The organism is Pseudomonas sp. R11F (genome assembly GCF_050312575.1).
GTDB lineage: Bacteria > Pseudomonadota > Gammaproteobacteria > Pseudomonadales > Pseudomonadaceae > Aquipseudomonas > Aquipseudomonas palleroniana.
The window spans coordinates 1-112,406 of record NZ_JBNPJU010000016.1; the positions used below are offsets into that span (position 1 = coordinate 1).

109 protein-coding genes, 1 pseudogene and 1 riboswitch (1 of these 111 running past the window's edge) are annotated in these 112,406 nt (G+C 59.9%); of the genes and pseudogenes, 48 read left to right on the top strand and 62 right to left on the bottom strand.

Annotation, left to right across the window (positions count from 1 at the left end; all coding sequences use genetic code 11):
- Positions 1-157 precede the first annotated feature (157 nt).
- The 4 genes from ACQRBV_RS04385 to ACQRBV_RS04400 form a co-directional block, all read right to left on the bottom strand.
- Entirely contained in the window at positions 158-1,522 is a 1,365-nt protein-coding gene (locus ACQRBV_RS04385) for a DUF1329 domain-containing protein (protein ID WP_060754978.1), read from the bottom strand.
- Between the two features lie 29 nt (positions 1,523-1,551).
- On the bottom strand, positions 1,552-3,411 hold the full coding sequence (locus ACQRBV_RS04390; RefSeq protein ID WP_060754977.1) for a DUF1302 domain-containing protein: 1,860 nt from the start codon (positions 3,409-3,411) through the stop codon (positions 1,552-1,554).
- A 334-nt stretch (positions 3,412-3,745) separates the two neighbouring features.
- Complete coding sequence (locus tag ACQRBV_RS04395; protein WP_104995533.1) at positions 3,746-5,428, bottom strand: fatty acid--CoA ligase; 1,683 nt, start codon at positions 5,426-5,428, stop codon at positions 3,746-3,748.
- A 142-nt stretch (positions 5,429-5,570) separates the two neighbouring features.
- Positions 5,571-6,203 (bottom strand): LysE family translocator, encoded by a 633-nt coding sequence (locus ACQRBV_RS04400; RefSeq protein WP_060754975.1) that lies wholly within the window; start codon positions 6,201-6,203, stop codon positions 5,571-5,573.
- Between the two features lie 86 nt (positions 6,204-6,289).
- Between ACQRBV_RS04400 and ACQRBV_RS04405 the strand changes: the two genes are divergently transcribed.
- The 3 genes from ACQRBV_RS04405 (at position 6,290) to ACQRBV_RS04415 (ending at position 9,126) form a co-directional block, all read left to right on the top strand.
- Positions 6,290-7,252 carry a 2-hydroxyacid dehydrogenase gene (locus ACQRBV_RS04405; protein WP_411985277.1) on the top strand — a complete coding sequence of 321 codons (963 nt, stop codon included), beginning with the start codon at positions 6,290-6,292 and terminating at the stop codon, positions 7,250-7,252.
- A gap of 30 nt (positions 7,253-7,282) precedes the next feature.
- Complete coding sequence (locus ACQRBV_RS04410) at positions 7,283-8,281, top strand: methyltransferase (protein WP_411985276.1); 999 nt, start codon at positions 7,283-7,285, stop codon at positions 8,279-8,281.
- Between the two features lie 50 nt (positions 8,282-8,331).
- Positions 8,332-8,453, top strand: a riboswitch (yybP-ykoY riboswitch).
- Between the two features lie 88 nt (positions 8,454-8,541).
- Positions 8,542-9,126 carry a TMEM165/GDT1 family protein gene (locus tag ACQRBV_RS04415; RefSeq protein WP_016978300.1) on the top strand — a complete coding sequence of 195 codons (585 nt, stop codon included), beginning with the start codon at positions 8,542-8,544 and terminating at the stop codon, positions 9,124-9,126.
- Positions 9,127-9,262: 136 nt separating this feature from the next.
- On the opposite strand, the gene ACQRBV_RS04420 is transcribed toward ACQRBV_RS04415, so the two are convergent.
- Complete coding sequence (locus tag ACQRBV_RS04420) at positions 9,263-10,081, bottom strand: M48 family metallopeptidase (protein WP_060754981.1); 819 nt, start codon at positions 10,079-10,081, stop codon at positions 9,263-9,265.
- Between the two features lie 1,303 nt (positions 10,082-11,384).
- On the opposite strand from ACQRBV_RS04420, the pseudogene ACQRBV_RS04425 reads away from it, so the two are divergent.
- Positions 11,385-11,579 (top strand): annotated as a pseudogene (locus ACQRBV_RS04425) (HAMP domain-containing protein); the annotation flags it as partial.
- Between the two features lie 114 nt (positions 11,580-11,693).
- On the top strand, positions 11,694-12,437 hold the full coding sequence (locus ACQRBV_RS04430) for a methyl-accepting chemotaxis protein (protein ID WP_372241662.1): 744 nt from the start codon (positions 11,694-11,696) through the stop codon (positions 12,435-12,437).
- Positions 12,438-12,553: 116 nt separating this feature from the next.
- On the opposite strand, the gene ACQRBV_RS04435 is transcribed toward ACQRBV_RS04430, so the two are convergent.
- The 3 genes from ACQRBV_RS04435 to ACQRBV_RS04445 are packed head-to-tail and all read right to left on the bottom strand — an operon-like array spanning position 12,554 to position 13,683.
- Positions 12,554-13,174, bottom strand: coding sequence for an SOS response-associated peptidase (locus ACQRBV_RS04435; RefSeq protein WP_411985275.1), 621 nt, complete (start codon positions 13,172-13,174; stop codon positions 12,554-12,556).
- A 36-nt stretch (positions 13,175-13,210) separates the two neighbouring features.
- Positions 13,211-13,471 (bottom strand): putative signal transducing protein, encoded by a 261-nt coding sequence (locus ACQRBV_RS04440; protein WP_060754970.1) that lies wholly within the window; start codon positions 13,469-13,471, stop codon positions 13,211-13,213.
- Positions 13,472-13,500: 29 nt separating this feature from the next.
- Positions 13,501-13,683: a CPXCG motif-containing cysteine-rich protein gene (locus ACQRBV_RS04445; RefSeq protein WP_411985274.1), complete on the bottom strand. Its 183-nt coding sequence runs from the start codon at positions 13,681-13,683 to the stop codon at positions 13,501-13,503.
- Positions 13,684-13,815: 132 nt separating this feature from the next.
- Here ACQRBV_RS04445 and ACQRBV_RS04450 point away from each other — a divergent pair, with 132 nt between their 5' ends.
- The gene (locus ACQRBV_RS04450) at positions 13,816-14,979 is read left to right on the top strand and encodes a 1-acyl-sn-glycerol-3-phosphate acyltransferase (RefSeq protein ID WP_174554023.1); all 1,164 of its coding nucleotides are present in this window, start codon (positions 13,816-13,818) and stop codon (positions 14,977-14,979) included.
- A gap of 63 nt (positions 14,980-15,042) precedes the next feature.
- On the opposite strand, the gene ACQRBV_RS04455 is transcribed toward ACQRBV_RS04450, so the two are convergent.
- Positions 15,043-15,300, bottom strand: a complete 258-nt coding sequence (locus ACQRBV_RS04455) for a hypothetical protein (protein ID WP_060754967.1) — start codon at positions 15,298-15,300, stop codon at positions 15,043-15,045.
- A gap of 180 nt (positions 15,301-15,480) precedes the next feature.
- Here ACQRBV_RS04455 and ACQRBV_RS04460 point away from each other — a divergent pair, with 180 nt between their 5' ends.
- Positions 15,481-15,690, top strand: coding sequence for a hypothetical protein (locus ACQRBV_RS04460; RefSeq protein WP_060754966.1), 210 nt, complete (start codon positions 15,481-15,483; stop codon positions 15,688-15,690).
- Positions 15,691-15,750: 60 nt separating this feature from the next.
- On the opposite strand, the gene ACQRBV_RS04465 is transcribed toward ACQRBV_RS04460, so the two are convergent.
- Positions 15,751-16,335 carry a YajG family lipoprotein gene (locus ACQRBV_RS04465; RefSeq protein ID WP_060754965.1) on the bottom strand — a complete coding sequence of 195 codons (585 nt, stop codon included), beginning with the start codon at positions 16,333-16,335 and terminating at the stop codon, positions 15,751-15,753.
- Positions 16,336-16,517: 182 nt separating this feature from the next.
- Here ACQRBV_RS04465 and ACQRBV_RS04470 point away from each other — a divergent pair, with 182 nt between their 5' ends.
- Complete coding sequence (locus ACQRBV_RS04470) at positions 16,518-16,751, top strand: hypothetical protein (RefSeq protein ID WP_060754964.1); 234 nt, start codon at positions 16,518-16,520, stop codon at positions 16,749-16,751.
- Between the two features lie 726 nt (positions 16,752-17,477).
- Positions 17,478-19,004 carry a malate dehydrogenase (quinone) gene (mqo, locus tag ACQRBV_RS04475; protein ID WP_411985273.1) on the top strand — a complete coding sequence of 509 codons (1,527 nt, stop codon included), beginning with the start codon at positions 17,478-17,480 and terminating at the stop codon, positions 19,002-19,004.
- 132 nt (positions 19,005-19,136) lie between these two features.
- Here mqo and ACQRBV_RS04480 read toward each other — a convergent pair whose 3' ends face one another.
- From ACQRBV_RS04480 to ACQRBV_RS04490, 3 genes are all read right to left on the bottom strand, one after another.
- The gene (locus ACQRBV_RS04480) at positions 19,137-19,424 is read right to left on the bottom strand and encodes a PA4642 family protein (RefSeq protein WP_090366726.1); all 288 of its coding nucleotides are present in this window, start codon (positions 19,422-19,424) and stop codon (positions 19,137-19,139) included.
- Between the two features lie 84 nt (positions 19,425-19,508).
- Complete coding sequence (locus tag ACQRBV_RS04485) at positions 19,509-19,976, bottom strand: WbuC family cupin fold metalloprotein (RefSeq protein ID WP_198761535.1); 468 nt, start codon at positions 19,974-19,976, stop codon at positions 19,509-19,511.
- Positions 19,977-19,979: 3 nt separating this feature from the next.
- A complete protein-coding gene (locus tag ACQRBV_RS04490) occupies positions 19,980-20,537 on the bottom strand; it encodes a hypoxanthine-guanine phosphoribosyltransferase (protein WP_060754960.1) in 558 nt (185 codons plus the stop codon).
- Positions 20,538-20,700: 163 nt separating this feature from the next.
- On the opposite strand from ACQRBV_RS04490, the gene upp reads away from it, so the two are divergent.
- Together upp and ACQRBV_RS04500 are read left to right on the top strand one after the other, a co-directional pair.
- Positions 20,701-21,339, top strand: a complete 639-nt coding sequence (gene upp, locus ACQRBV_RS04495; protein ID WP_024073483.1) for a uracil phosphoribosyltransferase — start codon at positions 20,701-20,703, stop codon at positions 21,337-21,339.
- Positions 21,340-21,341: 2 nt separating this feature from the next.
- Entirely contained in the window at positions 21,342-22,616 is a 1,275-nt protein-coding gene (locus tag ACQRBV_RS04500) for a uracil-xanthine permease family protein (RefSeq protein WP_060754959.1), read from the top strand.
- A gap of 115 nt (positions 22,617-22,731) precedes the next feature.
- Here ACQRBV_RS04500 and hisC read toward each other — a convergent pair whose 3' ends face one another.
- The 10 genes from hisC to ACQRBV_RS04550 all read right to left on the bottom strand — a co-directional run bounded on the left by hisC (position 22,732) and on the right by ACQRBV_RS04550 (position 30,758).
- On the bottom strand, positions 22,732-23,784 hold the full coding sequence (gene hisC / locus ACQRBV_RS04505) for a histidinol-phosphate transaminase (RefSeq protein ID WP_090366730.1): 1,053 nt from the start codon (positions 23,782-23,784) through the stop codon (positions 22,732-22,734).
- A 3-nt stretch (positions 23,785-23,787) separates the two neighbouring features.
- Positions 23,788-25,104 carry a histidinol dehydrogenase gene (gene hisD, locus ACQRBV_RS04510; RefSeq protein WP_060754957.1) on the bottom strand — a complete coding sequence of 439 codons (1,317 nt, stop codon included), beginning with the start codon at positions 25,102-25,104 and terminating at the stop codon, positions 23,788-23,790.
- A gap of 127 nt (positions 25,105-25,231) precedes the next feature.
- A complete protein-coding gene (gene hisG, locus ACQRBV_RS04515; protein ID WP_003188599.1) occupies positions 25,232-25,867 on the bottom strand; it encodes an ATP phosphoribosyltransferase in 636 nt (211 codons plus the stop codon).
- 213 nt (positions 25,868-26,080) lie between these two features.
- Entirely contained in the window at positions 26,081-27,346 is a 1,266-nt protein-coding gene (gene murA, locus ACQRBV_RS04520; RefSeq protein ID WP_060754956.1) for a UDP-N-acetylglucosamine 1-carboxyvinyltransferase, read from the bottom strand.
- A 23-nt stretch (positions 27,347-27,369) separates the two neighbouring features.
- Positions 27,370-27,609, bottom strand: a complete 240-nt coding sequence (locus tag ACQRBV_RS04525; RefSeq protein ID WP_060754955.1) for a BolA family protein — start codon at positions 27,607-27,609, stop codon at positions 27,370-27,372.
- Between the two features lie 114 nt (positions 27,610-27,723).
- Positions 27,724-28,029, bottom strand: a complete 306-nt coding sequence (locus tag ACQRBV_RS04530; RefSeq protein WP_411985272.1) for an STAS domain-containing protein — start codon at positions 28,027-28,029, stop codon at positions 27,724-27,726.
- The gene (locus ACQRBV_RS04535; RefSeq protein WP_090366737.1) at positions 28,026-28,673 is read right to left on the bottom strand and encodes an MlaC/ttg2D family ABC transporter substrate-binding protein; all 648 of its coding nucleotides are present in this window, start codon (positions 28,671-28,673) and stop codon (positions 28,026-28,028) included. The genes ACQRBV_RS04530 and ACQRBV_RS04535 overlap by 4 nt, the downstream gene beginning before the upstream one ends.
- An 11-nt stretch (positions 28,674-28,684) precedes the next feature.
- Positions 28,685-29,152 (bottom strand): outer membrane lipid asymmetry maintenance protein MlaD, encoded by a 468-nt coding sequence (gene mlaD, locus ACQRBV_RS04540; RefSeq protein WP_010170575.1) that lies wholly within the window; start codon positions 29,150-29,152, stop codon positions 28,685-28,687.
- Entirely contained in the window at positions 29,152-29,949 is a 798-nt protein-coding gene (gene mlaE, locus ACQRBV_RS04545; RefSeq protein ID WP_060754952.1) for a lipid asymmetry maintenance ABC transporter permease subunit MlaE, read from the bottom strand. The genes mlaD and mlaE overlap by 1 nt, the downstream gene beginning before the upstream one ends.
- Positions 29,949-30,758 (bottom strand): ATP-binding cassette domain-containing protein, encoded by an 810-nt coding sequence (locus ACQRBV_RS04550; protein WP_003171811.1) that lies wholly within the window; start codon positions 30,756-30,758, stop codon positions 29,949-29,951. Before ACQRBV_RS04550 ends, mlaE begins: the two co-directional genes overlap by 1 nt.
- A gap of 298 nt (positions 30,759-31,056) precedes the next feature.
- Here ACQRBV_RS04550 and ACQRBV_RS04555 point away from each other — a divergent pair, with 298 nt between their 5' ends.
- The 10 genes from ACQRBV_RS04555 (at position 31,057) to ACQRBV_RS04600 (ending at position 38,066) form a co-directional block, all read left to right on the top strand.
- On the top strand, positions 31,057-32,031 hold the full coding sequence (locus ACQRBV_RS04555; protein WP_244697551.1) for a KpsF/GutQ family sugar-phosphate isomerase: 975 nt from the start codon (positions 31,057-31,059) through the stop codon (positions 32,029-32,031).
- On the top strand, positions 32,032-32,556 hold the full coding sequence (locus ACQRBV_RS04560) for a KdsC family phosphatase (RefSeq protein WP_411985271.1): 525 nt from the start codon (positions 32,032-32,034) through the stop codon (positions 32,554-32,556).
- An 8-nt stretch (positions 32,557-32,564) separates the two neighbouring features.
- The gene (gene lptC, locus ACQRBV_RS04565; protein WP_060754949.1) at positions 32,565-33,137 is read left to right on the top strand and encodes an LPS export ABC transporter periplasmic protein LptC; all 573 of its coding nucleotides are present in this window, start codon (positions 32,565-32,567) and stop codon (positions 33,135-33,137) included.
- A complete protein-coding gene (gene lptA / locus ACQRBV_RS04570) occupies positions 33,124-33,657 on the top strand; it encodes a lipopolysaccharide transport periplasmic protein LptA (protein WP_060754948.1) in 534 nt (177 codons plus the stop codon). Before lptC ends, lptA begins: the two co-directional genes overlap by 14 nt.
- Positions 33,657-34,382 carry an LPS export ABC transporter ATP-binding protein gene (gene lptB, locus ACQRBV_RS04575; RefSeq protein WP_003171806.1) on the top strand — a complete coding sequence of 242 codons (726 nt, stop codon included), beginning with the start codon at positions 33,657-33,659 and terminating at the stop codon, positions 34,380-34,382. Before lptA ends, lptB begins: the two co-directional genes overlap by 1 nt.
- A 185-nt stretch (positions 34,383-34,567) precedes the next feature.
- On the top strand, positions 34,568-36,061 hold the full coding sequence (locus ACQRBV_RS04580) for an RNA polymerase factor sigma-54 (RefSeq protein WP_060754947.1): 1,494 nt from the start codon (positions 34,568-34,570) through the stop codon (positions 36,059-36,061).
- A 75-nt stretch (positions 36,062-36,136) separates the two neighbouring features.
- Positions 36,137-36,442 (top strand): ribosome hibernation-promoting factor, HPF/YfiA family, encoded by a 306-nt coding sequence (hpf, locus tag ACQRBV_RS04585; RefSeq protein WP_003171804.1) that lies wholly within the window; start codon positions 36,137-36,139, stop codon positions 36,440-36,442.
- Between the two features lie 10 nt (positions 36,443-36,452).
- Positions 36,453-36,917 (top strand): PTS IIA-like nitrogen regulatory protein PtsN, encoded by a 465-nt coding sequence (gene ptsN, locus ACQRBV_RS04590; RefSeq protein ID WP_090366748.1) that lies wholly within the window; start codon positions 36,453-36,455, stop codon positions 36,915-36,917.
- A gap of 2 nt (positions 36,918-36,919) precedes the next feature.
- Positions 36,920-37,777, top strand: coding sequence for an RNase adapter RapZ (rapZ, locus tag ACQRBV_RS04595; RefSeq protein ID WP_060754945.1), 858 nt, complete (start codon positions 36,920-36,922; stop codon positions 37,775-37,777).
- A gap of 16 nt (positions 37,778-37,793) precedes the next feature.
- Positions 37,794-38,066 (top strand): HPr family phosphocarrier protein, encoded by a 273-nt coding sequence (locus ACQRBV_RS04600; protein ID WP_060754944.1) that lies wholly within the window; start codon positions 37,794-37,796, stop codon positions 38,064-38,066.
- A gap of 37 nt (positions 38,067-38,103) precedes the next feature.
- Here ACQRBV_RS04600 and ACQRBV_RS04605 read toward each other — a convergent pair whose 3' ends face one another.
- The 6 genes from ACQRBV_RS04605 to pmbA form a co-directional block, all read right to left on the bottom strand.
- Entirely contained in the window at positions 38,104-38,997 is an 894-nt protein-coding gene (locus ACQRBV_RS04605) for a ZIP family metal transporter (protein ID WP_060754943.1), read from the bottom strand.
- 36 nt (positions 38,998-39,033) lie between these two features.
- On the bottom strand, positions 39,034-39,645 hold the full coding sequence (locus ACQRBV_RS04610) for a superoxide dismutase (protein WP_090366752.1): 612 nt from the start codon (positions 39,643-39,645) through the stop codon (positions 39,034-39,036).
- A 1-nt stretch (position 39,646) separates the two neighbouring features.
- A complete protein-coding gene (locus tag ACQRBV_RS04615; RefSeq protein ID WP_411985270.1) occupies positions 39,647-40,090 on the bottom strand; it encodes a hypothetical protein in 444 nt (147 codons plus the stop codon).
- A 27-nt stretch (positions 40,091-40,117) separates the two neighbouring features.
- Positions 40,118-41,494 (bottom strand): class II fumarate hydratase, encoded by a 1,377-nt coding sequence (locus tag ACQRBV_RS04620; RefSeq protein ID WP_161548263.1) that lies wholly within the window; start codon positions 41,492-41,494, stop codon positions 40,118-40,120.
- The gene (locus ACQRBV_RS04625; RefSeq protein WP_205344585.1) at positions 41,487-41,882 is read right to left on the bottom strand and encodes a FagA protein; all 396 of its coding nucleotides are present in this window, start codon (positions 41,880-41,882) and stop codon (positions 41,487-41,489) included. Before ACQRBV_RS04625 ends, ACQRBV_RS04620 begins: the two co-directional genes overlap by 8 nt.
- A gap of 145 nt (positions 41,883-42,027) precedes the next feature.
- Positions 42,028-43,374: a metalloprotease PmbA gene (gene pmbA / locus ACQRBV_RS04630; protein WP_060754938.1), complete on the bottom strand. Its 1,347-nt coding sequence runs from the start codon at positions 43,372-43,374 to the stop codon at positions 42,028-42,030.
- 108 nt (positions 43,375-43,482) lie between these two features.
- Here pmbA and yjgA point away from each other — a divergent pair, with 108 nt between their 5' ends.
- A complete protein-coding gene (yjgA, locus tag ACQRBV_RS04635) occupies positions 43,483-44,004 on the top strand; it encodes a ribosome biogenesis factor YjgA (RefSeq protein WP_060754937.1) in 522 nt (173 codons plus the stop codon).
- Positions 44,005-44,049: 45 nt separating this feature from the next.
- On the opposite strand, the gene tldD is transcribed toward yjgA, so the two are convergent.
- The 8 genes from tldD to mreB all read right to left on the bottom strand — a co-directional run bounded on the left by tldD (position 44,050) and on the right by mreB (position 55,239).
- Positions 44,050-45,492, bottom strand: a complete 1,443-nt coding sequence (gene tldD / locus ACQRBV_RS04640) for a metalloprotease TldD (protein ID WP_411985269.1) — start codon at positions 45,490-45,492, stop codon at positions 44,050-44,052.
- 19 nt (positions 45,493-45,511) lie between these two features.
- Positions 45,512-46,357, bottom strand: a complete 846-nt coding sequence (locus ACQRBV_RS04645) for a carbon-nitrogen hydrolase family protein (RefSeq protein WP_104995522.1) — start codon at positions 46,355-46,357, stop codon at positions 45,512-45,514.
- Positions 46,358-46,405: 48 nt separating this feature from the next.
- The gene (locus tag ACQRBV_RS04650) at positions 46,406-50,221 is read right to left on the bottom strand and encodes a YhdP family protein (RefSeq protein ID WP_411985268.1); all 3,816 of its coding nucleotides are present in this window, start codon (positions 50,219-50,221) and stop codon (positions 46,406-46,408) included.
- A gap of 76 nt (positions 50,222-50,297) precedes the next feature.
- Entirely contained in the window at positions 50,298-51,755 is a 1,458-nt protein-coding gene (gene rng / locus ACQRBV_RS04655; protein WP_010567681.1) for a ribonuclease G, read from the bottom strand.
- 70 nt (positions 51,756-51,825) lie between these two features.
- The gene (locus tag ACQRBV_RS04660; RefSeq protein WP_090366764.1) at positions 51,826-52,422 is read right to left on the bottom strand and encodes a Maf family protein; all 597 of its coding nucleotides are present in this window, start codon (positions 52,420-52,422) and stop codon (positions 51,826-51,828) included.
- Between the two features lie 51 nt (positions 52,423-52,473).
- Positions 52,474-52,962, bottom strand: a complete 489-nt coding sequence (gene mreD / locus ACQRBV_RS04665) for a rod shape-determining protein MreD (RefSeq protein ID WP_003171788.1) — start codon at positions 52,960-52,962, stop codon at positions 52,474-52,476.
- Positions 52,962-54,062 carry a rod shape-determining protein MreC gene (mreC, locus tag ACQRBV_RS04670; protein ID WP_411985282.1) on the bottom strand — a complete coding sequence of 367 codons (1,101 nt, stop codon included), beginning with the start codon at positions 54,060-54,062 and terminating at the stop codon, positions 52,962-52,964. The genes mreD and mreC overlap by 1 nt, the downstream gene beginning before the upstream one ends.
- A gap of 139 nt (positions 54,063-54,201) precedes the next feature.
- Complete coding sequence (mreB, locus tag ACQRBV_RS04675) at positions 54,202-55,239, bottom strand: rod shape-determining protein MreB (RefSeq protein WP_002555108.1); 1,038 nt, start codon at positions 55,237-55,239, stop codon at positions 54,202-54,204.
- Positions 55,240-55,449: 210 nt separating this feature from the next.
- Here mreB and gatC point away from each other — a divergent pair, with 210 nt between their 5' ends.
- The 6 genes from gatC to ACQRBV_RS04705 all read left to right on the top strand — a co-directional run bounded on the left by gatC (position 55,450) and on the right by ACQRBV_RS04705 (position 60,661).
- Positions 55,450-55,737 carry an Asp-tRNA(Asn)/Glu-tRNA(Gln) amidotransferase subunit GatC gene (gene gatC / locus ACQRBV_RS04680; protein WP_411985267.1) on the top strand — a complete coding sequence of 96 codons (288 nt, stop codon included), beginning with the start codon at positions 55,450-55,452 and terminating at the stop codon, positions 55,735-55,737.
- A 16-nt stretch (positions 55,738-55,753) separates the two neighbouring features.
- Entirely contained in the window at positions 55,754-57,205 is a 1,452-nt protein-coding gene (gene gatA / locus ACQRBV_RS04685; RefSeq protein WP_060754931.1) for an Asp-tRNA(Asn)/Glu-tRNA(Gln) amidotransferase subunit GatA, read from the top strand.
- Between the two features lie 10 nt (positions 57,206-57,215).
- Positions 57,216-58,661 (top strand): Asp-tRNA(Asn)/Glu-tRNA(Gln) amidotransferase subunit GatB, encoded by a 1,446-nt coding sequence (gene gatB / locus ACQRBV_RS04690; protein ID WP_060754930.1) that lies wholly within the window; start codon positions 57,216-57,218, stop codon positions 58,659-58,661.
- A gap of 145 nt (positions 58,662-58,806) precedes the next feature.
- Positions 58,807-59,178 carry a septal ring lytic transglycosylase RlpA family protein gene (locus ACQRBV_RS04695; protein ID WP_060754929.1) on the top strand — a complete coding sequence of 124 codons (372 nt, stop codon included), beginning with the start codon at positions 58,807-58,809 and terminating at the stop codon, positions 59,176-59,178.
- A gap of 50 nt (positions 59,179-59,228) precedes the next feature.
- Positions 59,229-60,284: a calcium/sodium antiporter gene (locus tag ACQRBV_RS04700; protein ID WP_411985281.1), complete on the top strand. Its 1,056-nt coding sequence runs from the start codon at positions 59,229-59,231 to the stop codon at positions 60,282-60,284.
- Positions 60,281-60,661 carry a carboxymuconolactone decarboxylase family protein gene (locus ACQRBV_RS04705; protein WP_060754927.1) on the top strand — a complete coding sequence of 127 codons (381 nt, stop codon included), beginning with the start codon at positions 60,281-60,283 and terminating at the stop codon, positions 60,659-60,661. Before ACQRBV_RS04700 ends, ACQRBV_RS04705 begins: the two co-directional genes overlap by 4 nt.
- On the opposite strand, the gene ACQRBV_RS04710 is transcribed toward ACQRBV_RS04705, so the two are convergent.
- From ACQRBV_RS04710 to kdgD, 5 genes are all read right to left on the bottom strand, one after another.
- A complete protein-coding gene (locus ACQRBV_RS04710) occupies positions 60,658-61,599 on the bottom strand; it encodes an AEC family transporter (RefSeq protein ID WP_060754926.1) in 942 nt (313 codons plus the stop codon). The two genes, ACQRBV_RS04705 and ACQRBV_RS04710, sit on opposite strands and share 4 nt — an antisense overlap.
- 344 nt (positions 61,600-61,943) lie before the next feature.
- Positions 61,944-63,497, bottom strand: coding sequence for a galactarate dehydratase (garD, locus tag ACQRBV_RS04715; protein ID WP_411985266.1), 1,554 nt, complete (start codon positions 63,495-63,497; stop codon positions 61,944-61,946).
- A gap of 11 nt (positions 63,498-63,508) precedes the next feature.
- Positions 63,509-64,873, bottom strand: a complete 1,365-nt coding sequence (locus ACQRBV_RS04720) for an MFS transporter (protein ID WP_411985265.1) — start codon at positions 64,871-64,873, stop codon at positions 63,509-63,511.
- Positions 64,874-64,969: 96 nt separating this feature from the next.
- Positions 64,970-66,415, bottom strand: coding sequence for an aldehyde dehydrogenase family protein (locus ACQRBV_RS04725; protein ID WP_090366775.1), 1,446 nt, complete (start codon positions 66,413-66,415; stop codon positions 64,970-64,972).
- 54 nt (positions 66,416-66,469) lie between these two features.
- Positions 66,470-67,381 (bottom strand): 5-dehydro-4-deoxyglucarate dehydratase, encoded by a 912-nt coding sequence (kdgD, locus tag ACQRBV_RS04730; RefSeq protein ID WP_411985264.1) that lies wholly within the window; start codon positions 67,379-67,381, stop codon positions 66,470-66,472.
- A gap of 232 nt (positions 67,382-67,613) precedes the next feature.
- On the opposite strand from kdgD, the gene ACQRBV_RS04735 reads away from it, so the two are divergent.
- Positions 67,614-68,768, top strand: coding sequence for a phospholipase (locus ACQRBV_RS04735; RefSeq protein ID WP_411985263.1), 1,155 nt, complete (start codon positions 67,614-67,616; stop codon positions 68,766-68,768).
- A gap of 3 nt (positions 68,769-68,771) precedes the next feature.
- On the opposite strand, the gene ACQRBV_RS04740 is transcribed toward ACQRBV_RS04735, so the two are convergent.
- The 8 genes from ACQRBV_RS04740 to rplM form a co-directional block, all read right to left on the bottom strand.
- Positions 68,772-69,521 carry a FadR/GntR family transcriptional regulator gene (locus tag ACQRBV_RS04740; RefSeq protein WP_411985262.1) on the bottom strand — a complete coding sequence of 250 codons (750 nt, stop codon included), beginning with the start codon at positions 69,519-69,521 and terminating at the stop codon, positions 68,772-68,774.
- A gap of 157 nt (positions 69,522-69,678) precedes the next feature.
- Positions 69,679-70,098 carry a ClpXP protease specificity-enhancing factor gene (locus ACQRBV_RS04745; protein WP_060754919.1) on the bottom strand — a complete coding sequence of 140 codons (420 nt, stop codon included), beginning with the start codon at positions 70,096-70,098 and terminating at the stop codon, positions 69,679-69,681.
- Between the two features lie 17 nt (positions 70,099-70,115).
- Entirely contained in the window at positions 70,116-70,733 is a 618-nt protein-coding gene (locus ACQRBV_RS04750; RefSeq protein WP_060754918.1) for a glutathione S-transferase N-terminal domain-containing protein, read from the bottom strand.
- 149 nt (positions 70,734-70,882) lie between these two features.
- On the bottom strand, positions 70,883-71,662 hold the full coding sequence (locus tag ACQRBV_RS04755) for a cytochrome c1 (protein WP_060754917.1): 780 nt from the start codon (positions 71,660-71,662) through the stop codon (positions 70,883-70,885).
- Positions 71,662-72,873, bottom strand: coding sequence for a cytochrome b (locus ACQRBV_RS04760; protein WP_060754916.1), 1,212 nt, complete (start codon positions 72,871-72,873; stop codon positions 71,662-71,664). Before ACQRBV_RS04760 ends, ACQRBV_RS04755 begins: the two co-directional genes overlap by 1 nt.
- A complete protein-coding gene (gene petA / locus ACQRBV_RS04765; protein ID WP_060754915.1) occupies positions 72,873-73,469 on the bottom strand; it encodes a ubiquinol-cytochrome c reductase iron-sulfur subunit in 597 nt (198 codons plus the stop codon). Before petA ends, ACQRBV_RS04760 begins: the two co-directional genes overlap by 1 nt.
- A 266-nt stretch (positions 73,470-73,735) precedes the next feature.
- A complete protein-coding gene (gene rpsI / locus ACQRBV_RS04770; protein WP_016971570.1) occupies positions 73,736-74,128 on the bottom strand; it encodes a 30S ribosomal protein S9 in 393 nt (130 codons plus the stop codon).
- A 14-nt stretch (positions 74,129-74,142) separates the two neighbouring features.
- Complete coding sequence (gene rplM / locus ACQRBV_RS04775) at positions 74,143-74,571, bottom strand: 50S ribosomal protein L13 (protein WP_060754914.1); 429 nt, start codon at positions 74,569-74,571, stop codon at positions 74,143-74,145.
- A 248-nt stretch (positions 74,572-74,819) separates the two neighbouring features.
- On the opposite strand from rplM, the gene ACQRBV_RS04780 reads away from it, so the two are divergent.
- Complete coding sequence (locus tag ACQRBV_RS04780) at positions 74,820-75,860, top strand: NADP(H)-dependent aldo-keto reductase (RefSeq protein WP_244384334.1); 1,041 nt, start codon at positions 74,820-74,822, stop codon at positions 75,858-75,860.
- Between the two features lie 113 nt (positions 75,861-75,973).
- Here ACQRBV_RS04780 and ACQRBV_RS04785 read toward each other — a convergent pair whose 3' ends face one another.
- Complete coding sequence (locus tag ACQRBV_RS04785; protein WP_411985261.1) at positions 75,974-77,110, bottom strand: acyl-CoA dehydrogenase family protein; 1,137 nt, start codon at positions 77,108-77,110, stop codon at positions 75,974-75,976.
- Positions 77,111-77,330: 220 nt separating this feature from the next.
- Here ACQRBV_RS04785 and ACQRBV_RS04790 point away from each other — a divergent pair, with 220 nt between their 5' ends.
- Positions 77,331-78,251: a GlxA family transcriptional regulator gene (locus ACQRBV_RS04790; protein WP_174554048.1), complete on the top strand. Its 921-nt coding sequence runs from the start codon at positions 77,331-77,333 to the stop codon at positions 78,249-78,251.
- Positions 78,252-78,387: 136 nt separating this feature from the next.
- Here ACQRBV_RS04790 and zapE read toward each other — a convergent pair whose 3' ends face one another.
- The 3 genes from zapE to ACQRBV_RS04805 form a co-directional block, all read right to left on the bottom strand.
- A complete protein-coding gene (gene zapE, locus ACQRBV_RS04795; RefSeq protein WP_060754910.1) occupies positions 78,388-79,482 on the bottom strand; it encodes a cell division protein ZapE in 1,095 nt (364 codons plus the stop codon).
- 79 nt (positions 79,483-79,561) lie between these two features.
- A complete protein-coding gene (locus ACQRBV_RS04800; RefSeq protein ID WP_244384340.1) occupies positions 79,562-80,917 on the bottom strand; it encodes a tryptophan--tRNA ligase in 1,356 nt (451 codons plus the stop codon).
- A 24-nt stretch (positions 80,918-80,941) separates the two neighbouring features.
- The gene (locus tag ACQRBV_RS04805; protein ID WP_060754908.1) at positions 80,942-81,571 is read right to left on the bottom strand and encodes an alpha/beta hydrolase; all 630 of its coding nucleotides are present in this window, start codon (positions 81,569-81,571) and stop codon (positions 80,942-80,944) included.
- Positions 81,572-81,717: 146 nt separating this feature from the next.
- Here ACQRBV_RS04805 and ACQRBV_RS04810 point away from each other — a divergent pair, with 146 nt between their 5' ends.
- A complete protein-coding gene (locus ACQRBV_RS04810) occupies positions 81,718-82,155 on the top strand; it encodes a YhcB family protein (protein ID WP_060754907.1) in 438 nt (145 codons plus the stop codon).
- Positions 82,156-82,351: 196 nt separating this feature from the next.
- Here the strand turns inward: ACQRBV_RS04810 and ACQRBV_RS04815 are convergent, their stop codons facing one another.
- The 3 genes from ACQRBV_RS04815 to ACQRBV_RS04825 form a co-directional block, all read right to left on the bottom strand.
- Entirely contained in the window at positions 82,352-84,076 is a 1,725-nt protein-coding gene (locus ACQRBV_RS04815) for an ABC transporter ATP-binding protein/permease (RefSeq protein WP_090366783.1), read from the bottom strand.
- Between the two features lie 99 nt (positions 84,077-84,175).
- On the bottom strand, positions 84,176-84,736 hold the full coding sequence (locus tag ACQRBV_RS04820) for a response regulator transcription factor (RefSeq protein WP_003171731.1): 561 nt from the start codon (positions 84,734-84,736) through the stop codon (positions 84,176-84,178).
- Entirely contained in the window at positions 84,729-85,991 is a 1,263-nt protein-coding gene (locus ACQRBV_RS04825; RefSeq protein WP_060754905.1) for an ATP-binding protein, read from the bottom strand. Before ACQRBV_RS04825 ends, ACQRBV_RS04820 begins: the two co-directional genes overlap by 8 nt.
- 218 nt (positions 85,992-86,209) lie before the next feature.
- Here ACQRBV_RS04825 and ACQRBV_RS04830 point away from each other — a divergent pair, with 218 nt between their 5' ends.
- From ACQRBV_RS04830 to ACQRBV_RS04880, 11 genes are all read left to right on the top strand, one after another.
- Positions 86,210-86,923, top strand: coding sequence for an SIMPL domain-containing protein (locus ACQRBV_RS04830; protein WP_060754904.1), 714 nt, complete (start codon positions 86,210-86,212; stop codon positions 86,921-86,923).
- 195 nt (positions 86,924-87,118) lie between these two features.
- Complete coding sequence (locus ACQRBV_RS04835; RefSeq protein WP_411985260.1) at positions 87,119-90,409, top strand: dermonecrotic toxin domain-containing protein; 3,291 nt, start codon at positions 87,119-87,121, stop codon at positions 90,407-90,409.
- Positions 90,410-90,511: 102 nt separating this feature from the next.
- Positions 90,512-92,113, top strand: coding sequence for an ABC transporter substrate-binding protein (locus ACQRBV_RS04840; RefSeq protein WP_060754902.1), 1,602 nt, complete (start codon positions 90,512-90,514; stop codon positions 92,111-92,113).
- Positions 92,114-92,371: 258 nt separating this feature from the next.
- Entirely contained in the window at positions 92,372-94,000 is a 1,629-nt protein-coding gene (locus tag ACQRBV_RS04845) for an ABC transporter substrate-binding protein (protein WP_411985259.1), read from the top strand.
- Positions 94,001-94,300: 300 nt separating this feature from the next.
- Entirely contained in the window at positions 94,301-95,905 is a 1,605-nt protein-coding gene (locus ACQRBV_RS04850; protein ID WP_411985258.1) for an ABC transporter substrate-binding protein, read from the top strand.
- Between the two features lie 170 nt (positions 95,906-96,075).
- Positions 96,076-97,473: an OprD family outer membrane porin gene (locus ACQRBV_RS04855; RefSeq protein WP_060754899.1), complete on the top strand. Its 1,398-nt coding sequence runs from the start codon at positions 96,076-96,078 to the stop codon at positions 97,471-97,473.
- Positions 97,474-97,553: 80 nt separating this feature from the next.
- Positions 97,554-99,152: an ABC transporter substrate-binding protein gene (locus ACQRBV_RS04860; RefSeq protein ID WP_411985257.1), complete on the top strand. Its 1,599-nt coding sequence runs from the start codon at positions 97,554-97,556 to the stop codon at positions 99,150-99,152.
- Between the two features lie 75 nt (positions 99,153-99,227).
- A complete protein-coding gene (locus ACQRBV_RS04865; protein WP_104995505.1) occupies positions 99,228-100,238 on the top strand; it encodes an ABC transporter permease subunit in 1,011 nt (336 codons plus the stop codon).
- Between the two features lie 10 nt (positions 100,239-100,248).
- On the top strand, positions 100,249-101,160 hold the full coding sequence (locus ACQRBV_RS04870; RefSeq protein ID WP_060754896.1) for an ABC transporter permease subunit: 912 nt from the start codon (positions 100,249-100,251) through the stop codon (positions 101,158-101,160).
- A 10-nt stretch (positions 101,161-101,170) separates the two neighbouring features.
- Positions 101,171-102,139, top strand: coding sequence for an ABC transporter ATP-binding protein (locus tag ACQRBV_RS04875; RefSeq protein WP_060754895.1), 969 nt, complete (start codon positions 101,171-101,173; stop codon positions 102,137-102,139).
- The gene (locus ACQRBV_RS04880) at positions 102,139-103,110 is read left to right on the top strand and encodes a peptide ABC transporter ATP-binding protein (RefSeq protein ID WP_090366801.1); all 972 of its coding nucleotides are present in this window, start codon (positions 102,139-102,141) and stop codon (positions 103,108-103,110) included. The genes ACQRBV_RS04875 and ACQRBV_RS04880 overlap by 1 nt, the downstream gene beginning before the upstream one ends.
- A 114-nt stretch (positions 103,111-103,224) precedes the next feature.
- On the opposite strand, the gene ACQRBV_RS04885 is transcribed toward ACQRBV_RS04880, so the two are convergent.
- The 3 genes from ACQRBV_RS04885 to ACQRBV_RS04895 form a co-directional block, all read right to left on the bottom strand.
- Positions 103,225-103,488, bottom strand: coding sequence for a hypothetical protein (locus tag ACQRBV_RS04885; protein WP_060754893.1), 264 nt, complete (start codon positions 103,486-103,488; stop codon positions 103,225-103,227).
- A gap of 97 nt (positions 103,489-103,585) precedes the next feature.
- Positions 103,586-103,831, bottom strand: coding sequence for a hypothetical protein (locus ACQRBV_RS04890; protein WP_060754892.1), 246 nt, complete (start codon positions 103,829-103,831; stop codon positions 103,586-103,588).
- 178 nt (positions 103,832-104,009) lie between these two features.
- The gene (locus ACQRBV_RS04895; RefSeq protein WP_060754891.1) at positions 104,010-105,593 is read right to left on the bottom strand and encodes a peptide chain release factor 3; all 1,584 of its coding nucleotides are present in this window, start codon (positions 105,591-105,593) and stop codon (positions 104,010-104,012) included.
- 332 nt (positions 105,594-105,925) lie between these two features.
- Here ACQRBV_RS04895 and ACQRBV_RS04900 point away from each other — a divergent pair, with 332 nt between their 5' ends.
- From ACQRBV_RS04900 to ACQRBV_RS04920, 5 genes are all read left to right on the top strand, one after another.
- Positions 105,926-106,642, top strand: coding sequence for an ABC transporter permease (locus ACQRBV_RS04900; protein WP_161548281.1), 717 nt, complete (start codon positions 105,926-105,928; stop codon positions 106,640-106,642).
- A 9-nt stretch (positions 106,643-106,651) separates the two neighbouring features.
- Positions 106,652-107,545, top strand: coding sequence for a glycine betaine ABC transporter substrate-binding protein (locus ACQRBV_RS04905; protein ID WP_104995502.1), 894 nt, complete (start codon positions 106,652-106,654; stop codon positions 107,543-107,545).
- A gap of 12 nt (positions 107,546-107,557) precedes the next feature.
- A complete protein-coding gene (locus ACQRBV_RS04910; protein ID WP_060754889.1) occupies positions 107,558-108,211 on the top strand; it encodes an ABC transporter permease in 654 nt (217 codons plus the stop codon).
- A complete protein-coding gene (locus tag ACQRBV_RS04915) occupies positions 108,208-109,365 on the top strand; it encodes a betaine/proline/choline family ABC transporter ATP-binding protein (protein ID WP_104995501.1) in 1,158 nt (385 codons plus the stop codon). The genes ACQRBV_RS04910 and ACQRBV_RS04915 overlap by 4 nt, the downstream gene beginning before the upstream one ends.
- A gap of 569 nt (positions 109,366-109,934) precedes the next feature.
- The gene (locus tag ACQRBV_RS04920) at positions 109,935-111,098 is read left to right on the top strand and encodes a type III PLP-dependent enzyme (RefSeq protein ID WP_060754887.1); all 1,164 of its coding nucleotides are present in this window, start codon (positions 109,935-109,937) and stop codon (positions 111,096-111,098) included.
- Between the two features lie 49 nt (positions 111,099-111,147).
- On the opposite strand, the gene ACQRBV_RS04925 is transcribed toward ACQRBV_RS04920, so the two are convergent.
- On the bottom strand, positions 111,148-111,897 hold the full coding sequence (locus ACQRBV_RS04925) for a tetratricopeptide repeat protein (RefSeq protein WP_411985256.1): 750 nt from the start codon (positions 111,895-111,897) through the stop codon (positions 111,148-111,150).
- A gap of 1 nt (position 111,898) precedes the next feature.
- Positions 111,899-112,406 carry the 3' portion of a Fe2+-dependent dioxygenase gene (locus ACQRBV_RS04930; protein WP_025856255.1) on the bottom strand. Its footprint extends 173 nt past the window's final position, so only the last 508 of its 681 coding nucleotides appear in the window; its start codon lies off the right edge, out of view — the gene reads right to left on this strand; it ends in the stop codon at positions 111,899-111,901.

Consider the following 112,406-nt stretch of genomic DNA (forward strand, 5'->3'; position numbering starts at 1 on the left):
GTATTTCAGGAGGACCGAGGTGCCTGGGTTTGGGGCGGCTGCGCCACCCAGCGCGGGGCAAGCCCGCTCACTACAGAGTTTGGTCGCGGCAGGTTCTCTTGACTGAGTAGCATTAGGGAGGGGGCAGCCCCCTCCCACACTGGAACCTTGTTGCCGCTTAGCGCACACCGTCCTGGCGCAGGGCCGCTGGGGTGAAGTCGCTGGTGGTGGCGGTGAAGCCGAAGTCATACGCCTGCTTCTCTTCGTTTTTCATGCCCAGCGCCAGGTAGCGGCCGGACTGCAGGTCGTAGAGGGTTTCCAGGGCGTACCACGGCACTTGCTTGTCGTAGTAGTTCTCGGCATGGGCTTCGGCGACACGCCACAGCTGACCACGGCCGTCATAGTGGTCGATCACGGCGGCTTGCCAGGTATCTTCGTCGATGAAGAAGTCACGCTTGGCGTAGATATGGCGCTGGCCTTCCTTCAAGGTGGCAACCACATGCCAGACGCGGCGCAGCTCGTAGCGTGCCAGGTCCTGGTTGATGTGACCGGCCTTGATGATGTCGGCGTATTTGAGCTTGGGATCGTCGACCTTGTAGCTGTTGGAGGCAATGTAGAGTTCTTTCTTGCCTTCCAGTTTCCAGTCGTAGCGGTCCGGCGCGCCGTTGTACATGTCGAGGTTGTCGGAAGTGCGCAGGCCATCGGCGGCAGTGCCCGGCCCGTCATAGGACACTTGCGGCGCCCGACGCACGCGACGCTGACCCGCATTGTAGACCCACGCCGAACGCGGTTCCTTCACCTGGTCCAGGGTTTCGTGCACCAGCAGCACGCCACCGGCCAGACGCGCCGGCGCGGTCACTTGCTGCTTGAAGTAGAACAGCACGTTGCCTGGGTTTTTCGGATCAAAGTCTTTCATCTTGTCGCGGAACACGAACTGATCGCGGAAATACACCAGGCTGTACGAACCGTTGGTTTGCGGCGTGGCCTGGGTTACCAGGCGGGTCACGCTGCCGCCCCGATAGCGGGTAATGTGGTTCCAGATGACTTCCACGCCGCTTTTTGGAATCGGGAACGGCACCGCGGTTTCGAAGTTCTCCAAACCGTTGCCGCCGGAAACCAGGTTGGTGTGCGTGGCATTCTTCTTGATGGCTGCAAACACATCCGCCGGCACGGTCGCGCCGCGATGGGTCGGGTACACCGGCATCTTGAAGGTGTCCGGGTAGCGCTTGAACATCGCGTACTGCCCGGGTGCCAGCTTGTCTTTGTACTGTTCAACGTTGGCTGCGGTGATGGTGAACTGCGGTTGTTCGTTGGCGTAGGGGTTGGCCAGGAAACCACGCGCATCCACGGCACCGGCATTGGTGGGCAGCGGCGACCATTTCGGAATGGTGCCCGCCGCGTTACCAGCCATTTCAGCGCCCATCGGGGTCAGGCTCGTGCCCAGCTTGGCGGCTTCATCCGCCGATACCGCCGCCATGACATTGCTCGCCAGGATCGACAGCCCCAGCACACCCACGTGCAACAGACTTTTTGTTATTTGCATATTCTGGTCTTCCTGAAAATACAGTGTGCTTAGAAGTTGGCGCCGACGCTCAGGGCGATGAAGTCGCGGTCATCCACCGTGCTGAACTTGCCACCAAAGAAGTTGGTGTAGGCCAGGCTGGCGGTATAAGTATTTTGGTACTCGGCATCCAGGCCCAGGCTGACAGCCTTGCGACCTTCTTCGAAGTTACCGCCGGGGCCGGGTGAATACCCCTTGACGTCATGCGACCAAGCCACGTTTGGCTTGAGGTTGACGCCCGCGAACACGTCCGGGTACTCCCAGATGGCTCGGGCGCGGTAGCCCCAGGACGTGGCTGTGGTGTAGCCATCATTGTTGCAGTTGGTGTTCAGGCCAGCGGCATTGGGCAGGCCCGCCCCCGTCGCGGTGGAATTGTTGAGCGCATTGCAGAAGCCACCCGGCAAGCTGCCAGGGCCGAAGACCGGATCGCGGCCATAGCGGGCTTGTGATTTGCTTTCCAGCCCCCCGACATGGGTCACCCCGATCTCACCGACGGTGGTCAGGCGGCTTGCGCCCATGACTTGGTCGAAGAAGTGCGTGAAGGTGGTCTGGAACTGCGTCACTTCCTTACGGTTGTAGCCATGCAGGTCCTGGCCCGGCGTACCTTTGAGCACGGAGGCGTTGCCAAAGCCAGGGATCGGCGTGACACCGGCGTACAGGATATCGGTGGTGCTCAATTGTACGGGAGCGTTTGGACGGTAGCTCAGTTCACCACTCCAGGCCGTGCCTGTCGGCAACGTGGTCGAGAAGCTCAAACCGTACAGGCGGATATCTTCCGGGTACTCGACGAAGTAGTTGGAACTGCCGGCCACGATCAACGGACGCAAGGCAGCCAGAGGCCCCAGAGGGCGGGTGTAAGCCGATGAAGGAGCACCTTGTGCACTGAAGATCGGCGCGCGGCTGTGGTAATTCATGAAGTACGCGCCGAACTCGGTATCCAGCGGCTCGAAGTTGTAGTGCATGGCCACGCCGAATTGGCCGCTGTCACGGGCATCCCGGTCCGGACCGCGACGTACCAGTACGCCTTCGTTGTTGACGTCCACACCCAGGGCATTGAGCGTCGGCAACGCAGCGCCCGGGATGGTCGAACGCTTGTTGAGGACACGCAGGTTGTTGTCACAGCCATCGGAAATCACGTCGGGCTGGGAGAAGAACGTGCCGCAGTTATCGGTCACCGTCTGGTCCCACTCCAGCTGATAAAACGCCTCAGCCGACAAGTTATCCGTCAATGATTGCGACACATAAAACATGTTGACCGGAATCAAGCCTTCCTTGATCTCGGCGCCCGGACGACGGAATGCGGACACGTCGATCGGGTTGATGGAGTTGATGCCGCCGCCGATGAAGGTACTTTCACCCCAGCTCACCACCTGTTTGCCGAAACGCACGTTGCCCGGCAAATCGGCGATGTTGTAGTTGTGGTAAATGAATGCATCGAGGATCTGCCCGCCGGAGGACTTGGCGCCCTCCTTGCGGTTGTTGTCGCTGATGTCCTTGAACGGACGGCTTTCGTCCTTGAGTTCGAAGTCGTACCAGTACTTGCCGCGCACAAACACGCCGGTGTCGCCGTATTTCAGTTCCAGGTCGTGGATGCCCTTGAAGATCTTCGAGAACGTTTCGCCGCGCTTGAAGTTCAAGTGGCCGTCATCAGAGGTCTGGGACAACCCCTTGCCGCCGTTGTTGGCACCGATCAGGTCTCGGTTAGGCTTGGCTGTCGACCAGCTCGCCCCCACGGAAAGCGACGAGTCAAAGCTCCCTTCGACTTCACCGATATTGAAACTGACGCCGAATGCGGGCCCGGCGAGCGTAGAAGCGAGACTGACGGCCAGAGGTAATCTCGCCCGGCGCCAGAACTGGTTTACTGAGGTCATCGACGCTACTCCATGTGCATTATTGTTATGGCAGTGAGTTCTTTCCTACAGATGCATGTAACGGCCGGGATACAACGATCCCAATGCCGCACGGCACCCGAGCCCCCATGGCCCGAAGCGGAGCATCCGTGAATAACTCTGGAAGGGACTATAGCCAGCAGGGGGGGAGCGCTTGATCCCTCTAAAGTGTGATTTGCATCACCAACCCGTCTGCCACAACCCTTTCGCCACACCGACGAAGATCGGCGTGGCAAGGATGGCTGAAAATCGATAAATCACAAGTGAAGGCTTGAGATAGAGCATTGCCGCGCCCGAGCGGGCGCGGCGAAGGGCGTCACAGGGTCGACAGGAACGTACTGTTGTTGGCCTGCCATTCGATGATGTCGATACGGATACGTTTTTTGTCGAGTTTTCCTACGCTGGTCTTGGGAATTTCAGTAACAACCGCGATTTGGCTTGGAATGGCCCACTTGCTCAAGTGGCCCAGTTCGACAAAAGGCTTGAGATGCTCCTTGAGCTCACGCGCACCTATCACATGGCCATCACGCACGACCAGCAACGCAAACGGTCGCTCGCCCCACTGCGGGTCGGCGATGCCTACCACTGCTACTTCACGTACCGCCGGGTGACGACTGACCAGGTCTTCAAGCGCCAGGGAGGAGATCCATTCGCCCCCCGTCTTGATCACGTCCTTGATGCGATCGCGGATATCAATCACCCCGAAGGCGTCCAGGGTCGCCACGTCACCGGTGTGCATCCAGCCGCCGGCCCACAGCTCGGCGCCCTTCTGCGGCTCATTGAAATAGCCTTCGCTGAGCCAAGGGGCGCGCAACACCAGCTCGCCCTGGGATTCGCCATCGGCGGGCAGGAAATTGCCGTCATCATCGATAATCGCCGCTTCCACCAACGGCCCGGGCACGCCGGCCTTGATGCGGTAGGTGGTGCGCTCGTCTTCACTGCCGGCCATCAGTTCTTCATTGAGGTGAGCACAGGACACCAGCGGCCCGGTCTCGGACATGCCGTACGCGGCGGTCAGTTGAATGCCCCGCGCCTTGGAGGCGTCATACAACGAGCGATTCAGCGCACTGCCGCCGATGACGATTTTCCAACCGCCGAAATCCACGCCCTGGGCGGCCTTGGCGTTGAGCACCATTTGCAGGATGGTCGGCACGCAGTGCGAGAAGGTGACTTTTTCCTTGCGCCACAGCTCCACCAGGTATTCCGGGTCGTAGCGGCCGGGATAGACCTGTTTGAGCCCCAGCATGGTGGCTACATAGGGCAGGCCCCAGGCGTGTACATGGAACATCGGCGTGATCGGCATGTACACATCGTTGGTGCCCAGCAGGCGCACGCTGTCGACGCTGCCCATGATGGTTGCCACACCCATGGTGTGCAGCACCAGTTGGCGATGAGTGAAGTACACACCTTTGGGGTTGCCGGTGGTGCCAGTGGTGTAGAAGGTGGTCGCGACCGAGTTTTCGTCGAAGTCCTGGAAGTCGTACTTCGGGCTGGCGGCCGCCAGCAGGCTTTCATACTCGCCCACCAGGTTCGGCAGCTCGGCGGTTTGGGCGTCACCATCGGTGAGCAGCAGGGTCTTGTCGACGGTGGTGAGGTGCCCGGCGATCGCCTGGTAAAGCCCCACGAACTCGCTGTTGACCAACACAAAGCGGTCTTCGGCGTGGTTCATGGTGTAGAGGATCTGCTCCGGCGACAGGCGCACGTTAATGGTGTGGATCACCGCACCGATCATCGGGATAGCGAACATGCACTCCAGGTACCGGTGGCTGTCCCAATCCATGACCGCCACGGTGTCACCGGCCTTGACGCCGGCTTCGGTCAATACGTTGGCCAGCCGCGCGACCCGTTCGATCAAGGTCGGGTAGGTATAACGCAGCTTGTCACGGTAGATGATTTCCCGGGTTTTCTCGTAACGGGTGCCGGACATCAACAGGCGTTTGATCAACAGCGGGTACTGGTACGCACCTTCGGCGGGCGGGATGACACGGGTCTGCAACATACTAATCCCTTATCTGACTGCACGGTCTTGGCTTGAAGACCTGCACTTTAGAGAGCTTATGTGTCAGCTAAATCAGCCAAAGGAATGATTTGCAGACCCCGGCGAATGCTAGCTTTAAGCCAGCATCCGGCCACTGAAAAACTCATTTCATGCTGGTAAAGGCCAACTTCACACCGATAGCGATCAGTACCGCACCCATGGTGCGGTCGAACCAGTGGCCCATCCGCGCAAACCCGGCACGCACGCGCTGCTGGCTGAACAACATCGCCACCAGGCAGAACCACAGCGCCGTCGCCACCGCCAGGTACACGCCGTAACCCGCTTGAATGGCCAGCGGCGTCTGCGGGTTGATCACCACAGTGAACAAGGAGAGGAAAAACAGGGTGGCCTTGGGGTTCAAGCCATTGGTCACGAAACCTGCGGTAAATGCGCCACGTGGGGTGCGCTCGCCAGCTTCGCGGTGCAACTCGCCTTCGGCGGCAGGCTTGGCCGGCTGCGCACGCAATGCCTTGAAACCGATGTACAGCAGATACGCGGCGGCGGCCCATTTCAGCGCATTGAACAGCACGATGGACTGCGACACGATCAAGCCGATGCCAAGCAACGAGTAACCCACGTGCAGGAAAATCGCCGAACCGACGCCCAGCGCCGTCCACGTCCCGGCGCGGCGGCCATGGGTCACACTTTCACGCACGACCACGGCGAAATCCGGGCCGGGGCTGGCCACTGCCAACAGGTGAATCAGCGCTACGGTCAAAAACTCGGCGACGTACATGCTTACTCCATTAAGTAACTGATTATTTCATCTGATAGGCTCGGCAGATTACGCCTTCGAACCTCGTCACAAAAGGTACAGTTGAGATGAACAATCGCCGCGCCGTCTTCCTTGATCACTCCTCTCTGGACTTGGGCGACCTCGACCTCGACGAGTTGCGCAACAGCTTCAGCGAGCTGCAGCTGTTTACGGATACCACGCCACAGAATGTGCTTGAGCGCGTGCAAAACGCCCAGGTGGTGATCAGCAACAAGATCGTGCTCAACGCCGAAACCCTGGCGGCCTGCCCTGAACTGGAACTGATCCTGGTATCGGCCACCGGCACCAACAACGTCGACCTCGCCGCCGCCCGCGCCCATGGCATTACCGTAAGCAACTGCCAGGGCTACGGCACACCGTCGGTGGCGCAGCACACGATCATGTTGCTGCTCAACCTGGCGACACGCTTGAAGGACTATCAACGCGATGTGGCGGCCGGCAAATGGCAGCAAGCCAAGCAGTTCTGCCTGCTGGACTACCCCATCGTCGAGCTGGAAGGCAAAACCCTCGGCCTGCTCGGCCATGGCGAACTGGGCGGCGCCGTGGCACGCCTGGCGCAAGCCTTCGGCATGCGCGTGGTGCTCGGCGCGATTCCCGGACGCCCTGCCCGCGCCGACCGCGTGCCGCTGGATGAATTGCTCGCACAGGTCGACGCGCTGACCTTGCACTGCCCGCTCAACGAACACACCCGCGACTTTATCGGCGCCCGCGAACTGGCATTGCTCAAGCCCGGCGCCTTTATCGTCAATACCGCGCGCGGTGGCTTGATCAATGAACAGGCGCTGGCAGACGCGCTGCGCAGCGGCCACCTGGGCGGCGCAGCCACCGATGTGCTGAGTGTCGAGCCGCCGGTGCAGGGTAACCCGCTGCTGGCAGGCGACATTCCTCGGTTGATCGTCACGCCCCACAATGCCTGGGGCAGCCGCGAAGCTCGACAGCGGATCGTCGGCCAATTGGTGGAAAACGCCCAAGGCTTTTTCAACGGCGCCCCGTTGCGCGTCGTCAGTTGATAAACTGCGCCCCTTTTCAAGGAGCAGACCATGGATCCGCGCAGTGAAGTACTGCTTCGTCAGGCCGAACTTTTTCAAGGCAACCTGCTGCTGGTCGGCTTGCCCGCCGACGACCTGCTGGGCCGCCTGCCCAACGCCCACGGTTGGTGCTGGCATGCCGGCGACCAGGCCGCGCTCGATGCACGCTTCCCCGACCGCAGCCAGTTCGGTGTGAACGTGCCCGAGCGCTCGTTCGACGCGGCAGTGATCTTCCTGCCCAAGTCCAAGGACCTCACCGACTACCTGCTCAACGCCGTGGCCGCACGCCTGCCCGGCGCCGAGCTGTTTCTGGTCGGGGAGAAAAAAGGCGGTATCGAAAGTGCCGCCAAACAGATGATCCCCTTCGGCAAACCGCGCAAGCTCGATAGCGCGCGGCATTGCCAACTGTGGCAGGTCACCGTGGCCAATGCCCCGCAAGCGGTCGAGCTGGAAAGCCTGGCGCAGGTGTTCGACGTGCCGTTGGCCGAAGGGCCGCTCAAGGTCGTAAGCCTGCCGGGCGTGTTCAGCCATGGGCGCCTGGATCGCGGCACCGAGCTGTTGCTGGAGCATCTGGACAAGCTGCCTGGCGGTCACTTGCTCGACTTTGGTTGCGGCGCCGGTGTGCTGGGGGCGGCCGTCAAGCGGCGCTACCCGCACAACAGCGTCACGTTGCTCGACGTGGACGCATTTGCCGCTGCCAGCAGTCGCCTGACATTGGCTGCCAATGGCCTGGAAGCCGAGGTATTGACCGGTGATGGTATCGACGCCGCACCGATGGGTTTGAACGCAATCCTGAGCAACCCACCGTTCCATGTCGGGGTGCATACCGATTATTTTGCCACCGAGAACCTGCTGCGAAAAGCTGCGAAACACCTGGCAAAAGGTGGCGAACTCCGGCTAGTCGCCAACAGCTTCCTGAAGTATCAACCGCTGATCGAAGAGCATCTTGGGGTCTGTGCGATCAAGGCCGAAGGCAACGGCTTTCGCATTTACCGTGCCAAGCGCGGCTGACGGGCGTTTGAAAAAGAACGCTTGCCGAATGGATTTTGCCTAGGCAGAATCCGCTCCGTCCTAGGGGAGTAGTCTCCCACGAGCGCCACGCTCGTCCGGCATACGTCAACATACTTGGTCAGCAGGCCATGGCGTATGCGACCCAGGAGTCCGCACAGACGGACCGGGGTTTGACAAGACCTATGACACGCACACCTTACCCGGGGCGGGAAGGCTGTACGTGTCATAGCCGTGTCGACCCGCCCCTGGAAGCCTACCTGATGCTGGATTCATTACTCGTTCCTACCGCAATCGTTGCCTTGGCCGAAATCGGCGACAAGACGCAACTGCTCGCGCTCATCCTCGCCGCACGCTTTCGCAAGCCCTGGCCGATCATCGCCGGTATCGTCGCCGCGACCTTGGCCAACCATGCGGCCGCCGGTGCCGTGGGGGCCTGGTTCGGTAGTTTCTTCTCGGATGCGGTGCTGCACTGGATCCTGGCGGCGAGCTTCTGCGCCACGGCACTGTGGACGTTGGTGCCGGACAAGCTCGACGATGACGAAGCCAGTACCACACGCAAGTTCGGGCCATTCCTGACCACGTTGATCGCATTCTTCCTCGCCGAAATCGGCGACAAGACGCAGATCGCCACGGTGATGCTGGCGGCGCAGTATCCGGAGTTGTGGCTGGTGATCATCGGCACCACCCTGGGCATGCTGATTGCCAACGTGCCGGTCGTATTGGCGGGGAATTTTGCAGCCGAGAAGTTGCCGCTGACCTTGATTCGTCGACTGGCGGCTTCGGCGTTTTTCATCCTGGCGATCGTGGCGGTGTACAAGGCCATGCAAAGCAGCGGTTGGATCTAAGGCTGTAAACCCCAACCCATTGTGGGAGGGGGCTTGCTCCCGATAGCAGTATTTCAGTCGGTATATATGTTGACTGATTCACCGCCATCGGGAGCAAGCCCCCTCCCACACTTGGATCTTCACAAGGTTCGGAGTATCAGGATTTCCGGGCCTGTTGGTAGAGCGGCATCACCTTCGGAATGGCCGCCTGCAGCGAGGCGATCCGGCTGTCGGACGCCGGGTGAGTACTCATGAACTCCGGTGGCGCGCCCTCTGAAGCCTTGGCCATCTTGTTCCACAGCGTGATGGCGGCGTTCGGGTTGTAACCGGCACGTGCCGAAAGCTCCAGGCCGATCAGGTCCGCTTCGTTTTCGTTGGCGCGGCTGTTAGGCAAGGTCATGCCGTAGTTGGCAACCGTGTCGGCCAGTGCCAGGCTGTCCTGGCCCAGGCCAAACAACGCACCGGCGCCCTGCTTGGCCATCTGGATGCCATACGCCTTGGACATGGCTTCGCGGCCGTGTTCACGCAAGGCGTGGGCAATCTCATGGCCCATTACGGCAGCCAGCTCGTCATCGGTGAGCTTGAGATTGTCGATCAACGCGCTGTACACGAAGATCTTGCCGCCAGGCCCGCAGTTGGCGTTCATCTCATCGCTCTTGATCAGGTTCACTTCCCACTGCCACTGCGCCGCATCCGGGCGGAAGTTCGGCGCCTGGGCGATCAAGCGGTTGGCGATGGCCTGCACGCGCTTGGCGTTGGTGCTGGTTTTGTCGACCAACCCCTTACCGCTCGCCTCACCCAACGTCTGCTGGTAAGACTGGGCATACATCTGGTCGACTTCCTGACTCGACAGCATGCTGAACATGTACTGCTTACGCTCCACACCCACGGCGCCACCACTGGTGGTGTTGACCGACTGGCAACCTGCGAGCAACACCGCTGAACTGAGTAGACTTACCGCCAATGTTTTCTTCATGACACTCTCCCTGAAAATCTGGCGCATATCGTAGGCGGTCATTTATATCGACGCCAGATACAACAGACGTTTAACCGCTGATTTTCGGATACATCTCACAACGCCAGCCATCATCGCATTAGCGACACCCCCCACTCATTTGCAGGACAAGCCTTAAGACTCCCTCCGGCATGGCCGATATAACAATAAGCCCAACCTCTCTGCGCCCGGAGCCTTCATGAAATTCAAGTCGATTCAGTTTTCTGTCGCGGCACTCACCGGCGCCATCGTGCTGAGCGTGGTCGCCGTGCTGGTGCTCTACGCCTTGTTTTCCGGTGCGCGCACCCAGGAGATGGTGCAGACACGCACCCAAACCCAATTCGAGCAAATCATCAAGGAGCGCCTCACCGCGCTGGCACAGACCCAGGCCACACTGATCCAGCGTGAACTGGAGGCGCCACTAGTGACCGCCAAAGGTTTGGCCACCACCAACGCCCTGCTCGGCATGAAGGACGCCAAGGGCGAACCCGCGCTGCAGATCGGCCGCGAGCAATTGATCAGCCTGCTACATGAAACGGTGGTGCGTAACCCGAAAATCCTCGGCGCCTACATCGGCTGGGAACCCAATGCAATCGACCATAACGATGCCAATTATGTAAACAGCCCGATCGTCGGCATGGGCACCGACGGCCGCTTTCTACCCTGGTGGTACCGCAACGCAGACGGCAGCCTGGGCCTGGACAAACTCGCCGACGTCAACGACCAGAGCATTCTCTCCACCGGCATACGCGCCAGCGAGTACTACTTGTGCTCCAAGGAAAGCCAGAAACCCTGCGCCATCGACCCTGCCCCCTATAAGGTCGGCAATGCCATGGTGATGCTGGCGTCGTTCATCGAGCCGATCATGATCGACGGCAAGTTCCAGGGCATCGTCGGTGCCGACCTGTCGGTGAACTTTATCCAGGACATGCTGACCCGCGCCGACCAGAACCTCTACGACGGCGCCGGCGAATTGGCGTTGATCTCCAACAATGGACGCCTGGTGGCCTACACCAAGGACTCAAGCAAACTCGGCGAGAAAGCCAGTGACCTGCTCGACAGCAGTGAGCTGTCCAATCTTGGCCAATTGAAGGTTGGCGAAGTGCGCTACGTTATCGACAAGGAACACGGGCATATCGAGTTGCTCCTGCCGTTCAATATCGGCCAGACCGACGCGCGCTGGACCTTGATGCTGCAACTGCCCCTGAGCGCCGTGATGGCGGATTCGAACGCGCTGCAAAGTGACCTGCAGGCCCAGCGCAAGGCGGACATCTTCGGCATGGCCATGGTCGGCCTGGTGATCGCCGGCCTCGGCCTGCTGGTGATCTGGCTGGTCGGCCACGGTATCGCCCGTCCACTCAAACAAATGGTGGCCATGCTCAATGATATCGCCCAGGGCGAAGGCGACCTCACACGCCGCCTGAGCAGTGACCGCGCCGACGAGTTGGGCGCGATCGCCAGCGGCTTCAATACCTTCCTGATCAAGCTGCAAGGCATGATTACGCAAGTGGTGAGCTCGGTGCAGAAGGTCAGCGACTCGTCGGAACACACCGCTGACATTGCGATCCGCACCAACCAGGGCGTGCACAAACAAATGGTCGAGATCGACCAGGTGGCAACCGCCGTGCACGAGATGACCGCCACCGCACAGGATGTGGCGCGCAACGCTACCCAGGCCGCGCAAGCCGCCAGCCATGCCGACCAGGCGGCCAGCCAGGGGATGCGCATTGTGCGCGATACCTCTTCCTCCATTGGTGCGCTCGCAGAGGAAATCGGCAAAGCCGTGGGCGTGGTCCAGACCCTGGCCAAGGACAGCGAGAACATCAATGCGATCCTCACGGCGATTCGCGGGATTGCCGAGCAGACCAACCTGCTCGCGCTCAACGCGGCCATCGAAGCGGCCCGGGCCGGCGAACAAGGCCGTGGTTTTGCCGTGGTCGCCGATGAGGTGCGCAACCTGGCGCAGAAAACCCAGAAGGCCACCGAAGAAATCCAGGCCATGATCCAGCAGTTGCAACAAGGTACCCGCGATGTGGTACGGGTGATGGAAGACAGCCAGAACCGCACCGATGAAAGCGTGCAACACGCAGCCAAGGCGGCTGAGGCGCTTGAGACCATCACCCAGGCGGTGTCGGTGATCAACGACATGAACACCCAGATCGCCAGTGCTGCCGAGGAACAGAGCGCGGTGGCCGAGGACATCAATCGCAATGTGATCAATATTGGCCAGGTGGCCAATGAAGTCGCGGGCGGTGCGGATGAGTCCAGCACGGCCAGCGCCGACCTGACCAAACTGGCTGAACAGCAGCGGCGCCTGATCAATCAGTTCAAGGTTTGAGATTTGCGGCGACTTTGAGGCCGCATCGGGAGCAAGCCCCCTCCCACATTTGAATGTATCCACAAATCAAACTGTGGGAGGGGGCTTGCTCTCGATAAGGCCGGTCAATCCCACCACTAGGCCGGGGTCAGGCACTCCGGCCCGTTGAGCTTGGGATCGTTGACCATATTGGCCAGGACCCGCTCGCGCAATGCGGCGGGCTCACTGGCCAGCAGGGCCTGCAGGGCAGGCAGGGAGGTTTCGGGATTGAGCCAGGCCTCCTGCCCCTGCGCGTCCAGAATCAACGGACGCCGCTGGTTTTGTGCAGCCTGGGTCACCACCGCCGTACTCAGCCAGACCTGCTCCTGCACCGGGTACGCCTCCCAGATGGCGGCAAAAAACAACGTGGACCCCTCCCCCGGCGTCAGCCAATACGGGCGCTTGCGCTGGGTGCCTCGCCATTCATAGAACCCGTTGGCCGGCATCAGGCAGCGACGCTGGCGAAAGGCTTCGCGAAACATCGGTTGTTCGGCCAGGGTCTCGGCGCGCGCGTGGGCCGGGGTGCGCGACAGATCGGTCAGCCAGGGTGGCGTGAGGCCCCAGCGCGCACGCGCCAGCGTGCGCTGACCCTCACTCAGGCGCTGGATCAGCACCGAGTCATTGGGGGAGATATTCCACTGGGCCTGCTGATCCGCCGGGAAGCCCGGCAGGGCAGCAAACGATGAGTTCCAGCGAAACAAGGCATAACGTCCACACATGGGGTAACACGACTCTTGGGTAAACCGACCGACAGCCTAACAGACCAGCACGTCGGGGAAGCTGTCGGGTTCTTCACCGGGCAGGGGTTGGGCGCCGATGTAGGCAGTAATCAGCTCACGGGCATAGGCGGCCTGATCGTTGTCCACTTCCAGGCCCAGCAGTCCGAAAATCGGCAGTTCCCCCGTACCGCCGAGCAAATGGCGCCCCACCAGATGCGCCTCGATACCTTCGCTGGCAAGCATCTGTTGCAGCAGCTCGCCTTCCATCAGGTTTTCCGGTTCGTAGATTCGCTGCATGCGCGTACCTGTTATTCATGACCTGCCGGTTATTCGTTCTCGCTGCGGGTGTCCAGCATCCACTCGTCACCGTGCACCTGCAGGGTGAAAATGACCGGCCGGCAACACACTTGGCAGTCCTCTATATAAGTCTGGTCACAGCCAGACAGGTCCACCGTTGTCTCGACCTCTTCGCCACAATAAGGACATTCGTACAGTGCGGTTTCCAGCATCGCGGTCTCCCAGGTGACTTGTGCGTATAATCGCCGGTCTATTTACAGGGCTATTCACGGCAGAGCCAATATTGCGGCCGCACCCTGATGTTTCCTTCTACTTACCCTAGCCGTTTCTAACAAGAGAGCATGATGGGCGAATTCGATACCATCCGACCTTACAACGACAGCGAAGTCCCGGCAGTGCTGGCACGCCTGTTCAGTGACAAGGCCTTTCTGGACATCCTGACCCACTTCCGCTTCCCGCGCTTTGCCGGCGCCCTGGGCTGGTTGCTCAAGCCGATGATCGCGCGCAAATTGCGCCGCGAGTTTGCCGGCGTCACCACCGTGGCGACGCTGCAGGACAAAGTCGAGTATTACGTCGACCATACCATCGACCGGGCGACCGACGGCGTGACCTATACCGGCGTCGAGCAACTCAAATCGGGCACCGCCTACCTGTTCCTGGCCAACCACCGCGATATCGTGATGGACCCGGCCTTCGTCAACTACGCCGTGTACCACGCCGGCCTGCCGACACCCCGCATCGCCATTGGCGACAACCTGCTGCAAAAGCCGTTTGTCAGCGACCTGATGCGCCTGAACAAGAGCTTCATCGTGCACCGCTCGATCACAGGGCGAAAGGAGAAGATGGCGGCGTTCAACCTGCTGTCGGCCTACATCAATCATTCGATCCGCAACGACGGCCAGTCGATCTGGATCGCTCAGGCCGAAGGTCGCGCCAAGGATGGGGATGATCGCACCGAGTCGGCGATCCTCAAGATGTTCCACGTCAGCCGCAAGGACGAACCGTTTGCCGAGGTCATCCAGTCGCTGAACCTGACGCCGGTGTCCATCAGCTACGAATACGACCCCTGCGATGCGGCCAAGGCCCGTGAGCTGTATATCCGTGCCACAACCGGCACCTACAGCAAGGCCCCAGGCGAGGATGATGTGAGCATTGCCTTGGGCATCACCGGCTACAAGGGCCGTGTGCACGTCAACTTCGCGCCGCCGATCACCGAACGTTTTGAAGACACCAAGCTGCTCGCCGTGGAAATGGACCGGCAGATCCTGGGTGGGTATCGACTGTTCCCGGTACACTACCTGGCTTATGCACAGTGGAGTGATGCCGACCCTCAACTGCAGGTGCCGAAGGCAGCAGACCTGTTCCCGGCCGACGAACTGGCCAAGGCCAAAGCGGAATGGGAGCGGCGCTTGAACGAATGCCCGGCCGAGCACCGCCCGTACCTGGTGGTGCAATATGCAACACCGGTGCGCAATCAGTACCGGGTCAAGGCCGGAATGCCTCTGTAACCGCCGATGACACCTGTGGGAGGGGGCTTGCCCTCTCCCACAGATGTTTTTGCAGTGCTTTTTTTACAGATGGGTGCTGAGCCAGGAGGTGGCCAGCGCCAGCCCAAGGCAGGCAAACCCGACACGATAGGCCAGGCGATACGCCCGTTCGGTGTGTACATCCAGAAACAGCATCGGTTGGTCAACGGCGCGCTCTTCGCTTCGCGCGGTAAGATCGGCCATCGCACGCTGTGATCGCAGGCGGGTTATGAATAGCAGCGCGGCGCCCGGGCAGGCAACCAGTAGCGCGGCAGTATTGATGAGCAGTGCGGGCAGTGCCATCGCAAACCTCGATGTATCAGTGGCCTGGTATCAGCTCAGATACAAACCTGAACGATAGTCGCCTCCTGCGCCTTCCTGCTCCCTCCCCCATAGCGCTAATGTATCCAGTAATTTACAGCGTCACCTGAACGTCACCTTAACAAGCCACTCTGTTGCCCTTCGACGTTTGAGGAGCTTGTCATGCTGCACGCGCAAAACCAGGATCGACTGTATTGGGTCGCACAAAGCGACGAGCAAGAGGCGCTGGTCGGCAGCCTGGCATTCAACGTCCAAGACCGCCATTGGCTGGTGTATTGCGCCCTCGCCGGGCATCAGCATGCCGACCTGCCGGAGCTGGATCTGCTCACAGGTGTCAGTGTGCTGGAGCTTTATGTCGAAACGGCGGCATGAACATCACAGGCATAAAAAAACCGGGCTCATCACTGAGCCCGGTTTTTTATTGAGCGGTGTTTACTGCGAGCCGAGCAACTGGCCGATGCTTGGGTCTTTGAACAGACGGGTCAGGGCGTCGCTGAGCACGTCGCTGACCAGCTTGGTATTGGTTTCCTGGTTCGGCGACATGCCGAAACGCTGGTCCAGGGACGCGCCGTAACGGCCACTGTAGCGACGGGTGCCGGCAACGACGTCGGACTTGAACGTCGCGCCGATGGACGCTTCAGTCACATACAAGCCTTGTTTAGGCGACTGGTACTTCAGCTCGGCCAAGGTAATGGTCAGTTGAGGTGCGCCCGGCGAGTTGGCCGGCGTGAAACCCAGCAGGCGTACAGCCGCTTCGGCCTGGGCTTGCAGCTTGGGCAGCACATCCTGGCCGGTTACCGAAATAAGCGCGGTCTCAGGGTACAGCCCCCCGCGAGAGCCCAGGGTAGGCGACGGACGACCATCCACCACGCGTACCGACACCGGCTGGCCATGCCCCACAGGTGCCAACTGCGCAGTGACTTTAGGTTGCGGGCTGAGTTGTTGCGGGCTGTTGGCGCAGCCAACCAGCGTCAAACTGGTCACAGTGATCAAACCGAACAACAGGCGTTGCAACATACTCATTTCTCCAGAACTAGAGGCAAACAGGTCGCCAGTATAACGGTGCAGGCGCGCCGCTCACCAGCCATCCTGAACGGCAGCTGAAGGCACGCGGAAATTACAATTTCACATAATTTGGTCACTCCAGTGTCATGGCACACTGGCAACCTTCGAGCATGTAACGTAACAGGTACAAAACCATGCGCCTTCTCAAATCACTGTTCATGCCACGCGCCGACCATCGCCACTTTGCCCGACTCGATGCCCGTGGCTATTGCCTGGCATTCAAGCAGTGCCGCTTGCCGCCCGTCGGTGAGGGTTGGGTGGAGGTGACGGAGACTCACCTGGGGTGGATGAACCGCCCGTTGCCGGCCAGCGCCCGGGTGCGCCCGCTGTCTGCGCATGCACAACCACCGCAAGCGTTGGCCTCCTGACCGAGGCGCTAATAAAAGTCATAAAACACGCCCATTTCCCTGGCGTTCTTCGCTACAATCTCCCCCCGATTATAAGGACGTCTCCTGATCGGGCCCCGCAGCATCGTTAATGCCCCGGCATTAACCCTCAAACCGCCCACAGAGAGCCGCCCACACAGATCGAGTGAAGCCGGCGCGCTTGCTGTTTTCTTGCAAACCACCCGCCTTTACCGAATCTGCCAGAGCTGCCATTGCGCTCGGCCACTTGAGTTGTTTGCCCGTTTTGCCGCGTGTCGGCAAGGACCTCGGGCCAGGTGCCAGGCTGGGGCAGCCCATTTTTGAGGTTCACGTCTTCAAAAGAGCGTGAAAAAACGGGTTTTCACAACTTCACAAGAGTGTGGCGAGCAAATGAATAGTTTTGCGTTTGTACAAGCACCATCAGCGTCTGGAACAGCCCAACACAGGACCGAGAACTCCCCGAAAACTGGAGCTTGAAACCTGTCCGCTACGGATTTGGTTGCACGAACCGCACGCTTTGACCATAAGTCGAATTGCCACAGGCGCCCATGAATGCGTTCATAGGCAGATTAGCCCGGCAGGAAGCGTGCGCTGAAGTTGCAAAAAAATTGCGAAGAATCGGACATGGCGATCCTGGCCATGGGTAACCTGGGGCAACACGTGAACCGCCCCGTCACTCCTGGCAGCCATGCCGTCAATTTGGTGCTGCAGATTTTGGAGACGCGTTAAATGGCGCATAACGAAGCAGTCGACGTAGTACTGGTAGGGGCCGGCATCATGAGTGCCACCCTGGCCGTACTGCTCAAAGAGCTCGACCCCGGCCTCAAGCTGGAAGTCGTTGAGCTGATGGACTCGGGTGCCGCGGAAAGTTCCAACCCGTGGAACAACGCCGGTACTGGCCACGCCGGGCTGTGCGAGCTGAACTACACGCCGCAGGCGGCTGACGGTTCCATCGACATCAAGAAAGCGGTGCACATCAACACCCAATTCGAGGTATCGAAGCAGTTCTGGGCCTACCTGACCAAGAAAGGCACGTTTGGCTCGTCCAAGTCCTTTATCAGCCCGGTGCCGCACCTGAGCTTCGTGCAGGGTGAAAAAGGCGTGTCTTTCCTCAAGAAGCGTTTTGAAACCCTCAGCCAGCACCACGCGTTTTCGGACATGCACTACACCGAAGACCGTAGCGAAATGGCCGAGTGGATGCCCTTGATGATGCCGGGTCGTCCGCTCGATGAAAAAATCGCCGCCACCCGTGTGATGAACGGCACTGACGTCAACTTCGGCGCCCTGACCAACCAACTGCTCAGTCACCTGACCAGCTCTGCAGACGCCCAGGTCAAGTACAGCAAGCGCGTCACCGGCCTCAAGCGCAATGGCGCGGGCTGGACCGTGAGCATCAAGGACGTCAACAGTGGCAACAGCCGCGAAGTGGATGCCAAGTTCGTGTTCCTCGGCGCCGGTGGCGCGGCCCTGCCGTTGCTGCAAGCCTCGGGTATCGAAGAAAGCAAAGGCTTTGGCGGTTTCCCGGTCAGCGGCCAATGGCTGCGTTGCGACAACCCGGAAGTGGTCAAGCACCACCAGGCCAAGGTCTACAGCCAGGCGGCCGTGGGTTCGCCACCGATGTCCGTCCCGCACTTGGACACCCGCGTGGTAGACGGCAAGAAATCCCTGCTGTTCGGGCCATACGCCGGCTTCACCACCAAGTTCCTCAAGCACGGCTCGTTCCTTGACCTGCCGCTGTCGGTCCGCGCCGGCAACATCGGCCCGATGCTCGCCGTCGCACGGGACAACATGGACCTGACCAAGTACCTGGTCAGCGAAGTGATGCAATCCATGGAGCAACGCCTGGAATCCTTGCGCCGCTTCTACCCTGAGGCGAAAGCCGAAGACTGGCGCCTGGAAGTGGCCGGCCAGCGGGTGCAGATCATCAAGAAAGATCCGAAGAAAGGCGGCGTGCTGCAATTCGGCACCGAGCTGGTCGCGGCCAAGGATGGATCGCTGGCAGCACTGCTGGGCGCATCCCCAGGTGCTTCGGTAACCGTTTCGATCATGCTGGAGTTGATCGAGAAGTGCTTCCCGGAGAAAGCCGCTGGTGAGTGGGCAACCAAGCTGCACGAGATCTTCCCGGCACGGGAAAAGACCCTCGAAACCGATGCCGAGCTGTACCGCAAGATCAACACGCAAAACAACATCAGCCTGGAACTGGTTGAGCCTGCCGCCGAGACTGGTAGGAGCGAGCTTGCTCGCGAAGATCGTTAACGATAACGCAGCGCGCCTGGTTTAGCCCGGCGCCCTGGGGCTCTTCGCGAGCAATCTCACTCCTACAGAAGAGCCCATAAAAAACGCCCCGCCCTCTGCATGAGGACGGGGCGTTTTTTTATGTTCGGATAATCAGCCGCGAGCGTTTTCGATCAACTCGATGTACTCGTCCGCATGGCGCTGATCCTTGATCAGGTCGACAAAGGTCTGACCATGCTCATCCTTGCCATCGAGATCCAGGCCTGCAGCCTTGAAAAAGCCCAGGAACCGCTCGAAATCGTCGATACGCAAGCCACGGTAGGCCTTGATCAGTTTGTGCAGGGACGGTGAAGTCGCATCAGCCGGCTCGAAGTCCAGGAACAACTTGATCTGATCGTCACCGATCTCATCACCAATCACCTGTTTCTTATCTTTACGCATTACCGACTCCAGCCTGCAGACATTTACACGGGGATTGAAGTCTACCTGCGGGGCTCGGCCTTGTGTAGGCGAGGATCAAACCGCTCATTCGAACTGGGCAAGCATCCAGCGCTGGTATTGAGCGACCTCGGCATCGCCCTCGCGAGGCGCCCACTCGGCAAGCTCCCCTTCACCCACCGGGCGATACGGACCGGCTTTGCACTCAAACATGACGGTGTCCGGCTCCAGGACAGCCAGGCCGTGGAACACACCCGGCGGCAGATCGACGCCCGAGCACTCTCCACCGGCCTGCATGACACGCTTGGCGACGACCTCGCCGACCTCGTTGAATATCAACACGCCCAAGCGCCCTTTGAGCACCAACAAGGTTTCCGCCTTGTCCGCGCTCAGGTGCCGATGGGGTGGTACATAGGTGGTGGGCTGCAGGCTCACCGCCAGGCGATGGCACGGCTCTTCCATCTGGTGAAAGTTGTGATGGTGCCGACCGCGTGGACTGCTGGCCGCTTTCTCGGCCAACTCAGCAAACAGCGATTGATCAAGAAAGCGGGCCATTCATTACATTCCTTTAACGGCGAAGATGCCATTGGCGTTACGCCAGTAGCCTTTGTAGTCCATACCATAACCGAAGATGTAGCGGTCGACGCACGGCAGGCCGACATAATCGGCTTTCAGGTCCGGGCGGGCCTTGCGGTCGTGGTCTTTGTCGATCAGCACGGCAGTGTGCACTTTGCGCGCGCCGGCGTGCTTGCAGAAGTCGATGATCGCGCCCAGGGTGTGCCCTTCATCGAGGATGTCGTCGATGATCAGTACGTCGCGGTCGATGAACGAGACTTCCGGCTTGGCTTTCCAGAACAGATCGCCGCCGCTGGTTTCATTGCGATAGCGCGTAGCGTGCAGGTAGGACGCTTCCAGCGGGAAGTGCAGGTGCGTCAGCAATTTGCCGGCGAAGATCAGGCCACCGTTCATCACACAGAAAACCACCGGGTTGGTGTCGGCCATTTCGCGAGTGATGTGCGCTCCAACCTCGGCGATCGCTGCTTCGACTTGCGCTTCGGTGTACAGGCAGTCAGCCTCGCGCATGATTTGACGGATATGCTCGAGATCAGCGGACATGGCGCTCTCCAAGGGGTGCTGTGGCAAGAAAAGCGGGCGAAGGTACGCTTCTCGTGCGCTCCAATCAAGCCTTTATGGACTAACGTACTTGATGTCTATAGGACAACACCCTCGGATAGATTAATCTAGGCCGGTTTTTTTGCCCGCTGCCGGAGCCTTCCCCATGCCCACTCGCGAGATCCGCCACCCGCTGATCCGACACAAACTCGGCCTGATGCGCCGTGCCGATATCAGTACCAAGAACTTCCGTGAGCTTGCTCAGGAGGTCGGAGCGCTGCTCACTTACGAAGCCACCAAGGATTTGCCCCTGGAAAGCTACGAGATCCCAGGTTGGGCCGGTCCCGTCCAGGTCGAGAAAATCGCCGGCAAGAAGATTACCGTGGTGCCGATCCTGCGCGCCGGTATCGGCATGCTCGAAGGCGTGCTCAGCCTGATTCCAGGCGCCAAGGTCAGCGCCGTCGGCGTGGCCCGCAATGAAGAAACCCTGCAGGCGCACACTTACCTGGAAAAACTCGTTCCGGAAATCAACGAACGCCTGGCAATGATCATCGACCCGATGCTCGCCACCGGCAGTTCCATGGTCGCCACCATTGACCTGCTGAAAAAGGCCGGTTGCAAGGACATCCGCGCCATGGTGCTGGTCGCCGCCCCCGAAGGGATTGCCGCCGTCGAGAAGGCCCACCCCGACGTGCAGATCTACACCGCATCCATCGACGAGCGCCTGAACGAACACGGCTACATCATCCCTGGCCTGGGCGATGCCGGTGACAAGATCTTCGGCACCAAACAGAAGGACGCGTGAACATGCAGGATGAATTCAACGACCCGCTTTGGCGCCAGATCCTGTCTGGCGCACAAATGCTCTTCGTGGCATTTGGCGCGCTGGTGTTGATGCCGCTGATCACAGGTCTGGATCCAAACGTCGCGCTGTTCACTGCCGGCCTGGGGACGCTGTTGTTCCAGGTGGTGACGGGGCGGCAGGTGCCGGTGTTCCTGGCATCGAGCTTCGCGTTCATCACTCCGATCATTCTCGCCAAGGGCCAGTTCGGCCTGGCAGCGACCATGGGCGGCGTGATGGCGGCCGGTTTCGTTTATACCTTCCTGGGCCTGGCGGTGAAGATCAAGGGCACAGGGTTCATTGACCGGTTGCTGCCGCCAGTGGTCATCGGCCCGGTGATTATCTCCATCGGCCTGGCCATGGCGCCGATTGCCGCCAATATGGCAATGGGTAAAGCCGGTGATGGCAGCGAGCTGATTCATTACCAGACCGCCATGATGATCTCGATGCCGGCCTTGCTGACCACCTTGATCGTGGCGGTGTTCGGCAAGGGTATTTTCCGCCTGGTGCCGATCATCTCCGGGGTACTGGTGGGTTTCGCCATGTCGTTCTACTTTGGCGTGGTCGATACGGCGAAGATCGCCGCCGCCCCCTGGTTCGCCCTGCCCCACTTCACCGCGCCGGAATTCAACTGGCAGGCGATTCTGTTTATCGTGCCGGTAGCCCTGGCCCCGGCGATCGAACATATCGGTGGTGTGATTGCGGTGGGCAGCGTGACCGGTCGTGACTACCTGAAGAAACCGGGCCTGCACCGTACTTTGCTGGGTGACGGGATCGCCACCACGGCCGCCGGCCTGTTTGGTGGCCCGCCGAATACCACCTACGCCGAAGTGACCGGCGCGGTGATGCTGACCAAGAACTACAACCCTAAAATCATGACCTGGGCCGCAATCTTTGCTATCAGCCTGGCATTTATCGGTAAGTTCGGCGCATTGCTGCAAAGCATTCCGGTACCCGTGATGGGCGGCATTCTATGCCTGCTGTTCGGCTCGATTGCCGCAGTGGGGATGAACACGCTGATCCGCCACAAGATCGACCTGGGTGAGGCACGCAACCTGGTGATTGTGTCCGTGACCCTGGTGTTCGGTATCGGCGGTGTACTGGTAGGCACCGGCACTGGCCCGGATGATTTCGGCCTCAAGGGCATCGCCCTGTGCGCGGTGGTGGCGATTGGTTTGAACCTGCTGCTGCCGGGTAATGATGGCTGGAAGAACAAGCAGTCTGACAAGCCGTTGATCTAACAAAATGTGGGAGGGGGCTTGCTCCCGATGGCGGAGTGTCAGTCGATACATGATTGACTGATCTACTGCCATCGGGAGCAAGCCCCCTCCCACATTTTTTGATCTCCAGTGTCGCTTAGAGCTCGCCGAGCCCATCGACCAGCGCCTGGTTCTGCTCAGGCGTGCCGATGCTGATCCGCAGGAACTGGGCAATCCGCTCCTGCTTGAAGTGCCGTACGATCACACCCCGCTCACGCAACTTGGCCGCCAGGCCGGCTGCGTCGTGCCGAGGGTGGCGGGCAAAGATGAAGTTGGCTGCCGACGGCAACACTTCAAAGCCTTTGCCTTCCAGTTGTGCGACCAGTGTGTTGCGACTGTCGATCACTTGCTTGCACGTTTTCTCGAAGTACTCACGGTCCTCGAACGCTGCCGTCGCGCCGACAATCGCCAGGCGATCCAGCGGGTAGGAGTTGAAGCTGTTCTTGACCCGCTCCAGCGCCTCGATCAGGTCCGGGTGGCCTACGGCCAGGCCCACCCGCAAACCGGCCAGTGAGCGCGATTTGGACAGGGTCTGGGTCACCAGCAGATTCGGGTAGCGGTCCACCAGGCTGATAGCGGTTTGGCCACCGAAGTCGATATAGGCTTCATCGACCACCACCACCGAATCCGGGCTGGCCTTGAGCATCTGCTCGACTGCCTGCAATGCCATCACGCAGCCGGTCGGCGCGTTCGGGTTGGGGAAAATGATCCCGCCGTTAGGCTTGGCGTAATCGGCCACACGAATCTGGAACTGCTCGTCCAACGGCACCGGGTCGGACTTGATGCCGTACAGGCCGCAGTACACCGGATAAAAGCTGTAGCTGATGTCTGGAAACAGCAGCGGCAAGTCGTGCTGGAACAGACCGTGGAAGATGTGTGCCAGGACTTCATCGGAACCATTGCCGAGGAATACCTTGCCGGCGTCGACCCCGTAATACTTGGCCACAGCCTGCTTGAGCAGGTCGCTGTTGGGGTCCGGGTACAGGCGCAGATTGTCATTCAACTCGGCCTGCATGGCCGCCAGTGCCTTGGGCGAGGGACCATAGGGGTTTTCATTGGTGTTGAGCTTGACCAGCTTGGTCAACTTGGGTTGCTCGCCGGGCACGTAAGGCACCAGGTCCTTGACGAAAGGGCTCCAGAATTTGCTCATGCCTTACTCTCCCTTGAGGATGCGATATTCGGCGCTGCGCGCGTGCGCACTCAGCGATTCACCACGGGCCAGCACCGAGGCGGTCTTGCCCAACTCGGAGGCGCCCTGCGGCGAACAGAAGATGATCGACGAACGCTTCTGGAAGTCATACACCCCCAGCGGCGACGAGAAACGCGCGGTGCCGGAAGTCGGCAGCACGTGGTTAGGGCCTGCACAGTAGTCGCCCAGGGCTTCGCTGGTGTGGCGGCCCATGAAGATCGCTCCGGCGTGCCGAATCGACGGCAGCCAGGCCTGCGGGTCGGCCACGGACAATTCCAGGTGTTCCGGCGCGATGCGGTTGGCCACTTCGATGGCTTGCTCCATGTCGCGAGCCAGAATCAGCGCGCCCCGGCCGTTGATCGACTTCTCGATGATCTCGGCGCGCTCCATGGTCGGCAGCAGCTTATCGATACTGGCGGCGACCTTGTCGAGGAACTCGGCGTCCGGGCTGACCAGAATAGCCTGGGCGTCTTCGTCGTGCTCAGCCTGGGAGAACAGGTCCATGGCGATCCAGTCCGGGTCGGTGTGGCCGTCGCACACCACGAGGATTTCCGAAGGACCGGCGATCATGTCGATCCCCACCTGGCCGAACACATGACGCTTGGCGGTGGCCACGTAGATGTTGCCCGGCCCCACCACCTTATCGACCTTCGGCACGCTTTCGGTGCCGTAGGCCAAGGCCGCAACGGCTTGGGCGCCGCCAATGGTGAACACGCGATCAACACCCGCGATGCACGCCGCCGCCAGCACCAACTCGTTGATTTCGCCGCGCGGGGTGGGCACCACCATGACCACTTCGGTCACGCCAGCCACTTTGGCCGGGATCGCGTTCATCAACACCGATGACGGGTACGAGGCTTTACCGCCCGGCACGTATAGGCCAGCGCGGTCCAGCGGCGTGACCTTCTGGCCCAGCACGGTGCCATCGGCTTCGGTATAGCTCCACGAGTCCTGTTTCTGCTTTTCGTGGTAGCTGCGCACCCGCGCCGCCGCGACTTCCAGAGCTTCGCGCTGGGTTGCAGTGATGCGCGTCAGGGCCAGTTCCAGGCGTTCGCGGGGCAGGATCAGGTCGGCCATGGACTGGACGTCCAGGCCGTCGAATTGGCGGGTGAAGTCCACCAGCGCTGCGTCACCGCGCTCGCGCACAGCCTTGATGATGTCGAGTACTCGCTGGTTGACCGAGTCGTCGGACACGCTTTCCCAGCTCAGCAGATGATCCAGATGATGGGCGAAATCCGGGTCGGCAGCATTGAGTCGGGCAATTGCAGTGGACGTGGTCATAGCGAGGGCCTCATAGGATTGGCAAAAATGCTCAGGCGCCGAAAGTTAGCAGTCGATCCGCTTGGGCACCTGAGAATTCTGGCTATGAGGCGGATAGACGGGCGCGACCTAAGGCCGCGCGGGTAGGTCAACCGCGGTGTCGAGACTCCACTGCCTTGCGCAGGGTGTCGATCAACGCCTGAATACGGGCGTGTTGCATTTTCATGGAAGCTTTGTTGACGATCAGGCGGGAGCTGATGTCAGCAATGAAATCCTGGGGTTCCAGGCCGTTAGCACGCAGGGTGTTGCCGGTGTCGACGACGTCGATGATCTTGTCGGCCAGGCCAATCAGCGGCGCCAACTCCATCGAACCGTAGAGCTTGATGATGTCGACCTGACGACCCTGCTCGGCGTAGTAGCGCTTGGCAACGTTGACGAACTTGGTGGCAACCCGCAGGCGGCCCTTGGGTTCGACGTCACCGACACGACCGGCAGTCATCAGCTTGCACAGGGCAATACGCAGGTCCAACGGCTCGTACAGGCCCTGGCCGCCGTATTCCATCAGCACGTCTTTACCGGCGACACCGAGGTCGGCCGCGCCATGTTCAACATAGGTCGGCACGTCGGTAGCCCGCACGATCAACAGGCGAACGTCGTCCTGGGTCGTGGGGATGATCAGCTTGCGGCTCTTGTCCGGATTCTCGGTCGGCACGATGCCCGCTTCAGCCAGAAGCGGCAAAGTGTCGTCAAGGATGCGGCCCTTGGACAGTGCGATGGTCAACATGGGAAACGTCAGTCCTTCATCAGGCTATTGCTGTCCGGGCGCAAACGGCGCCAGACACAGATCGAGGCCATTACAGCCTCGACTTGAAATAACGGCAAACTTCATTGTAGTGAGCGGGCTTGCCCCGCGCTGGAGTGCGCAGCGCTCCCAAGATTTTTAGGGCCGCTTCGCAGCCCAGCGCGGGGCAAGCCCGCTCACTACAGTGATAGCGGACTAGCCCGGTACGCGGCGGATCTTCGCACCGAGCATCTGCAGCTTCTCTTCGATGCACTCGTAGCCACGGTCTATGTGGTAGATGCGGTCGATCAGGGTGTCGCCTTTGGCGCACAGTGCAGAAATCACCAGGCTGGCCGAAGCACGCAGGTCGGTCGCCATCACCGGCGCGCCCTTGAGCTCATCGATGCCGGTAACGATAGCGGTGTTGCCCTCGACCTGGATCTTGGCACCCATGCGGTGCAGCTCATACACGTGCATGAAGCGGTTTTCGAAGATGGTCTCGATCACGGCGCCCGTGCCTTCGGCAATTGCGTTCAAGGAGATGAACTGCGCTTGCATGTCAGTCGGGAACGCCGGGTAAGGAGCAGTGCGCAAGTTAACGGCTTTGGCTCGCTTGCCGTGCATGTCCAGCTCGATCCAGTCTTCACCGGTGGTGATTTCAGCACCGGCTTCCTTGAGTTTTTCCAGGACGGCTTCGAGGATGGTCGGATCGGTGTCCTTGACCTTCACGCGGCCACCGGTCACGGCGGCGGCAACCAGGTAGGTGCCGGTTTCGATACGGTCCGGCATCACTTTGTAGGTGGCCGAGTGCAGACGCTTTACACCGTCGATGGTAATGGTGTCGGTGCCGGCGCCGCTGATGTTGGCACCCATGGCGATCAGGAAATTCGCCAGGTCGACCACTTCCGGCTCACGCGCGGCGTTTTGCAGGACGCTGCGGCCATTGGCCAGGGCAGCGGCCATCATGATGTTCTCGGTACCGGTCACACTGACGGTATCGAAGAAGAAGTTGGCGCCACGCAAGCCGCCTTCCGGCGCCTTGGCCTTGATGTAGCCACCTTCGACGTCGATGATCGCGCCCATGGCTTCAAGGCCACGGATGTGCAGGTCAACCGGGCGCGAACCGATGGCACAACCGCCAGGCAGGGCCACTTCGGCTTCGCCGAAACGGGCAACCATCGGGCCCAGTACCAGGATCGACGCACGCATGGTTTTCACCAATTCATACGGGGCAACCAGGGTCTTGATGGTGCGCGGGTCGATTTCGACCGCCAGTTTCTCGTCGATGACCGGCTCGATACCCATGCGACCGAACAGTTCGATCATGGTGGTGATGTCGTGCAGGTGCGGCAGGTTGGCCACAGTCACCGGGCCATCGCACAGCAGGGTCGCTGCCAGGATCGGCAAGGCGGAGTTTTTCGCACCGGAAATGCGAATCTCGCCATCAAGGCGGGCACCACCGGTAATAATCAATTTATCCATAAGAATCTCGACGCCTTGGGGGCTCAGGTGCGCTCGGACCAGGCCGCGCGGCTGAAAAATTTCATAGTGACCGCGTGGATGCTGCCATCGGTGATCCACGGGTTCAAATGGGCATAGATCTGCTGTTGACGCTTGACCGGGCTCAATGCCGCCAGTTCATCGCTAATCACGTTCAGCTGGAAATTGCAGCCTTCGCCTTCAACTTCTACGATCGTTTCCGGCAGCTTTCCTTCAAGGAAGCTCTTAACTTCTAGGGCCTGCATGCTCAACCTCTATCGGCGCCCAGTGCGCACGGGTCGCACATCATACAAAAAAGCCCCGCGCCTGCGAACCCCGCATAGCAGGACTCTGACGGGGGGCTTTCTTGATAATAGCTATTAAGGACGCGCCAACAGCTCGGTCAGGCCACTGACCTGGGCAATTTCACGCATATCTTCGGGCAACGCGCGGATACTCACAGGCTTTTTCGCAGCCTCGGCATCCCGCATGAAGCACAGCAACAACGACAAGCCGACGCTGCTGGACTTGGTCACTGCCGAGCAATCGAGCACCAAAGCGGGCGCGGTGCTGGACTTGATCAACGCCTGGCCCTGCTTGCGCAGCGCAGGCCCGGTGCGGTAGTCCAGCACGCCGCTGAGCAGCAGCTCGCCGGCATCGCCAAGACGAACAGCCGACTCGGTCATTGTGCGGACTTCCCAGCTTCTTTATCGGAAGCTTCCTTGGCCTTGGCCACTTCACCCGCCCAACCATTGATGGTCTTGTCCAGGTCGTTGCCGTTGCGCTGCATGGCATCGGCGAACTGGTCACGGAACAGCTTGCCGATATTGATGCCGTTGATGATCACGTTGCGCAGCTTCCACTCGCCGTTGACCTTCTCCAGCGTGTACTGAACAGGGTAGACGGCGCCGTTGTTGCCTTTGACGCTCATGTTCACGCTGGTGCGGTCGCCCGACTCATCGCCGGCCGGAGCAACGGTAATGCCCTGATTGTTGTACTCAAGCAGCGCATTGCCGTAGAACTGGAACAGGCCCCTCTTGAAGTTTTCCTGGAAGGTCTGCATCTGCGCTGGGGTTGCCTTGCGCGAATACTTGACCGTCATGATGCTTCTGGAAATGCCTTCGGCGTCAACCACAGGCCCGACAATAGTGTTCAGGGCGTTGTAGAACTGGCTTGGGTCTTGTTTGTATTGCTCTTTGTTGGCTTTCAAGTCAGCCAGCATCTTGTTGGTCGTGTCCTGCACCAGATCGTGCGCAGAACCTGCCGCGTTGGCCATCAGCGGCAGCGCTGCAAGCAGTACCAGCAGGCCGCGTCGCAAGGTAGAGATCATGAACAGGTTCCTCATTTGGCGTCTTTATTGACCGTATTGAGCAGGAATTTACCGATCAGGTCTTCAAGCACCAACGACGACTGTGTGTCGTGGATTGTCGAACCATCCTTGAGCAGGGCTGTTTCCCCGCCCACGCTGATACCGATGTATTTTTCGCCCAGCAGACCCGCAGTGAGGATAGATGCAGTGGAGTCCGTCGGCAGATTATCTACCTTCTTATCCACTTGCATGGTCACTCGACCGGTGAAGCTGTCGCGATCCAGATCGATTGCCGTGACCTTGCCGATGGTCACACCGGCCATGGTCACTTTAGCTCTGACCGTCAAACCGGCGATATTGTCAAAGTAAGCGTAAAGTTTATAAGTATCGGCGGTGGGGCTGGCCGAAAGGCCGCTGACGCGCAGCGCCAGCAACAGTAAAGCCAGGATGCCAGCCAGCAAGAAAAGGCCGACACCGATTTCCACAGTGCGGTTTTGCATCAGAAATCTCCAAACATCAAGGCGGTCAAAATGAAGTCAAGGCCCAGTACGGCCAGCGAGGCGTACACAACGGTCTTGGTCGTGGCGCGACTGATCCCTTCTGAGGTGGGTTCACAGTCGTAGCCTTGGAATACGGCGATCCAGGTCACTACAAAGGCGAAAACGATACTCTTGATGATGCCGTTGAGCACATCGCCACTGAACGTCACGCTGTTTTGCATGTTGGCCCAGTAGGAGCCGTCATAGACCCCCAGCCAGTCCACCGCCACCCAAGAACCGCCCCAGATACCCACCACGCTGAAAATCATCGCCAGCAATGGAAGGGAAATGAAGCCGGCCCATAGGCGCGGGGCAACAATGTATTTGAGCGGGTCTACGCCGATCATTTCCAGGCTGGACAGTTGCTCGGTGGACTTCATGTTGCCGATCTCGGCGGTCAGCGCCGAACCGGCGCGCCCGGCGAACAGCAACGCGGTGACCACCGGACCAAGCTCACGCAGCAGCGTCAGGGCGACCATCTGCCCTACCGCCTGCTCCGAACCGTAGCTGGAAAGAATATTGAAGCCCTGCAACGCCAGCACCATGCCGATGAATACGCCCGAGACGACGATGATCACCAGGGACATCACGCCGACCGCATGCAGCTGCTTGACCAGCAACCCAAAGCCGCCGCCGATGCCGCCGCGACCGAGCAAGGCGTGAAACAGGAAAATAGTCGAGCGACCCAGCACTTCGACGATGTCGATGCCTGAGCGGCCGAAAAGGCGAACCTTCTCGATAAGAGATGTCTTGCGCATCAGCGCTTCCCCAGAAGATCTGAGCGGTAGTCCGCTGCCGGAAAGTGAAAAGGCACCGGGCCATCGGGATCGCCGGTCATGAACTGGCGGATACGCGGGTTATCGGCATTCATCAGCTCCTCCGGCGTACCCTGCCCCAGCACCTGGCCATCACCCACTACATAGAGGTAGTCAGCGATGCTCGCGGTCTCGGCCAGATCGTGGGACACCACGATGCTGGTGATCCCCAGCGCATCATTGAGCAAGCGGATCAGGCGTACCAGCACGCCCATGGCGATGGGGTCCTGGCCGACGAAAGGCTCGTCATACATGAGGATCTGTGGGTCGAGGGCAATAGCCCGCGCAAGGGCGACACGGCGTTTCATGCCGCCGGACAACTCGTCGGGCATCAGGTCGATGGCACCACGAAGGCCAACGGCCTGCAGTTTCAACAACACGATGTCACGGATCATCTCGTCGGACAGCTGGGTATGCACCCGCAGCGGAAACGCTACGTTTTCGAAAACATCGAGGTCGGTAAACAGCGCGCCGCTCTGGAACAGCACCCCCATGTGCTTGCGCGCATCGAACAGATCGCTGCGCGACAGCGTCGGCAGGTTCTGGCCATTGACCCACACTTCACCGGCACTGGGGCGCAATTGCATGCCCATCAGGCGCAACAAGGTGGTTTTGCCACAGCCGGAAGGCCCCATGATTCCCGTGACCTTGCCACGGGGAATGCGAATATCGACGTTATTGAAGATGCTGCGCGTCCCGCGCTTGAAGGTAAGGCCCTTCAGCTCGACCGCGTAGGCGTTATCGGCACTCATCTAATCTCCTTGGGATGCAGCCTTTCACTCAGACACCCGGTATGCGACTTTCGTTAGCAACGCCTGCGCAATAATTATCCACATGGGCTGAGCGGACCGAACTGGCGGCGAACTATATCACTGCTGGTACAGCGCCCCCAAGGCCGGAACAGCGCTTGTTCAGATTCACGACAGGGAAAAAACGTTGCTGAGCACGAATCTCAAGCGCTCAGCGAATAAAGCCTGACGAACTTGCGTGAGGGAATTGATCATTACCGCTATAATCGCCGACTTTTCGTCAGGCTATACGACTTCAGACATGAGCCAATCCAGCGACCTCATTGAATCCGCACAACGTACCATTCGCCTCGAACTGGAAGCCGTAGAAGGTTTACTGGCCCATATCGACGCGGATTTCGTGCGTGCCTGCGAGATGATCCTGGCCAGTAAGGGCCGCGTTGTCGTGGTCGGCATGGGCAAATCCGGCCATGTCGGCAACAAGATTGCCGCCACACTGGCAAGCACCGGCACCACCGCGTTTTTTGTACATCCGGCCGAAGCCAGCCATGGCGACATGGGCATGATCACCAAGGATGACATCATCCTGGCGCTGTCAAACTCCGGCACCACCAACGAAATCGTGACCTTGCTGCCGCTGATCAAGCGCCTGGGCATCAAGATGATCAGCCTCACCGGCAACCCGGAATCGACGCTGGCCAAGGCTGCCGAAGTCAACTTGAACGTGCATGTGGCCCATGAAGCCTGCCCACTGAACCTGGCTCCCACCTCTTCGACCACCGCGGCCCTGGTCATGGGCGACGCCCTGGCCGTAGCGCTGCTGGAGGCTCGCGGCTTTACCGCTGAAGACTTCGCGTTCTCCCACCCGGGCGGCGCCCTGGGCCGTCGCCTGCTGCTGAAGGTGGAAAACGTCATGCATGCCGGCGATGAACTGCCCCACGTCCAACGCGGCACGTTGCTCAAGGACGCGTTGATGGAGATGACCCGCAAGGGCCTGGGCATGACCGTGATCCTGGAGACCGACGGACGCCTGGCCGGAGTCTTCACCGACGGCGACCTTCGCCGAACCCTGGACCGTACCATTGATATCCACACTGCAACCATCGATGCGGTGATGACGCCCCACGGCAAGACGGCCCGCCCGGAAATGCTCGCGGCCGAAGCCCTGAAGATCATGGAAGACCACAAGATCGGCGCGCTGGTGGTAGTCGACAGCGACGACCGCCCGATTGGCGCGTTGAACATGCACGACTTACTGCGTGCGGGAGTGATGTAAATGACCGACGACCTGCTGCAACGCGGCAAGAACATCAAACTGGCGATTTTCGACGTCGATGGCGTGCTGACCGATGGCCGCCTGTATTTCCTCGAGGATGGCAGCGAATTCAAGACTTTCAACACGCTTGATGGCCAAGGCATCAAAATGTTGATGGCCGCGGGCGTGCAAACCGGGATTATCAGCGGTCGAAAGACACCCGTTGTGGAACGCCGCGCACAAAACCTGGGGATTCCTCACCTCTATCAGGGCCGTGAGGATAAACTGGTGGTTCTGGACGAGCTTCTTGGCCAACTCAACCTAAGCTATGAGCAGGTCGCCTACTTGGGCGATGACCTGCCCGACCTGCCGGTCATTCGCCGGGTAGGCCTGGGCATGGCCGTCGCGAACGCCGCAGCCTTTGTGCGTGAACACGCGCATGGCGTCACCACTGCCCGTGGCGGTGAAGGTGCCGCCCGCGAGTTCTGCGAATTGATCCTGCGCGCCCAGGGCAGTCTTGAAGCGGCCCACGCCGCCTACCTATAGAGCGTTTTATGCTGAGCAAAAAGATTCGCAACTTCCTGTTATTCGGAGTCATCGCCGCGATCTTCCTGGCGGTGGGCTACTGGAATATCAGCCCGGAGCGCTTCCTCGACAAACCTGTCGTGCAGGTTGATGCAGGCGCTATCGACTATTACGCAACCAACGCCTACAGCGTGCAGTTCCTGCCCGACGGCAAGGTGCAGTACGAGATGACGGCGGACAAGGTCGAACATTTGAAAGCGTCCGAGGTCACTTTGCTGACCAACCCGGACATGAACCTGTACCGTGGCACCGAGTTCCCTTGGCATGTCACGAGCCTGCGCGGCGAAGTCAACCCGGACGGCACCCAGGTAGAGTTGATCGACTCGGTGCGCATTGCGCGCACCGACGAACAGAAGCGCGACACCATCATCACCAGCAGTCGCATGACCGTATTCCCACAACAGCAATATGCGCAGACCGAGCAAGACGTTAGAATCGACGGCGCTGGCGGTGTATCGACTGGCAAGGGAATGAAAGCGTATTTGAAAGAAAGCAGGATACACCTGCTATCGAACGTAAGAGGACAGTATGAGGCTCGTTAAAACCCTCCCTATTTTGCTCGGTCTGGGCGCAGCACTGGGAAGCGTGAGCGCCTGGGCCCTGCCGACCGATAGCAACCAACCGATCCATATTCAGGCCAACGATGCCCAATTGGACGACAAGAAAGGCATTGCTACCTACACGGGCGATGTGATCATTACCCAGGGCTCGATGAAAATCACCGGCAACACGGTGACGCTCACTCGCACCCCCGCTGGCGACATCGACGTGGTGACCTCGGTGGGCAACCTGGCTTACTTCGAGCAGAAGCAAGCCGCGACCGATCCGGGACCGATGAAGGGCTACGGCAAGACCATCCAGTACCACGCCCAGCAAAACCGCATCATTTTGATCGACCAGGCCAAAGTGATCAGCACCGACGGCAACTCCACGGAAGGTGAAAAAATCACCTATGACACCGTGAAACAGATCGCCAACGCCGGTCGCGCCAATGGCAACAAGGTCAGCGCACCTCGTCCGCGTGTCGACATGGTTATCCAGCCGAAGAAGAAGGCCGAGTAATGGCAACCCTGAAAGCCCAGCATCTGGCCAAGGCCTATAAAAGCCGTCAGGTCGTGCGCGACGTCAGCTTGTCGATCGACAGTGGCCAGATCGTCGGTTTGCTCGGCCCCAACGGTGCCGGCAAGACCACTTGCTTCTATATGATCGTCGGCCTGGTCCAGGCGGATCAGGGTCGCGTGCTGATCGACGACCTGGATGTCAGCCACCAGCCCATGCACGGTCGTGCTCGGGCTGGCATCGGCTATCTTCCGCAGGAAGCGTCGATCTTCCGCAAACTGTCGGTGGCCGACAACATCATGGCGATTCTGGAGACCCGCAAGGAACTCGACCGTGATGGCCGCCGCAAAGAGCTGGAAAGCCTGCTGCAGGAATTCCACATCAACCACATTCGCGACAACCTCGGCATGAGCCTGTCCGGTGGTGAGCGTCGCCGAGTGGAGATCGCCCGCGCCCTGGCCACCGCACCGAAGTTCATCCTGCTGGACGAACCGTTTGCCGGCGTCGACCCGATCTCGGTTGGCGACATCAAACAGATCATCCACCACCTCAAGGCCAAGGGCATCGGCGTACTGATCACCGATCACAACGTTCGCGAGACGCTGGATATCTGTGAAACCGCCTATATCGTCAACGATGGCCAACTGATCGCCGAAGGTGACTCCGCGACCATCCTGGCCAACGAACTGGTCAAGGAAGTGTACCTGGGCCACGAGTTCCGCCTGTAAACACCGCGGTGTCACGGCTATTGGCCAATGCGCGCGGTAGTCAATAAAAACCTCAGGCTTTTTATTGTTACCGCGCTCTAGGCAAAGCCCCCGATATCAGGCATATAATTTGCTTATGTTTGGCGCTCACGCGCCCTGTCGTGGATGGCGCAATGCGCCGGCGAATAAGGTGTTAAGCCCCTGCCATGAAACCATCGCTAGTCCTGAGAATGGGCCAGCAGCTGACGATGACACCGCAGCTGCAACAGGCCATCCGCCTGCTCCAATTGTCGACCCTGGACCTGCAACAGGAAATCCAGGAGGCCCTGGAGTCCAATCCGATGCTCGAACGCCAGGAAGACGGCGACGACTTCGATAATACGGACCCGCTGGCCGACAACATCGAGCAAAAACCCAACTCCGACGTGCAGGAACCCTCCTATCAGGAAACCGCCCCTACGGTGGACAACCTCGAGGACGGCGAATGGAACGAACGCATCCCCAACGAGCTTCCCGTGGATACCGCCTGGGAAGACGTCTACCAGACCAGCGCCAGCAGCCTGCCCAGCAGCGACGATGACGAGTGGGACTTCACCACCCGCACGTCCGCCGGCGAGAGCCTGCAAAGCCATCTGTTGTGGCAGTTGAACCTGGCGCCGATGTCCGACACCGACCGCCTGATCGCCGTCACCCTGATCGACTGCATCAACAACCAGGGCTACCTGGACGAAACCCTTGATGAAATCCTCGAGGCATTCGACCCGGAACTGGACATCGAACTGGACGAAATCGAAGCCGTCCTGCACCGCATCCAGCAGTTCGAGCCCGCCGGCATCGGTGCCCGTACACTCAGCGAATGCCTGCTGTTGCAATTGCGCCAGCTGCCCGCCAAGACCCCTTGGCTGGTCGAAGCCCAGCGCCTGGTGACCGACTATATCGACCTGCTGGGCAGCCGCGACTACAGCCAGTTGATGCGCCGCATGAAGCTCAAGGAAGACGACCTGCGCCAGGTGATCGAGCTGGTACAGAGCCTCAACCCGCGCCCAGGCTCACAGATCGAGTCCAGCGAAGCCGAGTATGTCGTGCCCGACGTGATCGTGCGCAAGGACAATGAGCGCTGGCTCGTCGAGCTGAACCAGGAGTCGGTGCCGCGCCTGCGAGTCAACCCGCAATATGCAGGCTTTGTGCGCCGCGCCGACACCAGCGCCGACAACACCTTCATGCGCAACCAACTGCAGGAAGCCCGCTGGTTCATCAAGAGCCTGCAAAGCCGCAACGAAACCCTGATGAAAGTGGCCACCCAGATCGTCGAGCATCAGCGCGGCTTCCTGGAGTATGGCGACGAAGCGATGAAACCGCTTGTATTGCACGATATCGCCGAAGCAGTGGGCATGCACGAGTCGACGATTTCCCGGGTAACCACGCAAAAATTCATGCATACCCCCCGGGGTATTTATGAGTTGAAATACTTTTTCTCAAGCCACGTCAGCACCTCCGAAGGCGGCGAATGCTCGTCCACGGCAATCCGCGCGATCATCAAAAAACTGGTTGCCGCGGAAAATCAGAAAAAGCCATTGAGTGACAGTAAGATCGCTGGTTTACTGGAGGCACAAGGCATTCAGGTCGCCCGTCGAACCGTCGCCAAGTACCGCGAGTCCCTCGGGATCGCGCCTTCCAGCGAGCGTAAGCGTTTGATGTGACGGGCGGGCCACAGCGTTCCAGTGGCAGGCACCCCGGCCTGCCGCTTTATGCACTGGCAACGAAGGAGAAGCTGTATGCAAGTCAACATCAGTGGACACCAGCTGGAAGTCACCAAACCCCTGCGTGAATACACCGAAAGCAAGCTGAACAAGCTTGCGGGGCATTTTGACAAGATCACCAACGTGCAGGTCATCATGGAGGTCGATAAGCTCAAGCAGAAAATCGAGGCCACCCTGCACGTACCGAATGCCAAGCTCGTCGCCAATGCGGAACATGAAGACATGTACGCGGCGATCGACTCGCTCTACGACAAGCTCGACCGCCAACTCATAAAGCATAAGGAAAAGAATCTGCACCTGATGCAAGGTACAGGTCGCTAACGCCCCTCCCATGATCCGACTTGAAACCATCCTGACCCCCGGCCGTTCCCTTGTGAACGTGCCGGGCGGCAGCAAGAAAAAAGCCCTCGAACAAATTGCCAACCTGATCAGCCGCGAAGTGCCGGATCTGGAGATGCAGGATGTCTTCGAGGCGCTGGTTGCCCGTGAAAAACTCGGCTCTACCGGTTTTGGCAATGGCATCGCCATTCCGCACTGCCGCCTCAAAGGTTGTGAAGCGCCCGTGAGCGCCCTGCTGCACCTGGAAGCGCCCATCGATTTCGACGCCATCGACGGCGCCCCGGTCGACCTGCTGTTCGTGCTACTGGTCCCACAGGCCGCCACCGACGCACACCTGGAACTGCTTCGGCAGATCGCCAGCATGCTCGACCGCAAGGAAGTACGCGACAAACTACGCAGCGCCAGCAGCAACGAGGCGCTCTATCAGGTTGTCCTGGATGAACAAAACGGGCAGTAATCATGCGTTTGATCATCGTCAGCGGCCGTTCCGGCTCAGGTAAAAGCACCGCCCTCAATGTTCTTGAGGACAACGGTTTTTATTGCATCGACAACTTACCCGCCGGTCTGCTGCCTGAATTGGCGGAACGTGCGTTGATCCATACCGAACTGGCGCAACCGTTGGTGGCCGTATCGATTGACGCCCGCAACCTGCCCAGCCACCTCTCCCGCTTCCCGGAGTTGCTCGAGGAAGTACGCGCCAAGCACATTCATTGCGACGTGCTGTATCTGGATGCCGACGAAGAGACGCTGCTCAAACGCTTCTCGGAAACCCGTCGACGTCATCCGCTCAGCAGCCCACATCGATCTCTGGCTGAAGCCATTGAGGACGAAACCACGTTGCTGGGGCCAATCATTGACCTCGCCGACCTGAAGATCAACACCACCAGCCTCAACCTGTACCAACTACGCGACGCGATCAAGCTGCGCCTGTTGAACCAGCCCGAGCCCGGCACCGCGTTTCTCGTGGAGTCGTTCGGCTTCAAGCGCGGCATGCCGGTGGATGCCGACCTGGTGTTCGATGTCCGCTGCTTGCCTAACCCCTACTGGAAGCCAGAGCTGCGCGACCAGTCCGGGCTGGATCAACCCGTTATCGACTACCTTGCAGCACAGCCGGATGTAGAGGATATGTTCCAGGATATCTCTACTTACCTGCTCAAATGGTTGCCGCGCTTCGCCGCGAGCAATCGGGCCTATGTCACGATTGCCATTGGTTGCACCGGCGGCCATCACCGCTCCGTCTATTTGACCGAACGACTGGGCCAGGTTTTGCAACACACCCTCAAGAACGTCCAGGTTCGCCACCGCGACCTTAGCTGAAAGGAACACCCCCGCGATGCCCGCTCTGGAAATTGAAATCATCAACAAGCTCGGCTTGCACGCCCGGGCTTCCGCCAAATTCGTCGGCGTTGCCGGGCAGTTCCCCTGCCAGATTCGCGCCGGCCGCACCCCGGAATCGATGGTCGATGGCAAAAGCATCATGGCCATGATGATGCTGGCTGCCGGCAAGGGCACCCGGATCCACCTGAAGACGGAAGGCGAGCAGGAACAGGAAGCGATGGACGCCTTGGTGAAGTTGATCAACAACTACTTTGATGAGGGTGAGTAAACCCACCCGTTGAAAACTGCGTGGAGCTGAAACGGCTTCACCCCAACGCAGTATCCATGACCATCATCAGGCAAAACCCGATACACAGCCCCAGGCTGGCGAGCTTTTCGTGACCATTGCGCCTCGATTCGGGGATCACTTCATGGGTTACCACCAGCAACATCGCACCGGCGGCCAACGCCAGCCCCAATGGCAACAGCACCTCGGCCAGGCTTACCAGCCATGCGCAAAGCACGGCAAAGACAGGCTCGACCAACCCGGATGCAGCACCGATCAAGAATGCCTTGAACCGTGACATCCCTGCCCCCGCTAATACCAGCGCTATCACCAGACCTTCAGGCACGTCCTGCAGGGCAATGCCCATGGCCAAACTGTCGGCATCGGGTACGCCACCCCCAGCGGAGACGCCCACCGCCATACCTTCCGGAATGTTGTGGGCAATGATCGCGAACACAAATAGCCAGATACGCGGCGGGATTACCGGCTTGTCCGGTGTCCCCACCAATATTTCGGGGCTGGCACCAGAAACCTTGCGATCAACCAGATACAGCCAGAAAGCACCCAGCATGATGCCGAAGCTGATCAATCCGCTCGCGCCCCAGGGCGATAGCCCGAGGTTCTGGGCGGCAGAGATACCCGGCACGACCAACGAGAACGCGGTCGCCGCCAACATCACCCCCGCACCAAATCCCAGCAGGGAATCACTCAGTGCGACCGGCATGCGCCGAATCACCAGCACCGGGACCGCCCCCAACGCCGTGCCAAGCGCACAGATCGCCCCGCCCTGCAGGGCACGCAGAATGCGTGGTTCCAGGCCCAACCAGGCCAGCCCATGGGCTACCAGCAACGCAGTACCTGCCAATAGCAGCAGCGAGCCAAACGCATAGCGAAACAGGCGCCCGCTGCCGATCGTCAGTGTTTCAGTGCCCATTGGTCACCCTTGGATCTTGTTATAGGGAGGTGAGTGTCAGGCCAAGGCAGCCTGATAACGAGCGGCGACTTCCGGCCAGTTGATGACGCTGTAGAAGGCATTGATGTATTCCGGGCGACGGTTCTGATACTGCAGGTAGTAGGCGTGCTCCCAGACATCCAGGCCGAGGATCGGCGTATTGCCGCTCATCAACGGGCTGTCCTGATTGCCGCTGCTCTCCACCACCAGGGTCTTGCCTGGAGTGACACTGAGCCAGGCCCAGCCACTGCCGAAACGGGTCAGCGCGGCTTTGGTAAAGGCTTCCTTGAAACGCTCAAAGCCGCCCAATTGCTCGTCGATAGCCCGGCCCAGCACGCCCTCGGGCTGGCCGCCGCCCTTGGGTGACATCACTGCCCAGAACAGCGAGTGGTTGGCATGACCGCCGCCCTGATTGATCACTGCCGCGCGCAGTGTTTCAGGCAATTGCTGGACGCTGGACACCAGTTTCTCTACCGGCCAGCCCTCGAACTCAGTCCCGTCAACCGCCGCGTTGAGGTTGTTGATATAAGTCTGGTGATGCTTGGTGTAGTGAATTTCCATGGTCTGTGCATCGATATGCGGCTCGAGGGCATCGTAGGCATAAGGCAAGGCAGGCAAGGTGTAGGTCATATCAATGCGCTCCGTAATAAGGGTTGTTGCGGGTCAACGCATCCGGTTGCGTCGCAGCGCCGCCCAACAAGCGATGAGTACGTGGGTATTCACCGTGATCGCTGATGAAATTCAACAACTCGACATAGGTCTTGCTGCTCTGGCGCAGCGCCGCCTCGCGCAACTGCGGGCTCAGACGCGGGTCCTGCAGGGTCTGCAACAGGCGTTGGTGAATGGCGCAGAGGTATTCCGCGCTTTCTTCCGGCTGGTTCAGGCGCAGGTGCAGATCTGCCAGGTTGTGATGGGAAATGACGCAGGCCGCCACTGCTTCTTCGGCGTCCGCCCAGCGCTCAAACAGCACTTGAGCCAGGGCCAGGGCTTGCAAATAGGCCTCGCGAGCGTCGACCAACTCACCCTGCATAAAGCAGCGATTGGCGCGTTCGATCGTGCGTTTCCAGTGCTCCATGGTGAGCCTCCAAAGCAGAGTCGGTGATTACACGCCACCGGCCGTGAGTTTTTCCGGGTCCAGCAGCATTTCCAGCTGACTACGGGGCAAGTCAGTGTGTTCAAGGGCTACGTCAATCACCGGTCGGCCTTGTTGATAGGCTTTTTTGGCGATTTCGGCGGCCTTCTGGTAACCAATGATCGGGTTGAGCGCGGTGACCAGGATCGGATTGCGCGACAGCGCTTCCTTGAGCTTGGCCTCATTGACCTTGAAGCTGGCGATGGCCTTGTCCGCCAGCAATCGGCTGGAATTGGCCAGCAATTCAAGGCTGCTGAGCAGGTTCTGGGCGATGATCGGCAGCATCACGTTCAGCTCGAAGTTGCCCGACTGGCCGGCGACGGTAATCACCGAGTCATTGCCAATCACTTGCGCGGCCACCATGGCGGTCGCCTCCGGGATCACCGGGTTGACCTTGCCCGGCATGATCGAGGAGCCCGGCTGCAGCCCTTCCAGCTCGATTTCGCCAAGCCCGGCGAGGGGACCGGAGTTCATCCAGCGAAGGTCGTTGGCGATTTTCATCAGTGAGACGGCGGTGGCTTTCAATTGACCGGAAACGGCGACGGCAGTGTCCTGGGAGCCGATCAGGGCAAACAGGTTCTTGCCTGGCGTGAATTTCACGCCGGTCAAACCACTCAGTTGCTGGCTGAAACGTGCAGCGAACTCCGGGTGTGCGTTGATCCCGGTGCCGACAGCCGTGCCTCCTTGAGCCAGGGCCTGCAAGCTTGGCAGCAAGTCCTGCAAATGCCCGATATTGGCCTTGAGTTGCTGCGCCCAGCCGTTGAGCACCTGGCTCATGCGCACCGGCATGGCGTCCATCAGGTGGGTGCGGCCGGTCTTGATGAAGGGATGGACGGCTTCGGCCTTTTGCTCGATCACCTGAACCAGATGCAGCAGGGCTGGCAACGTTTGCTCATGCAGCACCAACGCGGCGCTGACGTGAATTGTGGTCGGGATGATGTCGTTGCTGCTCTGGCCGCAGTTGACATGATCGTTGGGGTTGACTACCTCACCGAGCAAGCGGGTGGCCAGAGTTGCAATCACTTCATTGGCATTCATGTTGGAACTGGTGCCGGACCCGGTCTGGAAGATATCCACCGGGAAGTGCGGCATGAAATCACCTTCGAGCAAGCCTTGGGCGGCATCGACGATGGCCTTGCCCTGTGCTTCGCTGATCTGTTTGAGGTCGACATTGACCTTGGCGGCAGCCACCTTGGCCAGGATCAAGGCCCGAATGAATTGCGCCGGCATGCGCTGGTGACTGATTGGGAAATTGTTCACCGCGCGCTGGGTCTGCGCGCCATACAGCGCGTCGGCAGGCACTTGAAGTTCGCCCATGCTGTCGCGTTCGATACGGGTGTTACTCATCGTTAGATCCTTGCACCAGGTCAGAGTGAGAAAGTGATGGCAGCAATTGGCAGGTCGCCAATTGCCAGGCAAAGGTCTGCCAGCGCTTGAGGCGGCAGGCGCAGCGGGAGAGTTTTTCCAGGTCACGCAATGGGCGCCATGCCTGATCCAGGCACAGGGATCGCCAGTGCCACGGCAAGGCGATATCACTGGCGGTGTCGATCAAGAGACGGAATGAGGTTTCGGCGATCGTCCACGGATGGGTCGCAGTGCAGCACGCCAGGTATCGGCCTTCGCTGAGGTAATGTTCGATCAGGCGAGGCTCATTGGGATCAAGGCCGCAGCGGATCTGACGGCTCATCCAGCGCCAGCTTTCCAGGTACGGATCCTCATGCAGGACAGAACTCATGATCTACACTCGCTCGATAATGATATTCATTATTAAATGATATTAAGAATCAAAACAAGACGAGAAATTCAGTTCGACTTTTACATAGCCAAAAAAAAGCACGCCATCTTCGGGATGGCGTGCTTTTTTATGAAGCGCTGTGTGATCAGCTGCCGGCGACGGTCATCCGCTCGATCAGTACCGACCCCGTGCGAATGTTGCTGCGCAGCTCCAAGTCATTACCCACTGCCACGATCTGCTTGAACATGTCACGCATATTGCCGGCAATGGTCACTTCCTGGACGGCAAACTGAATCTCACCGTTTTCCACCCAGAAACCCGCCGCGCCTCGAGAGTAATCACCCGTCACCATATTCAAACCATGGCCCATCAACTCGGTCACCAGCAGGCCCCGGCCCATACGACGCAGCAAGGCAGCCTGGTCTTCGGCACCGTGAGTCACAAACAGGTTATGCACGCCACCGGAGTTGGCAGTACTCGGCAAGCCAAGCTTGCGCCCGGCGTAAGTGCCCAGCACGTAGGACACCAGCTCGCCCTTCTCGACAAACGGCTTGGCATACGTCGCAAGGCCATCACCGTCGAACGCCGAACTGCCCATGGCACGCATCAGGTGCGGGCGCTCGTCGATGGTCATCCACTCAGGGAACAACTTCTGGCCGATTGCGCCTTCAAGGAACGAGGACTTGCGGTACAGGTTGCCGCCGGAAATCGCCCCCAGGAAACTGCTGAACAACCCCCCAGCCAGTTCCGCCGAAAACAGCACCGGCACTTCACAGGTCGGCACCGGGCGCGCACCCAACCGGCTGGCAGCGCGTTGTGCAGCGCGCTGGCCGATGCTGACCGGGTCCGCCAGCAGATCGCCCTGGCGATTCACGTCGTACCAGTAATCACGCTGCATCTGACCATTGGCTTCGGCGATCATCACGCAGCTCAAACTATGACGGGTGGACGCGTAACCACCGATAAAACCGTGGCTGTTACCGTAAACGCGGCAGCCCTGATGCGTACTCAAGGTGGTGCCATCGGCGTTCTTGATGCGGGCATCAGCGTCAAACGCAGCCGCTTCGCACTTCAGCGCCTGCTCGATCGCTTGCTCAGGCGTGATATCCCAGGCATGGAACAGGTCGAAATCCTTCAAGTCCTTAGCCATCAACGCTTTGTCGGCCAACCCCGAGCTTTCATCTTCAGAGGTGTGCTTGGCGATGGCCAAGGCAGCCGCGACGGTCTCGCGAATCGCCTCCGGGCCGCTGGCCGACGTGCTGGCCGAGCCCTTGCGTTGCCCCACATACAAAGTAATACCAAAACCCTGGTCGCGGTTGAACTCGACGGTTTCCACTTCGCGCTGACGCACCGACGTAGACAGCCCTTGCTCCAGCGACACCGCCACCTCACAGGCGCTGGCCCCCTGGCGCTTGGCCTCGGCAAGGATCTGCTCGACTTGTTCCTGCAGTGCCGGTAAAGCTTGCGGACCGACGCTTTGGGCTGCACTCATGGTTTTCTCCACTCAAATTCTGCTTTCGGTTAAGGCCATCGAGCGACCGGGCCGGACAAGCGGCCCCCGACTGGTTATCATGGCGGCGTTTCTTTGCGGACTGCCACCATGGTTGATTCTTACGACGACTCCCTCGATGGGGAGAAAAGCAAATCCCAGGTCAAACGCGAGCTGCATGCTCTGGTTGACCTTGGCGAGCGCCTTACAACGCTCAAGAAAGACTTGATTGCGAAACTGCCACTGACCGACGAAATGCGCCGGGCGCTGGCGGATGCGCCCAAGCACACCGCGAATATCGCGCGTAAACGGCATATCGCGTTTATCGGCAGGCTGATGCGCGATCAGGATACTGACGCGATTCTGGCCTTGCTTGATCAAACCGATGCCTCCACTCGCCAGTACAACGAACGCTTCCATAACCTGGAACGTTGGCGTGACCGCCTGATATCGGGCGATGACGCCGTGCTGGAGAAATTCGTGGTGGACTACCCGGAAGCGGATCGCCAGCAACTGCGTTCCCTGATCCGTCAGGCCCAACACGAACTGGCGCACAACAAGGCGCCGGCCACCAGCCGTAAAATCTTCAAGTACATCCGTGAGCTGGACGAGACGCAGCGCGGCCTGCGCTGATCCTCTTCCCCGGGTGGCGACCTTCGCCACCCGAAGCTCCCCGGCTTACGACCCCGTACCCCCGACGGTAATCGCATCAATTTTCAGCGTGGGCTGGCCGACACCCACCGGCACCGACTGCCCGTCCTTCCCGCACGTACCGACGCCACTGTCCAGCGACAGGTCATTACCGACCATCGACACCTTGCTCATGGCCTCCGGCCCGTTACCAATCAACGTCGCCCCCTTGACCGGCGCGGTAATCTTGCCGTCCTCGATCAGGTACGCCTCGCTGGTGGAAAACACAAACTTGCCGCTGGTGATATCCACCTGGCCGCCGCCGAGGTTGGCGCAGTAGATCCCGCGTTTCACCGAAGCGATGATTTCCGCCGGGTCGCTTTCGCCTCCCAGCATGTAGGTATTGGTCATGCGCGGCATCGGCAGGTGCGCATAGGATTCGCGGCGGCCGTTGCCGGTACGTGCCACACCCATCAGGCGCGCGTTGAGTTTGTCTTGCATATAGCCTTTGAGTACGCCGTTCTCGATCAGGGTGGTGCACTCGGTCGGTGTACCTTCATCATCAACACTCAGCGAGCCACGGCGGCCGGCCAGGGTGCCGTCATCGACGATGGTGCATAGTTTGGAAGCCACCCTCTCGCCCATGCGTCCGCTGTAGGCGGAGCTACCCTTACGGTTGAAGTCGCCTTCCAGCCCATGGCCCACCGCTTCGTGCAGCAAAACCCCGGACCAACCCGAACCCAGGACCACCGGCAAAGTCCCCGCTGGTGCCGGAATGGCCTCCAGGTTGACCAATGCCTGGCGCAGCGCTTCCCGGGCGTAGCCCATGGCACGGTCGTCAGCCAGGAAATAGCGGTAGTCGGTACGCCCGCCGCCGCCATGGCCGCCGCGCTCGCGACGGCCGTTCTGCTCGACGATCACGCTGACATTGAAACGTACCAACGGCCGCACATCCGCCGCCAGCCCACCATCGGTGGACGCCACCAGGACGCGCTCCCACACACCGGCCATGCTCACGGTCACCTGCTGAATGCGCGGGTCCAGGGCTCGGGTGGCCGCGTCGACACGCTTGAGCAGCTCAACCTTTTCTGCACGACTGATGACTTCCAAAGGGTTATCCGGTGCGTAGAGCTGCGCCACATCCTGGGTGCTGAACGCCTGTACCGTGCCGTTTTGACCGGCACGAGAGATCGAACGCGCCGCACGGGCCGCCAGGCCCAGGGCTTCCAGGGTGATTGCGTTGCTGTAAGCAAAACCGGTCTTCTCACCCGATTGCGCGCGCACGCCGACCCCTTGGTCCAGGTTAAAGCTGCCTTCCTTGACGATGCCGTCTTCAAGAGCCCACGACTCGGAAATCTGCCCCTGGAAATACAGGTCGGCTGCGTCGATGCCCGGCCCGACCAGATCGCCCAGCACGGTTTGCAAGCTTTCGATGGTCACGCCACCGGGTGCCAGGAGGTGTTCACTGACTGAGGACAACAACTCGCTCATAGGTTTGGCCTTAAATTCATCATTCTGAAGCAGGCCGCTGGGCGCCCTGCGAGAAAAAGCGCCGATGGTTCACCACCGGCATGCGCGCCCGTATCGACGCCTGTTCACTGCTATCGCGCTCGGCCAACAACACCGCTTCGCCTTGATCCTGTTGTGCCAGCACTCGCCCCCAAGGGTCGATAATCGCCGCATGTCCAAAGGTTTCCCGCGGCCCGGGGTGCACGCCGCCTTGTGCGGCCGCCAGCACGTAGCATTGGGTCTCGATGGCGCGTGCGCGAATCAATACGTCCCAATGCGCCGCTCCCGTCACCGCAGTAAAAGCCGAGGGTGCGGTAATCAGCTCTGCGCCCGCTGCGCGCAACTCACTGTACAGCTCGGGGAAACGCAGGTCATAACACACGGTCAGCCCCAGTCGACCCACCGGTGTATCCGCCACCACCACTTTGCCACCGAAAGCATAGTCGTCAGACTCCCGATAACGACCACGGGCATCGGCGACATCGACATCGAACAAGTGCAGCTTGTCGTAACGGGCGACGATCTGGCCCTGATCGTCGATCAGCAGCGAGCAGGCGTTGGGCTTGGCATTCGGCTGGCCCTCGGGTGGCAATGGCAATGTACCGGCCACTATCCATAAGGTGAGGTCGCGGGCTGTCTGTTTCAACCACGGCAGGATCGGGCCTTCACCCGAGGCCTCGGCGCGACCGATATCGGCCACATCACGACGCCCCATGGCCGCGAAGTTTTCCGGCAGCACGGCAAGCGTCGCACCGCCCATCGCCGCTTGTTCCAGCAAGCGCCGGGCCTGGATCAGGTTGGCCAGCACATCGCTCTGGCTGACCATTTGAATTACCGCAAAGGACATGGGCCCACACTCCATGATTGGCATAGGGCCATGCTACTCCACAGTCTCTCAGTTTGGTTTTTCAAATGGTTTGTCGAACGTGATTTTCGGGTCTTTCCAAGGCCCTTCCACTTTGTATTGCACGCTGGCGAAGCGCGAAACACGGTCACCGATCAATTTGTCGATCAGAAACAACGCCCCCCCAATGGCCGGCGCCCCGACAATCAGCGCCGCAATGGGCAGGTTGTTGGTCACAGGCAAAGTCACCAGCAACTTGGCGTCCACGCGGTCAGCCACCAGGTCCAGGGTGCCGTTGAGTTCCAGATTGGTCGACGGCCCGGTCATGGTGATCGGCTCACGGGTCACGAAGACTCCGTCACTGGCCGCCAGCAACCCCTTGACTCGGTCATAGCTCAAGCCCTTGCCGAGCAGGTCCGAGAAGTCCAGGCGCAAACGACGACCGATGGAGTTGAAGTTCAACAGGCCGAACACCCGCAACGCCTGGGCGCCGCCCTCCACTTCCACAAACTGACCTTTACGGAACGAGGCATCGAGGCTGCCGGAGAAGCGCTTGGGCCCGACCCACGCCGGTGAACCCGGCCAACGGCCATCCACGTCCAGGTGGAAGTCCTCGCTGGTCACGGTTGGCGCAAAGCCCCAGCCCTTCAGCACATCGGCGATATTCTTGCCATCCAGGCGCCCTTTGTACCAACTGTAACTGGCCCCTGGCGCACCTTCCCAGCCACCGGCGCCCTTGAGCAGCATGCCCTTGAGGCCCAGATCCAGGTCGGTAAACGCCAGGCCCTTGGCGGTCGGCCGGATCTTCAGCGACCAGGCCCCCACGAGGTCCGGCCCCTGGAACAGCTTATCGATGGCGATATCCAGTGCCGGAATATCCTTGGGATCAATATCAGCCAGCGGGTCAGGAGCGTTTTCGTCCGCCTGTACCGTTGGGTCCACCGCAGGCAATTTCACGTACTGCAGGTTGATCGCAATCGGCGCGCCCTTGGCGTCCGGCAGGTTCACCGTGCCTTTGGCCTGCTGGCTGTCGAGCTGCAAGCCCCACGCAGCAGGCTTGCGGTCGAGCTGCAGGCTGACTTGATCCAACTGGGAGCCAAGGCCGGTCAGCTTGCCCACCTTGAAATCGGCACCACTGAGCAGTTGCTTGGCACTGCCGCCCGGATCGTTGCCCGCGTAACGGTTAACCAGTTTTTTCCATGGGTCGATATCCAGTTCCGACAGCACCCCGCGAATGCGCAGGCCTTTGTTCCCGGGCAATAACGCGTTGCCATCGCCGAGGAACAACTCGCCACGACCGTCATTGAGCTTGTCGGGTGGCGCCGCAAAGGTGAAACTCGCCAACTCGCCGTAACTGAACCAATAGCGGCGCTCGGCACCTTGCAAAGTCATGCGAAAGACGCTGTCACGCCCCTGGCTGGCAGGCATGCCAAAGGGGGCGGGCAAATCTACTGCAACGCCCTTCATATTGGAGCTGACCATGAGTTGGCTGTCAGCGCCATCCAGGGTCAGCTGCAGTTGGTAAGGTATGTCGCCGGAAACCGGTAATGGCTGGCTGATCTTCAACCAATCCGTCAGACGCTTCACCGTGACCTGGCCTTTGGCGGTCACGCGGGTACTGATATTGCCGGGCTTGCCATCGGCAACAATCTGCGCAGTGATGGGACGGTCGAACGCCTGCGCCGAAATGTTCTGGCCGCTCAGGCCCTTGGCGCTGTCGAAGCGGAAGTCACCCTTGAGCTGGGTCAGGTCCAGTGGCGGCTCGGCCAGTTGCAGGCGGGCCTTGTCGGTCTTGAAGTCCACCACGATCTTGGGGTCGGTGCCCTTGGCCAACGGAACATCCAGGTCCAGGCTGCCTTGCAGATCGCCCTCGCCTTTCCAACCGGCGAAGGTCGAGGCGGTGCCTATCGGCGCTTCCTGAAGGATTTTCAGACCATCACCCAGGCCACCGGCAAACCCTCCGGTCAGCAGCAGGTGACTGTCCTGGCCGGCAGGAGCGTGGGGAATATTGACATAGACATCCTTGACCTTGGTGTCGAGCAACTGGCCCTTGCTGGCCAGAATACGCACACCGCTCTCCTCGACGAACACTTCACCGTCGACCTTGCCCACATGAGGCCAGCCCGGCTGGAACGCCAACTCGGCATCATGCACCTTGAAGAACAGGCTGATATTGCGCGAAGCCGGCAGCGCGTCGTGGTTCAACGAGCCCTGGTACTGGAAGAACCCCTGGTCAACCGCCCCTTTGAGAATTGCTGTGCGCAACCACTCATCCAGCGACGGGCTGAGTACGGCGGGCAGATACTTGGGGGTGAAGCGACCATCACCATCAACCATGCCGACCCGCAGGTCCATGTAGTCTTCCTGGTTATGGTCGAAATGCAGGCGAATCAGGAAGTCGGCAGCGATTTTGCCTTCCTCGCCCAGCACCTTGATGTAAGGCGCTATCAGGGTGAAGCCTTCTTTATCCAGCTTCCAGGTCAGTCGCGCATTGGCCTGGATGTACTGCCAAGGCTTGGCGAAGATCGGGTCCAGATGCAGGGAAAAGTCCTTGCTGTCCATGCGCAGTTCGCCATGGCCCAGGTCGCCGCTGATGCTACCGGACACGTTACGCGCGGCCGGCGCACCGAAATAAGCATCAAAGCCGATGCGCTCAAGGTTGGCGGCGAAGCTGACTTTCTGGTCGGTGATATCCTGGGGGCGCAGATCCACCAGTACATTACGCAGTACCCCCGTGGCCTTCAGATGCTCCAGGGTCTTGGCGAAGCCTTCCGGCAACGGCGCCAAGGCATTCAACAAGGGGGTGATAGGCGTCAGATCGAGGCGATCGGCCTGGAGCTTCCAGACCTCCTGGTCCTTGTCCGTGGCCAGGGTTTGCTGCAATTGCATGTGCGATTCCCAGCGGGTATCGCCCAGGTTCATCGCGAGCGAATCGAACAGCACCTTAAGGCCGCTATCACTGCGTTGCAGATAAGCGGTCAGGGCCAGATTTTCGATATGCACAGGCTTGCGATCGGCATAGCTGCCCTTCACTTGCGCAGAATTGAGACGCACAGCAGCACTTTGGACAGTACCTTTGCCCCAGCTCAACCAGAACTCACCGCCGGCCTGGAACTGCGTGAGCTTCCATTGCCGGGTCAACTTCGCGGGAATCCATTTGGCCCAGTCGCTCTGGGGCAGGCTGAGATAGGCTTCGACTTCTGCGTCTTGCCATTGGCTGGCGCGAATGCGGCTGCGCAGGCTGACGGCAAGCGGTTGACCGTCAGGCAACGTCAAGCGTGCATCCAAACGTTGCCGAGTCATGCCGGTGTGCAGGCTCAAGCCGACGTAAGTCATGGTCAGCGGCGCCTGATCGAACGGCTGGAGGGTGACCTGGCTATCCAACAGCGACACGCGCTTGACCATTTGCATGCGCGTCAACAACTGCCCGGGGTCCAGTGGCTGTTCATCCCGTACCGGCAGACCTTGCAAGGCCCAGTGACCGTCCTTGTCTTCCTTGACGCTCAATTGCAGCCCACTGACTTGCAGATGGGCGATGCGCACTTCAAGGGCCATCAGGCTGGCCCAGATATCCGGCACCACTTCGACCTGATCCAGGCGCAGGGCGCTGCTGCCCTCACCGACCATCACGTCGTGGGCCAGCAATACCGGGGCGAAGCCACTCCAGCGCCCCTCGAGGCTGCCAATGTGCAGGGGCATGTCAACCGCGGCCTGGGCCTTGGCCTCAACTTGCGCACGGTATTCGGCCACCAGCGGCGTCAGTTCACGACCCAGGCTCACGTAGACCGCAGCCATTACCAGCAGCAGCGCACAGAGGCCCAGGCCCCAACGGGTCAAAGCGGCAAAAAAGCGTATCAGACGCTCCATGTCAGGCGACCCTCAAGGCAGTTGGCGGACGGCAGATCATGGCCTGCCGGTCTCACGGAAAGAAAGCGAATGGGGATCAGAGCAGCACCACGTCGTATTGTTCCTGGGAATACATGGTTTCAACCTGAAAACGGATGGTGCGCCCGATAAAACCTTCCAGCTCCGCGACGTTACCGGACTCCTCATCCAGCAATCGATCGACCACTTTCTGGTTGGCGAGCACTCTATAGCCTTCAGCCTGGTATGCTCGCGCCTCCCGTAAGATTTCCCGGAAAATCTCGTAGCAAACCGTTTCTGGAGTCTTCAACTTGCCGCGCCCCTGGCAACTGCTGCAAGGCTCGCACAGCACCTGCTCAAGGCTTTCACGGGTACGCTTGCGGGTCATCTGCACCAGGCCAAGCTCGGTGATACCGATGATATTGGTCTTGGCGTGATCGCGCTCCAGCTGCTTCTCCAGCGTGCGCAACACCTGACGCTGGTGCTCTTCGTCTTCCATGTCGATGAAGTCGATGATGATGATGCCACCGAGGTTGCGCAGGCGCAGTTGGCGGGCAATCGCCGTAGCCGCTTCGAGGTTGGTCTTGAAGATGGTTTCTTCCAGGTTGCGGTGCCCTACGAACGCGCCCGTATTCACGTCGATGGTGGTCATGGCTTCTGCCGGGTCTACCACAAGATAGCCTCCGGACTTGAGTGGCACCTTGCGCTCCAGGGCTTTCTGAATTTCATCTTCGACGCCATACAGGTCAAAGATTGGACGTTCGCCAGGGTAGTGTTCCAGGCGATCGGCAATTTCCGGCATCAGTTCGGCAACAAACTGCGTGGTGCGCTGGAAGGTTTCCCGCGAGTCGATGCGAATTTTCTCTATCTTTGGGCTGACCAGGTCGCGCAGGGTGCGCAGCGCCAGGCCCAGGTCTTCATAGATGACGCTCGGTGCGCCAACGGTCTTGATCTGCGCGCCTATCTGGTCCCACAAACGCCGCAGGTAACGGATGTCCATCAGGATCTCATCCGCGCCGGCGCCTTCAGCGGCCGTGCGCAGGATAAAACCACCCGCTTCCTTGATGCCCTCAGCGGCCACACAATCACTGACGACCTTTTTCAGGCGCTCACGCTCGGCTTCGTCTTCGATTTTCAGCGAGATGCCGACATGGGCAGTACGGGGCATGTACACCAGGTAGCGTGATGGAATCGATAGCTGGGTGGTCAGGCGTGCGCCCTTGGAGCCGATGGGGTCCTTGGTGACTTGCACGACCAGGCTCTGCCCTTCATGCACCAGAGCACTGATGCTTTCCACCGCCGGGCCTTCGCGCAGGGAAATTTCCGAGGCATGGATAAACGCAGCACGGTCCAGGCCGATATCGACGAACGCTGCCTGCATCCCCGGTAACACGCGCACCACTTTGCCTTTATAGATATTGCCGACGATCCCGCGCTTCTGGGTGCGCTCGACATGCACTTCTTGCAGAACACCGTTCTCTACCACCGCCACGCGCGATTCCATCGGCGTGATATTGATCAGAATCTCTTCACTCATGGCTGGGTCTCGTTCAGGCGTTTTCACAATAGTGGCCGATCGCTTAAGGCTGGGCGCTGGAGTCAAGCGATCAGCGCACGGTGAGGTTTTGCCAACAGGGTATGCCGAATTGGCCAAGCAGTTGCGCGGTTTCGCACACCGGCAAGCCGACCACGGCGGAATAACTGCCATTGAGACCGGTCACAAATACCGAACCCAACCCTTGAATAGCATAGCCCCCCGCCTTGTCCTGAGGTTCGCCACTGTGCCAGTAAGTTGTAGCCTCTTCGACAGAAACCCCGCGAAAACGTACACGGCTGCTTACACATTGGGTTACGCAGCGCAGCCCATCAGTAACAGCAATCGCGGTGAGGACTTCATGCTCGCGATCAGAAAGCGCAAGCAACATCGCCAGGGCATCGGCCTGATCCACCGGCTTGCCGAGGATCTGACCGTCGACGATCACAGCCGTGTCGGCACCCAACACACAAGCGCCGGAAGAATGTTCAAGCGCAGCAAAACCTGCCATGGCCTTGCCACGCGCAAGACGCTCGACATAGGCAACGGCGGGTTCGTTTGCAAGAGGGGTTTCATCAATGGCGGCGCTGACCACGGTGAAAGGCACACCGATCTGGGTCAGCAGCTCACGTCGCCTCGCAGAGCCCGAGGCCAGATAAAGCGAGTTCATTCCAGACTCTCCCTGTAGAGATCGATAACCAGGCAGAGCCTCGCAATCCATTCAATTGATTTTATAACGACGACGCAGGCCGCGCAGGCCAAAACTGATCCAGGGCCACAGTAGCGCACTGACCAGAGCCGGTAACACCAATGCCAGGGTTGGCTGGCGGTTACCGGTCAAGGCGCTGAGCCATAGTTGCACCAACTGCGCCAGGCCGAAGATCACCAGGATCACCAGGCACTGCTGCCACATCGGAAACATGCGCAGGCGCTGTTGCAACGACAGCACCAGGAAGGTGATCAGGGTCAGGATCAACGCGTTCTGCCCAAGCAAAGTGCCATAGAGCACATCTTCCGCCAAGCCCAGAAACATCGCAGTGACCATGCCCACTTTGTGCGGCAGGTTCAGCGACCAGAAGGCCAGCAGCAATGCCAGCCACAGTGGGCGCAGGATCTCCATGAATTGCGGCAGTGGCGACACGCTGAGCAGCAAACCGATGGCAAATGTTAGCCAGACGATCCAGCCATTGCGCGAATGAGTACCGGCCATTATTCCTCCCTCTGCCGCGTAGTTGCCGGGGTGGTTGTCGCCGGCCTGGCGGCTGGCGTCGCGGCCGGTGGTTTAGCTGCTGCCGGTTTGGCTGGCCGCGCATTGTGGGCGGCCGGCTTGGCCGGGGTTGCTACGGGCGCCGCCGGAGCGGCTGCCGGTGCAGGCGGCCCTACGAACGCGGGCTTGGGCACCGTCGCCGGAATGATCGGCGCCGTACCGTTTTGCTTGTCTTCCGCCTCTTGGGCCTGCGCGGCGTCATTGGCGCGCTCTTCCGGCGTGCGGTTGTCACTGAAGACCAGCAGCAGGTAACGGCTACGGTTGAGGGCGGCGGTCGGCACGGCGCGAACAATGGCGAACGGCTGGCCGGAATCGTGGATCACTTCCTTGACCGTCGCCACCGGGTAGCCGGCGGGGAACCGCTGGCCGAGACCGGAGCTGACCAGCAGGTCGCCTTCCTTGATGTCGGCGGTATCGGCCACATGCCGCAGTTCCAGGCGCTCCGGATTGCCGGTGCCGCTGGCGATTGCACGCAAGCCATTACGGTTGACCTGCACCGGGATGCTGTGGGTCGTGTCGGTCAGCAACAATACCCGCGAGGTGTAGGGCATCAGTTCAACCACCTGGCCCATCAAGCCACGGGCATCGAGCACCGGCTGGCCAAGGACCACACCGTCGCGCTCACCCTTGTTGATGATGATGCGATGGGTAAACGGGTTGGGGTCCATGCCGATCAACTCGGCCACTTCGACCTTCTCGTTGACCAGTGCGGAAGAATTGAGCAACTCGCGCAGCCGAACGTTCTGCTCGGTAAGGGCCGCGAGCTTTTGCAGGCGTCCCTGCAGCAGCAGGTTCTCAGTCTTGAGTTTTTCGTTCTCGGCAACCAGCTCGGTGCGGCTGCCGAATTGGCTGGCCACGCCCTGGTAGAGACGTTGCGGCAGGTCGGTGATCCAGTAGGTCTGCATCAGCACCAGCGACATCTGGCTACGCACAGGCTTGAGCAGCGCAAAGCGGGCATCGACCACCATCAGCGCGACCGAAAGCACGACCAGCACCAATAAGCGCACGCCCAATGAGGGGCCTTTGGCGAAAAGCGGTTTAATAAGCCGCTCCTCCCAGGCAAATGTTCTCTTTATTCATACGGCATCTAACCGGCCTGGATGCAGATTGAAGAAGATAAACGCCAACAGGCAGCACTGCAAAGTGCTGCCTGCCGACGAAGCATGAACCATCCTGGCGATCTTATTCGCTGGAGAGCAGGTCCATGGTGTGTTTATCCATCATTTCCAGTGCACGGCCACCACCGCGGGCAACGCAGGTCAGCGGGTCTTCGGCGACGATCACCGGCAGACCGGTTTCCTGGGCCAGCAACTTGTCGAGGTCACGCAACAACGCGCCACCACCGGTCAGCACCAGGCCACGCTCGGCGATATCGGAAGCCAATTCCGGCGGCGATTGCTCCAGAGCGCTTTTCACTGCCTGAACGATAGTGGCCAGGGACTCTTGCAGAGCTTCCAGCACTTCGTTGGAGTTCAGGGTGAAGGCACGTGGAACGCCTTCGGCCAGGTTACGGCCGCGAACATCGACTTCGCGCACTTCGCCGCCCGGGTAAGCGGTACCGATTTCCTGCTTGATGCGCTCGGCGGTGGATTCACCGATCAGGCTGCCGTAGTTGCGACGTACATAAGTGATGATCGCTTCGTCGAAGCGGTCGCCGCCTACGCGCACGGATTCGGCATACACCACACCGTTCAGGGAAATCAGGGCGATTTCAGTGGTACCACCACCGATATCGACCACCATCGAACCGCGCGCTTCCTCAACCGGCAGGCCGGCGCCGATAGCGGCAGCCATAGGCTCTTCGATCAGGAACACTTCGCGGGCACCGGCCCCCAGGGCCGATTCACGGATGGCACGACGCTCCACCTGGGTGGACTTGCATGGAACGCAGATCAGCACGCGAGGGCTGGGCTGCAGAAAACTGTTTTCGTGAACCTTGTTGATGAAGTACTGCAGCATCTTCTCGCAGACGCTGAAGTCGGCGATCACGCCGTCCTTCATCGGACGAATGGCAGCAATATTGCCTGGTGTACGGCCGAGCATGCGCTTGGCCTCGGTGCCGACGGCAACGACACTTTTCTGATTACCATGGGTCCGAATAGCCACAACCGATGGCTCATTCAGGACGATACCGCGCTCGCGCACGTAAATAAGGGTGTTGGCAGTGCCCAGGTCAATGGAAAGATCGCTGGAAAACATGCCACGCAGTTTCTTGAACATGGGAAAGGGACCCTAGGCAACGCGTGGGTAAAAAAGTGCGGCAAACTCTAACAACGACAGGGATTTTGGGCAAGGCGCCAATGTGCTAAATTGGCCGACTTTCTGTGCACCAACCCCCACAATCGCGGCCATATGACCGTAGAAATGCGGTAGTGTTCCGACAATCTAACACACGGACGCCCTCCGTTCTGTTTTCCACTGGAGAATCCCATGGCGCTTGAACGCTCCGACGTGGAAAAAATCGCGCATCTGGCCTCGCTTGGCCTGAATGACGCCGATCTTCCACAGACCACCGCAGCCCTGAACAGCATTCTCGGGCTGGTTGACCAAATGCAGGCCGTGAATACCGACGGTATCGAGCCCCTGGCTCACCCGCTGGAAGCCGGCCAGCGCCTGCGCGCAGACGTCGTGACCGAGCGCAATAACCGCGAGGCTTACCAGTCCATCGCGCCAGCGGTCGAAAACGGCCTGTATCTGGTTCCGAAAGTCATCGACTAAAGGGAAAGAGCCTTTCATGCATCACATGACTCTGGCCGAGATCGCCCGCGGTCTCGCCGACAAAAAGTTTTCTTCCGAAGAGCTGACCAAGACCCTGCTGGCGCGCATCGCCGAGCACGATCCCAAGGTCAACAGCTTCATCAGCCTCACCGAGGAACTGGCCTTGAGCCAGGCCAAGGCCGCCGACGAGCGTCGCGCCAACGGTGAACAAGGCGCACTGCTGGGCGCACCGATCGCCCACAAAGACCTGTTCTGCACCCAGGGCATTCGCACCAGCTGCGGCTCGAAGATGCTCGACAACTTCAAGGCGCCCTACAACGCCACCGTAGTCGCCAAGCTGGCCGCCGCCGGGGCCGTAACCCTGGGCAAGACCAACATGGACGAATTCGCCATGGGCTCGGCCAACGAGTCGAGCTACTACGGCGCAGTAAAAAACCCGTGGAACCTGGAGCATGTGCCCGGCGGCTCGTCCGGGGGCTCGGCTGCGGCCGTCGCCGCACGTTTCCTGCCGGCCGCCACCGCCACCGACACCGGCGGTTCGATCCGCCAGCCTGCCGCGTTCACCAACCTCACTGGCCTGAAGCCGACCTACGGTCGTGTTTCCCGTTGGGGCATGATCGCGTACGCGTCCAGCCTGGATCAGGGCGGCCCGCTGGCTCGGACCGCGGAAGACTGCGCAATTTTGTTACAAGGCATGGCAGGCTTCGATAAACAGGACTCCACCAGCATCGATGAGCCAGTGCCGGACTACAGCGCCAGCCTGAATACGTCGATCAAGGGCCTGCGTATCGGCGTGCCGAAGGAATACTTCAGCGCAGGCCTCGACCCACGTATCAACGAGCTGGTTCACAACAGCATCAAGGAGCTGGAAAAGCTCGGCGCCGTGATCAAGGAAATCAGCCTGCCGAACAACCAGCATGCGATTCCGGCCTACTACGTGATCGCCCCGGCGGAAGCCTCCTCCAACCTGTCGCGTTTCGACGGTGTGCGCTTCGGCTACCGCTGCGAAAACCCGAAAGACCTGACCGACCTGTACAAGCGCTCGCGTGGCGAAGGCTTTGGCGTGGAAGTACAACGCCGGATCATGGTGGGTGCCTACGCGCTGTCGGCTGGTTACTACGATGCGTACTACCTCAAGGCGCAAAAAATCCGTCGCCTGATCAAGAACGACTTCATGAGCGCCTTTAATGAAGTCGACGTGATTCTCGGCCCAACCACGCCTAACCCGGCCTGGAAGATCGGCGCCAAGAACAACGACCCGATCGCCGAGTATCTGGAAGATTTCTACACCATCACCGCCAACCTCGCGGGCTTGCCTGGCCTGTCCATGCCGGCCGGTTTCGTCGACGGCCTGCCGGTGGGCGTGCAATTGCTCGCACCGTATTTCCAGGAAGGCCGCCTGCTCAATGTGGCGCACCAGTACCAGTTGAACACTGACTGGCACACTCGCACCCCTACCGGCTTCTGAGGAGAACACTATGCAATGGGAAGTTGTGATCGGGCTGGAGATTCATACCCAGCTCGCCACCCAATCGAAGATTTTCTCCGGTAGCGCCACCACGTTCGGCTCAGAGCCCAACACCCAGGCCAGCCTGGTTGATCTGGGCATGCCCGGCGTGCTGCCGGTGCTGAACCAGGAAGCGGTGCGCATGGCGGTGATGTTCGGCCTGGCGATTGACGCCCAGATCGGCCAGCACAACGTGTTCGCGCGCAAGAACTACTTCTACCCGGACCTGCCCAAGGGCTACCAGATCAGCCAGATGGAACTGCCGATCGTCGGCAAGGGCCACCTGGACATTCCCCTGGAAGACGGCACGATCAAACGTGTCGGTGTAACCCGCGCCCACCTGGAAGAAGACGCCGGCAAAAGCCTGCACGAAGAATTCCCGGGGGCTACCGGCATCGACTTGAACCGTGCCGGCACGCCGCTGCTGGAGATCGTGTCCGAGCCGGACATGCGCAGCGCCAAGGAAGCCGTAGCCTACGTCAAGACGATCCACGCACTGGTGCGCTACCTGGGCATCTGCGACGGCAACATGGCCGAAGGTTCGCTGCGTTGCGACTGCAACGTGTCGGTCCGCCCAAAGGGCCAGGTCGAATTCGGCACCCGCTGCGAGATCAAGAACGTCAACTCGTTCCGCTTCATCGAAAAGGCGATCAACAGCGAAGTGCGTCGCCAGATCGAACTGATCGAAGACGGCGGCAAGGTCATCCAGCAGACCCGCCTGTACGACCCGAACAAAGACGAAACCCGCGCCATGCGCAGCAAGGAGGAAGCCAACGACTACCGTTACTTCCCCGACCCGGACCTGTTGCCGGTCGTGCTGGAGGACTCGTTCCTCAATGACATCCGCAGCACCCTGCCGGAACTGCCGCAGCAGAAACGCGAGCGCTTCCAGGAGCAGTTCGGCCTGTCGGTCTACGATGCCAGCGTCCTGGCGTCCAGCCGCGAACAAGCCAACTACTTCGAAAAAGTGCTGAGCATCGCCGGCGACGCCAAACTGGCGGCCAACTGGGTGATGGTCGAGCTGGGCAGCCTGTTGAACAAACAGGGCCTGGAAATCGACGAGGCCCCAGTCACAGCCGAGCAACTGGGCGGCATGCTGCTGCGTATCAAGGACAACACGATCTCCGGCAAAATCGCCAAGACCGTGTTTGAAGCCATGGCCGCAGGCGAAGGCAGCGCCGACGAGATCATCGAGCAGCGCGGCCTCAAGCAAGTGACCGACAGCGGTGCGATTTCCGCCGTTCTCGACGAAATGCTCGCGGCCAACGCCGAGCAGGTCGAACAATACCGTGCGGCCGACGAAGCCAAACGCGGCAAGATGTTCGGCTTCTTTGTCGGTCAGGCGATGAAAGCATCCAAAGGCAAGGCCAACCCGCAACAGGTGAACGAACTGCTGAAAAGCAAGCTCGAAGGCTGACAGCGACGAAGAGACCGGGTGAGCTCGGTCTACTGTAGGAGGGGGCTTGCCCCCGATGAGGGTGTGCCAGTCAGCAATTCTATTGACTGACTCACCGCTATCGGGGGCCAGCCCCTTCCCACATTTGATAGGGGGATACCTGGAAATGAAGCGTCTATTCGGCCTCCTGGCCCTGTTCTCCCTGTTGACCGGTTGCGCCAGCGGCCTCATTGACCCCAACGGCTACGACGAAACCGGCACCGCCTCCTATTACGGTGCCAAGCACCATGGCAAAAGAACCGCCAGCGGTGAACCCTTCAACCAGAACGCCCTGACGGCCGCCCACCGGCGCCTGCCCTTCGGCACCCGGGTCAGGGTGACCAACCTCGCCAACAACAGATCCGTGGTGGTACGCGTGAATGACCGTGGCCCGCATACCCGAGGGCGCTTGATCGATCTGTCGCGCAAAGCAGCCGAGCAACTGGGTATGCTGGGCAGCGGCACCGCGCGGGTTCGCGTGCAAGCCATGAGCAACTGATCGAGGCCGCCTTGAGTATTTTCGGATTGAACGCACTCTCGCCCTGGAGCCTGGCCGAACTGGTCAGCGGCCTGCTGCTGCTGATCGTCGGTGCCGAAATCCTGGTGCGTGCCGCCGTGCGCCTGGCCGCCAGCCTCAAGGTACGGCCGCTGATCATCGGCTTGAGTATCGTCGCCTTCGGCAGCAGCGCGCCGCAGATGACCGTCAGCCTGCAAGCCACCCTGGCCGGCAACACCGATATTGCCGTGGGTAGCGTGATCGGCAGCAGCATCTTCAACATCTTGGTGACCCTGGGTTTGTCCGCCCTGGTCATTCCATTGCGAGTGTCACGACAATTGGTTCGCCTGGACATCCCGGTCATGATCCTCGCCGGGCTGCTGGTCTTTGCCCTGGCAGCCAACGAAGCGCTGACACCCTTCGATGGCCTGCTGTTGCTCGCCGCCCTGGCGGGCTATCTGGGCCTGTTGCATTACCAGACCCGCCACTCACGCCGCCCACGTACACGGGATACCGTGGCCAAAGCGCCTTGGCTGAGTAGCGTATTGCTGATGCTGGGCGGGTTCCTGGTGCTGGTGCTGGCCGGGCATTTGCTGCTGGGCGCGGCGGTGGATGTGGCCGCTGACCTGGGCCTGTCGGAACGCATCATCGGCCTCACGCTGATCGGCGTCGGTACTTCTCTGCCGTGCCTGGCCACCTCGTTGATTGCAGCCCTGCGTGGCGAGCGGGAAATAGCCGTGGGCAACGTGATTGGCAGCAATTTGTTCAACCTGCTGGGCGTACTGGGTTTTACGGCGTTGATCGCACCGTCGCCACTGTCGGTGTCACCCAACGCCCTGGACTTCGACCTGCCGGTGATGCTCGGCGCAATCACCCTGTGCTTGCCGGTGTTCTATACCGGTTACCGCGTCACTCGCGCCGAAGGCCTGGTGCTGCTGGGACTGTACCTTGCGTATGGCCTGCATGTGATGGCGTTCACCACCGGCATGCCCCTGGCCAATAAGCTCGAACAATTGATGCTGTACTACGTCCTGCCGGTGCTGGTGGCGTTGCTGTTGTTCACATCGCTACGGGCCTGGCGTCGTCAACACAAGAGGGAATCGCAATGACCGATCAGAAAAAGCCCGGGGTTGAAATGCGTCGCCAAGTCATGGGCGACGCGTTCGTCGAACGCGCCCTGGGCAATGCCACCGAGTTCACCCAACCGTTGCAGGATTTCGTCAACGAGCACGCGTGGGGCAGCGTGTGGAATCGCGAAGGCTTGCCCCTGAAGACGCGCAGCCTGATCACCCTCGCCGCCCTGACCGCGCTCAAATGCCCGCAGGAGCTCAAAGGCCATGTGCGGGGCGCACTGAATAATGGCTGCACCGTCGAAGAAATTCGCGAAGCGCTGCTGCATTGCGCGGTGTATGCCGGGGTGCCGGCGGCGATCGATGCGTTTCGTGCGGCCCAGGAAGTCATCGACAGCTACCAGAAGGAAGGTTAGATCCAGCCGCCTGCCTGCAACACAAAGATCCCGATATTCGTGGTCACCGCCGCCATCAGCGTGGTGATCACGATAATCGCCGCCGCCAGTTCATGATTGCCCTCGGCCGCCCTGGCCATCACGAAACTCGCAGCGGCCGTCGGCGCGCCGAAGTACAGAAACAGAATGCCCAGCTCCGGCCCCCGGAAGCCCAGCAACCAGGCGCCTAGCGTCGCCACCAGCGGCAAGCCGAGCATTTTTACCAGGCTGGCGCTGAGCGCCATGTTGCCACTCTTGCGCAGCGCTGCCAGCGACAAGGTGCCACCGATGCAGATCAACGCCAGCGGCAGGGTCATGTCCGCCAAATACCGGGCGCAAGACTCCAGCCAACCCGGCAGGCCGATCTTGAACATCGCAAACGGCGCGGCCGCAATCACGCTGATGATCAACGGGTTGGCCAGCACACTTTTGCAGATACTCCACGGGTCGGACTTGATCACCGGGCTATACACCGCCAGCACGATGGTCGACAGCGTGTTGTAGAACAGGATCACCAACGCCGCGAGGATAGCGCCCAGGGAAATGCCGTAGTCACCGTACATGCTGGCTGCCAGCGCCAGGCCGATGACCCCGTTATTGCCGCGAAACGCACCCTGGGTATAAATGCCCCGGTCTTCACGCGGGCAACGAACAATCGCCCAACCCCAGGCCAATGCAAAGCTGAGCAAGGTGGCAACGGCAAAGTAGATCAGCAAACCCGGCTTGAGCGCCGAATGCAGATCGGCATGCAGGATGCCCAGGAACAGCAGCGCCGGCATGGTGACGTTGAACACCAGGGACGAGGCAGTGTGGATAAAGTTGTCGTTGATCCAGTTGATGCGCTTGAGCAGCACACCAAGGAACAGCATGGCAAACACCGGCGCCGTGATGGTGAGGGTGGTGAAGAAAATAGCCAGCATGCCGGGGAGAACCTTGGTCGACGTCGTCAGGTAGCCAATGATAAGCCACCACAGGCCACCCCGTCCGGTTGTAGTGAGCGGGCTCGCCCCGCGCTGGGTGGCGCAGCCGCCCCAACGAGCCCTCCCAAGACGCTTCAGAAAGACCGAGGCGCCTGGGTTGAGGGCGAGGCACGCCCTAATACCAGCCAGTCAAGGCTTAACGCTGTCACTGTGGGAGGGGGCTTGCTCCCGATGGGCTGCGAAGCGGCCCTAATCCCAAGCGCTTCGGTCTTTCTGAAACACCGCGGCGATTGGGGCGGCTTTGCCGCCCAGCGCGGGGCAAGCCCGCTCACTACAAGGCAAGTTCAGGTGATAGGCGCAGGATTGAACAGGGTGATGTCGTTATGCAGCTTATGCCGTTCGGCCCACGTCTGCTTCTTGCCGCTGGCCACGTCCAGGTAGAAGTGAAACAACTCCCAGCCCAATTCCTCGATACTCGCGCGCCCTGTGGCAATGCGCCCGGCGTCGATATCGATGAGATCCGGCCAGCGCTGCGCCAACTCCGTGCGCGTCGACACTTTCACCACGGGCGCCATCGCCAGCCCATACGGCGTGCCACGCCCGGTGGTGAACACATGCAGGTTCATTCCCGCCGCCAGTTGCAAGGTGCCACACACAAAATCACTGGCCGGCGTGGCGCAAAAAATCAGACCCTTGCCCTTGAATCGCTCGCCGGGGCCAAGCACGCCGTTGATCGCACTGCTGCCGGATTTGACGATAGACCCCAAAGACTTCTCGACAATGTTCGACAACCCGCCCTTCTTATTGCCTGGCGTGGTATTGGCGCTGCGATCCGCCTCGCCCTTGGCCAGGTAACGGTCGTACCAGTCCATTTCCCTGACCAGCTCCCGAGCAACGTCCTCGCTCTGTGCGCGAGAAGTCAGCAGGTAGATGGCGTCTCGGACTTCAGTCACTTCGGAAAACATCACCGTCGCCCCGGCCCGCAACAGTAAGTCCGAAGCGTACCCCAGCGCCGGGTTGGCGGTGATGCCGGAAAACGCATCACTGCCCCCGCATTGCATCCCCAGGATCAGCTCAGAGGCCGGCACGGTTTCACGACGACGCTGGTCGAGCCTCTTCAATCGGGTTTCGGCCAGCGCCATGATCTGCTCGATCATTTCAGTGAAGCCGTGGCTGGCGTCCTGCAGGCGGTACAACCACGGCTCGCTCAGGTCGACGGAACTGTCGTGCTCATGCATCACTTGCCCGGCCTGCAATTTCTCGCACCCCAGGCTGATCACCAGCGCTTCGCCCCCCAGGTTGGGGTTGCGTGCCAGGTTGCGCACCGTGCGGATCGGGATATAGGCATCCGTCGCGGTGATCGCCACGCCGCAGCCGTAGCTGTGGGTGAGTGCCACCACGTCGTCAACGTGCGGATACTTGGGCAGCAATTCGTCCTTGATGCGCTTGACCGCATGATCCAGCACGCCCGTGACGCACTGCACCGTGGTGGTGATACCGAGGATATTGCGCGTCCCCACGGTACCATCGGCGTTGCGATAGCCCTCGAACGTAAAGCCCTCCAACGGCGCCTGGGTTTGCGGAACCTCAGTGGACAGCGGCAAGCTGTCCAGCGGTGGCGCGGTGGGCATGCGCAGTTGATCTTCCTGCACCCAACTGCCACGTGGAATCGGCGCCAAGGCATACCCGATGGTCTGGCCATAGCGAATGATCCGACCGCCTTCGGGAATATCTTCCAGGGTCACCTTGTGGCTCTGGGGAATAAACTCCAGCGTCACCAGGCCGTCCGGAAACTCGGTCCCGGCCGGTACCCCCTGATCGTTGACCACGATCACCACGTTGTCGCGCTCGTGCAAACGAATCGAGCGCGGCGAATCGGCATGTTCAATCAATTGCATCACACGGCCCCTCAGGAATGCGCTTCGGACAGATGGGTCAGCTCAGGCCCCTTGCTTGGAGGCTCTTTGAGTACTACGCGCTTGATCGGGCCAACGATGACCAGGTAGCTGAACACCGCCACCAGCGCGTTGGCGCCGACAAACACCAGGGCCCACTTGAACGAGCCGGTGTTGCTGATGATGTAACCGATGACGATCGGCGTGGTGATCGACGCGAGGTTACCGAAGGTATTGAACAAGCCGCCACTGAGGCCGGCGATCTGTTTCGGCGAGGTGTCGGACACCACCGCCCACCCCAGTGCGCCAACGCCCTTGCCGAAGAACGCGAGGGCCATGAAGCCGACCACCATCCATTCGATATCCACGTAGTTGCAGGCCACGATACTGCTGGAAATCAACAGCCCGCCAATGATCGGCGCCTTGCGCGCGAAGGTCAGCGAATGGCCCCTGCGCAGCAGGTAATCGGAAATCACCCCACCGAGCACGCCGCCGATAAACCCGCAGATCGCCGGCAACGACGCAATGAAGCCGGCCTTGAGGATGGTCATGCCACGGTCCTGCACCAGGTACACCGGGAACCAGGTGAGGAAGAAGTACGTGATGCCGTTTATGCAATATTGGCCCAGGTACACGCCGAGCATCATGCGATTGGTCAGTAACTGGCGGATGTAATTCCACTTCGGGCCGTCGGTTTTCTTGCCTTTGCCTTTATCCTGATCCATATCGACCATCGCACCATTGGCCGCGATGTGATTGAACTCGGCTTCGTTGATCATCGGGTGCTGGCGCGGGCTGTGGATCACTTTGAGCCAGATCAGCGAAAACAGAATGCCGATCACGCCCATCACGATAAACACGTGCTGCCAGCCGAAGGTGAAGACGATCCAGCCCATCAGCGGCGCAAACAGCACGGTGGCGAAGTACTGCGCCGAGTTGAAGATCGCCGACGCCGTACCGCGCTCCGCCGTAGGAAACCACGCTGCGACAATACGCGCATTTCCGGGAAACGACGGTGCCTCAGCCAGGCCCACCAGAAAGCGCAGCATGAACAACGCGACCACTGCGGTGGAAACCCCGAACTCACCGACATAGCCTTGCAGCACGGTGAACAAAGACCAGGTGAAGATGCTCAAGGCATAGATTTTTTTTGAGCCGAACCGGTCCAGCAACCAGCCACCGGGAATTTGCCCAGCCACGTAGGCCCAACCGAATGCGGAGAAGATGTAACCGAGGGTGACCGCGTCGATACCGAGGTCTTTTTGCAGGCTGGAGCCTGCGATGGCGATAGTGGCCCGGTCGGCATAGTTGATCGTCGTCACCAGAAACAGCATGAGCAGGATCAAATAGCGGACGTGGGTCGGCTTGGTCGCTTGCATGAAGAAGTACTCCCACTAATTATTTTTTTTGCGGGTAATCATTTCTGTGTTGAAGGTAGGAGCCGGCAGGCAACCGGCTCCTACGACGGGCGCGTCCTACGACCCGATGTAGCTGGTTTTCACCACGGTGTAGAACTCTTGTGCATAACGACCTTGCTCACGCGAACCATAGGACGAGCCCTTACGGCCACCGAACGGCACGTGGTAATCCACACCCGCGGTCGGCAGGTTGACCATGACCATCCCGGCCTGGGAGTGGCGCTTGAAGTGGTTGGCGTATTTCAGCGACGTGGTGGCAATACCGGCCGACAAACCGAATTCGGTGTCATTGGCCATCGCCAACGCCGCCTCGTAGTCCGCCACGCGGACTACGTTGGCCACCGGACCGAAGATCTCCTCACGACTGATGCGCATGGCGGCTTCGCTGTCGGCAAACAACGTCGGCGCCAGGTAGTAGCCTTCGGTGTCACAGGTCACCAGGCCGCCGCCACTGACCAGCCGAGCGCCTTCGCTTTGGCCGATGTCGATGTATTTCAGATCCTGGTCCAACTGGGCCTGGGACACGACCGGGCCAATATCGGTGCCGCTTTTCAGCGCGTGACCGACAGTGATAGAGCGCATGCGCTCGGCCATGGCCGCGACGAACCGGTCGTGGATGCCGGCCGTGACAATCAAGCGACTGGATGCGGTGCAACGCTGGCCGGTGGAGTAGAACGCACTTTGTACCGACAGCTCGACAGCCTGCTTGAGGTCGGCATCATCGAGGATGATCTGCGGGTTCTTGCCGCCCATTTCCAACTGCACTTTAGCCTGGCGCGACACACAGCTCACGGCGATCTGACGACCCACGCCCACCGAGCCGGTGAAGCTGATGCCATCGACTTTCGGGCTGTTGACCAACACATCGCCGACCACACGACCGCTGCCCATCACCAGGTTGAACACACCGGCCGGGAAACCGGCGCGAGAAATGATTTCCGCCAGGGCCCAGGCACAGCCCGGCACCAGCTCGGCGGGCTTGATCACCACGCAGTTACCGTAGGCCAGGGCCGGGGCGATTTTCCAGGCAGGGATGGCAATCGGGAAGTTCCACGGTGTGATCAAGCCGACCACACCCAGCGCTTCGCGGGTCACTTCAACGTGGACGCCTGGGCGCACCGACGGCACATAGTCGCCGGACAGACGCAGGCATTCACCGGCGAAAAACTTGAAGATATTACCTGCACGCGTCACTTCGCCAATGGCTTCGGGCAGGGTCTTGCCCTCTTCCCGGGCCAGTAGGGTGCCCAGCTCTTCACGGCGGGCGAGGATTTCGCTGCCGACTTTATCCAGCGCATCGTGACGCGTCTGGATACCGGACGTCGACCAGGCCGGGAACGCGGCGCGGGCGGCATCGATAGCGGCGTTGACCTGGGCGACGTCAGCCTTGGCGTATTCGCCGATGACATCGGACAACTCCGACGGGTTGAGATTGACGCAGTAGTCGGTACCGGCCACCCACTCGCCGTTGATGTAGTTTTCAAAACGCTTGGCTTGGGACACAAATCTTCTCCTGACGCAAAAGGCCGCTGATTGCTCAGCGGCCTTGTTGATAAGTTACTGCGGACCTTGCTGGTCGATCAGCGCCGCCAGGGCTTCGTATTCTTCCGGCAGCAAGTCGGTCAACGGGGTACGGACCGGGCCTGCGTCATAGCCGGCGATCTTGGCGCCGGCCTTGACGATGCTCACGGCATAACCCGCCTTGCGGTTACGGATGTCGAGGTAAGGCAGGAAGAAGTTGTCGATGATTTTGGCGACCGTGGCGTAATCGTCCTTGGCAATCGCGTGGTAGAAGTCCATCGCGGTTTTCGGGATGAAGTTGAACACCGCCGAGGAGTACACCGGAACGCCCAGGGCCTTGTAGGCAGCGGCGTAAACCTCTGCAGTCGGCAGGCCGCCGAGGTAGCTGAATCGGTCACCCAGACGACGGCGGATCGACACCATCAACTCGATGTCACCCAAGCCGTCCTTGTAGCCGATCAGGTTCGGGCAACGTTCGGCCAAGCGCTCCAGCAATGGCGCAGTCAGGCGGCAGACGTTGCGGTTGTAGACCACCACGCCGATCTTGACCGATTTACACACCGCCTCAACGTGGGCGGCAACCCCGTCCTGGCTGGCTTCGGTGAGGTAGTGCGGCAGCAGCAACAAGCCTTTGGCGCCGAGGCGTTCGGCTTCCTGAGCGTACTCGATCGCCTGGCGGGTCGAACCGCCCACACCGGCGAGGATTGGCACGCTGCTGGCGCAGGTATCAACAGCGGTTTTCACCACTTGGGAATATTCGCTGGCGGCCAGGGAGAAAAACTCACCGGTACCGCCGGCGGCGAACAACGCCGTCGCACCGTAGGGGGCCAGCCATTCGAGGCGCTTGATGTAGCCCGCCTGGTGGAAGTCACCCTGGGCGTTGAAATCGGTCACCGGAAAAGACAGCAGACCGTGGGAAAGGATGGACTTCAGTTCTTGTGGATTCATTATTCGAACACCCTGGGCAAAGACTTCATGTGAAAGGTATTGTTGGTTTTCGCGATGTCGTACGTCATCGTACAACTATAAATAAATTCGTCAACCGCAATTCATCAGGCTGCAGTGCGCGGGGTGTCTGGACGCGCCTTCTTGACGTAGGAAAATTTTCCTCTATCCTCAAATTAACTGTATATACATACAGTTATCAAGGAAGATTCCTACGACATAGCAAGGAGCTAACATGTCAGATCTTGAACTCGCAGCACCCGAAAAAAGCCCGCCGACATTGCGCTTCGAAGGGGGTGAACACACCGCCATCGGCGACGAAACCCTGTTGCGCTTCGTCAAAGGCGCTCCGGCAATTCCTGCCCACCAGGTCGAGTTGCACCTGCCCAACGGCCTCGCACTGACGTATGGCCAAGTGATCGCCCTGGGCGGCGACTTCTATGGCATCCCCGGTCAACCCATCAGCGATGGCGCGTCCCCTGCCGACCGTGTGCAACGCTTCACGGCAGCGTTTAACTCGCTGGCCGTGCTGCCGGCCTCGCGGGAAGAAGCCAAAAAAATTCTCGCGGTGATGCAAAAGGAGATCAACGCGGTCAACCAGGCCATCAAGGACGGCAAGCAACCCCATGAAGCCTATGACGCTCTGGGTGATACGTTGTCTGAAGAATGGAACCGGATCACCGGCGGCGGCAGTGCGGTTTCGGCGCTGATCCCGCTGGGACGCTACCTGAAACTGGCGGCGGACAATGCCGATCACTTCGGCGAATGGGCGCTTTCGGCCTATCTGGCGGGGCACACGGCGGCACTTCAACAAGCCGTCGTCGCCCATCAGACCGGTACCGACCAGGCATTGGAGCTGGCGTATGCCATGAACAGTTTCGCCGATCACTTTTTGACCGACCTGTTCTCCGCCGGCCATTTGCGCGTACCGCGCAAACAATTGGCGGCCGTGGTGACGCCGGGCGATCTGGGTTCACTGATCAGTCGTTTCATGCACGACGAAGACAGCAAATTCGGACTCAACGTACGCAATGCCATGGGCGATCAGTGGCACGCCTATGGGGACAAACGCTACTTCGATGCGATTGACGCGGCCAATCGCGTACAGGTCAAACGTGCGGTACAGGCTTCAGCGGATGAGATCTTCGACACTTTTATCAGCGGGGTCGCGCCCTCCCCGGCCAACTTCAAGGCACCGCTGTATGTGCCGGACCTGAATGCCGCGCAGAACCCGACGAATAACTTCTCGCCGCTGTTCAAGATGGAGGGAGACAAGGTGCTGCGCCGAAAGGACGTGAATGACCTGAACGACAAGCACTGGACGAATGATTGGTGGGGGTGGAGCACCTACCTGTTGCTCAAGGACTATAAGCCCAACCAGCCCGCCTGACCCTTAACCGCGCTGCGCCTGCGCCTCTTCATGGGCAAGGCGCAGCCGTTCCCGGCTGTTGGTCAGATGCAGCCGCATGGCCGCCCGCGCCGCATCCGAATCCTGCCGCGCAATCGCTTCATAGATTTCTTCGTGCTCACGACTCAAGCGGCTCATGTAGTGCTGCTGGTCATCATGGGCCAGGCGCGCCGAATTCAACCGCGTGCGCGGAATGATGCTGGTGCCCAGGTGGGTCATGATGTCGGTGAAGTAACGGTTGCCGGTAGACAGCGCAATTTCCAGGTGGAATGCAAAGTCGGACGCCACCGCATCACCGGCATGAGCCGCGCTTTCATTCAAGGCGTCGAGGGCGGCGCGCATGGCTGCCAACTGCTCATCACTGCGACGTAGCGCCGCCAGGCCGGCAGACTCCACCTCCAGGCTGATGCGCAGCTCCAGGATCGCCAGCACATCACGCAAGGTCACGACCGTGGCCGGGTCAATCCGAAAGCCGCTGGGGCTTGGCGTGTCCAATACGAAAGTGCCGATGCCGTGACGGGTTTCCACCTGCCCTGCGGCCTGCAATCGCGAGATCGCTTCGCGCACGACCGTGCGACTGACCCCGTGGGCATCCATGATCGCCGACTCGGTGGGCAATTTATCACCGCGCTTGAGCTGGCCGTCGCGGATCTGTTCGGACAACACCGTGACCAGTTCCTGGGCAAGGCTGCGGCGCTTGCGGGGAAGACGAGGGGCGGTGTGGGCGTTATCCATGATGAATCATCTTTTTCGGCGAACTTGAGCACGCATCATAGCCCATGGTGGTTGTACGATCACCGTCCTGTCGCGACTTTCATCTTTATCATCCGCGCAAAAAAATGCCCCGACCCAGGTCGAGGCATTTTCCAGGCAGACCTCAAGGGTCAACCCATTACTTCACCACTTTCAGACTCGGCCGGCCGCTGGGGCGCGGTGGCTCGGTATCCGGTGGTGGCACATCATCGCCATCTTCGCCTTCGATCGATTCGTCATCTGCGAGAGACGACTCCAGATCAAACACCATGCCTTGGCCATTTTCCCGGGCGTAAATCCCGAGGATGGCGCCAATAGGCACGTACAGCGTATGTGGCACGCCGCCGAAACGCCCTTCGAAGCTGACTGCCTCGTTGTCCATGTGCAGGTGGCGCACGGCGCTGGGTGATACGTTCAGGACGATCTGCCCGTCACTGGCAAAACCCTGCGGTACCTGAACCGCAGGAAATTCGGAATTGACCAGCATGTGCGGGGTGCAATCGTTGTCCACAATCCACTCATAGAGCGCGCGGACCAGGTAGGGTCGACTGGAGTTCATCAGCGGCTCCTTAAGCCTTAGCGCATATCGCGTTCGGCACCAGACAGACTCGCCTGGAAAGCCTCACGCGCAAACTGGCGCTCCATGTAATCAAGCAACGGCTTGGCCGGCCGCGGCAGTTCGATACCGAGAATCGGCAAGCGCCAGAGTATCGGTAATAGGCAGCAATCCACCAAGCTTTGTTCCTCACTGAGGAAAAAAGGTTTATCGGCGAACAACGGAGAAACACCGGTCAGGCTCTCGCGCAATTCCTTACGCGCCTGCACCCGAGCGGCTTCTTTGGTACGCGAATCCAGAATCAGATCCACCAACCCGCACCAGTCACGCTGGATCCGATGGATCAGCAGGCGGCTGTTGGCACGCGCCACCGGGTACACCGGCAGCAAAGGGGGATGCGGGTAACGCTCATCCAGGTATTCCATCACCACAGTCGACTCCCACAACGCCAAGTCACGATCGACCAGAGTGGGCAAGCTGCCGTAGGGGTTCACTTCGATCAGCTTCGGCGGCTGACGGCCCGCCTCCACACTGATGATCTCTGCGCTGACACCCTTCTCGGCGAGCACGATACGTACTCGGTGGGAATAGTGGTCGGCGGGGTCGGAGTAACAGGCCAACCGATTGGTCACGCCCATGGCGGTCCTCCTCGCTTGTTGAAATTATCGAAAGCTCAAAAACGAGCGCGCCCAGTGAGCATCTCCGTAACGTCCGGTTCAACCAGACTGCTACATGTTCAGAGATGCCGCTGGGCGCGCAAGATTAACAGCAATTGCTTACGGTTGGATCAATGCACATCCTTCCAGTATTCGCGCTTGAGCAGATAAGCGAATACAAAGAAGAAAGCCAGGTACAGCAATACATAGGTGCCGATACGTTGGTGCTGCAGTTTGACCGGGTTGGCCGAGTAGGCCAGGAAGGTCACCAGGTTCTTGACCTTCTCGTCGAACTGCTCTTCATTCAGCGTACCGGTCTTGGGCACAATGGTCAGTTGATCGCACGCTTCGTGGGTCAACGGCGTACCGGTCAACGGATCATATTGCTTCTTGCCGTCTTCAACGACCTGAACCTGCTTGCATCCTACCACTTGCCGGCCCTGCAGGCTTACCAGAACGTTAGGCATGCCGACGTTCGGGAACACCTTGTTGTTCACCCCCCAAGGGCGCGCCGGATCTTCGTAGAAAGATCTCAGATAGCCATACAGCCAGTCAGTCCCACGCACGCGGGCCACCAGGGTCAGATCGGGCGGTGCCGCACCGAACCAGGCCTTGGCGTCCGCCGGCTGCATCCCGATGTTCATATGGTCGCCAATCTTGGCGCCAGTGAATACCAGCTTGTCGAGCATCACTTCGTGAGGAATGCCCAGGTCGTCGGCGACGCGCTCGTACCGCTGGAACTTGGCGCTGTGGCAACCCATGCAGTAGTTGGCGAACGTGCGTGCGCCGTCTTGCATGGCAGCCTTATCGGACACGTCGATATCGACTTTTTCCAGCTCAGGACCATGTTCGGCCGCGAAGGACAGGAGCGGCAGCGCCGCAAGCATCAAAGCAACGAATAACTTTTTCATCAGCCAGTCACCCTTTCCGGAACCGGTTTGGTCTTCTCGAGCCGGGTGTAGAACGGCATCAGAATGAAGTAGGCGAAGTACAGGAAGGTGCAGATCTGCGACAGCAGCGTACGCTCGGGGGTTGGCGCCAATACGCCGAGTACGCCCAGGATCACGAACGCGATGCAGAATATCCACAGCCAGATTTTGCTCAGCCAGCCTTTGTAGCGCATGGACTTGACCGGGCTTCGGTCCAGCCAGGGCAGCACGAACAGCAGCGCGATCGAAGCCCCCATCGCCATGACACCCATCAGTTTGTCGGGGATCGCCCGCAAGATGGCGTAGAACGGCGTGAAGTACCAGACCGGGGCAATATGCTCAGGCGTCTTGAAGGCGTTGGCCTGTTCGAAGTTGGGTTTCTCCAGGAAATAACCGCCCATCTCCGGGAAAAAGAACACGATCGAGCAGAAGATAAACAGGAAGACGACCACACCGACAATATCTTTGACCGTGTAGTACGGATGGAATGGAATGCCGTCCAGCGGTACGCCATTTTCGTCTTTGTGCTTCTTGATATCTACGCCATCGGGGTTGTTGGAGCCCACTTCGTGCAGCGCCAGGATGTGCAGTACTACCAGGCCGAGAATCACGATCGGCAGGGCTACGACGTGCAGAGCAAAGAAGCGGTTCAGGGTGATGCCGGAGATCAGGTAGTCACCACGAATCCACTGGGTCAGGTCGTTACCGATCACCGGGATCGCGCCGAACAACGAGATGATCACCTGGGCTCCCCAGTACGACATCTGGCCCCAAGGCAGCAAGTAACCCATGAAGGCTTCGGCCATCAGCGCCAGATATATCAGCATGCCGAAGACCCAGACCAGTTCGCGGGGTTTCTGGTACGAACCGTAGAGCAGGCCACGGAACATGTGCAGGTAGACAACGATGAAGAACGCCGATGCGCCGGTGGAGTGCAGCAGGCGCAGGATCGAGCCGTACTCGACGTCGCGCATGATGTACTCGACGGAGGCGAACGCCTCTTCCGCCGACGGGGTGTAGCTCATCGTCAGCCAGACGCCGGTGACGATCTGGTTGACCAGCACCAGCAGCGCCAGGGAACCGAAGAAGTAGAAGAAGTTGAAGTTTTTTGGTGCGTAATATTTGCTGAGATGGTCTTCCCACATTTTAGTCGCGGGGAAGCGTGCATCCACCCAATCCATGAACTTGCTCATCAGGCTTTCTCCCCTTGGTCGACACCAATGACAATGACACTGTCAGTCTCGTAGTGATGGGGCGGAACCGGCAGGTTCAAGGGTGCGGGTTGTGCCTTGTAGACGCGACCGGCCAGGTCGTAGTGAGAGCCGTGGCAAGGGCAGAAGTAGCCACCTACCCAGTCTTTGCCAAGGTCGGCGGGAGCAACTTCAGGACGGAAAGTAGGCGAGCAGCCCAGGTGGGTGCAGATACCGATCAGCAGCAGGATTTCTGGCTTGATCGAACGGATTTCCTTATCGACGTAAGCGGGCTGGTCGGAATTCTTCGAGTCGGGGTCAGACAGTTGACCTTCGATTTTCTTCAGATTCCCCAGGATTTCCTCGGTACGACGAACGATGAATACTGGCTGACCGCGCCACTCAGCAATCATTTGCTGGCCTGGGTCGATCTTGCTGACATTCACCTTCACCGGTGCACCTGCGGCTTTCGCCTTGGCACTGGGAAACCATGACCCCACGAACGGGACCGCAGCCCCCACCGCTCCTGCAGCACCCACCACGGATGTGGCTGCTACCAAGAAGCGACGCCGGCCTGCATTCACGCCGTCATTGCTCATTCAGTCCTCTCCCATCAGCTTTTTGGCCTGTTAAATCAGGCGTCTACTAAGTGTTGAATCTTTACTTATAAAAATTTTGACGGATGGTAATGAAAAGCCCCACGTATGACAAGGGAATTGCCCGGGGCTCCCTCTCCAAGCCTTGTAGTATAGGGGGTCTACGGATGTGGCAAGTTGTCACGGTAAAATTTCTGCATAAATCGCAGGCAATAAAAAACGCCCAGCTCCGTGAGGAGACTGGGCGTTTTTGTGGAACGTAAAGCGAATTAACGCTTCGAGTACTGCGGACGCTTACGCGCTTTACGCAGACCGACTTTCTTACGTTCAACTTCACGGGCATCGCGAGTAACGAAGCCAGCTTTGCGCAGAGCGCTACGCAGGGTTTCGTCGTAGCTCATCAGAGCGCGAGTGATGCCGTGGCGGATTGCGCCAGCTTGACCACTTACACCGCCACCGATAACGGTGACGTAGATGTCGAACTTTTCAACGGTCTCGGTCAGTTCCAGCGGCTGACGAACTACCATGCGGGCAGTTTCGCGACCGAAGAAGTTGTCCAGGGAGCGGTTGTTGATCGAGATGTTACCAGTGCCCGGACGCAGGAAAACGCGTGCGGTTGCGGTTTTGCGACGGCCAGTGCCGTAATTTTGAGTCGCCGACATAATGAACTATTCCGTTAAAACTTCAGTTCTTGGGGCTGCTGAGCAGCATGAGGGTGAGCTGCGCCCGCATAGACTTTCAGCTTGCGAAACATATCGCGACCCAGTGGGCCCTTCGGCAGCATGCCTTTGACCGCGATTTCGATCGGGGCTTCAGGCTTCTTGGAGATCAGGCCTTCAAAGTTGGAAGACTTGATACCGCCTGGGAAACCGGAGTGACGGTAGTACATTTTGTCGCTTGCTTTGTTGCCGGTTACACGAACCTGCTCAGCGTTGATGATCACGATGTAGTCACCGGTATCAACGTGCGGGGTGTACTCAGGCTTGTGCTTGCCACGCAGACGGCTGGCGACTTCAGTGGCCAGACGACCCAGGGTCTGACCAGCGGCGTCGACGACAAACCAGTCGCGCTGAACTGTTTCCGGTTTTGCAGTAAAAGTTGTCATTCTTTAATAGCCTCAGGGGCCGCCTGTAAATTAGACGGCGGATCTTACTGAATAGTGCGTACTTTGACAAGGTCAAAGGCAGCCGGATACAGACGCTATCGGGGGCTCGGGTCGGCGCGTCCGTTCAACGGCAAGATTCTTCGGCAGGCGGCGCATCACTTCCACTGCAGAAAGAGGTGGGCAATTATGCAGATTGCGAAAAAAAATTCAACCTGCTTTTATGATTGTTTTCCCTGAAGGAGTACCCGATGGATTATCGACAGCTGGGCCGTACGGATCTGAACGTGAGCGCGATAGCCTTGGGCACCATGACCTGGGGCGAGCAGAACAGCGAGGCAGAGGCCTTTGCGCAGATCGAACGAGCCAAGGCCGCGGGGATCAACTTCCTCGATACGGCCGAGATGTACCCGGTGCCACCCAAGGCCGACACCTACGCCACCACCGAGCGTTACATCGGCAACTACTTCAAGAGTCGCGGCGACCGGGCTGACTGGATCCTGGCCAGCAAGATCGCCGGCCCCGGCAACACCATCGACTACATCCGCGACGGCTACCTGCGCCACAACCGCAAGCACATCGCCCTGGCGCTGGATGCCAGCCTCAAGCGCCTGCAGACCGACTGGATCGACCTCTACCAGTTGCACTGGCCGGAACGCAGCACCAATTTCTTCGGCCAACTGAGCTACAAGCACAAGGACGAAGACGACCTCACCCCCCTTGAGGAAACCCTCGAGGCACTGGATGAACAGGTGAAGGCCGGCAAGATCCGCCACATCGGCCTGTCCAACGAAACCCCGTGGGGCACCATGAAGTTCCTGGCCCTGGCCGAAGCGCGCGGCTGGAGCCGTGCGGTGTCGATCCAGAACCCCTACAACCTGCTCAACCGCAGCTTCGAAGTGGGCTTGGCCGAAGTCGCCATTCGCGAACAGTGCGGCCTGCTGGCCTACTCGCCCCTGGCCTTCGGCATGCTCAGCGGCAAGTACGAAGGCGGGGCACGCCCGGCAAAGGCACGCCTGACCGAGTACAGCCGTTTCAGCCGCTACTTCAACCCGCAGTCGGAGGCGGCATGCAGCCGTTATGTGGCGCTGGCGCGCGAGCATGGCCTGGACCCGGCGCAGATGGCGCTGGCGTTCGTGACACAGCAGCCGTTCGTGACCAGCAACATCATCGGGGCTACGTCGCTGGAGCAACTGGACAGCAACATCGCCAGCGCTGACCTGAAGCTGTCCAAAGAAGTGCTGGAAGGGATTGAGGTGATTCAGAAGGATCATCCGAATCCTGCGCCTTGATTGACCTTTAGACTGCTATCGGGAGCAAGCCCCCTCCCACATTTTGATCTGTGAATACACTCAAATGTTGGAGGGGGCTTGCTCCCGATGGGGCCCTCAACGACGCCACACCCTCAAAGCGCCCGCGCAATGATTTCCTTCATGATCTCGTTGGTCCCCGCATAGATCCGCTGCACCCGCGCATCCGCCCAGGCCCGTGCAATCGGGTATTCCCACATGAAACCGTAGCCACCATGCAACTGCACGCATTCGTCGAGCACCTTGCATTGCAGGTCGGTCGCCCAGTACTTGGCCATCGCCGCCGTAGGCACATCAAGCTTGCCCTCCAGATGCAACGCCATGCACTTGTCGACGAATACACGGCCGATCTGAATCTCGGTCGCCATCTCTGCCAGTTTGAAGCGGGTGTTCTGGAAATCCGCAATGGCCTTGCCGAAGGCTTTGCGCTCACGGGTGTATTCCAAGGTCCATTCCAACGCGGCCTCGGCGGACGCCAGGGCGCCAATCGCCACGGTCAATCGCTCCTGGGGCAGCTCCTGCATCAAGTAAGCGAACCCCATGCCCGCCTGGCCCAGCAGGTTTTCCCTGGGCACGCGCACGTCCTGGAAAAACAGCTCCGACGTATCCTGGGCCTTCATGCCCACCTTCTCCAAACGCTTGCCCTTGTCAAAGCCAGGCGTATCGGCCTCCACCAGAAACAGGCTGGTGCCCTTGGCGCCGGCCTTGGGGTCGGTCTTGGCTACGACGATCACCAGCTCGGCCAGGAAGCCGTTGGTGATGAAGGTCTTGGAGCCATTGATCACGTACTCATCGCCGTCCAGAACCGCTGTGGTCTTGACCCCCTGCAGGTCGGAACCGGCACCCGGTTCGGTCATCGCAATGGCCGTGACCATCTCGCCCGAGATCAATTGGGGCAGGTATTTGTGCTTCAGCACCTCGCTGCCGTAATGCAGGATGTAGGGCGCGACGATGTCCGAATGCAGAGAGAAACCGATGCCGGTCAACCCCAGGCGACTGATCTCCTCGATCACCACCGCACTGTAGAGAAAGTCCGCGCCCAGCCCGCCATAGGTCTCCGGCAGATGGGAACACAGCATCCCTGCCTCCCCTGCCTTGCGCCACAAGCTGCGGTCGATATAGCCCTGCTTCTCCCATTGACTGTGGAATGGCGCCGCCTCTTTTTCGAGGAAGGTGCGCACGCTCTCGCGAAAGAGTTCGTGCTCGGGACTGAACAAGGTTCCGGGAATCATGGGTCACCTGCAAGAATTGTCGGACAAGGACGAGACCCCAGAGACTATGCCCCGATGGCGTCACGGGACACTGGACACATGCGACAAAAAATAAGACGATCCAGCCGTCTGGTGACCACTTTCCCCTATAAGAATAAATGAAATTATGTCTAACCAAATCTCCACGCCCTTGCGGCGCGTCAGCATTTTGGCCATTGATCGGGTATTCGCTTCTACCCTCATGCAAGCCAAGGATTTCTTCCACCTCGCCAGCCTGCGCTATGGCAAACAGCAGGGCCTGGGCCTGACCCCAGCGTTCGAAACGCGCCTGGTCAGCCCCGACGGGCAACCGGTGCGCAGCTTCAGCGACGTGATCATGCCGGTGGATGGCGGCCTGGAAAACGCCGACATCATTGTGCTGCCGGCTTTCTGGGATGATTTCGACGCCCTGTGCACCCGCTATCCGCAAGTGCTGCCCTGGCTACGCGAGCAACATGCCCGCGGCGCCGTGCTCTGCGGCGAAGCCACCGGGGTGTTCTGGCTCGCTGAGGCCGGCCTGCTCGATGGCAAGGAGGCGACCACCTACTGGCGTTTCTTCAACGCTTTCAGCGAGCGCTTCCCCAAGGTCCAACTCAACCAGGACAAACACCTCACCGACGCCGACAACCTCTATTGCGCCGGCGGCACCACCTCGGCGTGCGACCTCTACATCTACCTGATCGAACGCTTCTGCGGCGCCAACATCGCCCAAGCCGTGGCCCGCGATATCCTCTACGAAGTGCAGCGCAGCTACGCGCCGGGGCGCATCGGTTTTGGTGGGCAGAAGCTGCATCAGGACGTGATCATCCTGCAGATCCAGCATTGGCTCGAAGAACACTTCGCCGACAAGTTCCGCTTTGAAGATGTCGCAAGGGAGCACGGCATGAGCATCCGCAACTTCATGCGCCGCTTCCAGACCGCCACCGGTGACAAGCCGCTGCATTACCTGCAACGCCTGCGAATCGAGACGGCCAAAGGCCTACTCTCGGGCAGCCGCAAGAGCATCAAGACCATCAGTTACGAGGTGGGTTACGACGATGCGAGTTTCTTTGCGCGGTTGTTCAGGCAGCACACGGAGCTGTCGCCGAACCAATATCGCCAGCAGTTCCAGCAAGCGGCCTGAATCAAGGATACGCACAAGGCAAATGTGGGAGGGGGCTTGCTCCCGATAGCTGGGTGCCAGTCACTGTATAGATTGACTGATACACCGCTATCGGGAGCAAGCCCCCTCCCACAGTTTGTGTGTGTGTATAGCGTTCTTAAGGTTTGTGTCCGCGCGACAGGAATTCGTGGGACTGCATTTCCAGCAGGCGGCTCAAGGTACGCTGGAATTCGAAGTTCAAGCGGCCACCGGTATACAGGTCCTTGAGCTCGACCTCAGCCGAAATGATCAGCTTGACGTTACGGTCGTAGAACTCGTCGACCATGTTGATAAAGCGCCGCGCGATGTCGTCGGTGGTGACGCTCATCTGCTCCACGCCACTCAAGATCACCGCATGGAAAATCTTGCCCAGCTCGATGTAGTCGTTCTGGCTGCGCGGGCCATCGCAGAGTGCGCGGAAGTCGAACCAGGCCACGTCATCGCACGTGCGCAGCGCGATGATTTCGCGGTTCTCGATCATCAGCTTGTCGTTTTCCACCGCCTGGGTGCATTCCGGCGTCAGCGCACGGAAGCTCTTTTTCAGGCTCTCGTGGGCCGCTTCGTTCAGCGGGAAGTGGTACAGCTCAGCTTGCTCAAGGTGACGCAGGCGGTAGTCGACGCCACTGTCAACGTTGACGATCTCGGTGTTCTGCTTGATCAGCGCGATGGCCGGCAGGAAGCGCGCACGTTGCAGGCCGTCCTTGTACAGGCCGTCGGGCACGATGTTCGAAGTGGCGACCAGGGTCACGCCGTTCTTGAACAACTCTTCCATCAGGGTGCCGAGGATCATGGCGTCGGTGATGTCGGAGACGAAGAACTCATCGAAACAGATCACCCGCGCTTCTTCGGAGAAGCGCTTGGCGATGATGGTCAGCGGGTTCTTCTCGCCCGGCAGGGTCTTCATCTCTTCGTGCACGCGCTTCATGAAGCGGTGGAAGTGGGTACGGACCTTTTCCTTGAACGGTAGCGCTTCGAAGAAGGTGTCGACCAGGTAGGTCTTGCCCCGGCCGACGCCGCCCCAGAAGTACAGGCCCTTGACCGGCGTGCGGTCTTTTTTGCCAAACAGCTTGCTGAGCATCCCTGGCTTGCTTTGCGAGGCCGCGAGCAGGTCGTCGTACAGGCGCTGCAAATGACGCACCGCGGTTTCCTGGGCTGCGTCATGGAAGAATTCAGGGCGCTTCAGATCAGCTTGATATCGTTCTAGGGGCGTCATAATTTCGTTAGCAAGGCAACAAAAACGGGCCGTCACTGTAGCGACGGCCCCGGATAATGGCAATCAACCCTTGGTCGGGTTAATCCTCGAGGGGGGTCAGCGCGACGCGCAAGGCCGCGATGGCCGCATCGCGCGACTGTTCGTCGGCGAACTCGGCGCTGTCGGCCACGGCCACGCCGTCCAGCCAGACGCTGAAACCCAGGGCTTCGGTGCGCACGTCCAGGGCGTCGCCACTTTGCAGTTGCTTGGTCACCGCGCCAGCGGCTTTACCGTCGGCAAAGTTGCGCGACAGCAGCAGTTGCTCGCCATCGGCGGCCAGCAGGCGGAAGCGGAAGCTACCATCATCTTCACGGAAGCTCACGAAGCGCGCGGCTTTAGCAGCTTTCTTCTTGGCCGCCACCGGCGCTGCCGCTTGATTGACGAACGAACGCAGGCCCACCGCTTCACGCAACTCAGCCAGGAATGGCGCCGCCACGGCACGGGCTTTCTTGGCGCCGATCAGCAGCAGGTCTTCCATGTCGGACGGGCGCGACATCAATTGATGGTAACGCTCACGGGCTTCGTCCAGCTGGCCATCCAGCAGTTGGAACAGACGGTTCTTCGCCTCGCCCCAGCCCAGCCCTTGCAGCAATTCAGCGCGGAACTCTTCTTCCTGCGCCTTGCTGGCGAACGCCTGGTACAGGGTGAACAGGTGCGAGTTGTCCGGGTCTTTGGCTTCGCCGGGGGCACGGGAATCGGTGACGATGCGCGAGATCGCATCCTTCATGTCCTTGGCGCTGGTGAACAACGGGATGGTGTTGTCGTAGCTCTTGGACATCTTGCGGCCATCCAGGCCCGGCAAGGTGGCGACGCTCTCTTCGATCAGCGCCTCGGGCATGGTGAAGAACTCTTTGCCGTTGCCGAACAGGTGGTTGAAGCGCTGGCCGATATCGCGGGCCATTTCCACGTGCTGGATCTGGTCGCGGCCGACCGGCACCTTGTGCGCGTTGAACATCAGGATGTCCGCCGCCATCAGTACCGGGTAGCTATACAGGCCCATGCTGATGCCCGCATCCGGGTCTTCGCCGGCTTCCACGTTCTTGTCCACCGAGGCCTTGTAGGCGTGGGCACGGTTGAGCAGGCCCTTGGCGGCGACGCAGGTGAGCAGCCAGGTCAGTTCGGGGATTTCAGGGATATCGGACTGGCGGTAGAACGTTACCCGGTTCACATCCAGGCCGCCGGCCAGCCAGGTCGCGGCGATTTCCATACGCGAGCGCTGGATGCGTTGCGGGTCATCGCATTTGATCAGGGCGTGGTAGTCGGCCAGGAAGTAGAAGGAATCGGCATTGGCGTCCTGGCTGGCGAGGATCGCCGGACGGATCGCGCCGGCGTAGTTGCCCAGGTGCGGCGTGCCGGTGGTGGTGATGCCGGTGAGGATACGGGTACGAGTCGTCATGGGTAATCGCTTATCAGACTGCTATCAATTCGAGAGGCGCGGCAGCACCAGATCCTTGAGATCGGTCAGCTTGCCATGAAAAAAGTGTCCGCATTCTGCCACTTTCAGCAGCTCATGGGGGCGTTTGAGGGCAGCGGACCAGTCATAGACGACCTGCGGGTCGACCACTTCGTCGGTTTCCGGCTGGATCAGGGTCAGCGGACAGCCCAGCGGCAGCAGGTCGGTATCGCGCAGGCGCATCACCGCAGCCGCCACCATGAACAAGTGCGCCAGCTTTTCGCCCTTGGCTTCCAGGCGCCCACCGAGGCTGGCGGCCACATAGCCGCCGAAGGAAAAACCGAGCAGCGTGATCGGCAAGTCCGGGTGCTTTTCCCGCAGCCAGGCAGCGGCCGCTTCGGCATCATCCACTTCACCGGTGCTCATGTCGTGGGTGCCCGCACTGGCACCGACACCCCGGTAATTGAAACGCAAAGTAATCAAACCGGCATCGCGGGCTGTGCGTTGCAGGGTCGACACGACTTTATTGAGCATGGTCCCACCCTGCACCGGGTTGGGGTGGCAGATCAGCGCCAGGCCACGTGGCTCGGGGTGATCCAGGTACAAGGCTTCCAATTGACCCGCCGGGCCATCGATCAAAACGGGGGTTTCACGCATGAGCAAGGATGAACTCCGTGACCTCTCAAAGGGTCGACTCGTCTAGCTAAAAGTCTGTGCATGGCATCATTGCGAGCTTAATCGCGGTATACAGCGCAGGTCCGAGCCGTTAACGTAAAGCAAAGCCGTTTATAGAGGAAGGACTCGTGGAACACTCGCTCTTAGTTTGGTTGTTGCCGACTCTCGCCCTGGTTGCCGGTGTCGCCATTGGATTCCTGGTTGCTCGCCTGCTGCCGAATGCCGCGCCTAACCGCACGCAGCGTCAGTTGGATGACATTCAGGAACGTTTTGACAGTTATCAGAACGAGGTTGTTACCCACTTCAACAGCACCGCGACCCTGGTCAAGAAGCTCACCCAGAGCTACCAGGAAGTACAGGATCACCTCGCCGATGGCGCCAACCGCCTGGCCCTCGACGACATCACCCGTCAGCGTCTGCTGGCCGCGCTGCATTCCGATGCGCCGCAAGCCCCACGCGAGCGCCTGACCCCGCCACGGGAAAACCAGGAGCCGCCACGGGACTACGCGCCAAAATCGCCGAACGCTCCCGGCATGCTGGATGAGCATTACGGCTTGAAGAAATAAGTCATTTTTCAAGCACACAAAAAGCCCGGCTGATCGCTGATCAGCCGGGCTTTTTGTTGGGTGCTCACTCTCAAGCACACCAGAGATCCACTGTGGGAGGGGGCTTGCCCCCGATAGAGATCTATCAGTTACAGATGCTGTGACTGACCCACAGCCATCGGGGGCAAGCCCCCTCCCACACTGACCGAGTACGACCTTAAGCCGGTTGTTGTTCCCGCAGTTGCCCACCCTCGATCCGCACATGCCGCCCATGGAATCGCTTGAGGCTGCTGCGGTGGCCGACGCTGACGATGCTCAGGCCCGGCAGTTCATCGATCAGCGCTTGATAAAGTGTCGCTTCATCCTCTTCATCCATGGCCGAGGTCGCCTCGTCCATGTACAGCCATTGCGGTGCGAACAACAAGGCGCGGGCAAAGGCCAGGCGTTGCTGCTCACCGGGTGAAAGCATGCGCTGCCAGTGGTTGGCTTCATCAAGGCGGTCGACCAGATGCGGCAAGCGGCAGGTTTGCAGCACCTGTGCATAACGTTCTGGTGGGTAGACGCTGTCGTCCTGTGGGTAACTCAGTACGGCCTTGAGCGTGCCAATCGGCAGATAAGGCTTTTGCGGCAAGAACAAGTAACGCGCGGCCGGCAGGAGAATGCTGCCGTGGCCCGCCGGCCACAGGTGGCCCATGGCCCGCAACAGCGTACTTTTGCCGCTGCCGGAACGCCCGCTGAGCATGACGCGCTGGCCGGGCTCCACGGTCATATCCGCATCAGTGAGCAGGTGACGGCCATCGGCCAGGTCCATGCCCAGGTTCTTCACCACCAAGCGTTCGCCTTCGGGGCGTACATCGATGGCGGGCGTACGTTGCTCGTTATCACTCATCGCCTGGTGGAAGCTCAGCAGACGGTCGCTGGTGGCGCGCCACGACGCCAGTTCCGAATACGCGCTGATAAACCAACTGAAGTTCTCTTGCACATTGCCGAACGCCGAGTTGATTTGCATCAGCTCGCCCAGCTCGATCTTGCCGGCGAAGTAGCGCGGTGCAGCGACAATAAACGGGAAGATGATTGCGATCTGGCTGTAACCGGCGGTGAAGAAGGTCAGGCGCTTGGACACTTTCATGATGTCCCAGAAGTTATGCCAGACTTTGCCGAAGCGCGCGCTCAAGCGTTGGTTTTCATTCGGCTCGCCGTTGTACAAAGCGATGCTCTCGGCATTCTCGCGCACGCGCACCATGGAGAAACGCAGGTCCGCTTCGAAGCGTTGTTGTTGGTTGCTCAAGCCGATCAGGCGACGGCCGATCAGATGCGTCAACCAGCTGCCGACGGCGGCGTACAGCAGCGCACACCAGAACATGTAGCCGGGGATGGTGACGCCGAACACTTCGATACTACCCGACACGCCCCACAGGATGATCGAGAACGACACCAGGCTGACCACGTTGCGCAGCAGGCCCAGGCCCAGGCTCAAGGTGCTGGAGGTGAAATTGTTGAGGTCTTCGGAAATCCGCTGGTCCGGGTTATCGGTGTAACCGCCCTGCTCCAGTTGGTAGTAGTTCTTGTCGGCGAGCCAACGTGCGAAGTGTTTTTCGGTCAGCCAGGCACGCCAGCGGATCGTCAGCATCTGAGTCAGGTACAGCCGATACACCGCGCCAAGAATCGCCACGGCGGCGATGCCGCCGAAATAGCCGATCAATTGCCAGAAGGCTGCCGTGTCCTTCTTCTCCAGAGCGTTATAGAAATCCTTGTACCAGTGGTTGATCCACACGGAGATGGCCACGCTGAACAGCGACAGGCCGATAACTGCAGCCAGCAACAGCCAGGCCTTGCCCTTCTCTTCACTGCGCCAATAGGGCGTGATCATCGCCCAGGTTCGGCGAAAAAAATGCCCACGCACCGCGTCGTTGACCGCGCAATACTCAGCGTTCTGGTTCATTGTTCAGGCTCGGTAGGAAAAAATGACAGGCGTTTGAACCGATCTTAGACGATCGGTTCAGGGCTCCGTGCAGCCTGAAGAAGATTGTTCAGACTTTGTTCAGCGCCGTACCGGGCGTTTCTGCAATTTGCGCTGCAGGGTCCGGCGATGCATGCCCAGGGCGCGGGCAGTGGCGGAAATATTGCCTTCGTGCTCAGTCAGCACACGTTGGATGTGCTCCCACTGCAAACGGTCCACCGACATCGGGTTTTCCGGCACCAGGGTGTCGAGGTCGGCGTGCTCGGAGAGCAAGGCCGCCAGCACGTCGTCGGCGTCCGCCGGTTTGCACAGGTAGTTGCAGGCGCCGCGCTTGATCGCCTCGACGGCGGTGGCGATGCTGGAATAACCGGTGAGGATCACCACGCGCATTTCCGGGTCGAGTTCCAACAGCTTGGGCAGCAGCACCAGGCCGGAATCGCCGTCCATTTTCAGGTCGAGCGCGGCGTAGTCCGGCAGGTCGGCCTGGGCAATGGTCAGGCCCTCCTCGGCGGAACCGGCGGTGCTCACGCGAAAACCGCGACGGCTCATGGCCCGCGCCATGACGCGGGTAAAGGTAGCGTCGTCATCTACCAGCAACAGGTGTGGCAGTTCTTCGCCTTCGACTTGGATCTCGTCACTCATCGATATCTCCTCGTGCGACACGCGGCAGGCGCAGCTCGGTAAGCGTGCCACCTTCCTCATGACTATAGAGCTTCACTGAGCCGCCCGCGCGGGTCACGCTGGCCTTGCTCAAAAACAGGCCCAGGCCGAAACCTTTGCCCTTGGTGGTAAAGAAGGGTTTGCCGATCTGCTCGGCAATGGCCAGCGGCACGCCCGCACCGTGGTCACGAATGCTGATGGTCACGTTTTCCGCATCCCAATCCAACTGCACGCCCAAGCCCTCGGGGCAGGCGTCGGCCGCATTGTTCAACAGATTGAGCAGCGCCTGGGTCAGGTCCGGCGGTGGCGCCAGGCGCGGTACGCTGCCCTGCCCCAGCAGATGAAAACGGTAACTGGCTTCGGGGCGCATCAAGTGCCAGCGGTTCAGAGCCTCGTCGAGCCACTGGGTCACCTCCTGCATTTGCACCGCCATGCGACGATTGGCTTCGGCAGCGCGCACCAGTTGTTGCAAGGTCAGCTTGCACTGTTTGACCTGTTCGCGCAGCACACCGAGATCTTCTTGCAGTGCGGGGTCGTGGTGATCCTGGGTCATCTCGTTGAGCAGCACGCTCATCGTCGCCAGCGGCGTGCCCAGCTCATGAGCCGCACCGGCCGCCTGAGTGGCGACCGCCAGCAATTGCTGGTCACGCAGCCCCTCTTCACGACGAATGGCGCGCAGTTCTTCCTGGCGGCGCAGCTCCTCGGCCATGCGTGCCGCAAAGAAGGTGATGACCGCGGCGGACAATGCAAAGCTCAGCCACATGCCGTAGATCTGCAGGTTTTCCCGGGCGATGGGGAAGGTTTGCAACGGATAGAACTGTGCCAGCAACAAGGTGTAGAGCGTCAGCGCAATGCCCGACAGCACCACCGAGTAACGCCACGGCAACGTCACGGCGGCAATGGTCAGCGGCACCAGGTAATACGACACGAACGGGTTGGTGGACCCGCCGGAGAAATACAGCAACACACTGTGGATAAACAGGTCACAGGCCAGTTGCAGGGCGTATTCAAGCTCAGTCACAGGCCACGTGGTGCGCAACCGGATCGCGGTGAACGCACACAGCACCGTGGAGAAGCCGAGGGTCACGGCCAATTGCAGCCACGGCAACGGCAGCAGGTCGAACCAGTAGGCAAGCCCGACCGAGCCGGCCTGGGCGGCCAGCACCAAGGTACGAATGAACGTCAGGCGCCAGAGGTTCTGGCGGGTGGCGGAAGTCAGTTTTACGGCGGCGAGCATGAGCTCTCCCGATGAGCGCAGCAGGCGGATCGGCAGGAGTATAAACGAAGCGGACCGCCCGGCACGGCATCTGTGGCTCTTTGACGCAGGCCGGGCAAATGACCGTTCGTCGCCATTCCCCAACTTGTAGCGAATGTGTAAACCCGAAGAACCCGACGCCGCCGTCTACAGTCATACCGAACACGAGTATCCCAACACGACTCTCTCAAGGAATTTACATGTCACGTTTGACTCGCAGTGCAGCTGTTATCACCCTCGGTGTCGCCACCCTGGCCAGCCTTCCCGCCGTGGCCGCCGAAGGGCTGAACTACAACCAGATTTCCCTGCGCGCCGAGGCCAGCCAGGAGGTTGCCCGCGACAAGATGATCGTCACCCTCTACACCGAATCGCAAAACAGCGACCCCGCCAAACTCGCTGCCGAAATCACCACGACCCTGAACACCGCCCTGGGCCAGGCCCGCGAAGTCAAGGGTGTGACCCTGCGCCAGGGCAGCCGCAACAGCTACCCGATCTACGACAGCAAGAACCAGAAGATCACCGGCTGGCGTGAGCGCGCCGAACTGCGCCTGGAAAGCGCGGACTTCCCGGCATTGTCCAAACTCACCGGCGAACTGCTCAACACATTGAAAATGGAAAACATGGACTTCGCCATCGCCGATGCCACGCGCAAGGCCAGCGAAGACGCCCTGCTCAAAGACGCCGTGGCAGCCTTCAAGGCCCGTGCGCAACTGGCCACCGATGCCCTGGGTGGCAAGGGCTACAAGATCGTCAACCTGAACTTCAATACCAACGGTTACCCGCAACCGTACGCCCGCAATGGCGGGATGATGATGAAAGCGGCGATGATGGATTCGGCACCGACACCGGAAGTCGAAGCCGGCACCAGCCAGGTCACCATGAGCGCGGACGGGGTCATCGAAGTGCTTCAATAACCAACGTTTTCCGACAGCAAGAACGGCGCGGCCTCAGGCTCGCGCCGTTTTTTTGGGCAAGGGGATACACCCGTTTCGTCATATCCAGCTGTACACCCGATGGAATCAAACCATCGGTTCTCGCGACACAGATACCGCCAAGGCTCGCAGGGAGCGCATTGCCGGCTTGTATTTCACTGACGAGAATCGAACCCCATGCAAGTCTCCCTGAACACGCCCCACCTTGCTCTTATCCCCCCAATTTCCAGGCCACCCACTGCGCAGGCCTCGGCTCAGCCTGCAGTAGCGCAAGCCCCAGCGTCGGTGCACCCCGATGAAACAGCACTACTTGCTGCCTATCTCGCCGCCGTTCAACGCAAGGTCCTCCAGCAAAAAGTCGGATTGGTCACCGTTTCACCTCAGACCACCCTGGGGCAATGGCTGCAAGACTATCGCAATCAATTGGAACACCCTGTCGTAAGCGGCTGGATGCGCGATCAAAACATCGACATCGCGAGCGTGTCGATCAACCCCGCAACCGGAGCCCTGTCCGCCGAAGTCGAGGGCGTCAGGAAAACCTTTCTGCCCCGCGATAATAGTGGCTGGGGCCAGGTTTCAGGCCCGCTGCTGGCCGCTGCGAAGGTTATATGCCCCGTCCCTGGCAGCAGCCTGCAGTTGACCGTTGACGGTGAAACCCTAAAAGTGAAAGTCAAGCTGATCGCCGAGTTCTACGGCAAATACCTGCCTAAAAACGGCACCGAAGCCAGGGCACAGATCAGGCGACTCGAGCACAACAAAGCCTTCGACCCGATCGCCCCCAACGACCCGCTGCGCCCGGCTGCCAGCCGCTCGGCACAGGCCCTGGGCGTGCATAAACAGCATGCCGCGCAGTACTACGCGAGCGCTCCCCAGGCTTTGGCTTTCAAGCGTTTGGCCGTTGATGTCGCCAATAACCTGCCCAATACACGGGCGCAAGCCAAGCTGTGGGCCGAAACGTTGATCTTCCAATTGACGGGCAAACAGGTGGATGCCGATACGATCTACCTGAACCGCTTCAAGACAGCGAACACCCCATTGAGCGCCGAGACAGCCACCGCCACAGGCTGGGAGCACCCAGGCGAAGAACCTTACTCATCGTTGCGCCTGCCGGATGCGCTGCTTGAAAACTTCTCCGAACACGACGGCGTGCCAGGCAGCCTGGATCAGGAGGCCGGTTTGTACCTGGCGGGCCCGGGGCAAAGTGCGAAGGGTGGATATGGCGCGCACAACCAATTTCCCCTGGCTCCCTCCGCACTCATGCACGCCAGTTGGAAGACCGACTTCCAGGCAGGGATGACGCAAAAGATCGACAACTTCTGGAGCGCCCACACCGGGGACTACGAGACGGCAATCAGAGGCGAGTTCGCCTACCAGGCCCGCAAACAGTTGAAGGCTGCGCAAACCTGGCCACCGGCTGAACGCACGCTGCAGGCGCCCGAACACCGTTTCACCCGGGAGGATTACCGCCTGGTAATGGGGGCCGTACCCAACCTGCCGAGTGATGAAAACGCACCGCTCAGCGTTGAACAGCTCAAGACGAAGGCTACCGCCAACGGCCGCGTTCAGGCACATGCGCTGAACATTCACGGGTTCATGTCCAGCGATATCCTGCGCTTCAGCGCCGACGGCGGTCGACAAGTCCTCTACATACCAGGGGCGCAGCCCGCCTTCCTCAGATTCGACTCTCTGGAAAAGCTGAACCAATGGGTGACCGAGCAAACCAGGGATCCCAAAAAACGCGAGGCCTTGGTCGCTCACTTTCCGCTGATCTATCGCCAGGACCATGCGGCAGGTTTCGCCGAGAAGGCGGCGACAACGCTGATGCCCATACTCTGGTTCTCCCATGTGGGCGACAAGAAAGAAGGCCTGGACACAATCTTCGAGAAAATGGCGACCGGCACGTTGAAGGGCCCGGCCATCAACAATGGCCATTCACCGATTGAAGGGGATGTGTTTTCCACACTCGCCACCGCCGCTAAAGAACGCATGACGGGCGACGCTGATGTGATGATCAAATCCAACAGTGAGGTCAATCGCGATACCTGGCTCAACGACATTACGGTGGCTGCCAGCTTACTGGCCAAGCTCGCCCCCATCGCCGCACCGGTGGCCGCCCTTGCCGCCGTCACAGGCCTGGCCGAAGGCGTGCTGGGAACGGAAAAAGCCCTCTCCGGCGACACTGAAGCCGAGCGTAACGACGGCGCGTCCAAAGCCTTCGATGGCTTGCTGAATGTGTTGTTTTCGGTCGGGGCCAGCGGTTCTGTGGAGGACCCGTTCCTGCCGCCGGAAGATCAACCGATCGCTCCCGCCCCGGGCGAAGCCCCTGTGGTTGAAAGCCTGCAACCGCGAGTTCCGGTCAACCGTCTGCAACCCAGCCAAGCCGGTAACATCAGCGAACACGCGGTCGCGAACGGTGAGCAGCTCATCGAAAACGCCACGCGCAATGCCAAGGGTATCTACCAGGTAAAAGATCAGGTTTCAGGCTTGGACCACTGGTTTATCCGGTATACCGACACAACGGGCGTCGGCCGGGTGTATGAGGTCAGAGGCGACTTCAAGCTGAGTCATGATTATGTGCAGATCATCAACCGCGAGACAGGCAAGCCGGTAATGACCGTGCATGCCACGGCGGACGGCGAATGGGCTCGTGGTCTTGGCCCAGGCGGCAAGTGGCCGTGGAACAAACCCTCTGCACCACCGGGAAAAGAGGCCAAGCCCCTGTCGAAAGTCTCTGACGCGTTTGTTGATCTGGAAGGCCGAAAGCTTGAAGGCGCCGAGCAGATCGATGAATACCTGAAAATGGACGACAACATGGCTTACGAATACTCCATTCGTAACGTTGAGGAAAATGGCGTCATAAAATCCAAGATCGGTATTTCCTGGGACTTGGCTGAGGACGACTTTCAAATCTATGCGAGCGAGGCTGCCGGCCCGTCGGATTTCAGTTCAAGCGAGTATTCAGAACAGTTCACCAAAGACCTTGCGCGGTTCAATTACTCCGTGGTGGTCAAGAACGGCCTGACTGATACCCGCACGGTGCTTACGAGCACAGCGCAGGACGGCCTGGAAAATACCGCGGAAAAACTTCGCCAATTTGAAGCGCTGATTCCCAACCCGAAGTTGCGGGCGCGCATTTCCGAAGTGGCTCACCAAGGCTCACTGGCGCCGTCTACAAAGTACTTGAACGACGAGGCCACCGGTCTGTACAGCGGCTTTTACCTGGGTGGGAAAGACACCGAGATCATCATCGAATATGACGCCGTGACCCGCCAAGCCAAGGTCAATTTCGTGGGAAAGAGCACTATCAGCCAACCGGAAACTGAACGCTATAAAATTCCGGAGGTTGAAATCATCACCAAACGTACCCTCACGATCAGCGAAAGCAATGAGACCCAAGATGCCGCCAACGTCTACGTTATCGACAAAAAAGCGCCATCCAACATTGAGTTCACGCTTGTACTGAAGTGATCACCTAAACAGCCCCTATCTGACAAACGTCAACGGCGGTAACCTCGGTTGCGCCGTTTTCGTTTGGGCAGCTTATATATGCCTGCCATTTCAGGGGTCTTTATGCAAAGAATCGCCTTCAAACCGCTCCTCCTCGCCGCAGGCCTGCTGGCCTTTATGCCCATCGCCCAGGCGGCGAGCACCCTGGTTTACTGCTCCGAAGCCAGCCCCGCCGGTTTCGACCCCAGCCAATACACCAGCGGTACCGATTTCGATGCCTCTGCCGAAACCGTGTTCAACCGCCTCACGCAATTCAAGCGCGGCGGCACCGAAGTGGAACCCGGCCTGGCGACGAGTTGGGAGGTGTCCAAGGATGGCCTGACATATACCTTCCACCTGCGCGAGGGCGTCAAGTTCCACACCACCGATTTCTTCACGCCCACCCGCGACTTCAATGCGGACGATGTGTTGTTCACCTTCAATCGCCTGCTGGATGCCGAAAGCCCATTTCGCAAGGCGTATCCGTCAGAATCGCCCTACTTCACCGATATGGGCTTGAACACCACGATCAAGAGCGTCGAAAAACTCGACGAACACACCGTGCGTTTCAACCTGAACAACGTCGATGCAGCGCTCGTGCAGAACCTGGCCATGAGTTTCGCCTCGGTGCAATCGGCCGAGTACGCCGCCCAGCTATTAAAGGAAGGCACCGCCTCCGACATCAACCAGAAGCCGGTGGGCACTGGCCCGTTTGTATTCAAGCGCTATCAGAAAGACTCGCAGATCCGCTACGCGGCCAATAAGCAGTATTGGAAGCCCGAGGATGTGAAGCTCGACAACCTGATATTTGCCATCACCCCGGACGCCGCCGCACGCCTGCAGAAACTCAAGGCCGGCGAATGCCAAGTCAGCGGTTACCCGCGCCCCTCCGATATCGAAGTCATGAAGCAGGACCCCAACCTGCGCGTGCTGCAACAAGCCGGTTTCAACCTGGGGTTTCTCGCTTATAACGTGACCCACCCGCCATTGGACCAACTCAAAGTGCGTCAGGCCCTGGATATGGCTATCGACAAGCCAGCCATCATCAAGGCGGTGTACCAGAGCGCCGGACAATTGGCGCAGAACGCCTTGCCTCCAGCGCAGTGGTCTTATGACCCGACCATCAAGGACGCCCCCTACGATCCGACCAAGGCTCGGGCGCTACTAAAAGAAGCAGGGGTTGCACCGGGTACCACCATCAATCTGTGGGCAATGACCGTCCAGCGCGCCTCCAACCCGAACGCGCGGATGTCCGCCCAGATGATCCAGCAGGATTGGGAAAAAATCGGCATCAAAGCCAATATCGTCAGCTATGAGTGGGGCGAATACATCAAGCGCGCCAAAAACGGCGAACACGACGCGATGATTTATGGCTGGACCGGCGACAACGGCGACCCGGATAACTGGCTTGGAGTGCTCTACAGTTGTGCCGCCGTCAAGGGCAGTAACTACGCCAAATGGTGTAACCCTGCCTACGACAAACTCGTGCAGCAGGCCAAGGTCAGCAACGACCGTGAGCAGCGTATAAAGTGGTATCAACAGGCTCAAAAAATTCTTAAGGAACAAGTACCTATAACGCCTATTGCAAACTCGACGGTTTTCCAACCGCTGCGCAAGGAGGTGCGGGACTTCAAGATCAGCCCCTTTGGCCTCACGCCTTTCTATGGTGTCAGCCTGGACAAGTAACAGCTGCGCCCCAACCAAGTGCGCCAGACGCCTTGGTTGGGCATTTTTGGTGCGCACCCTGCACCGAAAAAACCCTCTGAATGTACGCAATTATGTAGAAACTTTCAGATTTGCGACATTCCTGTACGTTCGTACCACACTTTCAGTCTCGCAACGGTTCTGCATCTTGCATTGGGTATGGCCCCTGCATAAGTATCCGCAGGCCGACTCACGAGGTCGCCCTCACCACCAAAAATGACAACAAATCATGAGGCCAACATGCTTAAACACGCAGTCATTCCGTTAATTGTGAGCGCTGGCCTTATGGCCGCAGCCCCTTTCGCCCAAGCGGCGACTAACCTGGTGTTCTGCTCCGAAGGCAGCCCCGCAGGTTTTGACCCGGGCCAGTACACCACCGGAACAGACTTCGATGCCTCGGCCGAAACCATGTTCAACCGTCTGTCCCAGTTCGAACGCGGCGGCACCGCTGTGATTCCTGGGTTGGCCACCAGCTGGGACGTGTCCCCGGATGGCCTGACGTACACCTTCCACCTGCGCGACGGCGTGAAGTTCCATACCACTTCGTACTTCAAACCTACTCGTACCTTCAATGCCGATGACGTGCTCTTCACGTTCAACCGCATGATCAACAAGGACGATCCGTTCCGCAAAGCCTACCCCACCGAGTTCCCGTACTTCACGGACATGGGGATGGACACCAACATCAAGAACATCGAGAAAGTCGATGACCACACCGTCAAGTTCACCCTTGGCACCGTGGACGCCGCCTTCATCCAGAACCTGGCAATGAGCTTCGCGTCGATCCAGTCCGCCGAATACGCCGCGCAGCTGTTGAAGGAAGGCAAGGCCGCCGACATCAACCAGAAGCCGATCGGCACTGGCCCGTTCGTGTTCAAGAGCTACCAGAAAGACTCCAACATCCGCTACACCGGCAACAAGGACTACTGGAAACCGGAAGACGTGAAGATCGACAACCTGATCTTCGCCATTACCACCGACCCGTCGGTGCGTATCCAGAAACTCAAGAAAAACGAGTGCCAGGTCACCCTGTTCCCGCGTCCGGCCGACCTCAAGGCGCTGGGCGAGGACAAGGATCTGAAACTGCCGCACCAGGCCGGTTTCAACCTGGGTTACATCGCTTATAACGTGATGCCGGTCCTCAAGGGCCAGACCGCTCCCAACCCGCTGTCCGACCTGCGTGTACGCGAAGCGCTGGACATGTCGGTGAACAAGCAGCAGATCATCGACTCCGTGTACCAGGGCGCGGGCCAACTGGCCGTCAACGCCATGCCACCGACCCAGTGGTCCTACGACACCACGATCAAGGACGCGAAGTACGATCCTGCCAAAGCCAAGGAACTGCTCAAGGAAGCCGGCGTTAAAGAAGGCACCGAGATCACCCTGTGGGCCATGCCGGTTCAACGTCCGTACAACCCGAACGCCAAGCTGATGGCCGAGATGCTGCAGAACGACTGGAAACAGATCGGCCTGAAGGTCAACATCGTCAGCTACGAGTGGGGCGAGTACATCAAGCGCTCCAAAGGCGGCGAGAACCAGGCCATGATCATTGGCTGGAGCGGCGACAATGGTGACCCGGACAACTGGTTGAACGTACTGTTCGGCTGCGACTCGCTGAACGGCAACAACTTCTCCAAATGGTGCGACAAAAAATTCGACGGCATCGTGAAAGAAGCCAAGGCCACATCGGACGTCGCCAAACGCACCGAGCTGTACAAGCAGGCGCAACATATCCTCAAAGATGCAGTCCCGATGACACCTATCGCGCACTCGACGGTGTATCAACCCATGCGCAACAACGTGCAGGACTTCAAGATCAGCCCATTTGGCTTGAACTCCTTCTACGGCGTCAGCGTAAGCGGCAAGTAAGGATCTATGACGGCGACGCTTCACGGCGTCGCCGTTATTGCATCCACCGAGACACTAGGAAACAGACCACAGCGAACTCATTGCCGTCCTACAGCAATGAACTGCGATCCGTGGCTCCGTTACCTACAAGGTCAGTCAGATTTGACGCATTTACTGCAGGATCCACGACCCATAACGTCGTAGGACCGCAGCAGCTTCATTCTGAGAAAGGCACTTGCTGCGTGTGGGATCAGTGAGGTTTCCCTTAGTCCCGGGAAATGGCTCGCTGGTTGATAACTACAAACAAGGATCGGGATCGTCATGCGCCATACCACCGTTCTATCCGCAATTTTTGGCACCAGCCTGCTGGCTGTGGCCACATTGGGCCAAGCCGCCGACAAGAAGAGCCTGGTGTTCTGCTCTGAAGGCAGCCCGGCAGGGTTTGACACCGCGCAATACACCACCGCCACCGACAACGATGCGGCCGAGCCGTTGTACAACCGCCTGGTTGAGTTCGAAAAGGGTGCAACCAATGTGGTGCCTGGGCTGGCAACCAAGTGGGATATTTCGCCAGACGGCCTGACCTACACCTTTCACCTGCGCGAAGGGGTGAAGTTCCACAGCAACAAGGAGTTCAAGCCGACGCGCGACTTCAACGCCGACGACGTGCTGTTCACCTTCAACCGCATGCTTGACCCCGACCATCCCTTTCGCAAGGCCTACCCCACCGAGTTCCCGTACTTCAACGGGATGAGCCTGAACAAGAACATTGCCAAGGTCGAGAAAACCGACCCGCATACCGTGGTGATGACCCTGAACACGGTCGACGCCGCATTCGTGCAGAACATCGCCATGAGCTTTGCCGCGATCCTTTCGGCCGAATACGCCGAGCAGTTGCTCAAGGAAGGCAAGCCCAGCGATATCAATCAGAAGCCGATCGGTACCGGCCCGTTTGTGTTCCAGCGCTACCAGAAGGATTCACAGATCCGTTATGTGGCGAACAAACAGTATTGGGACCCGAGCCGAGTCAAGCTCGACCAACTGATCTTTGCCATCAACACCGACGCCTCGGTACGCGTGCAAAAACTCAAGGCCGGCGAATGCCAGGTGACCCTGCACCCGCGCCCGGCCGATGTCGACGCGCTCAAGGCTGACCCGAAACTGCAACTGCTGACCAAGCCCGGCTTCAACCTCGGCTACATCGCCTACAACGTGCGTCACAAACCTTTCGACCAGCTCGAAGTGCGCCAGGCGCTGGACATGGCCGTGAACAAGCAAAGCATCCTGAACGCGGTGTACCAGGGTGCCGGGCAACTGGCCGTCAACGCGATGCCGCCGACTCAGTGGTCCTACGACGACTCGATCAAGGACGCCGCCTACAACTCGGAAAAAGCCAAGGAATTGCTCAAGGCTGCCGGCGTGAAGGAAGGCACCGAGATCACCCTGTGGGCCATGCCGGTACAACGGCCGTACAACCCCAATGCCAAGCTGATGGCCGAGATGCTGCAAAGCGACTGGGCCAAGATCGGCCTCAAGGTCAAGATCGTCAGCTACGAGTGGGGCGAGTACATCAAGCGCACCAAGAACGGTGAGCACGATATCAGCCTGATCGGTTGGACCGGCGACAACGGTGACCCGGACAACTGGCTGGGCACCCTCTACAGCTGCGACGCCATCGGCGGGAACAACTACTCCATGTGGTGTGACCCGGCGTACGACAAGCTGATCAAGCAAGCCAAGGTCGTCACCGACCGTGAACAACGGACTGTTCTGTACAAACAGGCGCAGCAACTGCTTAAAGCGCAGGTGCCGATCACGCCAGTCGCCCACTCGACGGTCAACCAGCCGTTAAGCGCCAAAGTCGAAGGCTTCAAGGTAAGCCCCTTCGGCCGCAACGTGTTCTCGGGCGTCAGTCTCAACCCATAAAAATAAATAACCGGATTGCGCAGAGCGGGAACGGCTCTGCTGCAAACGCGCAGCCTTTTGTTGGGATTTTTCCTACGCCAAACGTTTGCAAAAGCTTGAACGAGTTACACACCAATAGCCGGTTCACCTAAAAAGACCGGCATAAAAAGAGAACCAAAGGAGCTTCACCCATGAAATTGAGCAGCAAAGCGCTTCTGGCCCTGGCCATCAGCAGCATCACGGCAACCGCCTTCGCTGAAACCCAGAGCCAGGACTTCGTTCCAACCACATTGGCCGGCACCAGCGCCCAAAGCGAGGCCAAGGGCTTTATCGATGGAGCAAGCCTGGGCGGTACCACCCGGAACTGGTTTTCCAACGAAAACAAATTCCGTGGCGGTAAATTCTCCTATGAGAAACATGGTGAAACCCGCACTGACGCCTACCGCACCAACTGGGTACAGGGCACCATTCTCAACGGTACTTCGGGCTTCACCCAGGGCACCATCGGCGTGAGCACCGAAGTTGCCGTCTACAACGCTCTGGTTCTGGATCGCAGCAAGCGCGATATCAAGGGTGGTTCCAACCGCACGCTGGCCGACTCCAACGGCGACGCCGTTGACCAGTGGAGCAAACTGGGCCTGGCCAACGTCAAGTTCCGTGCTTCGAACACCACACTGACCGCCGGTCGCCAGAACTTCAGCAGCGGAATCGTCGACACCATCGGCAACCGTGCGCTGCCTTCGAGCTTTGAAGGTATTTCGATCGACAGCCAGGAATTCAGCAACCTGTCGTTCCAAGGCGGTGTTTTCGATCGCGTGTCGCCACGTACCGAACAGAGCCTGTCGAAGTTCCGTTCCGAGTACGGTAACGGCCAGACCACCGACAAGGTGAAAACCCTGGGCTTCAACTACCAGCCGTTCAAGAGCCTGAAAACCAGCGTATTCGCGGCTAACGTCGAGGACTTCTGGAACCAGTACTATGTCGGCGCCACTCACGAGCTGGGCGACAGCAGCGTCCTGGGCCTGACCACCGGCCTGAACTACTATAAAACCACCGATACCGGCAGCAAGAAGATGGGCAAGATCGACAACGACACCTACTCGTTGTCTCTGGGCCTGACTCACCAAGCCCACAGCCTGACCTTCGCCTACCAGGCCATCAACGGTGACGAATACTTCGACTACCTGCACGAAACCAACGGCATCTACCTGGCCAACTCCCTGACGTCCGACTTCAACGGACCGAACGAGAAGTCCTTCCAGATCGCCTATGGCCTCAACATGGCTGAATACGGCGTGCCGGGCCTGAAGTTCAACGTCTACTCGGCTCGCGGCTGGGGCATCGACGGTACTCACTACACCGGCACCGCTTACGGTGAATCGGGCGTACGTCGCAGCGACCTGCGCCTGATGGACGGCGAAACCCACCAGGAATATGGCGTGGGCGCTTCCTACGCGATCCAGAGCGGCTCACTCAAGGCAACCACCATTCGTGGCACCTACGTGACCCACCGCGCCAGTGAAAACCAGGCTGACGGCAACATCCGTGAATTCCGCCTGGTTACCACCATCCCGTTCAATATTCTTTAATTAGCGCCAGGTACACGGCGGGCTCAGGACGAGCCTGCCGTCTACGCTTGTCTGGCTCCATCGATTGCAGAGGGTTCTGAATGAAAATGCTCCCGTTACAAGCCGCCATGGCCGCCGCGCTGCTGAGCGTGGCGATCGGCGTTTCGGCCAAACCGCTGGTGGTCTGCACCGAAGCCAGCCCGGAAGGTTTTGACCCGGTGTTGTACACCACCGCCGTAACCCTCGACGCCGCTGCGGAAACTATGTTCAACCGCCTGGTGGACTTCAAGCCCGGCACCACCGAAGTGGTTCCTGCACTGGCCAAGGCCCTGCCGGAAATCAGTGCCGATGGCCTGACCTACACCTTTCACCTGCGTGACGACGTCAAGTTCCACACCACCGACTATTTCAAACCCACGCGCAACCTGAACGCCGACGACGTACTTTGGAGCTTCCAGCGCCAGCTGGACCCGAATCATCCTTGGCACAACAAGTCCGCTGTGGGCTACCCATACTTCGAAAGCATGGGCTTCAAGGAACTGCTCAAGAGCGTAGAGAAGACCGACGACCACACCGTTGTCTTTACCCTGACCCGTCCTGAGGCACCGTTCCTGTCCGACCTGGCCATGGGGTTTTCCTCGATTCACTCCGCCGAATATGCCGACCAGTTGCTCAAGTCCGGCAAGACCGATGACCTGAACGCCAAGCCGATCGGCACCGGGCCGTTCATCTTCACGCGCTATGCCAAAGACGCCCAGGTGCGCTTCAAGGCCAACCCGGAGTACTTCCGTGGCAAGCCACCGGCCGATCCGCTGATTCTGGCAATCACCACCGACAACAACGTGCGCCTGCAGAAACTCAAGGCCAACGAATGCCAGGTCGCGCTGTATCCCAAGCCCGATGATATTCCGAGCATCAAGAAAGACCCGAACCTGAAAGTCGATGAACTGGCGGCGATGACCACCGCGTATACCGCCATGAACACCACGCACAAGTACATGAGCGATGCGCGGGTGCGCCACGCGATCAACATCGCGTTCGACAAGAAAGGCTACAACGAATCGCTGTACGGCAAAGGCAATGCCGTCGACGCCACCGGCCCGTATCCGCCGACCTTGCTGGGTTTCAACGATAAGTTGAAGAACCCGCCACGCGACCTGGACAAGGCCCGCGCCCTGCTCAAGGAAGCCGGCGTGCCGGAAGGTACCGAGTTCACCCTGTTCACCCGTAACGGCGGCGGCCCGACCAACCCTAACCCGCTGCTCGGCGCCCAGCGCATGCAAGCGGACCTGGCCCAGATCGGCCTGAAGGTCAATATCAAGGTCATGGAATGGGGCGAAATGCTCAAGCGCGCCAAAGCCGGCGAGCACGACATGGTGTCGGCCGGCTGGGCGGGGGATAACGGGGACCCGGATAACTTCCTCACCCCGAACCTGAGTTGCGACGCGGCAAAAAACGGCGAAAACTACGCGCGTTGGTGTAACAAAGAGTTCCAGGACTTGATCGACAAGGCCCGCGCCAATGCTGAACCGACCCAGCGCGCGGCACTCTATGAACAAGCACTGGACGTTTTCGGCAATGACCAACCGTGGATCCCCATGGCCTATCCGAAAATGTTCACCGCCATGCGCAAGAACGTCGAGGGTTATACCCAAAGCCCTCTGACGACCAATAACTTCGCCACTACCCAGGTGAAGTAATAAGAAAAACGCTCGGTGCCGTCGACATCGACGGCGCCGGACCTGCCTAACCGGCTGATTGAGGTACACACCAAGATGTTTAGTTTTATTGCCCGCCGACTGGGGTTATTGATCCCCACGTTTTTCGGCATCACGTTGCTGACATTTGCGTTGATTCGCATGATCCCTGGCGACCCCGTCGAAGTGATGATGGGCGAGCGGCGCGTCGACCCCGAGATGCATGCACAGGCAATGGAACGCCTCGGTCTTAACAAACCGTTGTATGCGCAATATTTTGACTATGTGGGCAAGCTTGCCCATGGCGACCTTGGCGAATCGCTGCGCACTCGCACCAGCGTGTGGACCGAGTTCACCTCCCTTTTCCCGGCGACCCTGGAACTGTCCATGGCCGCCCTGCTGTTCGCCGGTGTCCTGGGCCTGTTGGCCGGGGTGATCGCGGCCTTGAAGCGAGGATCCCTGTTCGACCATGGGGTGATGGGCATCTCCCTGGCGGGATATTCGATGCCGATCTTCTGGTGGGGCCTGATCCTGATCATGTTTTTCTCGGTCAGCCTGGGCTGGACCCCGGTTTCCGGGCGTATCGACCTGCTCTACGATATCGAGCCGCGCACCGGCTTCATGCTGATCGACACCCTGCTGGCTGACGAGCCGGACGCCTTCTTCGACGCGCTGCACCACCTGATCCTTCCAGCCATCGTGCTCGGCACCATCCCGCTGGCGGTCATCGCGCGGATGACCCGCTCCTCCATGCTCGAAGTCTTGCGCGAGGACTATATTCGCACTGCCAAGGCCAAGGGCCTGTCGCCAACACGCGTGGTCTTCGTGCACGGCCTGCGCAACGCGCTGATCCCGGTATTGACCGTGGTCGGCCTGCAAGTGGGCACGCTGCTGGCCGGTGCGGTATTGACCGAAACCATCTTCTCGTGGCCCGGCATCGGCAAATGGCTGATCGAAGCCATTGGCGCACGGGACTACCCGGTGGTGCAAAACGGCATCCTGTTGATCGCCTGTCTGGTGATCCTGGTGAACTTCGTGGTGGATATCCTCTACGGCTTCGCCAACCCACGCATCCGTCACCAGCGCTGAGATCATGACCATGACCACACCTACTCAAGTGTCAGCAGTCGATCAAAGCCTGCTGTACCCATCGCCGTACAAAGAATTCTGGCAAGCCTTCTCCAAGAACAAAGGCGCGGTTGCCGGCCTGCTGTTCATGTTGCTGATCGTGTTCTGCGCGATCTTCGCGCCGTGGGTGGCGCCGCATAACCCGAGCGAGCAATACCGCGACTTCCTGCTGACCCCGCCGGCCTGGCTGGAAGGCGGCCAGATGCAGTTCCTGCTCGGCACCGACGAACTGGGCCGTGACTTGCTCTCGCGCCTGATCCAGGGCTCGCGCCTGTCGCTGCTGATCGGCTTGTCGTCGGTGGTGATGTCGCTGATCCCGGGCATCCTGCTGGGTCTGTTCGCCGGGTTCTTCCCGCGCGTGCTCGGCCCGACCATCATGCGTCTGATGGACATCATGCTGGCCCTGCCATCGCTGCTGCTGGCCGTTGCCATTGTCGCGATCCTCGGCCCTGGCCTGATCAACACCGTGATCGCTATCGCCATCGTGTCGCTGCCGTCCTACGTGCGCCTGACCCGCGCAGCGGTGATGGGCGAACTGAACCGCGACTACGTGACCGCCGCCCGCCTGGCCGGTGCCGGCCTGCCACGCCTGATGTTCATCACGGTGCTGCCTAACTGCATGGCGCCGCTGATCGTACAGGCCACGCTGAGTTTCTCCTCCGCGATCCTCGATGCCGCAGCCCTGGGCTTCCTCGGCCTTGGCGTACAACCGCCAACTCCGGAGTGGGGCACCATGCTGGCCTCGGCGCGCGACTACATCGAACGTGCCTGGTGGGTCGTGAGCCTGCCGGGTTTGACCATTTTGCTCAGCGTGCTGGCAATCAACTTGATGGGCGACGGCCTGCGCGATGCGCTGGACCCGAAACTCAAGAACGCCGCCTGAGGAGATTCCCATGTCACTGTTAGAAATCAAGAATCTCAACGTCCGCTTCGGCGACAAGACCGCCGTACCGGTGGTCGATGGCCTCGACCTCAAGGTCGACAAAGGCGAAGTACTGGCGATCGTTGGCGAGTCGGGCTCGGGTAAATCCGTGACCATGATGGCGCTGATGGGGCTGATCGAGCACCCGGGCATCGTGACCGCCGACGCGCTGACCTTTGACGGCAAGGACATGCTCAAGCTGAGCAACCGTCAGCGTCGCCAGATCGTCGGCAAGGACCTGGCCATGGTCTTCCAGGACCCGATGACCGCGCTGAACCCCAGCTACACCGTGGGTTTCCAGATTGAAGAAGTGTTGCGCCTGCACCTGAAGATGTCCGGCAAGCAAGCGCGCAAACGGGCTATCGAGTTGCTGCAAAAAGTGGAAATTCCAGGCGCCGCCAGCCGCATGGATGCCTACCCGCACCAACTGTCCGGCGGTATGAGCCAGCGTGTGGCAATCGCCATGGCGATCGCCGGCGAACCCAAGCTGCTGATCGCCGACGAACCGACCACCGCACTGGACGTGACTATCCAGGCGCAGATCATGGACCTGCTGCTGGCCCTGCAAAAAGAGCAGAACATGGGCCTGGTGCTGATCACCCACGACTTGGCGGTGGTGGCTGAAACCGCCCAGCGCGTGTGCGTGATGTACGCCGGCCAAGCGGTCGAAGTCGGCCAGGTGCCGCAGTTGTTCGATATTCCGGCGCATCCCTACAGCGAAGCGCTGCTCAAGGCGATCCCCGAGCACAGCCTCGGCGCCACGCGCCTGGCCACGCTGCCGGGTATCGTGCCCGGCCGCTATGACCGCCCGCAGGGTTGCCTGCTGTCGCCGCGCTGCCCGTACGTGCAGGACTCCTGCCGTGCCCAGCGCCCAGGCCTTGACCCGAAAAGCCACAGCCTCGCCCGCTGCTTCTACCCGCTGAACCAGGAGGTGGCGTAATGGCCGTCGTTCTTACTGCCCGCGACCTGACCCGTCACTACGAAGTGTCCCGCGGCCTGTTCAAGGGCCACGCTACAGTGCGCGCCCTCAATGGCGTGTCCTTCGAGCTGGAAGCCGGCAAGACCCTCGCCGTGGTAGGCGAGTCGGGTTGCGGCAAATCCACCCTGGCGCGTGCGCTGACACTGATTGAAGAGCCGTCTTCAGGCTCGCTGAAAATCGCCGGCCAGGAAGTGGCGGGCGCCGACAAGGCCCAGCGCAAGCAACTGCGCAAAGACGTGCAGATGGTCTTCCAGAGCCCGTACGCCTCGTTGAACCCTCGCCAGAAAGTCGGCGATCAACTGGCCGAGCCATTGCTGATCAACACCAACCTGTCGGCCGCCGAGCGCCGTGAGAAAGTGCAGGCGATGATGAAGCAAGTGGGCCTGCGCCCTGAGCATTATCAACGCTATCCGCACATGTTCTCCGGTGGCCAGCGCCAACGTATCGCCCTGGCCCGGGCAATGATGCTGCAACCCAAAGTGCTGGTGGCGGATGAACCGACTTCCGCACTGGACGTGTCGATCCAGGCGCAGGTGCTCAACCTGTTCATGGACCTGCAGCAGGAGTTCAACACCGCGTACGTGTTCATCTCCCACAACCTGGCGGTGGTGCAGCACGTCGCCGACGACGTGATGGTGATGTACCTCGGCCGCCCGGTGGAAGTGGGCCCCAAGGCCGACATCTACGCGCGCCCACTGCACCCCTACACCCAGGCGCTGCTGTCGGCCACCCCGACCATCCACCCGGACCCGAACAAGCCGAAGATCAAGATCGTCGGCGAGCTGCCCAACCCGCTGAACCCGCCGCCTGGCTGCGCCTTCCACAAGCGCTGCCCGTATGCGACCGCACGTTGCAGCAGCGAGGAACCGCAGTTGCGCGCCTTGGATAACCGCCAGGTGGCGTGCCACTACGCGGAGCAGTTCGTCGCCTGACCACGTAATAAAAATGCCCTGGGCGATTTGGCCCAGGGCATTGCAGGCGTTCTACCGCCCCGCCCGTCAGATTGCGCATCAGTCTGGCAGGTGGGGCTTTTTTTTCAGATCGACTCAGGTATCGCTGTCACCGTCGCTGTCGTCGCTGTCATCGGGCGGGGCTTGCTGGTCGTCGTCATCCTTGGAGCCGCCCTGGTCTTCATCACCGGGTTCCGATTCACTCTTGGCCAGCTGCAAACCGCCGGTTTGCACCGTATTGGCCGCCACAAACCCCGGGACCTGGCTCTGCACAGCCGTATTGGCCCATGCAGACGAAATGCCCAGGGACAACATCACCAGCACTTTTAGCATCAGCACTAAACGTTGAAAGATAGTCATGGTCGATTTCCGTCCAGTCAGTGAATCATGTGCGCCAGCGTTCGGCCGGCGCTGTGGATCAAGCTAGTTGCGCTACAGGGTTCAAGCCACTTGTGCCTCAGGTATCGCCGTCATCGTAGGTTCCACTGTCCTCGCCTTCGTTGTAAGGGTTTTCCGCATCTTCCTTAGGCGCGGGTTGGGCCTGGGGCTGCCAACCACCGGAGTTGACCTCCTTCTGCTTTTTCTTGCTCACCGCCCCGGTGTCCTTCCACTGGGGGGTGCCTGCATCCGCCAGGGCCCAGGTGGCGCACAGCCCCAAGGCGCCCAGCAGCACCAGTTGAATGGCACGTTGAGTTATACGCACGGGCGTCTCCTGATCCGTCGGTGAGAGAATGAAATAGTTGAAACGCTAGACCGGATGTGGGCTTCTCGCCAATTCGACCGCCGAGTGGAGATCAAGCCGCCATCCACATCGGCTTTTGCAGCGGCCATGAAAAAGGGCGAAGCCATCACAGCTTCGCCCTTTCTCTACCGCTCAGACCTTAATGGTGTTCGCGGGTCGCACGGAATTTCACGTCCGGCCAGCGCTCTTCCATCAGCGCCAGATTGACCCGGGTCGGGGCCAGGTAGGTCAGGTGACCGCCGCCGTCCATCGCCAGGTTTTCCACAGCCTTGTTGGAGAACTCTTCCAACTTCTTCTTATCGCTGCAATCGATCCAGCGCGCGGAGTACACGGTGATCGGCTCGTAGGAGCATTCGACCTTGTATTCCTCTTTCAAGCGGCTGGCCACCACATCGAACTGCAGCACACCGACAGCGCCGAGAATGATGTCGTTGCTGCGCTCGGGGAAGAACACCTGGGTCGCGCCTTCTTCCGCCAATTGCTGCAAACCTTGGCGCAACTGCTTGGATTTCAGCGGATCGCGCAGGCGTACGCGGCGGAACAGCTCCGGGGCGAAGTGCGGGATACCGGTGAAGCCCAGCGCTTCGCCTTCGGTGAAGGTGTCGCCGATCTGGATGGTGCCGTGGTTGTGCAGGCCAATGATGTCGCCGGCGTAGGCTTCTTCGAGCTGTTCACGCTCGGAGGAGAAGAACGTCAGGGCGTCGCCGATGCGTACGTCCTTGCCGGTGCGCACATGGCGCATCTTCATGCCTTTTTCGTATTTGCCGGAGCAGATACGCATGAAGGCGATACGGTCACGGTGCTTGGGGTCCATGTTCGCCTGGATCTTGAACACGAAGCCCGAGAACTTCTCTTCAACCGGCTCCACGGTGCGCTCGTTGGCCACACGCGGCAGCGGGCGCGGGGCCCAGTCCACCACGGCGTCGAGCACGTGGTCGACGCCGAAGTTGCCCAGGGCGGTGCCGAAGAATACCGGCGTCAGCTGGCCGTCGAGGAATTCCTGCTGGTTGAATTCGTGGCAGGCGCCCTGCACCAGTTCCAGCTGGTCGACGAAACGGTCGTACTCGTCGCCCAGATGAGCGCGGGCTTCGTCCGAATCCAGCTTCTCGATGATCTTGGTTTCGGTACGTTCGTGACCGTGGCCGGCGGTGTAGACAATGATGTAGTCGTCGGCCAGGTGGTACACGCCCTTGAAGTCGCGGTAGCAACCGATCGGCCAGGTGATCGGCGCGGCCTTGATCTTCAGGACGGCTTCGATTTCATCGAGCAGTTCGATGGGGTCGCGGATATCACGGTCGAGCTTGTTGATGAAGCTGACGATAGGCGTGTCACGCAGCCGGCAGACATCCATCAAGGCGATGGTCCGTGGCTCGACACCTTTACCGCCGTCGAGGACCATCAGCGCCGAGTCCACCGCCGTCAGGGTGCGGTAGGTATCTTCGGAGAAGTCTTCGTGGCCGGGGGTATCGAGCAGGTTGACCATGTGGTCGCGATACGGGAACTGCATGACCGACGTGGTAATGGAAATACCCCGTTGTTTTTCCATTTCCATCCAGTCGGAGGTGGCATGGCGGTCGGATTTGCGGGATTTCACCGTGCCGGCCACCGCGATTGCCTTGCCCATCAGCAGGAGCTTCTCGGTGATGGTGGTTTTACCGGCATCGGGGTGGGAAATAATGGCGAAAGTGCGGCGTTTCGCGACTTCGGCGGCCTGGTGGGTCATGGGAAATCGCCTGGCAGGTGAGTCAAAAAAGGGCGGCGAGTATAGCGCAAACCCCGTGGCCCGGACCACCGTTCACCCGATGAGGGGTGGCTAAATACTGCCAAGTATGGAACCTTTAAAAAGGTAGAGACGTCCATTCCCCTGTTATCGCACTCGTAACAGGGGCTGAAAAATCAGCAAGTTAGCCTGACGAGGCTGCGCTCATGGCTCGATCGCATACTGCGTTGACGGTATCGGCGAGCTGCTTTTCGCGAACGCATTCGAAGACAGCCAGCAATGGCATTGCCGCCACGGAATGTGTTCGCCGACAGAAGAAAAAAAGGAGTCCGCCTGTGGCTATTCGCTATGGCAAAGGGCTGATAGGAGGCGTGGTTGTCGTCGCGCTCCTGGCCCTGCTGGTCCACTGGATCGGCATCAACACGATCGAACTGTACCGCGACGATTTGTTGTTTTACCTGCAAGCTCACCTGATCCTCGTTCTTGTCTCCATGCTGGCCGCCCTCGTTGTGGGCATCCCCGCCGGTATCCTGCTCAGCCGACCGAACATGGTCGGGCACGCAGAACGCTTCATGCAGATATTCAACATCGGCAACACCGTCCCTCCCCTGGCCGTACTGGCCATCGCTCTCGGCGTCCTCGGCATCGGCAGCGGCCCGGCCATCTTCGCGTTGTTCCTGGCCTCCCTCCTGCCCATCGTGCGCAACACCTACGAAGGCCTCAAAAACGTCCAGGGTTCCCTGAAAGAAGCCGCCACCGGCATCGGCATGACGCCGCGCCAGGTGCTGTTTCGTGTGGAATTGCCCAATGCCGTGCCGATCATCATCGGTGGCGTGCGCGTGGCCCTGGCGATCAACGTCGGCACCGCACCGCTGGCGTTCCTGATCGGCGCCAACAGCCTGGGCAGCCTGATCTTCCCCGGCATCGCCCTGAACAATCAGCCGCAACTGCTGCTCGGCGCCGCATGCACCGCGCTGCTGGCGTTGCTGCTTGACGGCCTGGTGACCCTGACCAGCCGCCTCTGGCTGGAACGCGGGCTGCGCGCGTCTTAAGGAACCGACATGAAAACACTGACCTTGATACTGAGTTGCGTCCTGCTGTGTGCAGGTTTCGCACAGGCGGCGGAAAAACCCGTCATTCGCATCGGCGCCCGGGTGTTCACCGAACAGACCCTGCTTGCCGAAATCACCTCCCAATACCTGCGCACCAAAGGCTATGACACTCGCGTGACTGGCGGCCTGGGCAGCAACCTGGCGCGCAGCGCCCAGGAAAGCGGGCAACTGGACCTGATCTGGGAATACACCGGCGTGTCGCTGGTGGCCTACAACCACATCGATGAGAAACTCGACAGCGAACAATCCTACGCGCGGGTGAAAGAACTCGACGCGAAAAAAGGCCTGGTCTGGCTCTCACCGTCGCGTTTCAGCAATACCTACGCCCTGGCGCTGCCGGAGAAGGTTGCCGAGGAACACCCTCAAATCAACAGCATCAGCGACCTGACCCAAGCCTTGGCACAAGACGCCAAGGAAAACCGCCTGGTGGCCCTGGACACCGAGTTCGCCAACCGCTCCGACGGCCTGGCCGGCATGGTCAAGCTGTATGACATGAACCTGACGCGCAAAAACACTCGGCAGATGGACGCGGGCCTGGTCTACACCGCGCTACGCAATGGCCAGGTGTTCGCCGGGTTGGTCTACACCACCGACGGTCGCCTGAACGCCTTCAAATTGAAGCTGCTGGAAGACGACAAGCACTACTTCCCGGACTACACCGCAGCCCCGGTGGTTCGTCAGGTTTATCTCGACGCCCATCCGCAATTGGCGGCGGAACTCAAGCCGCTGGCCGCCCTGTTCGACGATGAAACCATGCGCCAACTGAATGCGCGAGTCGACGTCGACCATGAGAGCCCATCCGCCGTGGCCGCCGATTTCCTGCGCCAACATCCAATCAACTAAATAGGAGAAGACATGGAATTCCTGAACGCCTTTTCCCATCTTGATTGGGCCCAAGTCCTGCACCTGACCTGGCAGCACATCACCCTTGTCGGCATTGCCGTGATCCTCGCGATCCTCATTGGCGTGCCGTTGGGCATCCTGATGACGCGCTTCCCGTCCCTCGCCGGCCCGTTGCAGGCCAGCGCCACGGTCTTACTGACCGTGCCGTCCATCGCCCTGTTCGGCCTGCTGCTGCCGTTCTACTCCAAGTTCGGCCAGGGCCTGGGGCCGATGCCGGCAATCACGGCGGTGTTCCTCTACTCCCTGCTGCCGATCATGCGTAACACCTACCTGGCCCTCACCGGCGTCGAGCCGGGCATTCGTGAGGCCGCACGCGGCATCGGCATGACCTTCGGCCAGCGCCTGCGCATGGTCGAATTGCCCATCGCCGTACCGGTGATCCTCGCCGGTGTACGCACCGCCGTGGTGATGAACATCGGTGTGATGACCATCGCCGCCACCATCGGCGCCGGCGGCCTGGGTGTACTGATTCTGGCTTCCATCAGCCGCAGCGATATGTCGATGCTGATTGTCGGCGCCGTACTGGTCAGCCTCCTGGCCATTTTCGCCGACCTGCTTCTGCAATGGCTGCAACGCTCGCTGACTCCAAAAGGATTGCTCAAATGATCGAACTCCAAAACCTGTCCAAGTCCTTCCAAAGCAACGGCAAGACCATCACTGCCGTCAACGATGTCAGCCTGACCGTCAATGAAGGCGAAATCTGCGTATTCCTCGGCCCGTCGGGTTGCGGCAAGAGCACCACGCTGAAGATGATCAACCGCCTGATCAAACCGACTTCGGGCAGGATTCTGATCAATGGCGAAGACACCACCGACCTCGACGAAGTGACCCTGCGTCGCAACATCGGCTATGTGATCCAGCAGATCGGTTTGTTCCCCAACATGACCATCGAGGAAAACATCGTGGTGGTGCCCAGGCTGCTCGGCTGGGACAAGCAGAAATGCCACGACCGCGCCCGCGAGCTGATGAGCATGATCAAGCTGGAACCCAAGCAGTACCTGCACCGCTACCCGCGTGAATTGTCCGGTGGCCAGCAACAGCGGATCGGTGTGATCCGCGCCTTGGCGGCCGATGCGCCGTTGCTGCTGATGGATGAGCCGTTCGGCGCGGTCGACCCGATCAACCGCGAGATGATCCAGAACGAGTTCTTCGAGATGCAACGGGCGTTGAACAAGACGGTGATCATGGTCAGTCACGACATCGACGAGGCGATAAAGCTGGGTGACAAGATCGCGATCTTCCGCGCCGGCAAGCTCCTGCAGATCGACCATCCGGACACCCTGCTGGCCCACCCGGCCGACGAGTTCGTCAGCAATTTCGTAGGCCAGGACAGCACCCTCAAGCGCCTGCTGCTGGTGAAGGCCGAGGACGCGGCGGACAACGCCCCATCGGTGAGCCCGGAGACTCCGGTGGCCGATGCGCTGGAACTGATGGATGAGCATGACCGTCGTTACGTGGTGGTCACCTGCGCCGAGAACAAGGCGCTGGGGTATGTACGACGTCGCGACCTGCACCGTCAGACCGGCACCTGCGGCCAATACCTGCGCGAGTTCAACGCCACTGCCGCGTATGACGAGCATTTGCGCATCCTGCTGTCGCGCATGTACGAATTCAACCGCTCGTGGTTGCCGGTCATGGATGCAGAGCGGGTGTTCCTCGGTGAAGTGACCCAGGAGTCGATTGCCGAGTACCTGAGTTCCGGTAAGTCGCGTGGGGGCAAAACCAGCATCGTCTCCCCTGCCGAGACCGCACTGGCTTGACCTGACACAACGCGGTTAAAACTGTGGGAGGGGGCTTGCTCCCGATGGCGGTGTGACAGCTACCGATAAGCTGACTGACACACTGCTATCGGGAGCAAGCCCCCTCCCACATTTCCCCTCGGGGTGATCGTTCCCACGCTCTGCGTGGGAATGCCGCCCGTGACGCTCTGCGTCCCGCCGCTCCTGACGCAGAGCGTCATCGGATGCGTTCCCACGCAGAGCGTGGGGACGATCATTCTTGGCCCATCCGGGGAACATCAATCCGTCATACCGGTCGGTTACATAAGTAGCTGCACGGGGTGCCGCGACGAACGCGTGCAAAAACGCGACATTTTTAGTTGATCTATAGCCCCTCACGTCCTAAAGTTCGCGCCGAACGTCCATGCTGGAAACGATCCATCCGGCTCAAGTACTGACGACGAGACAGCAAGGCCAAGGGAAGCGGTTGATCCCATGGCCTTTTTGCTTTCGGCGACATGCCTTGGGAAGTAGGCGAACCAAAGTGGGGATACGGAGGACGTTCATTTGCACCCATTGCTAATTTCAGTTTGCCCTTAGGAGTTCCCAGCATGTCGATCCAGGTCGAAGATTATTTCGCGCGCGCCACTTTTGACAAAATGAAGGCGTTCGCCGACAAGCAAGAAACCCCGTTCGTGGTGATCGACACCGCGATGATCAGCCAGGCCTACGATGACCTGCGCGCCGGTTTCGAATTCGCCAAGGTCTATTACGCGGTCAAGGCCAACCCAGCCGTCGAAATCATCGACCTGTTGAAAGACAAGGGGTCGAGCTTCGACATCGCCTCGATCTACGAGCTGGACAAGGTACTGGGCCGCGGCGTCAGCCCGGACCGTATCAGCTACGGCAACACCATCAAGAAATCCAAGGACATCCGCTACTTCTTTGAAAAGGGTGTGCGCCTGTTCTCCACCGACTCCGAAGCCGACCTGCGCAACATCGCCAAGGCTGCGCCGGGTTCGAAAGTGTATGTCCGTATCCTTACCGAAGGCTCGACCACGGCCGACTGGCCTCTGTCGCGTAAATTCGGCTGCCAGACCGACATGGCCATGGACCTGCTGATCCTCGCCCGCGACCTGGGCCTGGTGCCGTACGGCATCTCGTTCCACGTGGGTTCGCAGCAGCGCGACATCAGCGTCTGGGACGCAGCGATTGCCAAGGTCAAAGTGATCTTCGAGCGTCTGAAAGAAGAAGACGGCATCCACCTCAAGCTGATCAACATGGGCGGCGGCTTCCCGGCCAACTACATCACCCGCACCAACAGCCTGGAAACCTACGCGGAAGAAATCATCCGCTTCCTCAAGGAAGACTTCGGCGACGACCTGCCGGAAATTATCCTGGAGCCAGGGCGCTCGTTGATTGCCAACGCCGGTATCCTGGTCAGCGAAGTGGTGCTGGTGGCGCGTAAATCCCGTACTGCCGTCGAGCGTTGGGTGTACACCGACGTGGGCAAGTTCTCCGGCCTGATCGAAACCATGGACGAAGCCATCAAGTTCCCGATCTGGACCGAGAAGAAAGGCGAGATGGAAGAAGTGGTCATCGCCGGTCCTACCTGCGACAGCGCCGATATCATGTACGAAAACTACAAATATGGCCTGCCGCTGAACCTGGCGATCGGTGATCGCCTGTACTGGCTGTCGACCGGTGCGTACACCACCAGCTACAGCGCGGTTGAATTCAACGGCTTCCCACCGTTGAAGTCTTACTACGTGTAAGCCCGCCGCATACAAAAAACCCATGACAGGTCATGGGTTTTTTTATGCCTCAAGACAAGCTGGCGGCGCGTTGCCGGTAGGCATCGGCCATTGCGCGGACCTGCGGATCATTGGCCACCGCCAACGCCTTGTACGCCGTCAGCAGAAACTTGCGATTGCCGCCCGCCAATGCTTTGCGCAGCCAACCCAACGCTTCATCGATTTGCGCTCTATCGGCCAGCACCGCCGCGTAGCTGAATTGCCCGCGAAAATCACCGCCCTCGGCGGAGCGGCGATACCACTCGACGGCGGCGTCCAGATCCCTTGGGCAACACTGCCCGTCTTCCAGATAACGGCCCACCAGATTCATGGATTTGGCATGGCCCTGCTCTGCCGCCAGGCGATACAGCCTCAACGCTTGCCGTCGGTCTTCAGCGACACCTCGGCCGGTCGCCAGCAGATTGGCATAGTTGTACTGGCCCCAATCCAACCCAGCCTGCGCCGCCAGGCGATATTCCCGCGCAGCCGCCGCCTCGTCGATGGCACAGCCCCAACCATGCTCCAGGCAACGCCCGGCCATGTTGCGCGCCATTAAATGGCCGCGCTTGGCTGCAATCTGAAACCAGCGCAATGCCAGCGCTTCATCCCGCTCAATGCCGCGCCCTTCCAGCAGGATCTGCCCCAGCAACGCCTGCGCGTCAGTCACGCCTTCCTTCGCCGCCATCAGGATCGCCTGGGCTGCGCGCACCGGGGAGTCGTCGAGCATGCTTTGCAGTTGCTCGACGTTGAGCACTTCCTCGCGGCGCAATAAAAAACCCATGTCAGACCTCGACCCAGCGACGCAACAGGTTGTGGTAGGTGCCGGTCAGTTGGATCAGGGCCGGGTGGTCGGGGACGTCGCGGGTCAGTTGCTGGATGGCACCGTCCATCTCGAACAGCAAGGTGCGCTGACTGTCTTCACGCACCAGGCTCTGGGTCCAGAAGAACGAGGCATAACGCGCACCGCGGGTCACGGCGTTGACTTTATGCAGGCTGGAGCCGGGGTACAGCACCATGTCACCGGCCGGCAACTTGACCCGTTGCAGGCCGAAGGTGTCCTGGATTTCCAATTCGCCGCCGTCGTACTCATCCGGGTCGCTGAAAAACAAGGTAGACGACAGGTCGGTGCGCACCCGCTCGTGACTGCCCCGCGCCTGGCGCACGGCGTTGTCGATATGGAAGTCGAAACTGCCGCCGGCGGTGTAACAGTTAAGCAACGGCGGGAAGACCTTGTGCGGCAACGCGGCGGACATGAACAGCGGGTTTTTCCACAACCGCTCCAGCATTGCG

What these genes read in the sequence shown, in the direction of transcription:
- ACQRBV_RS04490 (WP_060754960.1), bottom strand. Translation starts at nt 20,537, where the DNA reads ATGTCCGCTGATCTCGAGCATATCCGTCAAATCATGCGCGAGGCTGAC.
- ACQRBV_RS04855 (WP_060754899.1), top strand. Translation starts at nt 96,076, where the DNA reads ATGAAATTGAGCAGCAAAGCGCTTCTGGCCCTGGCCATCAGCAGCATC.
- ACQRBV_RS04830 (WP_060754904.1), top strand. Translation starts at nt 86,210, where the DNA reads ATGTCACGTTTGACTCGCAGTGCAGCTGTTATCACCCTCGGTGTCGCC.
- ACQRBV_RS04870 (WP_060754896.1), top strand. Translation starts at nt 100,249, where the DNA reads ATGACCACACCTACTCAAGTGTCAGCAGTCGATCAAAGCCTGCTGTAC.
- ACQRBV_RS04500 (WP_060754959.1), top strand. Translation starts at nt 21,342, where the DNA reads ATGCAGGATGAATTCAACGACCCGCTTTGGCGCCAGATCCTGTCTGGC.
- lptA (WP_060754948.1), top strand. Translation starts at nt 33,124, where the DNA reads ATGAGGCTCGTTAAAACCCTCCCTATTTTGCTCGGTCTGGGCGCAGCA.
- ACQRBV_RS04745 (WP_060754919.1), bottom strand. Translation starts at nt 70,098, where the DNA reads ATGAACTCCAGTCGACCCTACCTGGTCCGCGCGCTCTATGAGTGGATT.
- lptB (WP_003171806.1), top strand. Translation starts at nt 33,657, where the DNA reads ATGGCAACCCTGAAAGCCCAGCATCTGGCCAAGGCCTATAAAAGCCGT.
- ACQRBV_RS04865 (WP_104995505.1), top strand. Translation starts at nt 99,228, where the DNA reads ATGTTTAGTTTTATTGCCCGCCGACTGGGGTTATTGATCCCCACGTTT.
- ACQRBV_RS04755 (WP_060754917.1), bottom strand. Translation starts at nt 71,662, where the DNA reads ATGAAAAAGTTATTCGTTGCTTTGATGCTTGCGGCGCTGCCGCTCCTG.
- ACQRBV_RS04395 (WP_104995533.1), bottom strand. Translation starts at nt 5,428, where the DNA reads ATGTTGCAGACCCGTGTCATCCCGCCCGCCGAAGGTGCGTACCAGTAC.
- ACQRBV_RS04430 (WP_372241662.1), top strand. Translation starts at nt 11,694, where the DNA reads ATGGTCGAGATCGACCAGGTGGCAACCGCCGTGCACGAGATGACCGCC.
- ACQRBV_RS04790 (WP_174554048.1), top strand. Translation starts at nt 77,331, where the DNA reads ATGCAAGCCAAGGATTTCTTCCACCTCGCCAGCCTGCGCTATGGCAAA.
- ACQRBV_RS04485 (WP_198761535.1), bottom strand. Translation starts at nt 19,976, where the DNA reads ATGGCCCGCTTTCTTGATCAATCGCTGTTTGCTGAGTTGGCCGAGAAA.
- ACQRBV_RS04760 (WP_060754916.1), bottom strand. Translation starts at nt 72,873, where the DNA reads ATGAGCAAGTTCATGGATTGGGTGGATGCACGCTTCCCCGCGACTAAA.
- ACQRBV_RS04850 (WP_411985258.1), top strand. Translation starts at nt 94,301, where the DNA reads ATGCGCCATACCACCGTTCTATCCGCAATTTTTGGCACCAGCCTGCTG.
- lptC (WP_060754949.1), top strand. Translation starts at nt 32,565, where the DNA reads ATGCTGAGCAAAAAGATTCGCAACTTCCTGTTATTCGGAGTCATCGCC.
- yjgA (WP_060754937.1), top strand. Translation starts at nt 43,483, where the DNA reads ATGGTTGATTCTTACGACGACTCCCTCGATGGGGAGAAAAGCAAATCC.
- ACQRBV_RS04840 (WP_060754902.1), top strand. Translation starts at nt 90,512, where the DNA reads ATGCAAAGAATCGCCTTCAAACCGCTCCTCCTCGCCGCAGGCCTGCTG.
- ACQRBV_RS04405 (WP_411985277.1), top strand. Translation starts at nt 6,290, where the DNA reads ATGAACAATCGCCGCGCCGTCTTCCTTGATCACTCCTCTCTGGACTTG.
- ACQRBV_RS04860 (WP_411985257.1), top strand. Translation starts at nt 97,554, where the DNA reads ATGAAAATGCTCCCGTTACAAGCCGCCATGGCCGCCGCGCTGCTGAGC.
- garD (WP_411985266.1), bottom strand. Translation starts at nt 63,497, where the DNA reads ATGCAATTGATTGAACATGCCGATTCGCCGCGCTCGATTCGTTTGCAC.
- pmbA (WP_060754938.1), bottom strand. Translation starts at nt 43,374, where the DNA reads ATGAGTGCAGCCCAAAGCGTCGGTCCGCAAGCTTTACCGGCACTGCAG.
- ACQRBV_RS04880 (WP_090366801.1), top strand. Translation starts at nt 102,139, where the DNA reads ATGGCCGTCGTTCTTACTGCCCGCGACCTGACCCGTCACTACGAAGTG.
- ACQRBV_RS04385 (WP_060754978.1), bottom strand. Translation starts at nt 1,522, where the DNA reads ATGCAAATAACAAAAAGTCTGTTGCACGTGGGTGTGCTGGGGCTGTCG.
- ACQRBV_RS04580 (WP_060754947.1), top strand. Translation starts at nt 34,568, where the DNA reads ATGAAACCATCGCTAGTCCTGAGAATGGGCCAGCAGCTGACGATGACA.
- ACQRBV_RS04440 (WP_060754970.1), bottom strand. Translation starts at nt 13,471, where the DNA reads ATGCAGCGAATCTACGAACCGGAAAACCTGATGGAAGGCGAGCTGCTG.
- rng (WP_010567681.1), bottom strand. Translation starts at nt 51,755, where the DNA reads ATGAGTGAAGAGATTCTGATCAATATCACGCCGATGGAATCGCGCGTG.
- ACQRBV_RS04750 (WP_060754918.1), bottom strand. Translation starts at nt 70,733, where the DNA reads ATGGGCGTGACCAATCGGTTGGCCTGTTACTCCGACCCCGCCGACCAC.
- ACQRBV_RS04695 (WP_060754929.1), top strand. Translation starts at nt 58,807, where the DNA reads ATGAAGCGTCTATTCGGCCTCCTGGCCCTGTTCTCCCTGTTGACCGGT.
- ACQRBV_RS04735 (WP_411985263.1), top strand. Translation starts at nt 67,614, where the DNA reads ATGTCAGATCTTGAACTCGCAGCACCCGAAAAAAGCCCGCCGACATTG.
- ACQRBV_RS04530 (WP_411985272.1), bottom strand. Translation starts at nt 28,029, where the DNA reads ATGACCGAGTCGGCTGTTCGTCTTGGCGATGCCGGCGAGCTGCTGCTC.
- ACQRBV_RS04875 (WP_060754895.1), top strand. Translation starts at nt 101,171, where the DNA reads ATGTCACTGTTAGAAATCAAGAATCTCAACGTCCGCTTCGGCGACAAG.
- ACQRBV_RS04650 (WP_411985268.1), bottom strand. Translation starts at nt 50,221, where the DNA reads ATGGAGCGTCTGATACGCTTTTTTGCCGCTTTGACCCGTTGGGGCCTG.
- rplM (WP_060754914.1), bottom strand. Translation starts at nt 74,571, where the DNA reads ATGACAACTTTTACTGCAAAACCGGAAACAGTTCAGCGCGACTGGTTT.
- mlaD (WP_010170575.1), bottom strand. Translation starts at nt 29,152, where the DNA reads ATGCAAAACCGCACTGTGGAAATCGGTGTCGGCCTTTTCTTGCTGGCT.
- kdgD (WP_411985264.1), bottom strand. Translation starts at nt 67,381, where the DNA reads ATGAATCCACAAGAACTGAAGTCCATCCTTTCCCACGGTCTGCTGTCT.
- gatC (WP_411985267.1), top strand. Translation starts at nt 55,450, where the DNA reads ATGGCGCTTGAACGCTCCGACGTGGAAAAAATCGCGCATCTGGCCTCG.
- ACQRBV_RS04645 (WP_104995522.1), bottom strand. Translation starts at nt 46,357, where the DNA reads ATGTCCTTTGCGGTAATTCAAATGGTCAGCCAGAGCGATGTGCTGGCC.
- ACQRBV_RS04925 (WP_411985256.1), bottom strand. Translation starts at nt 111,897, where the DNA reads ATGGGTTTTTTATTGCGCCGCGAGGAAGTGCTCAACGTCGAGCAACTG.
- ACQRBV_RS04720 (WP_411985265.1), bottom strand. Translation starts at nt 64,873, where the DNA reads ATGCAAGCGACCAAGCCGACCCACGTCCGCTATTTGATCCTGCTCATG.
- ACQRBV_RS04705 (WP_060754927.1), top strand. Translation starts at nt 60,281, where the DNA reads ATGACCGATCAGAAAAAGCCCGGGGTTGAAATGCGTCGCCAAGTCATG.
- ACQRBV_RS04435 (WP_411985275.1), bottom strand. Translation starts at nt 13,174, where the DNA reads ATGTGTGGACGTTATGCCTTGTTTCGCTGGAACTCATCGTTTGCTGCC.
- tldD (WP_411985269.1), bottom strand. Translation starts at nt 45,492, where the DNA reads ATGAGCGAGTTGTTGTCCTCAGTCAGTGAACACCTCCTGGCACCCGGT.
- mreD (WP_003171788.1), bottom strand. Translation starts at nt 52,962, where the DNA reads ATGGCCGGTACTCATTCGCGCAATGGCTGGATCGTCTGGCTAACATTT.
- ACQRBV_RS04455 (WP_060754967.1), bottom strand. Translation starts at nt 15,300, where the DNA reads ATGGCACTGCCCGCACTGCTCATCAATACTGCCGCGCTACTGGTTGCC.
- ACQRBV_RS04535 (WP_090366737.1), bottom strand. Translation starts at nt 28,673, where the DNA reads ATGATCTCTACCTTGCGACGCGGCCTGCTGGTACTGCTTGCAGCGCTG.
- rpsI (WP_016971570.1), bottom strand. Translation starts at nt 74,128, where the DNA reads ATGTCGGCGACTCAAAATTACGGCACTGGCCGTCGCAAAACCGCAACC.
- ACQRBV_RS04820 (WP_003171731.1), bottom strand. Translation starts at nt 84,736, where the DNA reads ATGAGTGACGAGATCCAAGTCGAAGGCGAAGAACTGCCACACCTGTTG.
- ACQRBV_RS04815 (WP_090366783.1), bottom strand. Translation starts at nt 84,076, where the DNA reads ATGAACCAGAACGCTGAGTATTGCGCGGTCAACGACGCGGTGCGTGGG.
- ACQRBV_RS04560 (WP_411985271.1), top strand. Translation starts at nt 32,032, where the DNA reads ATGACCGACGACCTGCTGCAACGCGGCAAGAACATCAAACTGGCGATT.
- ACQRBV_RS04410 (WP_411985276.1), top strand. Translation starts at nt 7,283, where the DNA reads ATGGATCCGCGCAGTGAAGTACTGCTTCGTCAGGCCGAACTTTTTCAA.
- ACQRBV_RS04910 (WP_060754889.1), top strand. Translation starts at nt 107,558, where the DNA reads ATGGAATTCCTGAACGCCTTTTCCCATCTTGATTGGGCCCAAGTCCTG.
- ACQRBV_RS04885 (WP_060754893.1), bottom strand. Translation starts at nt 103,488, where the DNA reads ATGACTATCTTTCAACGTTTAGTGCTGATGCTAAAAGTGCTGGTGATG.
- mqo (WP_411985273.1), top strand. Translation starts at nt 17,478, where the DNA reads ATGGCGCATAACGAAGCAGTCGACGTAGTACTGGTAGGGGCCGGCATC.
- ACQRBV_RS04460 (WP_060754966.1), top strand. Translation starts at nt 15,481, where the DNA reads ATGCTGCACGCGCAAAACCAGGATCGACTGTATTGGGTCGCACAAAGC.
- ACQRBV_RS04785 (WP_411985261.1), bottom strand. Translation starts at nt 77,110, where the DNA reads ATGATTCCCGGAACCTTGTTCAGTCCCGAGCACGAACTCTTTCGCGAG.
- ACQRBV_RS04605 (WP_060754943.1), bottom strand. Translation starts at nt 38,997, where the DNA reads ATGGGCACTGAAACACTGACGATCGGCAGCGGGCGCCTGTTTCGCTAT.
- ACQRBV_RS04600 (WP_060754944.1), top strand. Translation starts at nt 37,794, where the DNA reads ATGCCCGCTCTGGAAATTGAAATCATCAACAAGCTCGGCTTGCACGCC.
- ACQRBV_RS04740 (WP_411985262.1), bottom strand. Translation starts at nt 69,521, where the DNA reads ATGGATAACGCCCACACCGCCCCTCGTCTTCCCCGCAAGCGCCGCAGC.
- hpf (WP_003171804.1), top strand. Translation starts at nt 36,137, where the DNA reads ATGCAAGTCAACATCAGTGGACACCAGCTGGAAGTCACCAAACCCCTG.
- ACQRBV_RS04805 (WP_060754908.1), bottom strand. Translation starts at nt 81,571, where the DNA reads ATGCGTGAAACCCCCGTTTTGATCGATGGCCCGGCGGGTCAATTGGAA.
- upp (WP_024073483.1), top strand. Translation starts at nt 20,701, where the DNA reads ATGCCCACTCGCGAGATCCGCCACCCGCTGATCCGACACAAACTCGGC.
- ACQRBV_RS04905 (WP_104995502.1), top strand. Translation starts at nt 106,652, where the DNA reads ATGAAAACACTGACCTTGATACTGAGTTGCGTCCTGCTGTGTGCAGGT.
- hisD (WP_060754957.1), bottom strand. Translation starts at nt 25,104, where the DNA reads ATGACCACGTCCACTGCAATTGCCCGACTCAATGCTGCCGACCCGGAT.
- zapE (WP_060754910.1), bottom strand. Translation starts at nt 79,482, where the DNA reads ATGACGCCCCTAGAACGATATCAAGCTGATCTGAAGCGCCCTGAATTC.
- ACQRBV_RS04390 (WP_060754977.1), bottom strand. Translation starts at nt 3,411, where the DNA reads ATGACCTCAGTAAACCAGTTCTGGCGCCGGGCGAGATTACCTCTGGCC.
- ACQRBV_RS04920 (WP_060754887.1), top strand. Translation starts at nt 109,935, where the DNA reads ATGTCGATCCAGGTCGAAGATTATTTCGCGCGCGCCACTTTTGACAAA.
- ACQRBV_RS04465 (WP_060754965.1), bottom strand. Translation starts at nt 16,335, where the DNA reads ATGTTGCAACGCCTGTTGTTCGGTTTGATCACTGTGACCAGTTTGACG.
- ACQRBV_RS04415 (WP_016978300.1), top strand. Translation starts at nt 8,542, where the DNA reads ATGCTGGATTCATTACTCGTTCCTACCGCAATCGTTGCCTTGGCCGAA.
- ACQRBV_RS04895 (WP_060754891.1), bottom strand. Translation starts at nt 105,593, where the DNA reads ATGACCCACCAGGCCGCCGAAGTCGCGAAACGCCGCACTTTCGCCATT.
- ACQRBV_RS04845 (WP_411985259.1), top strand. Translation starts at nt 92,372, where the DNA reads ATGCTTAAACACGCAGTCATTCCGTTAATTGTGAGCGCTGGCCTTATG.
- ACQRBV_RS04615 (WP_411985270.1), bottom strand. Translation starts at nt 40,090, where the DNA reads ATGGAGCACTGGAAACGCACGATCGAACGCGCCAATCGCTGCTTTATG.
- hisG (WP_003188599.1), bottom strand. Translation starts at nt 25,867, where the DNA reads ATGTTGACCATCGCACTGTCCAAGGGCCGCATCCTTGACGACACTTTG.
- mlaE (WP_060754952.1), bottom strand. Translation starts at nt 29,949, where the DNA reads ATGCGCAAGACATCTCTTATCGAGAAGGTTCGCCTTTTCGGCCGCTCA.
- mreB (WP_002555108.1), bottom strand. Translation starts at nt 55,239, where the DNA reads ATGTTCAAGAAACTGCGTGGCATGTTTTCCAGCGATCTTTCCATTGAC.
- hisC (WP_090366730.1), bottom strand. Translation starts at nt 23,784, where the DNA reads ATGAGCAAATTCTGGAGCCCTTTCGTCAAGGACCTGGTGCCTTACGTG.
- ACQRBV_RS04610 (WP_090366752.1), bottom strand. Translation starts at nt 39,645, where the DNA reads ATGACCTACACCTTGCCTGCCTTGCCTTATGCCTACGATGCCCTCGAG.
- ACQRBV_RS04550 (WP_003171811.1), bottom strand. Translation starts at nt 30,758, where the DNA reads ATGAGTGCCGATAACGCCTACGCGGTCGAGCTGAAGGGCCTTACCTTC.
- ACQRBV_RS04625 (WP_205344585.1), bottom strand. Translation starts at nt 41,882, where the DNA reads ATGAGTTCTGTCCTGCATGAGGATCCGTACCTGGAAAGCTGGCGCTGG.
- ACQRBV_RS04450 (WP_174554023.1), top strand. Translation starts at nt 13,816, where the DNA reads ATGGGCGAATTCGATACCATCCGACCTTACAACGACAGCGAAGTCCCG.
- gatA (WP_060754931.1), top strand. Translation starts at nt 55,754, where the DNA reads ATGCATCACATGACTCTGGCCGAGATCGCCCGCGGTCTCGCCGACAAA.
- ptsN (WP_090366748.1), top strand. Translation starts at nt 36,453, where the DNA reads ATGATCCGACTTGAAACCATCCTGACCCCCGGCCGTTCCCTTGTGAAC.
- ACQRBV_RS04470 (WP_060754964.1), top strand. Translation starts at nt 16,518, where the DNA reads ATGCGCCTTCTCAAATCACTGTTCATGCCACGCGCCGACCATCGCCAC.
- ACQRBV_RS04800 (WP_244384340.1), bottom strand. Translation starts at nt 80,917, where the DNA reads ATGACGACTCGTACCCGTATCCTCACCGGCATCACCACCACCGGCACG.
- ACQRBV_RS04835 (WP_411985260.1), top strand. Translation starts at nt 87,119, where the DNA reads ATGCAAGTCTCCCTGAACACGCCCCACCTTGCTCTTATCCCCCCAATT.
- petA (WP_060754915.1), bottom strand. Translation starts at nt 73,469, where the DNA reads ATGAGCAATGACGGCGTGAATGCAGGCCGGCGTCGCTTCTTGGTAGCA.
- ACQRBV_RS04525 (WP_060754955.1), bottom strand. Translation starts at nt 27,609, where the DNA reads ATGCAGGCCCTAGAAGTTAAGAGCTTCCTTGAAGGAAAGCTGCCGGAA.
- ACQRBV_RS04400 (WP_060754975.1), bottom strand. Translation starts at nt 6,203, where the DNA reads ATGTACGTCGCCGAGTTTTTGACCGTAGCGCTGATTCACCTGTTGGCA.
- ACQRBV_RS04445 (WP_411985274.1), bottom strand. Translation starts at nt 13,683, where the DNA reads ATGCTGGAAACCGCACTGTACGAATGTCCTTATTGTGGCGAAGAGGTC.
- ACQRBV_RS04915 (WP_104995501.1), top strand. Translation starts at nt 108,208, where the DNA reads ATGATCGAACTCCAAAACCTGTCCAAGTCCTTCCAAAGCAACGGCAAG.
- rapZ (WP_060754945.1), top strand. Translation starts at nt 36,920, where the DNA reads ATGCGTTTGATCATCGTCAGCGGCCGTTCCGGCTCAGGTAAAAGCACC.
- ACQRBV_RS04420 (WP_060754981.1), bottom strand. Translation starts at nt 10,081, where the DNA reads ATGAAGAAAACATTGGCGGTAAGTCTACTCAGTTCAGCGGTGTTGCTC.
- ACQRBV_RS04480 (WP_090366726.1), bottom strand. Translation starts at nt 19,424, where the DNA reads ATGCGTAAAGATAAGAAACAGGTGATTGGTGATGAGATCGGTGACGAT.
- murA (WP_060754956.1), bottom strand. Translation starts at nt 27,346, where the DNA reads ATGGATAAATTGATTATTACCGGTGGTGCCCGCCTTGATGGCGAGATT.
- ACQRBV_RS04555 (WP_244697551.1), top strand. Translation starts at nt 31,057, where the DNA reads ATGAGCCAATCCAGCGACCTCATTGAATCCGCACAACGTACCATTCGC.
- ACQRBV_RS04620 (WP_161548263.1), bottom strand. Translation starts at nt 41,494, where the DNA reads ATGAGTAACACCCGTATCGAACGCGACAGCATGGGCGAACTTCAAGTG.
- ACQRBV_RS04780 (WP_244384334.1), top strand. Translation starts at nt 74,820, where the DNA reads ATGGATTATCGACAGCTGGGCCGTACGGATCTGAACGTGAGCGCGATA.
- ACQRBV_RS04825 (WP_060754905.1), bottom strand. Translation starts at nt 85,991, where the DNA reads ATGCTCGCCGCCGTAAAACTGACTTCCGCCACCCGCCAGAACCTCTGG.
- gatB (WP_060754930.1), top strand. Translation starts at nt 57,216, where the DNA reads ATGCAATGGGAAGTTGTGATCGGGCTGGAGATTCATACCCAGCTCGCC.
- ACQRBV_RS04710 (WP_060754926.1), bottom strand. Translation starts at nt 61,599, where the DNA reads ATGCTGGCTATTTTCTTCACCACCCTCACCATCACGGCGCCGGTGTTT.
- ACQRBV_RS04660 (WP_090366764.1), bottom strand. Translation starts at nt 52,422, where the DNA reads ATGAACTCGCTTTATCTGGCCTCGGGCTCTGCGAGGCGACGTGAGCTG.